This is a genomic window from Trinickia dabaoshanensis, assembly GCF_002879885.1.
GTDB classification, from domain to species: Bacteria; Pseudomonadota; Gammaproteobacteria; order Burkholderiales; family Burkholderiaceae; genus Trinickia; species Trinickia dabaoshanensis.
Genome location: NZ_PNYA01000007.1, coordinates 1 through 111,055 on the forward strand (window position 1 = coordinate 1; position 111,055 = coordinate 111,055).

114 protein-coding genes, 4 tRNA genes, 1 rRNA gene and 1 riboswitch (1 of these 120 cut by a window edge) are annotated in these 111,055 nt (G+C 63.0%); of the genes, 110 read left to right on the forward strand and 9 right to left on the reverse strand.

Features of this window, described 5'->3' with window-relative positions; genetic code table 11:
* From rrf to dsbD, 53 genes are all read left to right on the forward strand, one after another.
* Window positions 1-99, forward strand: a 5S ribosomal RNA gene (gene rrf / locus C0Z18_RS33970); the annotation flags it as partial.
* A 158-nt stretch (window positions 100-257) separates the two neighbouring features.
* Window positions 258-343: transfer RNA gene (locus C0Z18_RS09100), tRNA-Tyr, on the forward strand.
* A gap of 43 nt (window positions 344-386) precedes the next feature.
* Window positions 387-460, forward strand: a tRNA-Gly gene (locus C0Z18_RS09105).
* Window positions 461-475: 15 nt separating this feature from the next.
* Window positions 476-550 (forward strand) — tRNA-Thr (locus tag C0Z18_RS09110).
* Between the two features lie 62 nt (window positions 551-612).
* The gene (tuf, locus tag C0Z18_RS09115; protein WP_102645092.1) at window positions 613-1,803 is read left to right on the forward strand and encodes an elongation factor Tu; all 1,191 of its coding nucleotides are present in this window, start codon (window positions 613-615) and stop codon (window positions 1,801-1,803) included.
* Between the two features lie 63 nt (window positions 1,804-1,866).
* A tRNA-Trp gene (locus C0Z18_RS09120) sits at window positions 1,867-1,942 on the forward strand.
* A gap of 36 nt (window positions 1,943-1,978) precedes the next feature.
* Entirely contained in the window at window positions 1,979-2,359 is a 381-nt protein-coding gene (gene secE, locus C0Z18_RS09125; RefSeq protein WP_102645093.1) for a preprotein translocase subunit SecE, read from the forward strand.
* Between the two features lies 1 nt (window position 2,360).
* Window positions 2,361-2,918 carry a transcription termination/antitermination protein NusG gene (nusG, locus tag C0Z18_RS09130; protein ID WP_102611112.1) on the forward strand — a complete coding sequence of 186 codons (558 nt, stop codon included), beginning with the start codon at window positions 2,361-2,363 and terminating at the stop codon, window positions 2,916-2,918.
* 153 nt (window positions 2,919-3,071) lie between these two features.
* Window positions 3,072-3,503, forward strand: coding sequence for a 50S ribosomal protein L11 (gene rplK / locus C0Z18_RS09135; RefSeq protein ID WP_102645094.1), 432 nt, complete (start codon window positions 3,072-3,074; stop codon window positions 3,501-3,503).
* The gene (gene rplA, locus C0Z18_RS09140) at window positions 3,504-4,205 is read left to right on the forward strand and encodes a 50S ribosomal protein L1 (RefSeq protein ID WP_102645095.1); all 702 of its coding nucleotides are present in this window, start codon (window positions 3,504-3,506) and stop codon (window positions 4,203-4,205) included. It begins immediately after the preceding gene.
* A 278-nt stretch (window positions 4,206-4,483) separates the two neighbouring features.
* Complete coding sequence (rplJ, locus tag C0Z18_RS09145) at window positions 4,484-5,014, forward strand: 50S ribosomal protein L10 (RefSeq protein ID WP_199189419.1); 531 nt, start codon at window positions 4,484-4,486, stop codon at window positions 5,012-5,014.
* Between the two features lie 78 nt (window positions 5,015-5,092).
* On the forward strand, window positions 5,093-5,470 hold the full coding sequence (rplL, locus tag C0Z18_RS09150; protein ID WP_102645097.1) for a 50S ribosomal protein L7/L12: 378 nt from the start codon (window positions 5,093-5,095) through the stop codon (window positions 5,468-5,470).
* A gap of 382 nt (window positions 5,471-5,852) precedes the next feature.
* A complete protein-coding gene (rpoB, locus tag C0Z18_RS09155) occupies window positions 5,853-9,959 on the forward strand; it encodes a DNA-directed RNA polymerase subunit beta (protein WP_102645098.1) in 4,107 nt (1,368 codons plus the stop codon).
* A 21-nt stretch (window positions 9,960-9,980) separates the two neighbouring features.
* Entirely contained in the window at window positions 9,981-14,237 is a 4,257-nt protein-coding gene (gene rpoC, locus C0Z18_RS09160) for a DNA-directed RNA polymerase subunit beta' (protein WP_102645099.1), read from the forward strand.
* A gap of 390 nt (window positions 14,238-14,627) precedes the next feature.
* The gene (locus C0Z18_RS09165; RefSeq protein ID WP_102645289.1) at window positions 14,628-16,889 is read left to right on the forward strand and encodes a two-partner secretion domain-containing protein; all 2,262 of its coding nucleotides are present in this window, start codon (window positions 14,628-14,630) and stop codon (window positions 16,887-16,889) included.
* 158 nt (window positions 16,890-17,047) lie between these two features.
* Window positions 17,048-17,959: a bestrophin family protein gene (locus C0Z18_RS09170; RefSeq protein WP_102645100.1), complete on the forward strand. Its 912-nt coding sequence runs from the start codon at window positions 17,048-17,050 to the stop codon at window positions 17,957-17,959.
* A 191-nt stretch (window positions 17,960-18,150) separates the two neighbouring features.
* A complete protein-coding gene (locus tag C0Z18_RS09180; RefSeq protein WP_146013975.1) occupies window positions 18,151-20,997 on the forward strand; it encodes a hypothetical protein in 2,847 nt (948 codons plus the stop codon).
* Between the two features lie 149 nt (window positions 20,998-21,146).
* Window positions 21,147-22,994, forward strand: a complete 1,848-nt coding sequence (gene recQ / locus C0Z18_RS09185; protein WP_102645103.1) for a DNA helicase RecQ — start codon at window positions 21,147-21,149, stop codon at window positions 22,992-22,994.
* A gap of 235 nt (window positions 22,995-23,229) precedes the next feature.
* Window positions 23,230-23,610, forward strand: a complete 381-nt coding sequence (gene rpsL, locus C0Z18_RS09190) for a 30S ribosomal protein S12 (protein WP_102645290.1) — start codon at window positions 23,230-23,232, stop codon at window positions 23,608-23,610.
* A gap of 171 nt (window positions 23,611-23,781) precedes the next feature.
* On the forward strand, window positions 23,782-24,252 hold the full coding sequence (rpsG, locus tag C0Z18_RS09195; RefSeq protein WP_008343817.1) for a 30S ribosomal protein S7: 471 nt from the start codon (window positions 23,782-23,784) through the stop codon (window positions 24,250-24,252).
* Window positions 24,253-24,374: 122 nt separating this feature from the next.
* Window positions 24,375-26,477 carry an elongation factor G gene (gene fusA / locus C0Z18_RS09200; RefSeq protein WP_102645104.1) on the forward strand — a complete coding sequence of 701 codons (2,103 nt, stop codon included), beginning with the start codon at window positions 24,375-24,377 and terminating at the stop codon, window positions 26,475-26,477.
* A 44-nt stretch (window positions 26,478-26,521) separates the two neighbouring features.
* Window positions 26,522-27,712: an elongation factor Tu gene (tuf, locus tag C0Z18_RS09205; protein ID WP_102645092.1), complete on the forward strand. Its 1,191-nt coding sequence runs from the start codon at window positions 26,522-26,524 to the stop codon at window positions 27,710-27,712.
* Between the two features lie 180 nt (window positions 27,713-27,892).
* Entirely contained in the window at window positions 27,893-28,204 is a 312-nt protein-coding gene (gene rpsJ / locus C0Z18_RS09210) for a 30S ribosomal protein S10 (RefSeq protein ID WP_006998489.1), read from the forward strand.
* 243 nt (window positions 28,205-28,447) lie between these two features.
* Window positions 28,448-29,107: a 50S ribosomal protein L3 gene (gene rplC, locus C0Z18_RS09215; RefSeq protein ID WP_102645291.1), complete on the forward strand. Its 660-nt coding sequence runs from the start codon at window positions 28,448-28,450 to the stop codon at window positions 29,105-29,107.
* Window positions 29,107-29,727 (forward strand): 50S ribosomal protein L4, encoded by a 621-nt coding sequence (gene rplD, locus C0Z18_RS09220; RefSeq protein ID WP_102645105.1) that lies wholly within the window; start codon window positions 29,107-29,109, stop codon window positions 29,725-29,727. Before rplC ends, rplD begins: the two co-directional genes overlap by 1 nt.
* Complete coding sequence (rplW, locus tag C0Z18_RS09225; protein WP_102645106.1) at window positions 29,724-30,038, forward strand: 50S ribosomal protein L23; 315 nt, start codon at window positions 29,724-29,726, stop codon at window positions 30,036-30,038. Before rplD ends, rplW begins: the two co-directional genes overlap by 4 nt.
* Before the next feature lie 2 nt (window positions 30,039-30,040).
* Window positions 30,041-30,868 (forward strand): 50S ribosomal protein L2, encoded by an 828-nt coding sequence (gene rplB / locus C0Z18_RS09230; RefSeq protein ID WP_102645107.1) that lies wholly within the window; start codon window positions 30,041-30,043, stop codon window positions 30,866-30,868.
* Window positions 30,869-30,878: 10 nt separating this feature from the next.
* Entirely contained in the window at window positions 30,879-31,154 is a 276-nt protein-coding gene (rpsS, locus tag C0Z18_RS09235) for a 30S ribosomal protein S19 (protein WP_004199273.1), read from the forward strand.
* Between the two features lie 12 nt (window positions 31,155-31,166).
* Entirely contained in the window at window positions 31,167-31,496 is a 330-nt protein-coding gene (rplV, locus tag C0Z18_RS09240; RefSeq protein WP_004199272.1) for a 50S ribosomal protein L22, read from the forward strand.
* Window positions 31,497-31,507: 11 nt separating this feature from the next.
* A complete protein-coding gene (rpsC, locus tag C0Z18_RS09245; RefSeq protein ID WP_102645108.1) occupies window positions 31,508-32,308 on the forward strand; it encodes a 30S ribosomal protein S3 in 801 nt (266 codons plus the stop codon).
* A gap of 2 nt (window positions 32,309-32,310) precedes the next feature.
* Window positions 32,311-32,727 (forward strand): 50S ribosomal protein L16, encoded by a 417-nt coding sequence (gene rplP, locus C0Z18_RS09250; protein WP_102645109.1) that lies wholly within the window; start codon window positions 32,311-32,313, stop codon window positions 32,725-32,727.
* Window positions 32,728-32,737: 10 nt separating this feature from the next.
* A complete protein-coding gene (rpmC, locus tag C0Z18_RS09255; RefSeq protein ID WP_102645110.1) occupies window positions 32,738-32,932 on the forward strand; it encodes a 50S ribosomal protein L29 in 195 nt (64 codons plus the stop codon).
* Window positions 32,929-33,201 (forward strand): 30S ribosomal protein S17, encoded by a 273-nt coding sequence (gene rpsQ / locus C0Z18_RS09260; protein ID WP_102645111.1) that lies wholly within the window; start codon window positions 32,929-32,931, stop codon window positions 33,199-33,201. Before rpmC ends, rpsQ begins: the two co-directional genes overlap by 4 nt.
* 280 nt (window positions 33,202-33,481) lie before the next feature.
* Window positions 33,482-33,850 carry a 50S ribosomal protein L14 gene (gene rplN / locus C0Z18_RS09265; protein ID WP_102645112.1) on the forward strand — a complete coding sequence of 123 codons (369 nt, stop codon included), beginning with the start codon at window positions 33,482-33,484 and terminating at the stop codon, window positions 33,848-33,850.
* Between the two features lie 9 nt (window positions 33,851-33,859).
* Window positions 33,860-34,168 (forward strand): 50S ribosomal protein L24, encoded by a 309-nt coding sequence (rplX, locus tag C0Z18_RS09270; protein ID WP_102645113.1) that lies wholly within the window; start codon window positions 33,860-33,862, stop codon window positions 34,166-34,168.
* Window positions 34,169-34,186: 18 nt separating this feature from the next.
* Complete coding sequence (gene rplE, locus C0Z18_RS09275; protein ID WP_102645114.1) at window positions 34,187-34,726, forward strand: 50S ribosomal protein L5; 540 nt, start codon at window positions 34,187-34,189, stop codon at window positions 34,724-34,726.
* Between the two features lie 7 nt (window positions 34,727-34,733).
* Window positions 34,734-35,039 carry a 30S ribosomal protein S14 gene (rpsN, locus tag C0Z18_RS09280; protein ID WP_085228311.1) on the forward strand — a complete coding sequence of 102 codons (306 nt, stop codon included), beginning with the start codon at window positions 34,734-34,736 and terminating at the stop codon, window positions 35,037-35,039.
* A gap of 14 nt (window positions 35,040-35,053) precedes the next feature.
* Complete coding sequence (rpsH, locus tag C0Z18_RS09285) at window positions 35,054-35,449, forward strand: 30S ribosomal protein S8 (RefSeq protein WP_102645115.1); 396 nt, start codon at window positions 35,054-35,056, stop codon at window positions 35,447-35,449.
* 21 nt (window positions 35,450-35,470) lie between these two features.
* Window positions 35,471-36,001, forward strand: coding sequence for a 50S ribosomal protein L6 (rplF, locus tag C0Z18_RS09290; RefSeq protein WP_102645116.1), 531 nt, complete (start codon window positions 35,471-35,473; stop codon window positions 35,999-36,001).
* Window positions 36,002-36,013: 12 nt separating this feature from the next.
* Complete coding sequence (rplR, locus tag C0Z18_RS09295; RefSeq protein ID WP_102645117.1) at window positions 36,014-36,379, forward strand: 50S ribosomal protein L18; 366 nt, start codon at window positions 36,014-36,016, stop codon at window positions 36,377-36,379.
* A 15-nt stretch (window positions 36,380-36,394) separates the two neighbouring features.
* Window positions 36,395-36,913 (forward strand): 30S ribosomal protein S5, encoded by a 519-nt coding sequence (gene rpsE, locus C0Z18_RS09300; RefSeq protein WP_102645118.1) that lies wholly within the window; start codon window positions 36,395-36,397, stop codon window positions 36,911-36,913.
* Window positions 36,914-36,929: 16 nt separating this feature from the next.
* On the forward strand, window positions 36,930-37,112 hold the full coding sequence (rpmD, locus tag C0Z18_RS09305; RefSeq protein WP_102645119.1) for a 50S ribosomal protein L30: 183 nt from the start codon (window positions 36,930-36,932) through the stop codon (window positions 37,110-37,112).
* Between the two features lie 28 nt (window positions 37,113-37,140).
* Window positions 37,141-37,575 (forward strand): 50S ribosomal protein L15, encoded by a 435-nt coding sequence (gene rplO / locus C0Z18_RS09310; RefSeq protein ID WP_102611082.1) that lies wholly within the window; start codon window positions 37,141-37,143, stop codon window positions 37,573-37,575.
* Window positions 37,576-37,624: 49 nt separating this feature from the next.
* Window positions 37,625-38,974, forward strand: coding sequence for a preprotein translocase subunit SecY (gene secY / locus C0Z18_RS09315; RefSeq protein ID WP_102645120.1), 1,350 nt, complete (start codon window positions 37,625-37,627; stop codon window positions 38,972-38,974).
* Window positions 38,975-38,982: 8 nt separating this feature from the next.
* Window positions 38,983-39,201: a translation initiation factor IF-1 gene (gene infA, locus C0Z18_RS09320; protein ID WP_004521905.1), complete on the forward strand. Its 219-nt coding sequence runs from the start codon at window positions 38,983-38,985 to the stop codon at window positions 39,199-39,201.
* Window positions 39,202-39,221: 20 nt separating this feature from the next.
* Window positions 39,222-39,338: a 50S ribosomal protein L36 gene (gene rpmJ / locus C0Z18_RS09325; RefSeq protein ID WP_004199844.1), complete on the forward strand. Its 117-nt coding sequence runs from the start codon at window positions 39,222-39,224 to the stop codon at window positions 39,336-39,338.
* A 40-nt stretch (window positions 39,339-39,378) separates the two neighbouring features.
* On the forward strand, window positions 39,379-39,744 hold the full coding sequence (gene rpsM / locus C0Z18_RS09330; RefSeq protein WP_102645121.1) for a 30S ribosomal protein S13: 366 nt from the start codon (window positions 39,379-39,381) through the stop codon (window positions 39,742-39,744).
* 28 nt (window positions 39,745-39,772) lie between these two features.
* Window positions 39,773-40,177 (forward strand): 30S ribosomal protein S11, encoded by a 405-nt coding sequence (gene rpsK, locus C0Z18_RS09335; RefSeq protein WP_017777173.1) that lies wholly within the window; start codon window positions 39,773-39,775, stop codon window positions 40,175-40,177.
* A gap of 164 nt (window positions 40,178-40,341) precedes the next feature.
* Window positions 40,342-40,965, forward strand: coding sequence for a 30S ribosomal protein S4 (rpsD, locus tag C0Z18_RS09340; protein ID WP_102645122.1), 624 nt, complete (start codon window positions 40,342-40,344; stop codon window positions 40,963-40,965).
* A gap of 124 nt (window positions 40,966-41,089) precedes the next feature.
* Window positions 41,090-42,067, forward strand: a complete 978-nt coding sequence (locus tag C0Z18_RS09345) for a DNA-directed RNA polymerase subunit alpha (protein WP_102645123.1) — start codon at window positions 41,090-41,092, stop codon at window positions 42,065-42,067.
* Window positions 42,068-42,229: 162 nt separating this feature from the next.
* Window positions 42,230-42,625, forward strand: a complete 396-nt coding sequence (rplQ, locus tag C0Z18_RS09350) for a 50S ribosomal protein L17 (protein WP_102645124.1) — start codon at window positions 42,230-42,232, stop codon at window positions 42,623-42,625.
* 240 nt (window positions 42,626-42,865) lie between these two features.
* A complete protein-coding gene (gene cutA / locus C0Z18_RS09355; RefSeq protein WP_199189424.1) occupies window positions 42,866-43,192 on the forward strand; it encodes a divalent-cation tolerance protein CutA in 327 nt (108 codons plus the stop codon).
* On the forward strand, window positions 43,185-45,035 hold the full coding sequence (gene dsbD / locus C0Z18_RS09360; protein WP_102645126.1) for a protein-disulfide reductase DsbD: 1,851 nt from the start codon (window positions 43,185-43,187) through the stop codon (window positions 45,033-45,035). Before cutA ends, dsbD begins: the two co-directional genes overlap by 8 nt.
* A gap of 46 nt (window positions 45,036-45,081) precedes the next feature.
* Here dsbD and hemB read toward each other — a convergent pair whose 3' ends face one another.
* Together hemB and yihA are read right to left on the reverse strand one after the other, a co-directional pair.
* Entirely contained in the window at window positions 45,082-46,080 is a 999-nt protein-coding gene (gene hemB / locus C0Z18_RS09365; RefSeq protein WP_102645127.1) for a porphobilinogen synthase, read from the reverse strand.
* 292 nt (window positions 46,081-46,372) lie between these two features.
* Window positions 46,373-47,029, reverse strand: a complete 657-nt coding sequence (gene yihA / locus C0Z18_RS09375; protein WP_102645129.1) for a ribosome biogenesis GTP-binding protein YihA/YsxC — start codon at window positions 47,027-47,029, stop codon at window positions 46,373-46,375.
* Window positions 47,030-47,346: 317 nt separating this feature from the next.
* On the opposite strand from yihA, the gene C0Z18_RS09380 reads away from it, so the two are divergent.
* The 5 genes from C0Z18_RS09380 to msrQ all read left to right on the forward strand — a co-directional run bounded on the left by C0Z18_RS09380 (window position 47,347) and on the right by msrQ (window position 53,554).
* Window positions 47,347-48,006: a c-type cytochrome gene (locus C0Z18_RS09380; RefSeq protein ID WP_102645130.1), complete on the forward strand. Its 660-nt coding sequence runs from the start codon at window positions 47,347-47,349 to the stop codon at window positions 48,004-48,006.
* 205 nt (window positions 48,007-48,211) lie between these two features.
* On the forward strand, window positions 48,212-50,452 hold the full coding sequence (locus tag C0Z18_RS09385; RefSeq protein WP_102645131.1) for a cytochrome c biogenesis protein ResB: 2,241 nt from the start codon (window positions 48,212-48,214) through the stop codon (window positions 50,450-50,452).
* Between the two features lie 12 nt (window positions 50,453-50,464).
* A complete protein-coding gene (ccsB, locus tag C0Z18_RS09390; RefSeq protein ID WP_102645132.1) occupies window positions 50,465-51,646 on the forward strand; it encodes a c-type cytochrome biogenesis protein CcsB in 1,182 nt (393 codons plus the stop codon).
* A gap of 174 nt (window positions 51,647-51,820) precedes the next feature.
* The gene (gene msrP, locus C0Z18_RS09395) at window positions 51,821-52,825 is read left to right on the forward strand and encodes a protein-methionine-sulfoxide reductase catalytic subunit MsrP (RefSeq protein WP_102645133.1); all 1,005 of its coding nucleotides are present in this window, start codon (window positions 51,821-51,823) and stop codon (window positions 52,823-52,825) included.
* An 18-nt stretch (window positions 52,826-52,843) separates the two neighbouring features.
* Window positions 52,844-53,554, forward strand: a complete 711-nt coding sequence (gene msrQ / locus C0Z18_RS09400) for a protein-methionine-sulfoxide reductase heme-binding subunit MsrQ (RefSeq protein WP_102645134.1) — start codon at window positions 52,844-52,846, stop codon at window positions 53,552-53,554.
* Between the two features lie 89 nt (window positions 53,555-53,643).
* On the opposite strand, the gene lysA is transcribed toward msrQ, so the two are convergent.
* Together lysA and lptM are read right to left on the reverse strand one after the other, a co-directional pair.
* On the reverse strand, window positions 53,644-54,906 hold the full coding sequence (lysA, locus tag C0Z18_RS09405; protein ID WP_102645135.1) for a diaminopimelate decarboxylase: 1,263 nt from the start codon (window positions 54,904-54,906) through the stop codon (window positions 53,644-53,646).
* 22 nt (window positions 54,907-54,928) lie between these two features.
* Entirely contained in the window at window positions 54,929-55,177 is a 249-nt protein-coding gene (gene lptM / locus C0Z18_RS09410; RefSeq protein WP_102645136.1) for an LPS translocon maturation chaperone LptM, read from the reverse strand.
* 43 nt (window positions 55,178-55,220) lie between these two features.
* Here lptM and cyaY point away from each other — a divergent pair, with 43 nt between their 5' ends.
* Window positions 55,221-55,538, forward strand: a complete 318-nt coding sequence (cyaY, locus tag C0Z18_RS09415) for an iron donor protein CyaY (RefSeq protein WP_102645137.1) — start codon at window positions 55,221-55,223, stop codon at window positions 55,536-55,538.
* A gap of 61 nt (window positions 55,539-55,599) precedes the next feature.
* Here cyaY and C0Z18_RS09420 read toward each other — a convergent pair whose 3' ends face one another.
* Window positions 55,600-58,035, reverse strand: a complete 2,436-nt coding sequence (locus tag C0Z18_RS09420) for a penicillin-binding protein 1A (protein WP_102645138.1) — start codon at window positions 58,033-58,035, stop codon at window positions 55,600-55,602.
* A gap of 217 nt (window positions 58,036-58,252) precedes the next feature.
* Here C0Z18_RS09420 and C0Z18_RS09425 point away from each other — a divergent pair, with 217 nt between their 5' ends.
* From C0Z18_RS09425 to ugpQ, 12 genes are all read left to right on the forward strand, one after another.
* Window positions 58,253-59,056 carry a type IV pilus biogenesis protein PilM gene (locus C0Z18_RS09425; RefSeq protein WP_146013976.1) on the forward strand — a complete coding sequence of 268 codons (804 nt, stop codon included), beginning with the start codon at window positions 58,253-58,255 and terminating at the stop codon, window positions 59,054-59,056.
* Entirely contained in the window at window positions 59,053-59,742 is a 690-nt protein-coding gene (locus C0Z18_RS09430; protein WP_102645140.1) for a hypothetical protein, read from the forward strand. Before C0Z18_RS09425 ends, C0Z18_RS09430 begins: the two co-directional genes overlap by 4 nt.
* Window positions 59,743-59,867: 125 nt before the next feature.
* The gene (locus C0Z18_RS09435) at window positions 59,868-60,686 is read left to right on the forward strand and encodes a hypothetical protein (RefSeq protein ID WP_158244214.1); all 819 of its coding nucleotides are present in this window, start codon (window positions 59,868-59,870) and stop codon (window positions 60,684-60,686) included.
* The gene (pilQ, locus tag C0Z18_RS09440; protein ID WP_102645142.1) at window positions 60,683-62,341 is read left to right on the forward strand and encodes a type IV pilus secretin PilQ; all 1,659 of its coding nucleotides are present in this window, start codon (window positions 60,683-60,685) and stop codon (window positions 62,339-62,341) included. Before C0Z18_RS09435 ends, pilQ begins: the two co-directional genes overlap by 4 nt.
* Before the next feature lie 151 nt (window positions 62,342-62,492).
* Entirely contained in the window at window positions 62,493-62,999 is a 507-nt protein-coding gene (locus tag C0Z18_RS09445; RefSeq protein WP_102645292.1) for a shikimate kinase, read from the forward strand.
* Complete coding sequence (aroB, locus tag C0Z18_RS09450) at window positions 62,996-64,072, forward strand: 3-dehydroquinate synthase (protein WP_102645143.1); 1,077 nt, start codon at window positions 62,996-62,998, stop codon at window positions 64,070-64,072. The genes C0Z18_RS09445 and aroB overlap by 4 nt, the downstream gene beginning before the upstream one ends.
* A 143-nt stretch (window positions 64,073-64,215) precedes the next feature.
* Entirely contained in the window at window positions 64,216-65,343 is a 1,128-nt protein-coding gene (locus C0Z18_RS09455; protein WP_233217259.1) for a deoxyguanosinetriphosphate triphosphohydrolase, read from the forward strand.
* A 99-nt stretch (window positions 65,344-65,442) separates the two neighbouring features.
* A complete protein-coding gene (ugpB, locus tag C0Z18_RS09460) occupies window positions 65,443-66,774 on the forward strand; it encodes a sn-glycerol-3-phosphate ABC transporter substrate-binding protein UgpB (RefSeq protein ID WP_102645144.1) in 1,332 nt (443 codons plus the stop codon).
* A 184-nt stretch (window positions 66,775-66,958) separates the two neighbouring features.
* On the forward strand, window positions 66,959-67,843 hold the full coding sequence (gene ugpA / locus C0Z18_RS09465) for a sn-glycerol-3-phosphate ABC transporter permease UgpA (RefSeq protein WP_102645145.1): 885 nt from the start codon (window positions 66,959-66,961) through the stop codon (window positions 67,841-67,843).
* Window positions 67,840-68,685 (forward strand): sn-glycerol-3-phosphate ABC transporter permease UgpE, encoded by an 846-nt coding sequence (gene ugpE / locus C0Z18_RS09470; RefSeq protein ID WP_102645146.1) that lies wholly within the window; start codon window positions 67,840-67,842, stop codon window positions 68,683-68,685. Before ugpA ends, ugpE begins: the two co-directional genes overlap by 4 nt.
* 19 nt (window positions 68,686-68,704) lie before the next feature.
* Complete coding sequence (locus C0Z18_RS09475) at window positions 68,705-69,790, forward strand: sn-glycerol-3-phosphate import ATP-binding protein UgpC (RefSeq protein WP_102645147.1); 1,086 nt, start codon at window positions 68,705-68,707, stop codon at window positions 69,788-69,790.
* A gap of 55 nt (window positions 69,791-69,845) precedes the next feature.
* Entirely contained in the window at window positions 69,846-70,673 is an 828-nt protein-coding gene (gene ugpQ / locus C0Z18_RS09480; RefSeq protein ID WP_102645294.1) for a glycerophosphodiester phosphodiesterase, read from the forward strand.
* Between the two features lie 69 nt (window positions 70,674-70,742).
* Here the strand turns inward: ugpQ and C0Z18_RS09485 are convergent, their stop codons facing one another.
* Together C0Z18_RS09485 and C0Z18_RS09490 are read right to left on the reverse strand one after the other, a co-directional pair.
* Window positions 70,743-71,120, reverse strand: a complete 378-nt coding sequence (locus tag C0Z18_RS09485; RefSeq protein WP_102645148.1) for a DUF883 family protein — start codon at window positions 71,118-71,120, stop codon at window positions 70,743-70,745.
* A gap of 338 nt (window positions 71,121-71,458) precedes the next feature.
* Complete coding sequence (locus C0Z18_RS09490) at window positions 71,459-72,181, reverse strand: OmpW/AlkL family protein (RefSeq protein ID WP_102645149.1); 723 nt, start codon at window positions 72,179-72,181, stop codon at window positions 71,459-71,461.
* A 187-nt stretch (window positions 72,182-72,368) separates the two neighbouring features.
* Between C0Z18_RS09490 and C0Z18_RS09495 the strand changes: the two genes are divergently transcribed.
* The 4 genes from C0Z18_RS09495 (at window position 72,369) to thpR (ending at window position 80,421) form a co-directional block, all read left to right on the forward strand.
* Window positions 72,369-73,100 (forward strand): transposase, encoded by a 732-nt coding sequence (locus tag C0Z18_RS09495; protein ID WP_102645150.1) that lies wholly within the window; start codon window positions 72,369-72,371, stop codon window positions 73,098-73,100.
* Between the two features lie 371 nt (window positions 73,101-73,471).
* Complete coding sequence (locus C0Z18_RS09500; protein ID WP_102645151.1) at window positions 73,472-78,172, forward strand: glutamate synthase-related protein; 4,701 nt, start codon at window positions 73,472-73,474, stop codon at window positions 78,170-78,172.
* Between the two features lie 159 nt (window positions 78,173-78,331).
* Complete coding sequence (locus C0Z18_RS09505) at window positions 78,332-79,798, forward strand: glutamate synthase subunit beta (protein WP_102645152.1); 1,467 nt, start codon at window positions 78,332-78,334, stop codon at window positions 79,796-79,798.
* A gap of 5 nt (window positions 79,799-79,803) precedes the next feature.
* Window positions 79,804-80,421, forward strand: coding sequence for an RNA 2',3'-cyclic phosphodiesterase (gene thpR, locus C0Z18_RS09510; protein ID WP_102645153.1), 618 nt, complete (start codon window positions 79,804-79,806; stop codon window positions 80,419-80,421).
* 43 nt (window positions 80,422-80,464) lie between these two features.
* Here the strand turns inward: thpR and C0Z18_RS09515 are convergent, their stop codons facing one another.
* Complete coding sequence (locus C0Z18_RS09515; protein ID WP_102645154.1) at window positions 80,465-82,228, reverse strand: ABC transporter ATP-binding protein/permease; 1,764 nt, start codon at window positions 82,226-82,228, stop codon at window positions 80,465-80,467.
* A 350-nt stretch (window positions 82,229-82,578) separates the two neighbouring features.
* Window positions 82,579-82,711, forward strand: a riboswitch (TPP riboswitch).
* Window positions 82,712-82,849: 138 nt separating this feature from the next.
* Here C0Z18_RS09515 and C0Z18_RS09520 point away from each other — a divergent pair.
* The 29 genes from C0Z18_RS09520 to tatC all read left to right on the forward strand — a co-directional run bounded on the left by C0Z18_RS09520 (window position 82,850) and on the right by tatC (window position 104,655).
* Window positions 82,850-84,028 carry an FAD-dependent oxidoreductase gene (locus C0Z18_RS09520; protein WP_102645155.1) on the forward strand — a complete coding sequence of 393 codons (1,179 nt, stop codon included), beginning with the start codon at window positions 82,850-82,852 and terminating at the stop codon, window positions 84,026-84,028.
* 38 nt (window positions 84,029-84,066) lie between these two features.
* Window positions 84,067-84,264, forward strand: a complete 198-nt coding sequence (thiS, locus tag C0Z18_RS09525) for a sulfur carrier protein ThiS (protein ID WP_102645156.1) — start codon at window positions 84,067-84,069, stop codon at window positions 84,262-84,264.
* 163 nt (window positions 84,265-84,427) lie between these two features.
* Entirely contained in the window at window positions 84,428-85,252 is an 825-nt protein-coding gene (locus C0Z18_RS09530) for a thiazole synthase (RefSeq protein WP_102645157.1), read from the forward strand.
* A gap of 35 nt (window positions 85,253-85,287) precedes the next feature.
* Window positions 85,288-86,388: a thiamine phosphate synthase gene (gene thiE, locus C0Z18_RS09535; protein ID WP_102645158.1), complete on the forward strand. Its 1,101-nt coding sequence runs from the start codon at window positions 85,288-85,290 to the stop codon at window positions 86,386-86,388.
* A 135-nt stretch (window positions 86,389-86,523) separates the two neighbouring features.
* Window positions 86,524-87,348, forward strand: coding sequence for an ABC transporter ATP-binding protein (locus tag C0Z18_RS09540; protein ID WP_102645159.1), 825 nt, complete (start codon window positions 86,524-86,526; stop codon window positions 87,346-87,348).
* A complete protein-coding gene (gene mlaE / locus C0Z18_RS09545; protein ID WP_102645160.1) occupies window positions 87,345-88,112 on the forward strand; it encodes a lipid asymmetry maintenance ABC transporter permease subunit MlaE in 768 nt (255 codons plus the stop codon). Before C0Z18_RS09540 ends, mlaE begins: the two co-directional genes overlap by 4 nt.
* Window positions 88,113-88,157: 45 nt before the next feature.
* Window positions 88,158-88,709 carry an outer membrane lipid asymmetry maintenance protein MlaD gene (gene mlaD / locus C0Z18_RS09550; protein WP_199189420.1) on the forward strand — a complete coding sequence of 184 codons (552 nt, stop codon included), beginning with the start codon at window positions 88,158-88,160 and terminating at the stop codon, window positions 88,707-88,709.
* 54 nt (window positions 88,710-88,763) lie between these two features.
* Complete coding sequence (locus tag C0Z18_RS09555; protein WP_102645161.1) at window positions 88,764-89,669, forward strand: MlaA family lipoprotein; 906 nt, start codon at window positions 88,764-88,766, stop codon at window positions 89,667-89,669.
* Between the two features lie 123 nt (window positions 89,670-89,792).
* Window positions 89,793-90,425, forward strand: coding sequence for an MlaC/ttg2D family ABC transporter substrate-binding protein (locus C0Z18_RS09560; RefSeq protein WP_102645162.1), 633 nt, complete (start codon window positions 89,793-89,795; stop codon window positions 90,423-90,425).
* Window positions 90,422-90,724 (forward strand): STAS domain-containing protein, encoded by a 303-nt coding sequence (locus tag C0Z18_RS09565; protein ID WP_102645163.1) that lies wholly within the window; start codon window positions 90,422-90,424, stop codon window positions 90,722-90,724. The genes C0Z18_RS09560 and C0Z18_RS09565 overlap by 4 nt, the downstream gene beginning before the upstream one ends.
* Window positions 90,725-90,953: 229 nt before the next feature.
* The gene (locus C0Z18_RS09570; protein WP_102645164.1) at window positions 90,954-91,880 is read left to right on the forward strand and encodes an ABC transporter ATP-binding protein; all 927 of its coding nucleotides are present in this window, start codon (window positions 90,954-90,956) and stop codon (window positions 91,878-91,880) included.
* On the forward strand, window positions 91,877-92,632 hold the full coding sequence (locus tag C0Z18_RS09575; RefSeq protein ID WP_102645165.1) for an ABC transporter permease: 756 nt from the start codon (window positions 91,877-91,879) through the stop codon (window positions 92,630-92,632). Before C0Z18_RS09570 ends, C0Z18_RS09575 begins: the two co-directional genes overlap by 4 nt.
* A gap of 20 nt (window positions 92,633-92,652) precedes the next feature.
* Entirely contained in the window at window positions 92,653-92,892 is a 240-nt protein-coding gene (locus C0Z18_RS09580) for a BolA family protein (RefSeq protein ID WP_102645166.1), read from the forward strand.
* A gap of 88 nt (window positions 92,893-92,980) precedes the next feature.
* A complete protein-coding gene (gene murA, locus C0Z18_RS09585) occupies window positions 92,981-94,264 on the forward strand; it encodes a UDP-N-acetylglucosamine 1-carboxyvinyltransferase (RefSeq protein ID WP_102645296.1) in 1,284 nt (427 codons plus the stop codon).
* Window positions 94,261-94,935: an ATP phosphoribosyltransferase gene (hisG, locus tag C0Z18_RS09590; protein WP_102645167.1), complete on the forward strand. Its 675-nt coding sequence runs from the start codon at window positions 94,261-94,263 to the stop codon at window positions 94,933-94,935. The genes murA and hisG overlap by 4 nt, the downstream gene beginning before the upstream one ends.
* A gap of 69 nt (window positions 94,936-95,004) precedes the next feature.
* The gene (hisD, locus tag C0Z18_RS09595) at window positions 95,005-96,327 is read left to right on the forward strand and encodes a histidinol dehydrogenase (protein WP_102645168.1); all 1,323 of its coding nucleotides are present in this window, start codon (window positions 95,005-95,007) and stop codon (window positions 96,325-96,327) included.
* Between the two features lie 2 nt (window positions 96,328-96,329).
* Window positions 96,330-97,400 carry a histidinol-phosphate transaminase gene (gene hisC / locus C0Z18_RS09600; RefSeq protein WP_102645169.1) on the forward strand — a complete coding sequence of 357 codons (1,071 nt, stop codon included), beginning with the start codon at window positions 96,330-96,332 and terminating at the stop codon, window positions 97,398-97,400.
* Between the two features lie 20 nt (window positions 97,401-97,420).
* The gene (hisB, locus tag C0Z18_RS09605) at window positions 97,421-98,008 is read left to right on the forward strand and encodes an imidazoleglycerol-phosphate dehydratase HisB (RefSeq protein ID WP_102645170.1); all 588 of its coding nucleotides are present in this window, start codon (window positions 97,421-97,423) and stop codon (window positions 98,006-98,008) included.
* Between the two features lie 59 nt (window positions 98,009-98,067).
* Complete coding sequence (locus tag C0Z18_RS09610; protein WP_102645171.1) at window positions 98,068-98,688, forward strand: YchE family NAAT transporter; 621 nt, start codon at window positions 98,068-98,070, stop codon at window positions 98,686-98,688.
* Window positions 98,685-99,323: an imidazole glycerol phosphate synthase subunit HisH gene (gene hisH, locus C0Z18_RS09615; RefSeq protein ID WP_102645172.1), complete on the forward strand. Its 639-nt coding sequence runs from the start codon at window positions 98,685-98,687 to the stop codon at window positions 99,321-99,323. Before C0Z18_RS09610 ends, hisH begins: the two co-directional genes overlap by 4 nt.
* A 169-nt stretch (window positions 99,324-99,492) precedes the next feature.
* Window positions 99,493-100,245: a 1-(5-phosphoribosyl)-5-[(5-phosphoribosylamino)methylideneamino]imidazole-4-carboxamide isomerase gene (gene hisA, locus C0Z18_RS09620; RefSeq protein WP_102645173.1), complete on the forward strand. Its 753-nt coding sequence runs from the start codon at window positions 99,493-99,495 to the stop codon at window positions 100,243-100,245.
* A 200-nt stretch (window positions 100,246-100,445) separates the two neighbouring features.
* Window positions 100,446-101,219, forward strand: a complete 774-nt coding sequence (gene hisF, locus C0Z18_RS09625; RefSeq protein WP_102645174.1) for an imidazole glycerol phosphate synthase subunit HisF — start codon at window positions 100,446-100,448, stop codon at window positions 101,217-101,219.
* 1 nt (window position 101,220) lies between these two features.
* Window positions 101,221-101,631: a phosphoribosyl-AMP cyclohydrolase gene (gene hisI / locus C0Z18_RS09630; protein ID WP_102645175.1), complete on the forward strand. Its 411-nt coding sequence runs from the start codon at window positions 101,221-101,223 to the stop codon at window positions 101,629-101,631.
* Window positions 101,628-102,029, forward strand: a complete 402-nt coding sequence (locus tag C0Z18_RS09635; RefSeq protein ID WP_102645176.1) for a phosphoribosyl-ATP diphosphatase — start codon at window positions 101,628-101,630, stop codon at window positions 102,027-102,029. Before hisI ends, C0Z18_RS09635 begins: the two co-directional genes overlap by 4 nt.
* 39 nt (window positions 102,030-102,068) lie before the next feature.
* Window positions 102,069-102,446 carry a DUF4870 family protein gene (locus C0Z18_RS09640; protein ID WP_102645177.1) on the forward strand — a complete coding sequence of 126 codons (378 nt, stop codon included), beginning with the start codon at window positions 102,069-102,071 and terminating at the stop codon, window positions 102,444-102,446.
* 36 nt (window positions 102,447-102,482) lie between these two features.
* Entirely contained in the window at window positions 102,483-102,845 is a 363-nt protein-coding gene (locus C0Z18_RS09645) for a histidine triad nucleotide-binding protein (protein ID WP_102645178.1), read from the forward strand.
* Between the two features lie 116 nt (window positions 102,846-102,961).
* Window positions 102,962-103,210, forward strand: coding sequence for a Sec-independent protein translocase subunit TatA (gene tatA / locus C0Z18_RS09650; protein WP_102645179.1), 249 nt, complete (start codon window positions 102,962-102,964; stop codon window positions 103,208-103,210).
* A 20-nt stretch (window positions 103,211-103,230) separates the two neighbouring features.
* Window positions 103,231-103,776 (forward strand): Sec-independent protein translocase protein TatB, encoded by a 546-nt coding sequence (tatB, locus tag C0Z18_RS09655; RefSeq protein ID WP_102645180.1) that lies wholly within the window; start codon window positions 103,231-103,233, stop codon window positions 103,774-103,776.
* Between the two features lie 99 nt (window positions 103,777-103,875).
* On the forward strand, window positions 103,876-104,655 hold the full coding sequence (gene tatC / locus C0Z18_RS09660; RefSeq protein WP_102645181.1) for a twin-arginine translocase subunit TatC: 780 nt from the start codon (window positions 103,876-103,878) through the stop codon (window positions 104,653-104,655).
* Between the two features lie 57 nt (window positions 104,656-104,712).
* Here tatC and C0Z18_RS09665 read toward each other — a convergent pair whose 3' ends face one another.
* Window positions 104,713-105,942, reverse strand: coding sequence for a Do family serine endopeptidase (locus C0Z18_RS09665; RefSeq protein WP_102645182.1), 1,230 nt, complete (start codon window positions 105,940-105,942; stop codon window positions 104,713-104,715).
* Window positions 105,943-105,961: 19 nt separating this feature from the next.
* Between C0Z18_RS09665 and C0Z18_RS09670 the strand changes: the two genes are divergently transcribed.
* From C0Z18_RS09670 to C0Z18_RS09695, 6 genes are all read left to right on the forward strand, one after another.
* Window positions 105,962-106,708, forward strand: coding sequence for a Nif3-like dinuclear metal center hexameric protein (locus C0Z18_RS09670; RefSeq protein WP_102645183.1), 747 nt, complete (start codon window positions 105,962-105,964; stop codon window positions 106,706-106,708).
* A gap of 284 nt (window positions 106,709-106,992) precedes the next feature.
* On the forward strand, window positions 106,993-107,613 hold the full coding sequence (gene petA, locus C0Z18_RS09675) for a ubiquinol-cytochrome c reductase iron-sulfur subunit (protein ID WP_102645184.1): 621 nt from the start codon (window positions 106,993-106,995) through the stop codon (window positions 107,611-107,613).
* A complete protein-coding gene (locus tag C0Z18_RS09680) occupies window positions 107,613-108,995 on the forward strand; it encodes a cytochrome b (protein WP_102645185.1) in 1,383 nt (460 codons plus the stop codon). Before petA ends, C0Z18_RS09680 begins: the two co-directional genes overlap by 1 nt.
* Window positions 108,996-109,017: 22 nt before the next feature.
* Window positions 109,018-109,785: a cytochrome c1 gene (locus tag C0Z18_RS09685; RefSeq protein WP_102645186.1), complete on the forward strand. Its 768-nt coding sequence runs from the start codon at window positions 109,018-109,020 to the stop codon at window positions 109,783-109,785.
* A gap of 101 nt (window positions 109,786-109,886) precedes the next feature.
* Complete coding sequence (locus tag C0Z18_RS09690; RefSeq protein ID WP_006052302.1) at window positions 109,887-110,498, forward strand: glutathione S-transferase N-terminal domain-containing protein; 612 nt, start codon at window positions 109,887-109,889, stop codon at window positions 110,496-110,498.
* Between the two features lie 84 nt (window positions 110,499-110,582).
* A protein-coding gene (locus C0Z18_RS09695) for a ClpXP protease specificity-enhancing factor (RefSeq protein WP_102645187.1) crosses the window boundary here: on the forward strand, window positions 110,583-111,055 show its 5' portion. The gene runs 34 nt beyond the window's last position; only the first 473 of its 507 coding nucleotides appear in the window; the start codon lies at window positions 110,583-110,585; the stop codon falls past the right edge of the window.

Below are 111,055 nucleotides of genomic sequence, written 5' to 3' on the forward strand. Positions count from 1 at the left end.
GAGTTGGTACCACCCCTTCCCATCCCGAACAGGACCGTGAAACGACTCCACGCCGATGATAGTGCGGATTGCCCGTGTGAAAGTAGGTAATCGTCAGGCACCCAATGCTAAGAAACCCCCGAAAGCCTAGCGCTCTCGGGGGTTTTTGCTTTGCCACTCCGGAAAAATTTACCTATAAGTGAGAGCGTCGAACAATGAAGCGCGCGCGAAAAGCTTGACTCCGTGCGACTTTGTCTTCATAATTGTCCGTTCTCTGCGGAGGGGTGCCCGAGTGGCTAAAGGGGGCAGACTGTAAATCTGTTGGCTTACGCCTACGTTGGTTCGAATCCAACCTCCTCCACCAGAATATGCAAGCCGTGGTGCGGCAGGGAATCGCGAAGGCCCTAGCGGGTGTAGCTCAATGGTAGAGCAGAAGCCTTCCAAGCTTACGACGAGGGTTCGATTCCCTTCACCCGCTCCAATGCCAAGAAGTACTGCCCATGTGGCTCAGTGGTAGAGCACTCCCTTGGTAAGGGAGAGGTCGGCAGTTCGATCCTGCCCATGGGCACCAGTAGCTGTCATTGATTGTTTGCGTGCGGCGCAACATACGGAAAATCCTCTTAGGAGTCGAAAATGGCCAAGGGTAAGTTTGAGCGGACCAAGCCGCACGTGAACGTCGGCACGATCGGTCACGTTGACCACGGTAAGACGACGCTGACGGCAGCGATCACGACGGTGCTGACGGCAAAGTTCGGCGGCGAGGCGAAGGCCTACGACCAGATCGATGCGGCGCCGGAAGAAAAGGCACGCGGCATCACGATCAACACGGCACACGTCGAGTACGAAACGGCTAACCGCCACTACGCACACGTCGACTGCCCGGGCCACGCCGACTACGTGAAGAACATGATCACGGGCGCGGCGCAGATGGACGGCGCAATCCTGGTGTGCTCGGCCGCTGACGGCCCGATGCCGCAAACGCGTGAGCACATCCTGCTGGCGCGTCAGGTTGGCGTTCCGTACATCATCGTGTTCCTGAACAAGTGCGACATGGTGGACGACGCCGAGCTGCTCGAGCTCGTCGAAATGGAAGTGCGCGAACTGCTCTCGAAGTACGACTTCCCGGGCGACGACACGCCGATCATCAAGGGTTCGGCCAAGCTGGCGCTGGAAGGCGACAAGGGCGAGCTCGGTGAAGTGGCGATCATGAACCTGGCCGACGCGCTGGACACGTACATCCCGACGCCGGAGCGCGCAGTGGACGGCGCGTTCCTGATGCCGGTGGAAGACGTGTTCTCGATCTCGGGTCGTGGCACGGTGGTGACGGGCCGCGTCGAGCGTGGCGTGGTCAAGGTCGGCGAAGAAATCGAAATCGTCGGTATCAAGCCGACGGTGAAGACGACGTGCACGGGCGTGGAAATGTTCCGCAAGCTGCTGGACCAAGGTCAAGCGGGCGACAACGTCGGTATCTTGCTGCGCGGCACGAAGCGCGAAGACGTGGAGCGTGGCCAAGTGTTGGCCAAGCCGGGTTCGATCACGCCGCACACGCACTTCACGGCTGAAGTGTACGTGCTGAGCAAGGACGAAGGCGGCCGTCACACGCCGTTCTTCAACAACTACCGTCCGCAGTTCTACTTCCGTACGACGGACGTGACGGGCTCTATCGAGCTGCCGAAGGACAAGGAAATGGTGATGCCGGGCGACAACGTGTCGATCACGGTGAAGCTGATCGCTCCGATCGCCATGGAAGAAGGTCTGCGCTTCGCCATCCGTGAAGGCGGCCGTACCGTCGGCGCAGGTGTCGTTGCTAAGATCATCGAGTAAGCCAGCTAGTTCTCGTTGATCGGTGGTTTCGGGGTTGGCTGTAGGGTCAACCCCAAATGGTTTAGGGGTATAGCTCAACTGGCAGAGCGTCGGTCTCCAAAACCGAAGGTTGGGGGTTCGATTCCCTCTGCCCCTGCCAAAATTCTGCGCCTAAACAGGCGCGCGTTAGGGTGTTATGGCGAATCCTTCCGTCGAAGCTGTGGATACTTCCAGCGACAAGTTGATGGTAATCGCGGGTGTACTGCTGGTCTTGGCCGGGTTCGTGGGTTTCTTCTGGCTGAGCGGCCAGGAATGGTATGTCCGCGGCGCGGCGCTTGCAGTCGGTGTCGCGGCCGGTGTAGTGGTTGGTCTCCTCTCCTCCCCCGGTAAGAGCTTTATCGCTTTCGCCAAGGACTCCTACAAAGAAGTCCGCAAGGTTGTTTGGCCGACTCGCAAGGAAGCAACGCAAACCACGCTCGTAGTCTTCGGCTTCGTGCTGGTGATGGCGGTGCTGCTGTGGATCAGCGATAAATCCATCGAATGGGTCATTTTCTCGGCGATTCTGGGTTGGAAATGATATGAGCGATACTCCGGCATCCCCGAGCGGTAAACGTTGGTATGTCGTGCATGCGTACTCCGGGATGGAGAAAAGCGTGCAACGAGCGCTCCAAGAGCGTATCGAGCGCGCCGGCATGCAAGACAAGTTCGGCCAGATTCTCGTGCCGACGGAAGAAGTCGTGGAAGTGAAAGGCGGTCACAAGTCTGTGACCGAACGTCGTTTCTTCCCCGGCTACGTTCTCGTCGAGATGGAAATGACCGACGAAACGTGGCACCTCGTCAAGAACACGGCGAAGGTGACGGGCTTCATCGGCGGCACGCGCAACAAGCCGAGCCCGATTTCCCCCCGGGAAGTCGAAAAGATCATGTCGCAGATGCAAGAAGGCGTCGAGAAGCCCCGGCCGAAGACGCTGTTCGAAGTGGGCGAAATGGTCCGCGTCAAGGAAGGTCCGTTCACGGACTTCAATGGCAGCGTCGAGGAAGTGAACTACGAGAAATCGCGCGTGCGCGTCTCGGTCACGATCTTCGGTCGCGCCACACCTGTCGAGCTGGAATTCGGGCAGGTCGAGAAGCTGTAATACATTCCAACGGGTCGCCCGCTAGCGGGCGGTCCGTTTTCGCGCTTACGGCCCGCGTTATGGCCGTTGAGGAGCGTCAGTAATCGCGAGCGATCGCGGTGACCACGCGCTACTACTCACCGAACGCTCGCGCGTTCTAACGAGGTTTTCGACATGGCAAAGAAAATCATCGGCTTTATCAAGCTGCAGATCCCTGCAGGTAAAGCCAATCCGTCGCCGCCGGTTGGTCCGGCACTGGGCCAACGCGGCCTGAACATCATGGAGTTCTGCAAGGCGTTCAACGCGCAGACCCAAGCGATGGAACCGGGTCTGCCCGTTCCCGTCGTGATCACGGCATTCGCCGACAAGAGCTTCACGTTCATCCTCAAGACGCCTCCGGCCACCGTGCTGATCAAGAAGGCTGCGAAGATCGACAAGGGTTCGAGCAAGCCGCACACCGACAAGGTCGGCAAGATCACGCGCGCGCAAGCCGAAGACATCGCCAAGGCGAAGATGCCCGACCTCACGGCAGCCGATCTGGACGCCGCAGTTCGCACGATCGCTGGCAGCGCCCGTTCGATGGGCATCACCGTGGAGGGCGTGTAAATGGCTAAGGTTTCCAAGCGTCTGAAGGCATTCGAAAGCAAGATCGATCGCCAGAAGCTGTACCCCCTCGACGAAGCGCTGTCGCTCGTGAAGGGCTGTGCTACGGCCAAGTTCGACGAGTCGATCGACGTTGCCGTCCAGCTCGGCATCGATGCGAAGAAGTCGGACCAAGTGGTTCGCGGCTCGGTCGTGTTGCCCGCCGGTACCGGCAAGTCGGTCCGCGTGGCCGTGTTCGCGCAAGGTGAAAAGGCCGAGCAAGCACGTGCAGCCGGCGCCGAAATCGTCGGCATGGAAGATCTGGCCGAACAAATCAAGGGCGGCAATCTGAACTTCGACGTCGTGATCGCTTCGCCGGACACGATGCGTGTCGTCGGTACGCTGGGCCAGATCCTCGGTCCGCGCGGCCTGATGCCGAACCCGAAGGTCGGTACGGTTACGCCCGACGTCGCCACGGCTGTGAAGAACGCCAAGGCAGGTCAGGTTCAATTCCGCGTCGACAAGGCCGGGATCATCCACGCAACGATCGGCCGTGCATCGTTCGAAGCGGTTGCGCTGCGCTCGAACCTGTCGGCACTCGTCGAAGCGCTGCAAAAAGCCAAGCCCGCTACGAGCAAGGGCGTGTACCTGCGCAAGATCGCTCTGTCGAGCACGATGGGCGTCGGCGTTCGTGTCGATCAAGGCACGCTGGCCGCGCAACAGTAAAGAATCGATCGCGTTCGGTGCGGCATTGGCCGGCCGACGCGGTATTTAAGGGCTTTGGGCGGTCGTGAGAGGGCAGTTTCGCTTCGCACGGCCGGTTGTCAAAGACCGTTGGTGGGGATGCAGCAGGTAGGTGTCTCCTTAATATCCGCCAACGCAGATGGCGAACCCGAATAAGTTTTGCAGTGATTGAGCCCGTGGGCCAGCGCAGCGATGCGCGAAGCCGGCGGGTGAAATACTCCTAACCCTCGGACGCCGTTGTTGAACGCGGTGTATCGGGCATGTGCCCGGCGCACCGAATCTGGAGGTTAACCGTGCCACTGAACAAAGAAGATAAGCAGGCCGTCGTGGCTGAGGTTTCCGCGCAAGTCGCGAAGGCCCAGACCATGGTGTTGGCCGAGTATCGTGGGATCACGGTTGGCGATCTGACGAAGCTGCGCGCGAAAGCGCGTGAGCAGAAGGTGTACCTGCGCGTGTTGAAGAACACGCTGGCGCGTCGCGCTGTCGAGGGTACTCCGTTTGCTCCGCTGGCAGAGCAGATGACCGGTCCTCTGATCTACGGCATCTCGGAAGATGCCATTGCCGCCGCCAAGGTCGTCAACGACTTCGGCAAAAGCAATGACAAGTTGATCATCAAGGCCGGCTCGTACGAAGGCAAGGTGATGGATAAGGCAGGCGTGCAAGCGCTGGCCAGCATCCCGAGCCGCGAAGAGCTTCTGTCCAAGCTGTTGTTCGTCATGCAAGCGCCTGTTTCGGGCTTCGCGCGCGCACTCGCTGCGCTCGCCGAGAAGAAGCAAGGCGAAGCCGCCTAAACGGGCGGTGCATGGTGCACATCGGCCGAGCGTAACTGATCGCTGGCTGTATCCGAATTCAATTTAGGAGTATTTCTCATGGCAATCGCAAAAGAAGACATCCTCGAAGCCGTAGGCTCGATGTCGGTTCTGGAACTGAACGAACTCGTCAAGGCGTTCGAAGAGAAGTTCGGCGTGTCGGCTGCTGCTGTCGCAGTCGCAGGCCCCGCAGGTGCGGGTGGTGGTGCTGCCGCCGCTGAAGAGCAGACCGAATTCACGGTCAACCTGCTCGAAGCCGGCGCCAACAAGGTTTCCGTCATTAAGGCTGTTCGCGAACTGACGGGCCTGGGCCTGAAGGAAGCGAAGGACCTGGTCGACGGCGCACCGAAGCCCGTGAAGGAAGCGGTGCCCAAGGCTGCTGCCGAAGAAGCGAAGAAGAAGCTGGAAGAAGCCGGCGCGAAGGCCGAAATCAAGTAAGGCCCCTCGCGTTGTGCGAAGGCTGGCGGTTATCCACCGCCGGCCTTTTTGTGCTTTGTGGGGACTATGTTTTGCTGGGATGCGTCCCGGCGGTGCATAGCCCCTAGAGGCCAAAGAAAATTGCCTTTCGCGCGCTCGCAAGCGCACGTCGACCGGCATTTCTCTTTGTCTTCTGAAGCGACTGCAGAAGGCAAGTTTGGTCGGGCGGCGGGCAACATAGGCATCCGCTGCCGTCAGCCAGCGGTTGGTAGCGGCCAACCACCAAGCTTCTAGGCTCGTTCAAGCCTCAGGACGGCCATCGGGTCTCAGTCGGTGAACACTCGGGTTGTCTCACCTGGCGACTATAGCCTCGACAACATGCCCGCCGTGATTCGGAGATCGTATGCAATATTCCTTCACCGAGAAGAAGCGCATTCGTAAGAGTTTTGCGAAGCGCCCCATCGTTCACCAAGTACCTTTCCTGCTGGCCACCCAGCTTGAATCATTCAGCACGTTTCTGCAAGCCGACGTGCTCGCGAACGCTCGCAAACCCGAGGGTTTGCAGGCCGCGTTCACGTCTGTTTTTCCGATCGTCTCGCACAACGGTTTCGCGCGCCTCGAGTTCGTGAGCTATGCGTTGTCGCCGCCGGCCTTCAACATCAAGGAATGCCAGCAGCGCGGTCTCACCTATTGTTCGGCCTTGCGCGCCAAGGTGCGTCTGGTTCTGCTCGATAAAGAGTCGCCGAGCAAGCCCGTCGTCAAGGAAGTCAAGGAGCAGGAAGTGTACATGGGCGAAATTCCGCTCATGACGCCCACCGGCTCGTTCGTCATCAACGGCACCGAGCGTGTCATCGTCTCGCAGCTGCACCGTTCGCCGGGCGTGTTCTTCGAACACGACAAGGGCAAGACGCACAGCTCGGGCAAGCTGCTGTTCTCGGCACGGATCATTCCGTACCGCGGCTCGTGGCTCGACTTCGAATTCGACCCGAAGGACATCCTGTACTTCCGTGTCGACCGCCGCCGCAAGATGCCGGTCACGATCTTGCTGAAGGCCATCGGCCTTTCGCCCGAACAGATCCTCGCGAACTTCTTCGTCTTCGACAACTTCACGCTGATGGGTGAAGGCGCGCAGATGGAGTTCGTGCCCGAGCGTCTGCGCGGCGAAGTCGCGCGCTTCGACATCACCGATCGCGACGGCAACGTCATCGTCCAAAAGGACAAGCGGATCAACGCGAAGCACATTCGCGACCTCGAAAACGCGAAGACGAAGTTCATCTCGGTTCCCGAAGACTATTTGCTCGGCCGCGTGCTCGCGAAGAACGTGATCGACGGCGACACGGGCGAAGTCATCGCGAACGCGAACGAGGAAATCACCGAGAGCACGCTCGAAAAGCTGCGCGAAGCCAAGGTGAAGGACATCCAGACGCTCTACACGAACGATCTGGACCAAGGCCCGTATATCTCGTCAACGCTGCGTATCGACGAAACGACCGACAAGACGGCCGCGCGTATCGCGATCTACCGCATGATGCGCCCGGGCGAGCCGCCGACCGAAGAAGCGGTCGAGGCCCTCTTCAATCGTCTGTTCTACAGCGAAGACGCGTACGACCTCTCGAAGGTCGGCCGTATGAAGTTCAACCGCCGTGTCGGCCGTGACGAAATCACGGGCCCGATGACGCTGCAAGACGACGACATCCTCGCGACGATCAAGATCCTCGTCGAGTTGCGCAACGGCAAGGGCGAAGTGGACGACATCGACCACCTCGGCAATCGTCGTGTGCGTTGCGTGGGCGAACTCGCGGAAAACCAATTCCGCGCCGGTCTCGTGCGCGTCGAACGCGCGGTGAAGGAACGCCTCGGCCAAGCCGAGAGCGAAAACCTGATGCCGCACGATCTGATCAACTCGAAGCCGATTTCGTCGGCCATTCGCGAGTTCTTCGGTTCGTCGCAGTTGTCGCAGTTCATGGACCAAACCAACCCGCTGTCGGAAATCACGCACAAGCGCCGTGTTTCCGCACTGGGCCCGGGCGGTTTGACGCGTGAGCGCGCAGGCTTCGAAGTACGCGACGTGCACCCGACCCACTACGGCCGCGTCTGCCCGATCGAAACGCCGGAAGGTCCGAACATCGGTCTGATCAACTCGCTCGCGCTTTACGCGCACCTGAACGAGTACGGCTTCCTCGAAACGCCGTACCGCAAGGTCGTGGACAGCAAAGTCACGGATCAAATCGATTACCTGTCGGCGATCGAAGAAGGCCGTTACGTGATCGCTCAGGCGAACGCGGCGGTGGCCGAAGACGGCACGCTGACCGACGAACTCGTGTCGTCGCGCGAAGCCGGCGAAACGCTGATGGTCACGCCGGACCGCATCCAGTACATGGACGTGGCGCCGTCGCAGATCGTCTCGGTCGCAGCCTCGCTGATTCCGTTCCTCGAGCACGATGACGCGAACCGTGCATTGATGGGTTCGAACATGCAGCGTCAAGCCGTGCCCTGTCTGCGTCCGGAAAAGCCGGTCGTCGGTACGGGTATCGAGCGTACGGTGGCCGTCGACTCGGGCACCACGGTGCAAGCGCTGCGCGGCGGTGTGGTCGATTACGTCGACGCGGGCCGTATCGTCATTCGTGTGAACGACGACGAAGCGGTGGCCGGTGAAGTCGGCGTGGACATCTACAACCTGATCAAGTACACGCGCTCGAACCAAAACACGAACATCAACCAGCGTCCGATCGTGAAGGTCGGCGATATGGTGTCGCGCGGCGACGTCCTCGCGGACGGCGCTTCGACCGACCTGGGCGAGCTCGCGCTCGGCCAGAACATGCTCGTCGCGTTCATGCCGTGGAACGGCTACAACTTCGAAGATTCGATCTTGATCTCCGAGAAGGTCGTGGCCGACGATCGCTATACGTCGATCCACATCGAAGAGCTGAACGTGGTCGCTCGCGACACGAAGCTCGGACCCGAGGAAATCACGCGCGACATCTCGAACCTGGCGGAAGTGCAACTGGGCCGTCTGGATGAGTCGGGCATCGTCTACATCGGCGCCGAAGTCGAAGCGGGCGACGTGCTCGTCGGTAAGGTCACGCCGAAGGGCGAAACCCAGCTCACGCCGGAAGAAAAGCTGCTGCGCGCCATCTTCGGCGAGAAGGCATCCGACGTGAAGGATACGTCGCTGCGCGTGCCCTCGGGCATGAGCGGCACGGTCATCGACGTGCAGGTGTTCACGCGTGAAGGCATCCAGCGCGACAAGCGCGCGCAACAGATCATCGACGATGAACTGAAGCGCTACCGCCTCGACTTGAACGACCAGTTGCGCATTGTCGAAGGCGATGCGTTCCAGCGTTTGGCTCGTATGCTCGAAGGCAAGGTGGCCAACGGCGGTCCGAAGAAGCTCGCGAAGGGCACGAAGATCGACCAGGCTTACCTGTCGGATCTCGACCACTATCACTGGTTCGACATCCGTCTGGCCGACGAAGAGGCTGCCGCTCAACTCGAAGCGATCAAGAACTCGATCGAAGAGAAGCGTCACCAATTCGACTTGGCCTTCGAAGAGAAGCGCAAGAAGCTCACGCAAGGCGACGAGCTGCCCCCGGGCGTGCTGAAGATGGTCAAGGTGTACCTGGCCGTGAAGCGCCGCCTGCAGCCTGGCGACAAGATGGCCGGCCGTCACGGTAACAAGGGTGTCGTGTCGAAGATCGTTCCGATCGAAGACATGCCGTACATGGCGGATGGCCGTCCGGCCGACGTCGTGCTGAACCCGCTCGGCGTGCCGTCGCGGATGAACGTGGGTCAGGTGCTCGAAGTGCACCTCGGCTGGGCCGCGAAGGGTCTCGGCTGGCGTATCGGCGAAATGCTGCAGCGTCAGGCGAAGGTCGAAGAGCTGCGCGTGTTCCTGACGAAGCTGTACAACGAATCGGGCCGCGCCGAAGAGCTGGAAAGCTTCTCGGACGACGACATCCTCGAACTCGCCAAGAACCTGCGTGAAGGCGTGCCGTTCGCGACGCCGGTGTTCGATGGCGCGACGGAAGAGGAAATGTCGAAGATGCTCGACCTCGCCTTCCCGGACGACATCGCGCAGAACCTGGGCATGACGAAGTCGAAGAACCAGGTGCAACTGTGCGATGGCCGTACGGGTGAGCCTTTCGAGCGCACGGTTACCGTGGGCTACATGCACTACCTGAAGCTGCACCACTTGGTGGACGACAAGATGCATGCGCGTTCGACGGGTCCGTACTCGCTCGTGACGCAGCAGCCGCTCGGTGGTAAGGCGCAATTCGGTGGTCAGCGCTTCGGTGAAATGGAAGTGTGGGCGCTCGAGGCGTACGGCGCTTCGTATGTGCTGCAGGAAATGTTGACGGTGAAGTCCGATGACGTGACGGGCCGGACGAAGGTGTACGAAAACCTCGTCAAGGGCGACCACGTGATCGACGCGGGCATGCCGGAATCCTTCAACGTGCTGGTGAAGGAAATCCGCTCGCTCGGCATCGACATCGACCTCGACCGCAACTAATCGGACTACGGAGAGAAGGCAATGAAAGCTCTGCTCGATCTATTCAAGCAAGTCCAACAAGAAGAAGTTTTCGACGCGATCAAGATCGGTCTGGCCTCGCCCGACAAGATCCGTTCGTGGTCGTTCGGTGAAGTCAAGAAGCCCGAAACGATCAACTATCGTACGTTCAAGCCCGAGCGCGACGGCTTGTTCTGCGCGAAGATTTTCGGGCCGATCAAAGACTACGAATGCTTGTGCGGCAAGTACAAGCGCCTGAAGCATCGTGGCGTGATCTGCGAGAAGTGCGGCGTGGAAGTCACGCTCGCCAAGGTGCGTCGCGAGCGCATGGGCCACATCGAGCTCGCCTCGCCCGTCGCGCACATTTGGTTCTTGAAGTCGCTGCCGTCGCGTTTGGGCATGGTGCTCGACATGACGCTGCGCGACATCGAGCGCGTGCTGTACTTCGAAGCGTACGTGGTCATCGATCCGGGCATGACGCCGCTCAAAGCGCGGCAGATCATGACGGAAGAGGATTACTACAACAAGGTCGAAGAGTACGGTGACGAATTCCGCGCCGAGATGGGCGCGGAAGGCGTGCGCGAGCTCCTGCGCGCCATCAACATCGACGAACAAGTCGAAACGCTGCGCACCGAGCTCAAGAACACGGGCTCGGAAGCGAAGATCAAGAAGTACGCGAAGCGCCTGAAGGTGCTCGAGGCTTTCCAACGCTCGGGCATCAAGCCCGAATGGATGGTGCTCGAAGTGCTGCCGGTGCTGCCGCCCGAGTTGCGTCCGCTCGTGCCGCTGGACGGTGGCCGTTTCGCGACGTCGGACCTGAACGACTTGTATCGCCGCGTGATCAACCGTAACAACCGGTTGAAGCGTCTGCTCGAGCTGAAGGCGCCGGAAATCATCGTCCGCAACGAAAAGCGGATGCTGCAAGAAGCCGTCGATTCGCTGCTCGACAACGGCCGCCGCGGCAAGGCGATGACGGGTGCGAACAAGCGTCCGCTGAAGTCGCTCGCCGACATGATCAAGGGTAAGGGCGGCCGGTTCCGTCAGAACTTGCTCGGTAAGCGTGTGGACTACTCCGGCCGTTCGGTCATCGTGGTGGGCCCGACGCTGAAGCTGCATCAGTGCGGTCTGCCCAAGCTGATGGCGCTCGAGCTGTTCAAGCCTTTCATCTTCAACAAGCTCGAAGTGATGGGCGTTGCGACGACCATCAAGGCGGCGAAGAAGGAAGTCGAGAACCAAACCGCGGTGGTGTGGGACATCCTCGAAGAGGTGATCCGCGAACATCCGGTGATGCTGAACCGCGCGCCGACGCTGCACCGTCTCGGGATTCAAGCGTTCGAACCCGTGCTGATCGAAGGTAAGGCGATCCAACTGCACCCGCTCGTTTGCGCGGCGTTCAACGCCGACTTCGACGGTGACCAGATGGCCGTGCACGTGCCGCTGTCGCTCGAAGCGCAGATGGAAGCGCGTACGCTCATGCTCGCGTCGAACAACATCCTGTTCCCGGCCAACGGCGATCCGTCGATCGTGCCGTCGCAGGATATCGTGCTCGGCCTGTATTACGCGACGCGCGAAGCGGTCAACGGCAAGGGCGAAGGCATGTCGTTCACCGGCGTGTCCGAAGTGCTGCGTGCGTACGAGAACAAGGAAGTCGAGCTCGCCTCGCGCGTGAACGTGCGGATCACCGAAATGGTGGTCAACGAAGACAAATCGGAAGGCGCACCGCAGTTCGTGCCGAAGATCTCGCTCTTCGCGACGACGGTCGGCCGCGCGATCTTGTCGGAGATTCTGCCGCCGGGGCTGCCGTTCACGGTGCTGAACAAGCCGCTCAAGAAGAAGGAAATCTCGCGCCTGATCAACACGTCGTTCCGCAAGTGCGGTCTGCGCGCGACGGTGGTGTTCGCCGATCAACTGATGCAGTCGGGCTTCCGTCTTGCAACGCGCGCCGGTATCTCGATCTGCGTGGACGACATGCTCGTGCCGACGCAGAAGGAAGAGATCGTCGGCGATGCCGCGAAGAAGGTGAAGGAGTACGACCGTCAGTACATGTCGGGTCTCGTCACGGCGCAAGAGCGTTACAACAACGTGGTCGACATTTGGTCGGCAACGTCGGAAGCGGTCGGTAAGGCGATGATGGAGCAGCTCTCCACCGAGCCCGTGATCGATCGCGACGGCAAGGAAGTGCGTCAAGAGTCGTTCAACTCCATCTACATGATGGCCGACTCGGGCGCTCGGGGTTCCGCGGTTCAGATTCGTCAGCTCGCCGGGATGCGGGGCCTGATGGCCAAGCCGGACGGCTCGATCATCGAGACGCCGATTACGGCGAACTTCCGCGAAGGCCTGAACGTGTTGCAGTACTTCATCTCGACCCACGGTGCACGTAAGGGGCTGGCCGATACGGCACTGAAGACGGCAAACTCGGGTTACCTCACGCGTCGTCTGGTGGACGTGACGCAAGACTTGGTTGTGACCGAAGACGATTGCGGCACGAGCAACGGCGTGGCGATGAAGGCGCTGGTTGAAGGCGGTGAAGTCGTCGAAGCGCTGCGCGACCGGATTCTCGGCCGGGTGGCGGTGGCTGACGTCGTCAACCCCGAATCGCAAGAAACGCTGTACGAAGCGGGCACGCTGCTCGATGAAACGGCCGTCGACGAAATCGAACGCCTCGGTATCGACGAAGTGCGCGTGCGTACGCCGCTGACCTGCGAAACGCGTTACGGCTTGTGCGCCGCGTGCTACGGCCGCGACCTGGGCCGCGGCTCGCTCGTGAACGTCGGCGAAGCGGTCGGCGTGATCGCGGCGCAATCGATCGGTGAGCCTGGCACGCAGTTGACGATGCGTACGTTCCACATCGGTGGCGCGGCATCGCGTGCGGCAGTGGCTTCGTCGGTCGAAGCGAAGAGCAACGGTACGGTGCGCTTCACGTCGACGATGCGCTACGTCACGAATGCGAAGGGCGAGCAAATCGTCATCTCGCGTTCGGGCGAGGCGATGATCACCGACGATCACGGCCGCGAGCGCGAGCGTCACAAGGTGCCGTACGGCGCGACGCTGTTGCAGCTCGACGGTGCGCAGATCAAGGCGGGCACGCAACTGGCCACGTGGGATCCGCTGACGCGTCCGATCATCACCGAGTACGGCGGTACGGTGAAGTTCGAAAACGTCGAAGAAGGCGTGACGGTTGCCAAGCAGATCGACGACGTGACGGGTCTTTCGACGCTCGTCGTGATCGACGTGAAGCGCCGCGGTTCGCAAGCGGCGAAGAGCGTTCGTCCGCAGGTGAAGCTGCTCGACGCGAGCGGCGAGGAAGTGAAGATCCCCGGTACCGAGCACTCGGTGCAGATCGGCTTCCAAGTCGGCGCACTGATCACGGTGAAGGACGGTCAGCAAGTGCAGGTCGGCGAAGTGCTCGCACGTATCCCGACCGAAGCGCAGAAGACGCGTGACATTACCGGTGGTCTGCCGCGGGTGGCCGAGCTGTTCGAAGCGCGCTCGCCGAAGGACGCCGGCATTCTCGCGGAAGTCACGGGTACGACGTCGTTCGGTAAGGACACGAAGGGCAAGCAACGTCTCGTCATCACGGATCTCGAGGGCAACCAGCACGAGTTCCTGATCGCGAAGGAAAAGCAGGTCCTCGTCCACGACGGTCAGGTCGTCAACAAGGGCGAAATGATCGTGGACGGTCCGGCCGATCCGCACGACATCCTGCGCTTGCAGGGTATCGAGGCGTTGTCGCGCTACATCGTCGACGAAGTGCAGGACGTGTACCGTCTGCAAGGCGTGAAGATCAACGACAAGCACATCGAAGTGATCGTGCGTCAGATGCTGCGCCGCGTGCAGATCACCGACAACGGCGATACGCGTTTCATCCCGGGCGAACAAGTCGAGCGGTCGGACATGCTCGACGAGAACGATCGGATGATCGCGGAAGACAAGCGTCCGGCCACGTACGAGAACGTGCTGCTCGGTATCACGAAGGCGTCGCTGTCGACCGATTCGTTCATCTCGGCTGCATCGTTCCAGGAAACGACGCGCGTGCTGACCGAGGCGGCGATCATGGGCAAGCGCGACGATCTGCGCGGTCTGAAGGAAAACGTGATCGTCGGCCGTTTGATTCCGGCCGGTACGGGTCTCGCGTTCCACAAGGCACGCAAGGCGAAGGAATCGTCGGATCGCGAGCGTTTCGACCAAATCGCCGCGGAAGAGGCATTCGAGTTCGGCACCCCGAGCTCGGCCGCCGAAACGCCGGCAGACGAGCCGCATCAGCAACACCCGGCGGAGTAAGTTCGGGCGGCGCACCGCGCCGCTTGTCCCCCCGCCCGCGCCTCTGGCGCAAGAACCGCTCGGTTTCGACCGAGCGGTTTTTTTTCGTCCGTGCGTTTCGCGGCGAACGGGTGCCACATGCTCGATCGCGAGACCGCCGGTTGGCGGAAAAACACGAATGCCTGTCCGATTTCACCCGTCGCGAAAAAAGACGATTTAAATCGATAATCCCGAAGAGCATAAAAACAAATACCGCCTTCGATCTCGAAGGTTTAGCCGTGTTTTGGGATTTTTTACAAAAATGCGGAGCGGGGCAAATACAGAGCGAAATCCGGGAGGAGCATCGTGAGAAGCAAACGTTCGGAGCTCGGCGCGTCAAGGCCGAAGCTCAGCGCAGCATGGGTCGGCGCCGTGGTCGCGGCGTTTTCAGGGGCATCATCGTTTGCCTATGCGGGGCCACTTCCCACCGGCGGGAAATATATCGCCGGAAATGGATCGATCTCCATTAATGGCACTTCCCTAACCGTTAATCAAACGTCAGGGCGCGGCATCGTCGATTGGAATAGCTTTTCCATCGGAAGCGGCTATCACGTCGCGTTTAATAACGGGGCCGGTGCAACCTTGAATCGCGTAACCGGGGCTACCCCATCCTCGATCATGGGCGCGCTCACCGGCACGGGCGCCGTGTATCTCATCAACCCGCAAGGCATCGTCGTTGGGCCGACCGGTACGATCTCGACAGGCGGGCGTTTCGTCGCCTCCACGCTCGATGTCGATAACGCGGCGTTTATGGCCGGCGGCGCGATGACCCTGTCGGGCACCGGTAGCGGTGCCGTCGTGAATTTCGGCAAGATCGGATCGACGAGCGGCGACGTGTTTCTGATCGCCTCCAGCGCGGTCCAAAACGTCGGCAGCATCGACGCGCCGCAAGGCACGGCGGAGCTTGCGACGGGGAGGACGGCGCTGCTGCAGGACTCGTCCACGGGTCGCCAAGTTTTCGTCCAGGCGGGTAGCGGCGGCAGTGTCGTCAACGCTGGGCAGATCACGGCCGCCCAGGCCAGCCTACAGGCGGCCGACGGCAACATCTTCGCGATGTCGGGCAACCATGAAGCGATTCGGGCCACCGGCACGGCCACGCGCGATGGGCACGTCTGGCTTGTCGCCGATAGCGGAACGCTCTTTTCGATCGGTCAAGTCGAGGCGAAGAACGCCGACGGCAGCGGCGGCGCGGTCGACACATCCGCCCGGGCGATCCATTTCGATTGGCCGGGGACCACGGTGAGGGCCGGACAATGGAACCTCGCGACACCGGCGTTCACGCTCGGTGCCGGGGCGGCAAATGCGTTTTCCCGGTCACTTGCGGCCGGGACGTCGGTCGCCGTCGAAACGACAGGTGCCACGGGCGATATCGACGTGGCCGCGAACGTCGACTGGACCGGGTCTGCCTCGCTTTCTCTCAGCGCCTACCGTAACGTGCGAGTGGCACCGGGTGTCACGCTGCGCAATCTAGGCGTAGGCAGCCTTACGCTGCGAGCGGATGCGTCCGCGATCGATAACGGCGGCGGTGTGGCCAACGCGGGCACGATCGATTGGTCGAAGAGCACCGGGGTCGTGAATCTGTACCGGGACATGACGGGAGCCTACTCGGCCGGGACGCTACTCGGTAACCCCTCGTGGACCGCCTCGCCCGATCAAGGCATCGTGACGCAGATCGGCGCGTACAAACTCGTCAATTCGCTGGCCGATTTGGAGAGCGTGTCGCACGACCTGGCGGGCAATTACGCGCTCGGTCGCGACCTCGCGTTCAACGGCAACTATATCGATCAGATCGGCGGTGCCGCGCCGTTCACGGGGCAATTCGACGGGCTCGGGCACACACTCGCCGGCGTATCGATCAAAGGTGGATACGACGGCGCCTATTACGGTTGGGGCGGCCCGTTGATCGGCACCATCGGCGCGACCGGCGTCGTCCGTAACCTGAACCTATCGAACGGCGATGGGGGTGTCGGACATTGCTATGCCTCATCGTGCTACCTCGGCGTACTCGCGAGCGAAAACGACGGACTGATCGCGCGCACCTACTCGAGCGGCGGTTTTTATTTCGACGACTTCGGGCCGGGAACCGGATATTCGATCGGCGGACTCGTCGGACTCAATACGGGGACGATCGTGCAATCGGGGAGCAGCGCCTCGGTATCGGGGCTGCCCGATTTCAGCGGCGGTCCGGGTAACGGCGACTTAGGCGGATTGGTGGCGAATAATACCGGCGCGATCCGGCAATCGTATGCCACCGGCGCGGTCACGGGCGGCGGTTGGGCCTACGTCGGCGGCCTCGTGGGAACGAGCAGCGGCACGGTCACGCAGTCGTTCTCGACGGGCGCCGTGTCGGGCGGCGGCGGCTCGGCGTGGTACGGACCCGGCGGTGGCGCGGGGGGCTTGATCGGCAGCGGCAGCGGCGCCGACGGTAGCGACTACTGGAACGCGCAAACCTCGGGTAAGAGTCTCGACGGCGGCGGTGCTCCCGCGCAGAACGGCTTGAGCACGGCCCAAATGAGCAATGCCGCCAGCTACGCCGGTTGGGATTTCGGTGCCACCGGCGCATGGGCGATGCCGGCGGGCAGCGCGCATCCTGTGCTGGGCTGGCAGGCGCGCGCGTCGCATGGGCCGCTTTAGCGAAGGCGGCAACTCGCGCCTCGCCTGAACCCCGAGGCCGTCGCAGGCCGCCGGCGATAGGCATACACTGCTTACCCCGGCGTGCCCGCGACGGACGTACTCGACAGCGAATCGATGCGCCCGGCCAAGCAAGGGCCGCTTTCATCGAAACCGCTGCCATGATCGTTCGCCCCTATCCGAATTGGCTGCGCATGATGCTCGTCATCCGCGGCTCCGTTATCCTCGACATCGCCCCTCAACTCATCGTCACGATCGGATTCGCCGCCCTGGTCACCGTCCTGCGCAATTCGTTGATCGTCGACAAAGTGCACCTCACGTTCGTGCCATTCTCGTTGATCGGCCTCACCCTTGCGATCTTTTTGGGCTTTCGCAACAACACGAGCTATGCCCGCTATTGGGAGGCGCGCAACCTCTGGGGCACTGTGCTCAACGACACGCGCGCACTGGCGCGGCAAGCGCTGACGCTCGTCGACGACCACCGCGAGGCACCGGTCTTCGTCAATCGCCTGATCGCCTTTACGCACGCGCTGCGGCATCAATTGCGCGGCACGGACGCGGCGGCCGATCTCGCTCGATTGCTGACCGAGCCGGAGCGCACACGGGTTCGAGACGTCCGTTACAAGCCGGCGATCTTGCTCGTCATGGCGGGAGAGTGGCTGCGAGAACAGCGTCGGCTCGGGCGCCTGACCGATCCGCTCGCGCAAGCGATGGAAGGGCCGATGTGCCGGCTCGGGGATGCCTTGGGTGGTTGCGAGCGCATCGCCGGTACGCCGATCCCATTCACCTATGCCGTCATCATCCATCGAACGGTGTACCTGTATTGCTTGTTGCTGCCGTTCGGACTCGCCGATTCGATCGGCGGCATGACGCCGATCGTCGTCGGCTTCGTGGCGTATACCTTTTTTGCCCTCGAAGCGCTGAGCGCCGAGATCGAGGATCCTTTCGGCACGCAGCCGAACGATTTGCCGCTCGACGCGCTCTGCCAAGGCATCGAGGCGACGTTGCTCGAGACGCTCGGTCGCCGCGATTTACCGCCCGTTCCCCAGCCGGTGGACTATATGCTCCGTTAGCATGCGCGACGTATTCGCGCACCGCGGTCGCAGCCGGATGACACCGGTATGTCGACCGATGTCTGCACGTTCGCCACATTCGTGTTGCGGTACGCCGCTTCGGGTATTCCCAGGAGGCGCCAATTCTTTCGGCCAATCATAGGCACCAACTTACTGGTGACAATATCCGGGCCGAAGGGAGGCGTAGGACGATGAGCGATATCAGCGGTGTACGCGCGGGCGGCGCCAACAATCAACACGACTTCGACATACAGCCGACGCCCCAACCCAGCCGACCGGGTTCGCCGGCCCCGAGTTCGTCGAACCGACCGCAGAACCATCCGTTGTCCAGCGCCCTATCTTCGCGCCCGGCTGAGCGAGAGAACGCGGGCGTCGGGACGAGCGGTGCGCGCAGGGCGTCCTTGCCGCCCTCCACGTCGCTGACCGCGGCGCGATCGGCGACCTCGGTAACGGGCGGTACGAACCTCGGTGGATCATCGGCAGTGAACCCGGCGGCCACGCAGCTTAGCGAGGCGCAAAGCGCGGAGGTCCAACGATTGTCTGGCGAGTTTCGCGACTTGTTAGGGATTTCGAGCTCCTCCAATATCGAGGAGCAGACCGCGCAGATCCAAACCATGCTCGAGGGCGTTTCCGCCGCGTTTTCCCAGCTGGCCACAATGGAGCGATTGCCGGGCTCCCAAATCACCATGGAGGATGTCGCCAAGTACGCTCGCGACCCGGGGGTGCAGGCCGCGCATACGGCGTTCACGGACCGTAAGAACGACGCAGAGGCTCTCGAGCTCGCGGCGGGCGAGAAGAGGACCGCGGCTCACGAAGCGCGCGGGACCGCGAATACGACGGGTGAGGTGGCACGCGACAAATCCAAGGCGAGTGTGGACGCGCACAAGGCTGCCGAACTCGCTCGGCGGCAAGCCGACGATGCGGACGACAAAGCGACGAAGATCGAGGCCGAAGCCGAAGCCAAAAGCAAACAAGCTCGAGGCGCGGACGGCGAGGCGACGAAGGCCGAAGAGCAGGCCAAGCGCGCGCGCGACGAGGCCGCAAGTGCCGGCAACACGGCGGACGCGGAGCAAGGCCTGGCGGACGGCAAGCGGGACGTAGCGGACAAGCATCGCGTCGTCGCGGAGCAAGCCAAGGGGGAGGCAAAGCGATTGCAGGGTGCGGCCGACGCCGCTGCCGCGAAGGCTTTGGCATCCCGTCAGGAGGCGGACGGGGCCCGTGACGCCGCGAACAATGCACCGGAGGCGCAGAAAGAAGCGATGCGCGCCGCCGCGCGAGAAGCGGAGCACAAAGCCAGCCTCGACGAGGCCGCGGCGAAACAGGCCGCGAGCGAAGCCAAGCAAGCCAAAGAGGCTGAGCACACCGAGGCCGAGCGCGCCGCAAGCTTGGATCGCGAGGCGCAGAGCCAGCAAGAAGTGGCGACACGCGCTCGTGAGCATGCAAATGGTCTAGACAAGACCGCCACAGTAAAGAAAGGGGTCGCGCAGGGGTTGCGCAGCAGCGCAAACAAGCTAGGAGGCGAGGCAGAGATACTTGCGAAGGAGGCGGCGGCGGCCAGAGGAACCGCCGACAACCTAGGCAGTCTCGCCGATGAAGCCCAAAAGAAAGCCGCCGAGGCGAAAGCCGACGAAGAAAAGGCGCTCAAAAGTGCCAGCCAGGCGGAGGATCAGGCTCGGACCTTGGAAAACGAAGCGACGAAGGCCGAGGCGGAAGCCGACGTGGCGTACGAAGCCTACAAGGCGGCCGGCTCGGCGCTAGGCGGTGCTGTGGAGGCGGCCAAGGCCAAGGCTGCCGAAGAGGCCGCAAAGCAAAAGAGCCAGCAAAAAGCTCCGGCTACCGCGGAAGGAGATCAAAGCGAGCAAGCGCGGGGCAGCACATCGCAAACGACGAACCGGCCGACCGATACGGAGATTAGGCGCGACGACGAGATCCTGCCGGTCGTCGAGCGCACGAGCGCCGAGCCCACGGTTGCCGCCGGCGGCAACGAGCGCCCCGCGCGTCCCGACTCGACGCCTGCCACCCGGGAAACCGCGGCGCGGATCGCACTCAAAGCGAGAGTCGCGAACTGGGCGCTCAATGCCTCGAAAGTCGCCGGCCAGCACTTGGTTTCAGTCGGCATCTCCACGGCGTTGCGCGAAGTGGCGGGCGGCTTGGTCGAATATCTCGTGGAAACCCACAATCCAACCGACGAAGCGAAGACCGCTGCCGCATGCGCGCTCTACGGCAGTTTGATGCTCGCCCAGGCTGCGTCGATGGTGTATGACGAACGCGCAGATCGTGCGACCCCTTTGTCGCGAATAGGGGGTGGCGGACAACTGGGAATCCTGGCCGCTTCGCTCGCGGCCGGCCTCGCCACGAAGTCCCTCGATCAACTCTTGCCGAGTCTCGTGAAGACCTTCGTTTATTCCTCCGGTCGCGACTTCGCCAACACGGTGCTGCCGTTGACCACGGATCCGAAGATCACGGCCAACCCGGCCTTCGTGCAAATGGCCAATACGCTCCCTTACGGCGTCAATCAGGCGCTCATCAACGCCTGGCAGACCTTCGCGGGCACGTCGGGCGCCGGCTTCGTCAATGCGATCCGCAACAACGGCACAGATCCCAATACAGGCAAGCCCGAGGAGGCGGGACCGGGGATCGGGGCGGTGAGCTCTTACGTGACGGCAAACTACGCGGGCGAAGTCCTCAATATGTTCGTGGAGACCGCGATCAAAAGCTCGATTGGGCACACTCCGATGCCCGATTTCAAGCTGGAGGCCAAGTGGCCGACGCTCCAAGGACTCGGGGAGAAGTTTCGCGACGATGGGATCTTGCGAACGGGGGCATTCTTCGGCACCTATGCCGCATCCAATGCGATCAACCCTTCGGTCCAGAGGTCTCATATCGGTGAGCAGGGGGCGGGATGGGCGGAGAGCACGATTGGCTCTTTCTACCTGATGGCCATGCTGCTCTGCTGCGCGATGGCGTCTAAGAAGAAACCTCGGCCGGGCGATACAGAGGACGTTCCACTGCGTCGGCGCGGTCCGGACGCGGTCTGATGCGAGGGCTCGCCGGGCAGCCGGCAGCTTGGCTGCGCGGTTGCCCGGCTGCATCGACCGAATGGCCAACGCGCTCGTGTACGGCATCGCCGGTTGGCGCGCGTTGGTAGAATGACGACCGTCCGTCGTTCGCCGTTCACCTCGCCTACATGTCGCGTGCTCTAGAAATTCTCAACGAAGTTTTTGGCTACCCTGCGTTTAGAGGGCAGCAACGCGACATTGTCGAACACGTCGCCGGCGGCGGCGATTGCCTCGTGCTCATGCCGACAGGCGGTGGCAAATCGCTGTGCTACCAAATCCCGTCGCTGGTCCGGCGCGAAGCCGGGCTCGGCGCGGGCATCGTGGTTTCTCCGCTGATTGCGCTCATGCAAGATCAAGTCGCGGCCATGAAAGAGCTTGGTGTACGCGCCGCGTATCTGAACTCGACGCTCACGGGCGCCGAGGCGGCGGCGACGGAGCGCGCGTTGCGCAACGGCGAACTCGATCTGCTCTACGTCGCCCCTGAGCGTTTGATGACGCCGCGTTTTCTCGATTTGCTCGAACGTGCCCCGATCGGGTTGTTCGCGATCGACGAAGCGCATTGCGTGTCGCAATGGGGCCACGATTTCCGTCCGGAATATATCCAGTTATCGGTACTGCACGAACGGTTTCCGAACGTGCCGCGTATCGCGCTCACGGCTACCGCCGATGCGATCACGCGCGACGAAATCATGCATCGGCTCGCGCTCGACGAAGCGCGTGTGTTCGTCTCGAGCTTCGATCGGCCCAACATTCGCTATCGGATCGTCGAGAAAGACAATGCGCGCGCCCAACTGCTCGATTTCATTCGAGCCGAGCATACGAACGGCGACGGCACGACCGATGCCGGCGTGATCTACTGCCTATCGCGCCGCAAGGTCGAGGAAACGGCCGATTGGCTCAAGACGCAGGGCGTGCGCGCGCTACCGTACCACGCCGGGATGGACTTCGAGACGCGGCAGCGCCATCAGGAAATCTTCCAGCGCGAAGAGGGCGTCGTCATCTGCGCGACCATTGCGTTCGGCATGGGAATCGATAAGCCCGATGTGCGCTTCGTCGCACACCTCGATCTGCCCAAGAGCGTCGAGGGCTATTACCAGGAGACGGGGCGCGCGGGCCGCGACGGCTTACCGGCCAACGCATGGATGGCGTACGGGCTTGGCGACGTCGTCCAGCAGCGCAAGATGATCGACGAATCGGAAGCCGACGAAACGCACAAGCGTGTGCAGACGAGCAAGCTCGACGCACTCTTGGGGTTGTGCGAAACGGCTGCGTGCCGTCGCGTGCGCTTGCTTTCCTATTTCGGCGAGACGAGCACGCCTTGCGGCAATTGCGATACCTGTATCGAGCCGCCCGAAACCTGGGATGCGACGCGCGAGGCGCGGATGGCGCTCTCTTGCGTTTTCCGCGCGCACCGAGCGAGCGGGTTCCATTTCGGCGCGGGTCATCTAATCGATATCCTGCGCGGCAACCTGACGGAAAAAGTCCGCGAGCGCGGTCACGATACGCTGAGCACGTTCGCTATCGGCGCGAGCCTATCGGAGCCCGAATGGCGCGGGGTATTCCGGCAACTGGTCGCCTATGGCTATTTGACGGTGGATCACGACGGCTATGGCGCCTTCGTGTTGACGGAGGCGAGCAAGCCCGTGCTCAAGGGCGAGAAAAACGTCACGCTGCGCCGGTACGTGAAGCCCACGCGTACTCGCCAAGGCTCGTCACGGACAGGCGAGCGGGCCGATCCGACGCTGGGTATGGGGCCGCGCGAGCGTGCGCGCTGGGATCGGCTGCGCGCCTGGCGCACCGATACGGCCAAGAGCGACGGCGTACCTGCTTACGTGATTTTTCACGATGCCACGTTGGCGGAGATCGCGCGCTCGGCGCCCGATACGATCGACGATCTGCGGCACATCCCCGGTATCGGCGCGCGCAAACTGGAGCGCTTCGGCGACGAATTGCTCGAGGTGGTGGCGGCGGATTGAGGCGAGCATGGAAGCCGCGATCGTCTTCGGTTTCTCGCCGACTCGCGCAAGCTATTGACGCGCTTGACGTTTTTGCCATATCATGCCGGGTTCCTGTTCTTGGCTCTTCGGCCAGGGGTTCGCTCACGCGTGAGCTAAGTCTTGGCTTTAGGGACGGATGGGAAGCTTGACACGCACCGCGGGCCGCTTTGCCCGGCAGGCGGTGCGGCGTTTTTATCAATTTCGGGAATACACAATGCCAACCATCAATCAACTGGTTCGCAAAGGCCGCGCGTCGGAAACGGCGAAGAGCAAGAGCCCGGCCTTGCAGGACTGCCCTCAGCGTCGTGGCGTGTGCACGCGTGTGTACACGACGACGCCTAAGAAGCCTAACTCGGCACTCCGTAAGGTTGCCAAGGTTCGTCTGACGAACGGCTTCGAAGTTATTTCGTACATCGGTGGTGAAGGCCACAACCTGCAGGAACACTCGGTCGTGCTGATTCGCGGCGGCCGTGTGAAGGACTTGCCGGGTGTGCGTTACCACATGGTCCGCGGCTCGCTCGATACGCAGGGCGTCAAGGATCGTAAGCAAGCTCGCTCGAAGTACGGTGCGAAGCGCGCTAAGGCTGGTAAGTAAGCGGGCGATTCTCTCGCCTGTGTGGGTCGTTTAGGCGGTGGTGCCGGAATCGCCGGTGCTGTCGAGTAAGTGGTCACCCGGCCAAGCTGGTTAGTCGTGAAGATGGATCGGGTTAGTTGGTGACCGCGGGGCTCCTCTCAGAGCTCCAACTGAAAAGTTAAAGGAAGAAACATGCCGCGTCGTCGCGAAGTCCCCAAGCGGGAAGTGTTGCCGGATCCGAAGTTCGGCAACGTTGATGTAGCTAAGTTCATGAACGTGCTGATGCTCTCGGGCAAGAAGTCGGTTGCCGAGCGTATCGTTTATGGCGCTTTCGAACAGATCCAGACCAAGGGTGGCAAGGACCCGCTGGAAGTGTTCACGGTGGCCCTCAACAACGTCAAGCCGGTGGTGGAAGTGAAGAGCCGCCGTGTTGGTGGGGCGAACTACCAAGTTCCGGTTGAAGTGCGTCCGTCGCGTCGTATGGCATTGGCGATGCGTTGGTTGCGCGAGGCCGCGAAGAAGCGCAGCGAGAAGTCGATGGCTCTGCGTCTGGCCGGTGAGTTGCAAGAAGCCGCGGAAGGCCGCGGCGGCGCGATGAAGAAGCGCGACGAAGTGCACCGGATGGCGGAAGCCAACAAGGCGTTCTCGCATTTCCGCTTCTAAGCCTAGGTTTAGGGCTGTAGCGGAAAAAATTCCGGGCGGGTGCGCTTATAAAGCGCCTCGCCCGTTTGTGTTAGGGCGCGAAGACAATCGAAACCTTCGTGCTATCCCAATAGAGGATCAAAGTGGCTCGTAAGACACCTATCGAGCGCTACCGCAACATCGGTATTAGCGCTCACATCGACGCCGGCAAAACGACGACGACCGAGCGCATCCTGTTCTATACCGGTGTGAACCATAAGATCGGCGAAGTGCACGACGGTGCAGCGACGATGGACTGGATGGAGCAAGAGCAAGAGCGCGGCATCACCATTACGTCGGCTGCCACGACGGCCTTCTGGAAGGGCATGGGCGGCAACTATCCGGAACACCGGATCAACATCATCGACACCCCGGGCCACGTCGACTTCACGATCGAAGTCGAGCGCTCGATGCGCGTGCTCGACGGCGCGTGCATGGTCTACTGCGCCGTGGGCGGCGTGCAGCCGCAGTCGGAAACGGTGTGGCGCCAAGCGAACAAGTACAAGGTGCCGCGTCTCGCGTTCGTCAACAAGATGGACCGTACCGGTGCGAACTTCTTCAAGGTCTACGACCAACTGAAGACGCGTCTGAAGGCGAACCCGGTGCCCGTCGTGGTGCCGATCGGCTCCGAAGAAAACTTCAAGGGCGTCGTCGACCTCTTGAAGATGCGCGCGATCATTTGGGACGAAGCGTCGCAAGGCACGAAGTTCGACTACGTCGACATTCCCGCTGAACTCGTCGAGACGTGCAACGAGTGGCGCGAGAAGATGATCGAGTCGGCCGCCGAAGCCAGCGAAGAGCTGATGGAAAAGTACCTCGGCGGCGAAGAGCTGTCCGAAGCGGAAATCGTCAAGGCGCTGCGCGACCGTACGATCGCTTGCGAAATCCAGCCGATGCTGTGCGGCACCGCGTTCAAGAACAAGGGCGTGCAGCGCATGCTCGACGCCGTGATCGACTTCCTGCCGTCGCCGGTGGACATTCCCCCGGTCAAGGGCGAACTCGAAAACGGCGATGCGGCCGAGCGTAAGGCTGCCGACGACGAGAAGTTCTCGGCGCTCGCGTTCAAGATCATGACGGACCCGTTCGTCGGCCAGTTGATCTTCTTCCGCGTCTACTCGGGTGTCGTCAACTCGGGCGATACGGTGCTGAATTCGACGAAGGACAAGAAGGAGCGTCTGGGCCGGATTCTGCAGATGCACGCGAACCAGCGCGAGGAAATCAAGGAAGTGCGCGCGGGCGACATCGCCGCTGCCGTCGGTCTGAAGGAAGCGACGACGGGCGACACGCTGTGCGATCCGCAAAACCCGATCGTGCTCGAGCGCATGGTGTTCCCGGAACCCGTGATCTCGCAAGCCGTCGAGCCGAAGACGAAGGCCGACCAGGAAAAGATGGGCCTGGCGCTGAACCGTCTCGCACAAGAAGATCCGTCGTTCCGCGTCCAAACGGACGAAGAATCGGGCCAGACGATCATCTCGGGCATGGGCGAGCTGCACCTTGAAATTCTCGTCGACCGGATGAAGCGCGAATTCGGCGTGGAAGCTACCGTCGGTAAGCCGCAAGTGGCGTATCGCGAAACGATCCGCGCAACGGCGGCCGACGTCGAAGGCAAGTTCGTCAAGCAGTCGGGCGGTCGCGGCCAATACGGTCACGCGGTCATCACGCTCGAGCCGAACGAGCAAGGCAAGGGCTACGAGTTCCTCGACGAGATCAAGGGCGGTGTCATTCCTCGCGAATACATCCCGGCGGTCGACAAGGGTATTGCCGACACGCTCAAGAGCGGCGTGCTGGCCGGCTTCCCGGTCGTGGACGTGAAGGTGCATCTGACGTTCGGTTCGTACCACGATGTGGACTCGAACGAAAACGCGTTCCGTATGGCCGGTTCGATGGCCTTCAAGGAAGCAATGCGCAAGGCAAGCCCGGTCATCCTCGAGCCGATGATGGCAGTGGAAGTCGAAACGCCGGAAGACTACATGGGCAACGTGATGGGCGACTTGTCGGGCCGTCGCGGTATCGTCCAGGGCATGGAAGACATGGTCGGCGGCGGCAAGATCGTTCGCGCCGAAGTGCCGTTGTCGGAAATGTTCGGCTACTCCACTTCGCTGCGTTCGCTCACGCAAGGCCGTGCAACGTACACGATGGAGTTCAAGCATTACTCCGAAGCGCCGCGCAATGTCGCAGAAGCGATCATCAGCGCGAAATCGAAGTAAGCCACCCGGCTTTTTCATCGACTACTTTTTGAAAGAAGAGAATCATGGCTAAAGGTAAATTCGAACGGACTAAGCCGCACGTGAACGTCGGCACGATCGGTCACGTTGACCACGGTAAGACGACGCTGACGGCAGCGATCACGACGGTGCTGACGGCAAAGTTCGGCGGCGAGGCGAAGGCCTACGACCAGATCGATGCGGCGCCGGAAGAAAAGGCACGCGGCATCACGATCAACACGGCACACGTCGAGTACGAAACGGCTAACCGCCACTACGCACACGTCGACTGCCCGGGCCACGCCGACTACGTGAAGAACATGATCACGGGCGCGGCGCAGATGGACGGCGCAATCCTGGTGTGCTCGGCCGCTGACGGCCCGATGCCGCAAACGCGTGAGCACATCCTGCTGGCGCGTCAGGTTGGCGTTCCGTACATCATCGTGTTCCTGAACAAGTGCGACATGGTGGACGACGCCGAGCTGCTCGAGCTCGTCGAAATGGAAGTGCGCGAACTGCTCTCGAAGTACGACTTCCCGGGCGACGACACGCCGATCATCAAGGGTTCGGCCAAGCTGGCGCTGGAAGGCGACAAGGGCGAGCTCGGTGAAGTGGCGATCATGAACCTGGCCGACGCGCTGGACACGTACATCCCGACGCCGGAGCGCGCAGTGGACGGCGCGTTCCTGATGCCGGTGGAAGACGTGTTCTCGATCTCGGGTCGTGGCACGGTGGTGACGGGCCGCGTCGAGCGTGGCGTGGTCAAGGTCGGCGAAGAAATCGAAATCGTCGGTATCAAGCCGACGGTGAAGACGACGTGCACGGGCGTGGAAATGTTCCGCAAGCTGCTGGACCAAGGTCAAGCGGGCGACAACGTCGGTATCTTGCTGCGCGGCACGAAGCGCGAAGACGTGGAGCGTGGCCAAGTGTTGGCCAAGCCGGGTTCGATCACGCCGCACACGCACTTCACGGCTGAAGTGTACGTGCTGAGCAAGGACGAAGGCGGCCGTCACACGCCGTTCTTCAACAACTACCGTCCGCAGTTCTACTTCCGTACGACGGACGTGACGGGCTCGATCGAGCTGCCGAAGGACAAGGAAATGGTGATGCCGGGCGACAACGTGTCGATCACGGTGAAGCTGATCGCTCCGATCGCCATGGAAGAAGGTCTGCGCTTCGCCATCCGTGAAGGCGGCCGTACCGTCGGCGCAGGTGTCGTTGCCAAGATCATCGAGTAAAATCGATGGTTTCGCGGTTCTCGTGGCCATCGGCTGCGCGAACCGCGTGTGAAGCACTTGCAGTACCGCAGTAAAACGTGCCCGGGTTCGGGTGCACCGCCCCTTGGCGAGGCGTCCGGACCCACGTTCTTTTCCTAATTCGGCGGCGCAAAGCTGCCTCGCTCTTTCGAAGGAATCGTCATGCAAAACCAGAAAATCCGCATTCGCCTCAAAGCATTCGACTATCGTCTGATCGATCAATCGGCAGCCGAAATCGTCGACACGGCGAAGCGGACTGGTGCGATCGTTCGCGGTCCGGTACCCCTGCCGACCCGCATCCAACGTTTCGACATCCTGCGTTCGCCGCACGTCAACAAGACGTCGCGCGATCAGCTCGAAATCCGTACGCACCAACGCCTGATGGACATCGTCGACCCGACGGACAAGACCGTCGACGCGCTGATGAAGCTCGATCTGCCGGCTGGCGTGGACGTGGAAATCAAGCTGCAATAAGGTTTGCGCCGCCCCGGTCGCGAGGCCGCGGCGGTAAGTCTTTGATTGCTTGCGAAAAACGGAAAGCCTCGCTATAATGCAAGGCTTTTCGCGTATTTGCGTAAAAAGTCGGTGTCAGTTCGTGCGCGGCGATGCGGCACAAACGGCCGTAAAAAGCCTAGCGGCACGTTGCGAAACGAGCCTCCTGGTACCGGCATTTTGTAAATTAGCCCCGGCCAATCGCAGTCGGGAATGGAGAAAACGATGAGCCTTGGACTCGTAGGTCGCAAGGTTGGCATGACCCGTATCTTCACGGCGGATGGGGACTCGATTCCCGTTACCGTGCTGGACGTGTCCGACAACCGCGTGGCGCAGATCAAGACCGTTGAAACGGATGGCTACACCGCCGTTCAAGTGGCATTCGGTACGCGCCGTCCCTCGCGTGTGACGAAGCCGCTGGCAGGTCACCTCGCCAAAGCCGGCGTACAAGCCGGTGAAATTCTCAAGGAATTCAAGATCGATGCCGCAAAGGCTGCCGAGCTGTCCGCCGGCGCCGTGATCGGTGTCGACCTGTTCGAAGTCGGCCAAAAGATTGACGTGCAAGGCGTGTCGATCGGTAAGGGCTACGCCGGCACGATCAAGCGCTACAACTTCGCCTCGGGCCGTGCATCGCACGGTAACTCGCGTTCGCACAACGTCCCGGGTTCGATCGGTATGGCGCAAGATCCGGGTCGCGTGTTCCCCGGCAAGCGCATGACGGGTCACATGGGTGACGAAACCGTCACGGTGCAAAACCTCGAAATCGCTCGTATCGACGCCGATCGCAAGCTGCTGCTCGTCAAGGGTGCAGTGCCTGGCGCGAAGGGCGGCAAAGTTTTCGTGACGCCGGCAGTGAAGACGCGTGCCGCGAAAGGAGCGAAATAATGGAACTGAAGCTCCTCAATTCTAATGGTCAAGAAGGCGCAGGCGTGAACGCGTCGGACGTCGTGTTCGGCCGTGATTACAACGAAGCGCTGATTCACCAAGTCGTGGTGGCTTATCAAGCCAATGCCCGTAGCGGGAACCGCGCACAGAAGGATCGCGAGCAAGTCAAGCACACGACGAAGAAGCCGTGGCGTCAGAAGGGTACGGGCCGCGCTCGTGCCGGTATGTCGTCGAGCCCGTTGTGGCGTGGCGGTGGTCGGATTTTCCCGAACTCGCCCGAAGAGAACTTCTCGCACAAGGTCAACAAGAAGATGCATCGCGCAGGCCTCTGCTCGATCTTCTCGCAGCTCGCCCGCGAAGGCCGTCTGTCGGTTGTCGAGGACATCGTTCTCGAAGCGCCGAAGACGAAGCTGTTGGCTGAAAAATTCAAGGCCATGGGCCTCGACTCCGTGCTGGTCATTACCGACACGGTCGACGAGAACCTGTACCTCGCGTCGCGCAACCTGGCCCACGTGGCCGTTGTCGAGCCGCGTTACGCCGATCCGTTGTCGCTGATCTACTTCAAGAAAGTGCTGATCACGAAGGCAGCGGTCGCCCAGATCGAGGAGTTGCTGTCATGAGCGAGATTCGCAAAAACGATCATCGTTTGATGCAGGTCCTGCTCGCGCCGGTGATCTCCGAAAAGGCGACGCTGGTGGCCGACAAGAACGAGCAGGTCGTGTTCGAAGTCGCCCCGGATGCGACGAAGCAGGAAGTGAAGGCCGCCGTCGAGCTGCTGTTCAAGGTGGAAGTCGATTCCGTCAATGTGCTGAACATGAAGGGCAAGGCCAAGCGCTTTGGCCGTTTCATGGGCAAGCGCAAGGACGTGAGGAAGGCATACGTCTGCCTGAAGCCCGGCCAGGAAATCAACTTTGAAGCGGAGGCCAAGTAATCATGGCAATCGTGAAAGTTAAACCGACCTCGCCGGGTCGCCGCGCGATGGTCAAGGTGGTCAACAAAGATCTGCACAAGGGCAAGCCGCACGCAGCGCTGCTCGAGCCGCAGAGCAAGGCCGCCGGTCGTAACAACAACGGCCATGTGACGACGCGCCACCAAGGCGGCGGTCACAAGCAACACTACCGTGTCATCGATTTCCGTCGCACGAAGGACGGCATTCCGGCGAAGGTCGAGCGTCTCGAGTACGACCCGAACCGTAGCGCCAACATCGCGCTCCTGTTGTACGCAGACGGCGAACGTCGCTACATCATCGCGTCGAAGGGCATGGCGGTCGGTCAACAACTGATGTCGGGCTCCGAAGCGCCGATCCGCGCAGGCAACACGCTGCCGATCCGCAACATCCCGGTCGGTACGACGATCCACTGCATCGAGATGCTCCCGGGCAAGGGCGCGCAAATCGCGCGTTCGGCCGGCACCTCGGCCATGCTGCTGGCACGTGAAGGCACGTACGCGCAGGTTCGTCTGCGTTCGGGCGAAATCCGCCGCGTGCATATCGAGTGCCGCGCAACGATCGGCGAAGTGGGTAACGAAGAGCACAGCCTGCGCCAAATCGGTAAGGCCGGTGCGAACCGCTGGCGCGGTATCCGCCCGACGGTGCGTGGTGTCGCGATGAACCCGGTCGATCACCCGCACGGCGGTGGTGAAGGCCGTACGGCTGCAGGCCGCCACCCGGTCAGCCCGTGGGGCCAGCAGACGAAGGGCTATCGCACCCGTCGCAACAAGCGCACGACGACGATGATCGTCCAGCGCCGTCACAAGCGTTAAGGAGTAGGCAATGGCACGTTCTGTTAAAAAAGGTCCGTTCTGCGACGCCCATTTGCTGAAGAAAGTTGAGGCGGCTGCAGCTTCGCGCGACAAGAAGCCGATCAAGACCTGGTCGCGTCGTTCGACGATCCTCCCGGATTTCATCGGCTTGACGATCGCCGTTCACAACGGCCGTCAACACGTTCCGGTGTACATCTCGGAAAACATGGTCGGCCACAAGCTTGGCGAGTTCGCATTGACCCGGACGTTCAAGGGTCACGCGGCCGACAAGAAGGCCAAGAAATAAGGGGCTATCAAGATGGAAGTGAAAGCAATTCATCGCGGTGCCCGCATCTCGGCGCAGAAAACGCGCCTTGTGGCTGACCAGATCCGCGGTTTGCCGGTCGACAAGGCGCTGAACGTTCTGACGTTCTCGCCGAAGAAGGCGGCTGGCATCGTGAAGAAGGTCGTGCTGTCGGCGATCGCGAATGCGGAGCACAACGAGGGCGCCGACATCGACGAGCTCAAGATCAAGAGCATCTACGTCGACAAGGCTGCCTCGCTGAAGCGGTTCACCGCGCGCGCTAAAGGCCGCGGCAACCGCATCGAGAAGCAATCCTGTCACATCACTGTGACGGTCGGGAATTAAGGGGTCATACGATGGGACAGAAAATTCATCCGACTGGCTTCCGTCTGGCCGTCAGCCGCAATTGGGCTTCGCGTTGGTACGCGAGCAACAACAATTTCGCGGCGATGCTCCAGGAAGACATCGGTGTTCGTGAATACCTGAAGAAGAAGCTGAAGAACGCTTCGGTTGGCCGCGTCGTCATCGAGCGTCCGGCGAAGAATGCGCGCATCACGATTTTCAGCTCGCGTCCTGGTGTCGTGATCGGCAAGAAGGGCGAGGACATCGAACTCTTGAAGTCCGAGCTGCAAAAGCGCATGGGCGTGCCCGTGCACGTGAACATCGAGGAAATCCGCAAGCCGGAAACCGATGCGCAACTGATCGCCGATTCGATCACGCAACAGCTCGAGCGCCGGATCATGTTCCGCCGCGCGATGAAGCGTGCGATGCAAAACGCGATGCGTCTGGGCGCGCAAGGCATCAAGATCATGAGCGCCGGCCGTCTGAACGGTATCGAAATCGCACGTACGGAGTGGTATCGCGAAGGTCGCGTGCCCTTGCACACGCTGCGTGCCGATATCGACTACGCAACGTCGGAAGCAAAGACGACGTACGGCATCATCGGCGTGAAGGTGTGGGTCTACAAGGGCGACACGCTGGGCCGCAACGATGCACCGGTCGTCGAAGAAGCGCCGGAAGAAAAGCGTCCGCGCCGCAACGCACGTCCGGGCGATCGCCGCCCCCGTCGTGACGGTGAAGGTGGCGCGCCCGCAGGTGCTCGCCGTGGTGCGCCGCGTCGCGGCGGCGCCGGCGGTGACGGCAAGACTGGAGAATAACGATGCTGCAACCGAAACGCAGGAAGTATCGCAAAGAGCAAAAGGGTCGTAACACCGGTATCGCGACGCGCGGCAACGCAGTGTCGTTCGGTGAGTTCGGCCTGAAGGCTATCGGTCGCGGCCGTCTGACCGCGCGTCAAATCGAAGCGGCGCGTCGTGCAATGACGCGTCACATCAAGCGCGGCGGCCGCATCTGGATTCGCATTTTCCCGGACAAGCCGATCTCGCAAAAGCCGGCTGAAGTGCGGATGGGTAACGGCAAGGGTAACCCCGAGTACTACGTCGCCGAGATCCAGCCGGGCAAGATGCTGTACGAAATGGATGGCGTATCCGAAGAACTGGCACGTGAAGCGTTCCGTCTGGCAGCTGCGAAGCTGCCGTTGAAGACGGCGTTCATCGTTCGTCAGCTCGGCGCTTAAGGAGCAAACGATGAAGGCTTCTGAACTTCACCAAAAAGACACGGCCGCGCTCAACAAAGAGCTGACGGACCTGTTGAAAGCGCAATTCGGCCTGCGCATGCAACTCGCGACGCAGCAGCTCACGAACACGAGCCAGCTGAAGAAGGTTCGTCGCGACATCGCACGTGTGCGGACCGTCCTGACTGAGAAGGCGAACCAGAAATGAACGATAGCGTAAAAACCTCGCTCAAGCGGACGCTGATCGGCAAGGTCGTCAGCAACAAGATGGACAAGACGGTCACCGTGCTCGTCGAGCACCGCGTGAAGCACCCGATCTACGGCAAGTACGTCGTGCGCTCGAAGAAGTATCACGCGCATGACGACGCGAACACGTACAACGAGGGCGACCTCGTTGAAATCCAGGAAACGCGTCCGATTTCGAAGACGAAAGCCTGGACCGTGTCCCGCCTTGTCGAAGCCGCGCGTGTGATCTAAGCGCAGCGTAGTAGAAGTCGTTGAAATCGCTGTAGATTTCGCTTGCAAGACCGAGGTTATTTGTTATAATCTCGGTCTTCCCTCTTTATGGGATCCGTTACGGACGCCGTAGAGGGGAAGCGGAAGGGCGCCAGCCCGCTCCGCAGGAATCACTCGATTGCGATGGCGGTTTCGTTGCCGTCGCTGCTGTTCTAACCCAAGCAGCCGATTGGCTGACGGGACCAAGACTGACCGACTGAACCATGGTGGTGCAGGCGGATTAAGTTGGGAAAGATAAACCATGATCCAGACCGAATCTCGGCTTGAAGTGGCCGACAACACGGGTGCACGTGAAGTCATGTGCATCAAGGTGCTCGGCGGCTCGAAGCGTCGTTATGCCAACATCGGCGACATCATCAAGGTGAGCGTCAAAGAGGCAACGCCGCGCGGGCGCGTGAAGAAAGGCGAAATCTACAACGCCGTGGTGGTTCGCACCGCCAAGGGCGTTCGTCGCCAAGACGGCTCGCTGATCAAGTTCGACGGCAATGCAGCCGTCTTGTTGAATACCAAGCTCGAGCCCATCGGCACCCGCATTTTCGGGCCGGTCACGCGTGAGTTGCGTAGCGAACGGTTCATGAAGATCGTTTCGCTCGCGCCGGAAGTGCTGTAAGGAGTCGCGATGAATAAGATTCGCAAGGGTGACGAAGTCGTTGTCATCACCGGCAAAGATAAGGGCAAGCGCGGTGTGGTGCTGGCCGTCGGTGAAGATCGCGTGACGGTGGAAGGCATCAACCTCGTTAAGAAGCACGTCAAACCGAACCCGATGAAGGGTACGACGGGTGGCGTGGAAGCGAAGACGATGCCGTTGCACATTTCGAACGTCGCGCTCGTCGACGCGAACGGCAAAGCCTCGCGTGTGGGCATCAAGGTCGAGGACGGCAAGAAGGTGCGCTTCCTGAAGACGACCGGTGCCGTGCTGAGCGCCTGACGCTGCGGAGTATAAAAAATGGCTCGTTTGCAAGAGTTTTACAAAGAGAAGGTCGTTCCCGGCCTTATCGAGAAGTTCGGCTACAAGTCGGTCATGGAAGTGCCGCGCATCACCAAGATCACCCTGAACATGGGTCTTGGCGAAGCCGTCGCTGACAAGAAGATCATCGAAAACGCCGTGGGCGATCTGACGAAGATCGCGGGTCAAAAGCCGGTGGTGACGAAGGCTCGCAAGGCAATCGCGGGCTTCAAGATCCGTCAAGGCTACCCGATCGGTGCGATGGTCACGCTGCGTGGTCAAGCGATGTACGAATTCCTGGATCGTTTCGTGACGGTGGCATTGCCCCGCGTGCGTGACTTCCGTGGTGTGTCGGGTCGGGCGTTCGACGGTCGCGGCAACTACAACATCGGTGTGAAAGAGCAGATCATTTTCCCCGAAATCGACTACGACAAAATCGACGCGCTGCGTGGGCTGAACATCAGCATCACGACCACCGCGAAGACCGACGAAGAAGCCAAGGCACTGCTCGCCAGCTTCAAGTTCCCGTTCAGAAACTGAGGTTACCGTGGCTAAACTGGCACTGATCGAACGTGAAAAGAAGCGCGCCCGCCTGGCGGCGAAGTTCGCCCCGAAGCGCGAAGCGCTGAAGGCGATCATCGACGACCAATCGAAGTCGGAAGAAGAGCGCTATGCGGCTCGCCTCGAGCTGCAACAACTGCCCCGCAATGCGAACCCCACGCGTAAGCGCAACCGCTGCGCCATCACGGGTCGTCCGCGTGGCACGTTCCGCAAGTTCGGACTTGCGCGTAACAAGATTCGCGAAATCGCATTCCGCGGCGAGATCCCCGGCCTGACCAAGGCGAGCTGGTAATAGGAGAAACATAAATGAGCATGAGTGATCCTATCGCCGATATGCTGACTCGCATCCGCAACGCGCAGATGGTCGAGAAGGTTTCGGTGGCAATGCCCTCGTCGAAAGTTAAGGTGGCGATTGCGCAGGTCCTGAAGGACGAAGGTTATATCGACGACTTCGCAGTGAAGTCGGAAGGCGCGAAGTCGGAATTGAACATCGCGTTGAAGTACTACGCTGGCCGCCCGGTCATCGAACGCCTCGAGCGCGTTTCGAAGCCCGGTCTGCGCGTGTACCGCGGTCGTAATGACATCCCGCAGGTCATGAATGGCCTCGGCGTCGCGATCGTTTCGACGCCCAAGGGTGTGATGACCGACCGCAAAGCCCGCGCCAATGGCGTCGGCGGCGAAGTCATCTGCTACGTCGCTTAACGCCGAAAGAGGAGAAGAAACATGTCTCGAGTAGGTAAAAGCCCGGTTGCGCTGAACGGCGCCGAAGTGAAGGTCGAAGGCGGCCTCATTACGGTGAAGGGCGCGCTCGGCACGATTTCGCAAGCGCAAAACAAGCTTGTGAAGGTCGTCGTCGACGGCGCCGTCCTGAAGTTCGAGCCGGTTGACGAAAGCCGCGAAGCGAATGCGATGTCGGGCACGATGCGCGCGATCGTCGCGAACATGGTGCACGGCGCGACGAAGGGTTTCGAGCGCAAGCTCACCCTCGTCGGCGTGGGTTATCGTGCGCAAGCGCAAGGCGACAAGCTGAACCTGTCGCTGGGTTTCTCGCACCCCGTGGTGCACCAAATGCCGGAAGGCGTGAAGGCTGAAACCCCGTCGCAAACGGAAATCGTGATCAAGGGGATCGACAAGCAGAAAGTCGGCCAAGTCGCTGCCGAAGTGCGCGGCTATCGCCCGCCTGAGCCCTACAAGGGCAAGGGTGTGCGCTACGCCGACGAGGTGGTGATCCTCAAAGAAACGAAGAAGAAGTAAGGGTGCGCAATCATGGATAAGACTCAATCTCGCCTGCGCCGCGCTCGTCAGACGCGTATCAAGATCGCCGAATTGCAGGTCGCGCGCCTTGCTGTGCATCGCACGAACACGCACATCTACGCACAAGTGTTCTCGCCGTGCGGCACCAAGGTGCTCGCCAGCGCGTCGACGCTCGAAGCTGAAGTGCGTGCGCAACTGGCCGACCAATCGGGCAAGGGTGGCAACATTGCCGCTGCCACGCTGATCGGCAAGCGTATCGCTGAAAAAGCCAAGGCTGCCGGCGTCGAATCCGTCGCCTTCGATCGCTCGGGCTTTCGCTACCACGGCCGCGTGAAGGCGCTGGCCGATGCGGCGCGCGAAGCCGGGCTCAAGTTCTAAGGGAAGGAATTCGTCATGGCAAAGATGCAAGCGAAAGTTCAGGCTGACGAACGCGACGACGGCCTTCGCGAAAAGATGATCGCGGTCAACCGCGTGACCAAGGTGGTGAAGGGTGGCCGGATTCTCGGCTTCGCCGCACTGACCGTGGTTGGCGATGGTGACGGCCGCGTGGGCATGGGCAAGGGCAAGGCGAAGGAAGTGCCCGTTGCCGTGCAAAAGGCAATGGAACAAGCCCGCCGCAACATGTTCAAGGTGCCGCTCAAAAACGGTACGCTGCAGCACGAAGTGCACGGCAAGCATGGCGCGTCGGTTGTTCTGCTCGCTCCGGCGAAGGACGGTACCGGCGTGATCGCCGGCGGCCCGATGCGCGCGGTGTTCGACGTGATGGGCGTGCAAAACGTCGTCGCGAAGAGCCACGGTTCGACGAATCCGTACAACCTCGTGCGTGCCACGCTCGACGGACTGCGCAAGCAGTCGACGCCCGGCGACATCGCAGCGAAGCGCGGTAAGTCGGTCGAAGAAATTTTGGGCTAATGCCTAGGTGGTCACCATGTCTGATAAAACTGTCAAGGTTCAGCTCGTCAAGAGCCTGATTGGGACCCGCGAATCGCACCGTGCCACGGTGCGTGGCCTGGGCCTGCGCCGACTCAACTCGGTCAGCGAACTGCAAGACACGCCCGCCGTGCGCGGCATGATCAACAAGGTTTCGTACCTTGTTAAGGTCATCGCTTAAACGCGGTCAGGGACTCGAGGAGTTGAATATGGAATTGAACAACCTGAAGCCCGCCGCGGGCGCCAAGCACGCTAAGCGTCGCGTCGGCCGCGGTATCGGCTCCGGCCTTGGTAAGACGGCCGGCCGTGGTCACAAAGGTCAGAAATCGCGTTCGGGCGGCTTTCATAAGGTCGGCTTCGAAGGCGGTCAAATGCCGCTGCAACGCCGCCTGCCGAAGCGCGGGTTCACCTCGCTGACGAAGGAATTCGTCGGTGAAGTGCGCCTGGGCGATCTGCAAGCCCTGCCCGTCGACGAAATCGACTTGCTCGCATTGAAGCAAGCCGGCCTCGTCGGTGAATTGACGAAGAGCGCAAAGATCATCGCCACGGGCGAGATCTCGCGCAAGATCGTCGTGAAGGGCCTGGGTGCGACGAAGGGTGCTCGTGCCGCGATCGAAGCGGCCGGCGGCTCGTTCGCCGAGTAATTGGCGAAAAGTCGATTGCCGTTAATGGCATTTGCATCGGAGAAGGTACTTGGCTAACAGCCCGAGTCTCGCAAAAACCGGTCGAAGCACGGCGAAGTTCGGCGATCTGCGCCGGCGGGCAATGTTCTTGCTCCTGGCGCTGATCGTCTATCGTATCGGCGCGCACATTCCGGTGCCGGGAATTGACCCGGATCAGTTGGCGAAGCTGTTCCAGAGCCAGTCGGGCGGCATCCTGGGCATGTTCAACATGTTCTCGGGTGGTGCGCTGTCGCGGTTCACGATTTTCGCGTTGGGGATCATGCCGTACATCTCCTCGTCGATCATCATGCAACTGCTCGCGATCGTGTCGCCGCAGCTCGAAGCGCTGAAGAAGGAAGGCCAGGCGGGGCAGCGCAAGATCACGCAGTACACGCGGATCTTCACCGTGGTGTTGGCGACGTTCCAAGCGTTCGGCATTGCCGTGGCGCTCGAGAATCAGCCGGGCCTCGTGATCGATCCGGGCATGGTGTTTCGCCTGACGACGGTCGTGACGCTCGTGACGGGCACGATGTTCTTGATGTGGCTCGGTGAGCAGATCACGGAACGCGGTCTCGGTAACGGGATTTCGATCATCATCTTCGGCGGTATCGCAGCGGGTTTCCCGAACGCGGTGGGCGGTCTAGTCTCGCTCGTGCAATCGGGTTCGATGCATCCGTTCACGGCGATCGTCGTGGTGGCGTTGATCGGTGCCGTGACCTACCTCGTGGTGTTCATCGAGCGTGGTCAGCGCAAGATCCTCGTGAACTACGCCAAGCGCCAGGTCGGTAACAAGATTTACGGCGGACAGTCGTCGCATCTGCCGCTCAAGCTGAACATGTCGGGCGTGATTCCGCCGATCTTCGCATCGTCGATCATCCTGTTCCCGGCAACGATCCTGAATTGGTTCAGCTCGGGCACGCGCGGCAGCTGGCTCACCGATACGCTGCACAACGTAGCCGAGGCGCTCAAGCCGGGTCAACCTGTGTACGTGTTGTTGTACGCGTTGGCGATCGTGTTCTTCTGCTTCTTCTACACCGCGCTGGTGTTCAACAGCAGGGAGACGGCCGACAACCTGAAGAAGAGCGGCGCATTCGTTCCGGGCATCCGTCCGGGCGACCAGACCGCACGGTATATCGACCGCATCCTCACGCGTCTGACGCTGGCCGGTGCGATCTACATCGTGTTCGTCTGCTTGCTACCCGAGTTTCTGGTGCTGCGCTGGAACGTACCGTTTTATTTTGGTGGAACGTCGCTGCTGATCATTGTCGTCGTCACGATGGACTTCATGGCGCAGGTGCAGTCGTACGTTATGTCGCAACAGTATGAGTCGTTGCTCAAGAAGGCGAACTTCAAGGGCGGCGGCAACATCCCGATGCGTTGAAAGGACTTATGGCCAAAGACGATGTAATCCAGATGCAGGGCGAGGTGATTGAAAACCTTCCCAATGCTACCTTCCGGGTGAAGCTGGAAAACGGTCATGTCGTGTTGGGGCATATCTCCGGCAAGATGCGGATGCACTACATCCGTATCCTGCCCGGCGACAAAGTGACAGTTGAGTTGACGCCTTACGATCTGTCGCGTGCGCGGATCGTGTTCCGGGCGAAGTGATTTGAAAAAAGGGTAATATCATGAAAGTGATGGCATCGGTTAAGCGCATTTGCCGCAATTGCAAGATCATCAAGCGCAAAGGTGTCGTGCGCGTGATTTGCAGCTCTGATCCGCGCCACAAACAGCGCCAAGGCTGAACGCCGCGCTTTTGCTGCGCTTTTTGTTTGAGGAAAAACAATGGCTCGTATTGCAGGGGTGAACATCCCGAACCACCAGCACGCCGTGATCGGCCTGACGGCGATCTTCGGGATCGGTCGTACGCGTTCGCAACAAATTTGCGAATCGGCTGGCGTCGCAGTGAACAAGAAGGTCAAGGACCTGACGGACGCGGATCTCGAAAAGCTGCGTGAAGAAGTCGGCAAGTTCGTCGTCGAAGGCGATCTGCGCCGTGAAGTGACGATGAACATCAAGCGTCTGATGGACCTCGGCTGCTACCGCGGCGTCCGTCATCGCAAGGGTCTGCCCCTGCGTGGCCAACGTACGCGCACCAACGCCCGTACGCGCAAGGGTCCGCGCCGCGCTGCCCAATCGCTGAAGAAATAAGCGCGACTGACAGTTACAGGAAAACGTAATGGCTAAGGCTTCGAACAACACCGCGGCGCAACGCGTTCGCAAGAAGGTCAAGAAGAACGTCGCCGAGGGCGTGGTTCACGTTCACGCGTCGTTCAACAACACCATCATCACGATCACCGACCGTCAAGGCAACGCGCTTGCCTGGGCAACGTCGGGTGGCCAGGGCTTCAAGGGTTCGCGCAAGTCGACGCCGTTCGCGGCGCAGGTTGCTGCGGAGTCGGCCGGCCGCGTGGCGATGGAATACGGCGTGAAGAACCTCGAAGTGCGGATCAAGGGCCCCGGCCCCGGCCGCGAATCGGCGGTGCGCGCTCTGCATGGTCTTGGCATCAAGATCACGGCGATCTCCGACGTTACGCCCGTTCCGCACAACGGCTGCCGTCCGCCGAAGCGCCGTCGTATCTAAGACGCGCGCCTGTACTACGCCTGTTGGCGCTCTCAAGCGCCAACAGGCTATTTGCGCCTTGTTTGCGCACTGTTTTTTGTTTGACTAAGCCCACCGTTCGTCCCTCACCGGGAGCGGACTAGCGCAGACGCGAGTTTGCGTGACTAAACCAGAAGGAAAGCAAAGTGGCACGCTATACCGGCCCTAAAGCCAAGTTGTCCCGCCGTGAAGGCACTGACCTGTTCCTGAAGAGCGCGCGCCGCTCGCTCGCCGACAAGTGCAAGCTCGATAGCAAGCCGGGCCAGCACGGCCGCACGTCGGGCGCGCGTACGTCCGACTACGGCACGCAGCTTCGCGAAAAGCAAAAAGTGAAGCGCATCTACGGCGTGCTCGAGCGTCAATTCCGCCGTTACTTCGCCGAAGCCGACCGCCGCAAGGGCAACACGGGTGAAAACCTGCTGCAATTGCTCGAGTCGCGTCTCGACAACGTCGTCTATCGCATGGGCTTCGGCTCGACGCGCGCCGAAGCGCGTCAGCTCGTGAGCCACAAGGCGATCACGGTGAACGGCGTCGTCTCGAACATCCCGTCGCTGCAAGTGAAGGCGGGCGACGTGATTGCCATTCGCGAGCAAGCCAAGAAGCAAGCCCGTATTCTCGAAGCGCTCTCGCTTGCCGAGCAAAGCGGCATTGCGAGCTGGGTTGCGGTCGATGCGAAGAAGTTCGAAGGCACGTTCAAGCAGATGCCGGAACGTAGCGATATCGCCGGCGACATCAACGAAAGCCTGATCGTCGAATTGTATTCGCGCTAATCGGATTTACGGCCGGGGTACCCCGATTGCCTTGTGCAAGGGGGAGCCTCGGCTGTTTATTTTCAGGGTGTTACCGGTCAGCCTTATCGGTGTAACGAGCCGAGGGTATTGAAAAGGAAAACCTATGCAAACCAGTTTGTTGAAGCCCAAGATCATCGCTGTGGAATCGCTCGGCGAGAGCCACGCGAAAGTGGTCATGGAACCGTTTGAACGCGGTTACGGCCACACTTTGGGCAACGCGCTTCGGCGCGTACTGCTGTCGTCGATGGTCGGCTATGCGCCGACGGAAGTCACGATCGCAGGCGTTGTGCACGAGTACTCGACGATCGACGGCGTGCAAGAAGACGTCGTCAACCTGCTCCTGAACATGAAGGGCATCGTCTTCAAGCTGCACAACCGTGACGAAGTGACGGTCACGCTGCGCAAGGAAGGCGAAGGTGTCGTGACGGCTCGCGACATCGAATTGCCGCACGATTGCGAAGTGATCAACCCCGATCACGTCGTGGCCCATCTGTCGAAGGGCGGCAAGCTCGACGTGCAGATCAAGGTCGAGAAGGGTCGCGGCTATGTGCCCGGCAACGTGCGCCGCTATGGCGAGGAAACGGCCAAGATCATCGGCCGTATCGTCCTGGACGCGTCGTTCTCGCCGGTTCGCCGCGTGAGCTACGCCGTGGAAAGCGCGCGTGTCGAGCAGCGTACCGACCTCGATAAGCTCGTGATGAACATCGAGACCAACGGCGTGATCTCGCCCGAGGAAGCGATTCGTCAATCGGCCCGCATCCTCGTCGACCAGCTCGCCGTGTTCGCGGCGCTGGAAGGCACGGAAGCAGCCGCTGAAGCCCCGTCGCGCGCGCCGCAGATCGACCCGATCCTGCTGCGTCCGGTGGACGATCTCGAGTTGACGGTGCGTTCGGCCAACTGCTTGAAGGCCGAAAACATCTACTACATCGGCGATTTGATCCAGCGCACGGAAAACGAGCTGCTCAAGACGCCGAACCTGGGCCGCAAGTCGCTGAACGAGATCAAGGAAGTACTCGCTTCGCGCGGCTTGACGCTCGGCATGAAGCTCGAAAACTGGCCGCCGGCTGGTCTCGACAAGTAATGCGTTGGGGGCGCGTCGCGCCTCCCGTCTGGCAAAGACGCGGATTTTCCTTTAAAATCCGCGTCTTGTCTTTTTTCTTACCGGCCCGTGTCCTCACCGCTCGCAGCATTCAGGCGGGGACGATAGAAGAGCTGGACCAAAACTTCCAATCAAGGAACTGAAATGCGTCACCGTCATGGTCTGCGGAAACTGAACCGCACGAGCAGCCACCGTCTGGCAATGCTCCGTAACATGTCCAACTCGCTGATCGAGCACGAAGTCATCAAGACGACGCTGCCGAAGGCGAAGGAACTCCGTAAGGTTGTCGAGCCCCTCATCACGCTTGGCAAGAAGCCGTCGCTCGCGAACCGTCGTCTGGCGTTCAACCGTCTGCGCGATCGCGACTCCGTCGCCAAGCTGTTCGACGTGCTCGGTCCGCGTTTCGCGAACCGTCCGGGCGGCTATCTGCGCATCCTGAAGTTCGGCTTCCGCGTGGGCGATAACGCTCCGATGGCGCTGGTCGAGTTGCTCGATCGCCCGGAACCGGTGGAAGGCGAAGAAGTGCAAGACGCTGAATAAATTCATGGGCAAGCCCGACGGCTTGCCTGCGAGCTGTTCAGTGGAAAGGGTCAAGCGCGAGCTTGGCCCTTTTTTATTTGAGTTTTCGTTTCAAGCGCGCCGGAGCGGTCGAATGGTCTAGTCGAATGGGCGCGGCAAAATGGCGCGGCTCATCGGTGAAGGGGGCGCCCGAAAGGGGGAAATCGCCGGCGGTGATACGATAGCGGCGTATTGGATCGCCTTAAGGAAGACGTTGTGTCCCTGCCCGTCGTTCTCATGCTGACGACCGTGCCCGATGCGTCATCGGCGGAAAAGCTCGCGCAAGACGCGCTCGAGCTGCGCCTGGCCGCGTGCGTCACCGAACTCGGGAAGGTCCGCTCTCGCTATCGCTGGAAAGGTGCGGTCGAGACGGCCGAAGAGATCCAATTGTTGTTCAAGACCAGCGCTGCCCGCTCGCTCGAGCTGGAGCGATTCATCGCGGCGAACCACCCTTACGAGACCCCCGAACTGCTCACGTGGCAGGCCGATGCGTCGAACGCATACGGGCAATGGGTGGGCGCCGAAACCCATCGACCGACACATGTTTAAGCCGCTTCCGAACTTTTCCCGCGTACTTGCACGCGCCATGGTGTTTCTCGCCGCATGCGTCGCGCTCGGAGCGGGGCTCGCACAGACGGCACACGCCGACGATTTCCTCGATCCGTCGGTAGCGTTTCGCTTCAGTGCCGACGAAAAGCCACAAGAAGTCGATGTGCACTTCAAAGTCGCCGACGGCTACTACCTCTACCGCGAGCGCTTTCAGTTCGCGGTGAAAAACGGGACGGCTACGCTCGGCGCCGCGCAACTGCCGCCAGGTCACGTCAAGTTCGATCCCACTTTCAACAAGAACGTCGAGACGTACCGCGGCGATCTGAGCGTTCGAGTGCCCGTTCAATCGGCCTCGGGACCGTTCGACCTCGTGGTGACCTCTCAGGGTTGCGCAGACGCCGGTATCTGTTATCCGCCCGCCCAGCACGTCTATCACGTCGAAGGCGCCGCGTTGAGCGCGCAGACGGGCAGCGCCGGCCAGACGGCTGCGCCCGCGGTGCAGCGTGCCTCATGGTATGAACGGGCGACGAGCGCGGACTACGCTCAATCGCTGTTGCAAGGCGGCAGCTTCGCCGCTACCGTCGGCCTGTATTTCTTGGCGGGGCTCGTGCTGAGTTTGCTGCCGTGCTCGTATCCCATGATCCCGATCGTTTCGGCGATCATCATCGGCCAAGGTGCCGGGGTCACGCGCTCGCGCGGCTTCGCGCTGTCGCTTGCCTACGTGATCGGGATGTCGCTCGTGTACACGGCGCTTGGGATCGCGGCCGCGCTCGTCGGACAATCGCTCGGGGCTTGGCTGCAAAATCCATGGGTCCTCGGCACGTTTGCCGTGTTGCTGACCGCCTTTGCGTTGACGCTGATCGCCGGCGTCGATCTCGTGCTGCCGCAGCGTTGGCAGGACGGGGTCTCGCAGGCGTCGAGCCGTCGCAGCGGCGGAACGTTCGCGGCGGTCGCGGCGATGGGCGCATTGTCGGCGCTCGTCGTCGGTGCTTGCATGACGGCGCCGCTGTTTGCCGTTCTCGCCTTTATCGCTCACACCGGCAATGCCGTACTCGGCGGCGCCGCATTGTTTTCGATGGGGCTCGGCCTCGGGGTGCCGCTGCTCGTCATCGGCTTGGGAGCGGGAACGCTGTTGCCCCGTGCCGGAACCTGGATGGAGGGCGTGAAGGTCTTTTTCGGCGTGGTATTGCTGGCGGCGGCGCTTTGGATCGTTTGGCCCGTGCTGCCTTCCACGGCGCAGATGCTGCTCGGCGCACTCTGGCTATTGATCGCCGCTGCCGCGTTGGGGCTGTTCACGCCGAACGCCGGCGGTCCGTCCATCTGGCGCCGGTTGGGACGCGGGTTCGGCGCCGCACTCGCGATTTGGGCGGCCGCGCTACTCGTGGGTCTCGCCGCGGGGTCCGGCGACCCGCTGCATCCGCTGGCAGTGCTGGCGGCCCGTACGGACGGAGTGCCGTCCGTGGCCGGCGGCACCGGTCAGTCGGATGCGAGGTTCGCGCCGGTCCAGTCGAGCGAAAAGCTCGATGCGGTACTCAAGACCGACAGCAAGCCCGCGATGCTCGATTTTTACGCGGACTGGTGTGTCAGTTGCAAGGAAATGGAGCGCTTCACTTTCGCCGATAAGCGCGTGCAGGCGCGCCTTGCTCAGTTGCAGTTGCTACGCGCCGACGTCACCGCGAACAACGCCGACGATCAAGCGTTGCTCAAGCGTTTCGACCTATTCGGTCCGCCGGGCATTATCTTTTTCGATCGAAACGGAAAAGAAGTCCTGCGCGTCGTCGGTTACGAGTCGGCCGACACATTCTTGCGCAGCCTAGATCGGATCGCGCCTGTGCTGAGCTAGGCAGCCCAGGCGCCCATCCGTCGCTCGCTAGTGCGGTATGCCGTGCTTACTTCTGAGCACGCAGCAGCCGGGCCGCATCGAGCGCGAAGTAGGTCAGTACGCCATCCGCACCGGCACGCTTGAACGCCAGCAGCGATTCCATCATCACCTTGTCGTGATCGAGCCAGCCGTTTTGCGCGGCGGCCTTCAGCATCGCGTACTCGCCGCTGACTTGATAGACGTAAGTCGGAAAGCGGAATTCGTCCTTCACCCGGCGCACGATGTCGAGGTACGGCATGCCCGGCTTGACCATGACCATGTCGGCGCCTTCGTCGATGTCCATGCGCACCTCGCGCAGCGCCTCGTCGGAGTTCGCCGGGTCCATCTGGTAAGTCATCTTGTTGCTCTTGCCCAGGTTCGTCGCGGAGCCAACGGCGTCGCGGAACGGACCGTAGAACGCCGAGGCGTACTTGGCCGCATACGCCATGATGCGCGTATAGATATGCCCCTCGCTTTCGAGCATTTCGCGCAGCGCGCCGATGCGGCCGTCCATCATGTCCGACGGCGCGACGATATCCACACCGGCTTCCGCCTGGGTCCGCGCCTGCTCGACGAGAATTTCGACGGTTTCGTCGTTGAGCACGTAGCCGGCTTCGTCGAGCACGCCGTCCTGCCCGTGGCTCGTGTAGGGATCGAGCGCGACGTCGGTCAGCACGCCGAGTTCGGGAAAGCGCTTCTTCAGCTCGCGCACGGCGCGCGGAATCAGGCCCTCGGGGTTCGCCGCTTCCCGGCCGTCCGGCGTCTTCAGCGTGGGCTCGATCGCGGGAAATAGCGAGAGTACGGGCACACCGAGTTCGACACATTGCTCGGCGACCCCCATCAACAGGTCGACCGATACGCGCTCGACGCCCGGCATCGAGGCAACGGCTTGGCGGACGTTGTTGCCGTCGACGATGAATACGGGGTAGATGAGATCGTTCGTGGTCAGTGTGTTTTCTCGCATGAGACGCCGAGAGAAATCGTTACGGCGCATGCGGCGAGGGCGGTGATGCGGATAAAAGCTCATAGAGGGCGAAATCGCTATCGGGTGAGGGAAACCGCCGGGCGGCCGGCACAAAAACTTTTGCAAACAATGGTATATGATAGCGATCGAGCGAAGCCCGTGCCTTCAAACGAACGCACGGCGCGGATCTCCCCGCTTCTCCTCCCTGAGCGGGTGCCTGTCGTTTTTTCGATTAGGCTGTTCAACCCGCCGAGATTCGGCGGGTTTTTTTATCGCGATTCTTCGTAGTTTTGGTCGGTCGCCGCTGCGACCACGTGTCGCACTCGCTGAGCTTCGGTAGCGAGCGCGGCGCTCGTTACGCGGCCGTACCGGTGTCCTTCCCAGCCGCCTCGCCGGCAAGCCAGCCTTCGAGACGCGCATGGGCTTCGTCCAGGCCGATGCGTTTGAGCGCGGAGAACAACTGCGCCGAAAGCTCACCCTTGAAGCCGGCGGCGCGATATTCGGCGAACCCCTTTTCGGTCGCGCGCAGCGCATTCACGCTTTCCTGGCGCGTCAGTTTGTCGCACTTCGTCAGTAGCGTGTGGATCGGCTTGCCCGTCGGCGCGAACCACTCGATCATGCGCCGGTCGAGGTCGGTCAGGGGGCGGCGCGAGTCCATCATCAACACCATGCCGCGAAGCTGGGCGCGGCTTTGCAGGTACGTCGAGAGCAGCGCTTCCCAGTGCGCCTTGGCCGCGCCCGGCACTTCCGCGTAGCCGTAGCCCGGCAGGTCGACGAGGTAGCCGGCCGGCTCCGCTTCCGGTCCGACGCTGAAGTAATTGATATGCTGCGTGCGGCCGGGCGTTTTACTCGCGAAGGCGAGCCGCTTTTGATTGCACAGGATATTGATCGCCGTCGATTTGCCCGCGTTCGAGCGGCCCGCGAAGGCGATTTCGGGCTGCACGGTGGGCGGCAGATCGCGCAAGTGATTGACGGTCGTGTAAAAGCGGGCTTGGTGCAGCAAGAAGGCCATGGCGAGACAGGAAGGAGAGTGCGGAAATGCGCCGGATGGCGGCGCGGACGAGGCGGCGGGCTTGCCCGACTGGCGTCTTGGCGAATAGCGAGTTATTGTACAATACGACGGTTTACTGGAGACCGATCGAAGTGTTTGTCAAGCGCTTCGTCACTTATGGCCGTGCGACGTTTGGCGGTAATCGGTTGCTGTCGTTTTTGCATTAACCTCTCGGGAGACCGCCAGGCCGCTTGGCGATTCCGACGTCCGCAAGGGCGGCGTCCGGATGCGGGCGCTGGGGGACACTCTATTCTCACAAGACGAAACCGGGTGTGCGAATGAATCGACTGTGCAAGTCTATGAAGGTGCTTGAGGTCGTAGCAGCAGCGGGTTTGTTGAGTTTGGCGGCACAAACGAGAGCGGCGGACACACCTAAGCCGGACGTGAATCGAGGGCAAGCGATCGCGACCCAAGTGTGCGCCGCTTGCCACGGAGCGGACGGCAACAGCGCGACCGGATCGTTTCCGAAACTGGCGGGGCAGCAGCAGGCGTACCTCGTCAAGCAGTTGAAAGACTTCAAAGTGCAACCGGGCGCGAAAGCGGCCGCGCGCAACAATGCCATCATGACCGGTATGGCGGGTGCGCTCTCCGACCAGGACATGATCAACGTGGCCGCGTATTTCGCGAGCCAAACGCCGAAGGCGGGATTCGCGCATGATCCGGCCGCGGTGCAGGAAGGGCAGAAGATCTACCGTGGCGGCATCGCCGAGAAGAACGTGCCGGCTTGCGCCGGCTGCCACGGGCCGACGGGAATGGGTATTCCCGTGCAGTACCCGCGTTTGTCGTGGCAGTGGTCCGATTACACGGTCACGCAGCTTCATGCGTTCCAACAGGGCGCCGGAGCACGTAACAACAGCGACGTCATGCATGGCATCGCGGCGCGGCTCTCGGATAACGAGATCAAAGCGGTTGCCGACTACATCGCCGGCCTGCACTGAGCACCACCGGGAACGACCGATAGCCGGGTCTCCCGGCGAGAAAAAGAAGGGTGGGAGCGTCACCGCCGGAGGCGGTGGCCCTCACCCTTTTTTGCTGTAAAGAGTTGCATATTGCCGGGGCCATCGCCGCACGAGGGGCCGGTCGATCGCGAAGGATGAGGCTGGAGCGGCGTCGAAGCACGCGTTCCGGCCGACGGGAGTTTGAATGAGCGTTAGTACGTCTGGGTATGAGTTGAAGTCGGACCGCCGGGTCCTCAAGCATGTGATCGAGCTGCTCAGTTCGATGCGCTTTGCTATCGCGCTACTTGTCGTGCTGGCGATCGCCAGCATCGTGGGCACCGTGCTCACGCAGGACGACCCGTATCCGAATTACGTCAATCAGTTCGGTCCGTTCTGGGCCGACATCTTCCGCGCGGCCGGCCTCTACACGGTGTATAGCGCGTGGTGGTTCATGCTGATCCTCGGCTTTCTGATCGTGTCGATCTCTTTGTGCGTCATACGCAATTCGCCGAAGATGGTCGCCGACATGAAAAGCTGGAAGGACAAAGTGCGCGAAGGCAGTCTGCGCGCTTTCCATCACAAGGCCGAGTATGCCGCCGGCACAGCGCGCGCCGAGACGGCGCGGCGTTTGTCGGCGCTCGCGGGCAAGCGGGGCTACCGCTACGTCGTGCGGGAGTCGGAAGGGGCGACGCTCGTGGCCGCGAAGCGCGGCGCGCTCTCGAAGATCGGCTATATCTTCGCCCACTTGGCCATCGTCGTGATCTGTATCGGCGGGCTCATGGACAGCAACCTGCCGATCAAATTCCAAATGTGGCTGTTCGGCAAATCGCCGATCTCGACGAGCGCGGTCATCAACGATATTTCCTCGGCGCACCGGCTCTCGCAGTCGAATCCGACTTTCCGGGGCTACGCCTGGGTGCCCGAGGGGCAGCACGTCTCCACCGCCATTCTGAATCAGCCGACCGGCTCGCTGATTCAGGACCTGCCGTTTTCGATCGAGCTCAAGAAGTTCATCGTCGACTACTACTCGACGGGCATGCCCAAGCTGTTCGCCAGCGATATCGTCGTTATCGATCATGCGACGGGCAAGCGTATCCCCGCGCGCGTCGAGGTGAATAAGCCGTTCGAATACGACGGCGTATCGATTTATCAATCGAGCTTCCAAGACGGTGGCTCGCAGATGTCGATGACGGCTTGGCCGATGACGGGCGACACGACGAAGACGATGCCGGTCACCGGAGCGATCGGTAGCTCGGCGCCGCTGTCGGCCTCGATGCCCGGCGTGAACGGCCAAACCGTGGAGTTCGCCGATTTTCGTGCGATCAACGTGGAAAACGTCACGAACGGCAGTGGGCAGAACGACGCGCGCGGGGTCGTGGTTCACCATTCCGTCGAGCAGATGCTCGATGCAAGGCTCGGCTCGGGGGCCAAGTCGTCGAAGCAGGTAGATCTGCAAAACGTGGGGCCGTCCGTTCAGTACAAGATTCGCGGCACCGACGGGCAAGCACGCGAATTCAACAACTACATGTTGCCCGTCGAGGTGGACGGTGCACGTTATTTCCTCGCGGGCATGCGCACGACGCCGAACGATCCGTTCCGCTATCTGCGCATCCCGGCCGACGATCGAGGCGGTGTAACGGGATGGATGCAACTCCGGGCAGCGTTGGCCGACGCCGGCTTGCGCGCGCAGGCGGCTCACCGGTTCGCCCAGCGTTCCGTCGCCGATTCGAATCCCGAGTTGCGCGCCCACCTCGAGGAGAGCGCCGCGCGCGTGCTCAACCTCTTCTCGGGCGCCGACGGCACCGTGACGAGTATGGCACCCGGCGCAACGCCGGGCGGCTTCCAGTCGATTGCCTCGTTCATCGATCATTCCGTACCGAAGGGCGAGCAGGAAAAAGCGGCCTCGCTCCTGCTGCGCATGCTCGAAGGCTCGACGTGGGATTTGTGGCAGCTCGCGCGCGAGCGAGCAGGCGAGCCCGACGTTCAGCCCACCGCCAGCGCGAGCCGTTTCGTGCAGGATTCTATCAATGCGCTTTCCGATAGCTTTCTGTACGGATCTCCGGTCTTCTTGCAGCTTGATTCGTTCAAACAGGTACAGGCGTCGGTGTTCCAGCTCACGCGGGCACCGGGTACGAAAGTGGTGTATCTTGGCAGCTTGCTGCTGGTCGCGGGCATCTTCTCGATGTTCTACGTGCGCGAGCGGCGACTCTGGTTCTGGCTCAAAGACGCGGCAACGGGCACGACCGTCGTCATGGCCATGTCGACGGCTCGCAAGACGCTCGACTTCGACAAGGAATTCGCAACGATGCGCGACGCGGTCGGCGCCACGCTCGGTGCGCAGGCGCACGATGCTCCGGCATTCATGCACTCCGGCGCGCAAGCCGGCGCGCAATTGCCGGCGCTCGATGCGGCGATCGAATCGTCCTCCGGCTCGCAAGACTCATAATCGGTATTCATCATGGACCTGACCCACGCTTCTCGCTCCAGCCCCGCCGCCGGTACGGCCGCCGGTGTGCTGGATGAACGATCGTTCCTGCGCCGCCTGGGCGCATTCGATTGGCTGTTCGCGCTGCTCGTGGCGGGCGGCGCCGGCTTCGCTCTGTCCCGCTATCACGCGTACATGAACTACTACGACAAGCTCGTGCTCGTGTGTGCGGTGCCCGCGCTCGTCGTGCTCGGCTGGCGCTGGAAGCCGGTGCGCTTGCTGGCCGTCGGCATCGCCGCGCTATCGCTGCTGGCGCTGCAGATCTATCACGGCGATTTGGCGCGCGCCGACTCGGCCTTTTTCCTGAAGTATTTCCTGTCGAGCCAGTCGGCCATTCTTTGGATGAGCGCCTTGTTCATCCTCGCCACGCTGTTCTACTGGATCGGGCTGCTGTCGCGCTCGCCGTCGGGGGCCGCGATCGGATCGTCGCTGACATGGTTCGCGGTGCTGATGGGCTTCACGGGGATGATGGTGCGCTGGTACGAGTCGTACTTGATCGGCGCCGACGTCGGACACATTCCCATCTCGAACCTTTACGAAGTGTTCGTGCTCTTCTGCCTGATCACGGCGCTGTTCTACCTGTATTACGAGCGGCATTACGCGACGCGGGCGATGGGCGCATTCGTGCTGCTCATCATCAGCGCAGCCGTGGGCTTCTTGATGTGGTACTCGGTCGCGCGTGACGCTCAGCAGATTCAGCCGCTCGTCCCGGCGCTGCAGAGTTGGTGGATGAAGATTCACGTGCCGGCCAATTTCATCGGTTACGGTTCGTTCGCGCTCTCCGCGATGGTCGGTGTGGCGTATTTGCTGAGCGAGCGCGGCATCCTGACCGATCGGCTGCCCTCGCTCGTCGTCCTCGACGACGTCATGTACAAGTCGATTGCCGTGGGCTTCGCCTTCTTCACCGTGGCGACGATTCTCGGCGCGCTCTGGGCCGCTCAAGCTTGGGGCGGCTACTGGAGCTGGGACCCGAAGGAAACCTGGGCGCTGATCGTGTGGCTCAACTACGCGGCATGGTTGCATATGCGCCTGATGAAAGGCTTGCGCGGCTCGGCCGCCGCTTGGTGGGCACTGACCGGCCTTATCGTGACGACGTTCGCGTTCCTGGGCGTGAACATGTTCCTGTCTGGGCTGCACAGTTACGGCAAGCTGTAACGGACGCGCCTCGCGCCGATTTCGATCGCGCCCCGTCACGAAGAAACCGCCGCAAGGTTGCTCCTGCGGCGGTTTTTTTGTTCGTCGACGGAATGGGGTGCATCCAAACGGTGTTGGCGGCGGTATATAGGGCAATGGGGCAGCGGCCCGGTTTCTTTCATCAGGAGCAGCATCGTGTTGATCAAGCGAGAGCAGCGCATCATCTTGGCCGGCGACGATATCGCCGCGAGCGAAATCACCCCGCGCGCGGTGTTCGAGAACCGGCGGCGTGTTCTGCAGGCGGCGGGGGCTGCGAGCTTGGCCGCGGCCGGTGGCGTGCTCGGCATGAGCCGTGCCGCGTTCGGCGCCTATGCGTCGCCCAATCCCAAAGCACAAAAGCTTGCCGCCGCGACCAACGCCAAATTCGTCGTGCCGGAAAAAGTGACGCCGTACCAGGACGTCACGACCTACAACAATTTCTACGAATTCGGCACGGGCAAGAGCGATCCTTCCGAAAACGCAGGCACGCTGCGCCCGCACCCGTGGCGGGTCAGCGTCGAAGGCGAGGTGAAAAACCCGAAGGTGTACGACATCGACGAGTTGCTCAAGCTCGCGCCGCTCGAGGAGCGTGTCTACCGGCATCGCTGTGTGGAAGGGTGGTCGATGGTGATCCCTTGGGTGGGCTACCCGCTCGCGGAGCTGATCAAGCGCGTGCAACCCACGAGCAACGCGAAGTTCGTGCAGTTCATCACGCTCGCCGACCCCTCGCAGATGCCCGGCATCGCCGATCCGATCCTCAATTGGCCGTACTCGGAAGGGCTGCGCATGGACGAGGCGGTCAATCCGCTGACGTTGCTCACCATGGGCGTGTACGGCCAAGTGCTGCCTAATCAGAACGGCGCTCCGATTCGCGTCGTGTTGCCGTGGAAGTACGGATTCAAAAGTGCCAAATCGATCGTCAAGATCCGCTTCGTCGATAAGCAGCCGCCGACGAGCTGGAATGCGTATGCGCCGAACGAATACGGGTTTTATTCGAATGTGAATCCGACGGTCGACCATCCGCGTTGGAGCCAAGCCACCGAGCGGCGCATCGGCGAGGACGGCTTTTTCCAACCGAAACGCAAAACGCTGATGTTCAACGGCTACGGCAATCTCGTCGCTTCGATGTATCAGGGCATGGACCTGCGCAAATACTTTTGAGCGAAAACGGAGCGCTTCATGTCTGTAGATTCCCAAACGGTGAGCGCCGGCGAGACGCGAAACGCCCGCGTGGCGCCGAGGGCCCGCCCGGCAGCGGCCGGGGGGCTGCGAGCCGGCCTGCAACGGTGGATGGCGCCGGCCAAGATCGGCGTCTTCGTCGCCGCGTTGTATCCGCTCGCCCGTATCGTGCTGTTCGGTCTGACCGATCGTCTCGGGGCAAATCCGATCGAGTTCATCACGCGCTCGACGGGCCTTTGGACGCTCGTATTCCTGTGCATTACGCTCGCTGTCACGCCGCTGCGCAGGCTCACCGGTATCAACGAGTTGTTGCGGTTCAGGCGGATGCTCGGGCTGTATGCGTTCTTCTACGCGGTGCTGCATCTTACGACCTACGTCTGGTTCGATAAGTGGTTCGACGTGGCCGAGATGTTCAAGGACATCGCCAAGCGTCCGTTCATCACGGTCGGCTTCCTGGCTTTCGTTCTATTGATTCCGCTGGCGGCGACATCGCCGCGCGCGGCCGCGCGTAAGCTCGGAAGACGTTGGCAAACGCTGCACCGCGCGATCTATGCGATAGCGGTGCTCGCCATCTTGCACTTCTGGTGGATGAGGGCCGGCAAGCACGATCTGATTCTGCCCAAGACCTACGGCGCGATCGTTCTGGTACTGCTCGGCTGGCGCGTGGCGGTGTGGGCCGCAGCTAAGTTTGCCGAGCGCAAGCGAGCGTGACGGTTTGCCGATAGATAAAAGCAAAAGGCCGTCGCATCGCGACGGCCTTTGTTCGAGCGCTGTTGGCGTTGTTGGCGCGCTTAACGCGCTTAGCGCGGCAGGATCGATTCGCCGGCAAAAAGCTCGGGCACCGTTTCGCGCGCGCGAACGAGATGGATCTCGCTGCCGTCGACCATGACCTCGGCCGCTCGCGGCCGCGTGTTGTAGTTCGAGCTCATTGCGAACGAGTAGGCGCCGGCCGAACGAATCGCCAGCAAATCGCCGGGCTCGATCGCGAGGGAGCGGTCCCGGCCGAGCCAATCGCCGCTTTCGCAGACCGGGCCCACCACATCGTAGACGCGCGGCGCGTCTTGCCGCGGCACGACGGGATCGATCGCATGATAGGCCTGGTACATGGCGGGCCGAGCGAGGTCGTTCATGGCGGCATCGACGATCGCGAAGTTCTTTTCGGCACCCGGCTTCAAAAATTCGACACGCGTCAGCAAGATGCCTGCGTTGCCCGTCACCGAGCGCCCCGGCTCGAAGAACACTTCGCGATGGCCGTGACCGCGCGCTTCGATGCGCTCGAGCAGCGTGCGCACGAACAAGCCCGTATCGGGCGGCGTCTCGCTCGAGTAGGTGATGCCCAAGCCGCCGCCGACGTCGATATGACGAATCCGCACGCCGTCGGCTTCGATTTGCGTCACGAGGTCGAGCACCTTATCGAGCGCGTCGATGTAGGGGGCGATCTCGGTGATCTGCGAGCCGATGTGGCAATCGATCCCGACGACCTCGAGATGCTCGAGGGCCGCGGCCGCACGGTAAGCCGCGCGCGCTTCGTCGAAAGCGACGCCGAACTTGTTCGCCTTGAGCCCCGTGGAAATATAGGGGTGCGTTTTCGGATCGACGTCGGGATTGACGCGCAGCGAGATCGGCGCCTTTTTGCCGAGTTCGCCCGCGACGGCGTTCAGCCGGTCGAGCTCGGCGATCGACTCGACATTGAAGCACTTCACGCCGGCGTTAAGCGCTTGGCGCATCTCGTCCGCGCTTTTGCCGACGCCCGAGAACACGATGTCTTTCGCCTGACCGCCCGCGGCCAGCACCCTGGCCAACTCGCCGCCGGAGACGATGTCGAAGCCGGCGCCCAAGCGGGCGAAAACATTCAGCACGGCCAGATTCCCGTTCGCTTTGACGGCGACGTGCACGCAAGCCCGATGCCCCTCGCAGGCTTTCGCATAGGCTTGATACGCCTCGGTCAATGCGGCTCGCGAATAGACGAACAGGGGCGTGCCGAAGCGTTCGGCAAGCGCGACGGCGCTGACGCCTTCGGCGTGCAGCACGCCGTCGACATAGGCAAAGGCGGATTGAGACATGCGAAAGTCCTGCGTTCCTGCGTTATTGATCGGGGGCGGGGCTCGATGCGGCGGCCGGCGCGGCCTCGCTGCCGGCCTTGGGCGCGGTGCCGAGCGAATCGGCCGGTGCAAGCGTGATCGGTGCCTGCGCGTCGCGCGCGGCGGGTTTCTCAGGCAGCGGAGGAACGCTCGGCAGGTAAAGCGGCCCGCGTTGACCGCATCCGGTCAGCGCCGCGCTTGTCGTAACGGCCAAAGCCGCTACAATCGCGCTCATCCTGAAAACGACTCGCATGACTGTATCTAATGAGCTGTGAGTTCAACCGGCGGAGTTTAGCATGACCGACAGCGACTACCTTTCCCGCGCGGAAGCCGTGCTCTCGAGCATCGAAGCGGGCGTCGACGATAATACCGCCGACATCGAACTCGATCGTAGCGGCAACGTGCTGACGCTCGAATTCGAGAACGGCTCGAAGATCATCGTCAACCTGCAGCCCCCGATGCAGGAGATCTGGATCGCGGCGAAGGCCGGCGGGTTCCACTTCAGATTCGTCGATGGACGTTGGCTCGATACGCGCAGCGGCCGCGAGTTTTTCGAGGCGCTCTCCGATTACGCGACGCAGCAAGCCGGCGAGCCCGTGACGTTCGCGGCTTGAGGCGAACCCTCGGCGTCTCGATCAGTCGCTCGCGGCCCCCGTCCTCCATGTCCCGCTGCGCCTACTGAGCGGGGGCCGGCTGCGCAGCGGCGGGCGGCTCGTCGTAGTGCCCCGTTGCCGCGGGTGCCGCCGTCTCTCCATCCGAGCCCGATTGCGCAGCGCCCGCGTGCAGCGCGGCTTCACTGATACCGACCGTCGAGACGAAGCCTTGCCCCGGCAAGAACGAATCGAAGTACAGTTCGCCGCCGATCGTCGCGACATCCGACGGCATCGGCATCTCATACTCGGGCACGCCTTTGAGCGCCTGGCGCATGTAATCCATCCATACGGGTAGCGCAACGCCGCCGCCCGTCTCGCGATCGCCGAGACTGCGCGGCGCGTCGTAGCCGATCCACGCGATGGCCGCGAGCGAGTGCTGATAGCCCGCAAACCAAGCGTCGCGCGAATCGTTCGTCGTGCCCGTTTTGCCGGCGAGGTCCTTCCGTCCGAGTTCGTTCGACTTCGCTCCCGTCCCGCGTTGCGCCACGCTTTGCAGCAGGCTCGTCATGACGTAGTCGTTGCGTGCGTCGATCACCCGCGGCGCATCGCGCTCAGCCACGATCGGCTGCGCACGTGCCAGCACGACGCCGTCCAGATCCGTGACTTCGGAAATCAAATACGGATTGACGCGGTAGCCGCCGTTCGCGAATACGGAGTAGGCGCCCGCCATCTGCAATGGCGTGACGAGCCCCGCGCCGAGTGCCATCGGCAAGTATGCCGGATGCTTGTCCGCATCGAACCCGAAGCGTGTGATGTACTGCTGCGCGTAGTGGGTGCCGATATGCGACAAGATTCGGATCGACACCAGATTGCGCGACTTTTGCAGCGCGGTGCGCATCGTCATCGGACCGTCGAAGCGGCCGCCGTAGTTTTTCGGCTCCCAGGGGCGCCCGCCCGTCTCCGCGGCGCTGAAATAGAGCGGGGCGTCGTTGATGATCGTCGCCGGGCCGAGTCCTTTGTCGAGCGATGCCGAATAGATGAACGGCTTGAAGCTCGATCCGGGCTGGCGCCATGCTTGCGTCACGTGATTGAACTTGTTCTTGCCGAAATCGAATCCGCCGACGAGGGCGCGGATCGCGCCGTCGCTCGGCACCATCGACACGAACGCGCCCTCGACTTGCGGCAACTGGACGATCGACCAGACACCGGCATCGTTTTGGGTCAGACGCACGATCGCGCCGGGGCGCATGCGAGCGGCACTTTTCCCTTTGGCGGCGAGCGAGGCGGCGGCGAAGCGCAAACCGTCGCCGCTGACGATCGCCTCGGCGCCGTCGGCGAGGACAGCCCGCACTTGCGTCGGGTCGAGCGCAACGACGACGCCGGCGGCGATGTCGCCATCGTCGGGATATTTTTCGAGCGCCGTCGCGATGGCGTCGGCGCGCTTGCCGGGGTCGGCCGGTAGTTCGACGTACGCCTCGGGCCCGCGATAGCCGTGGCGCGCGTCGTAGCTCGTGAGGCCCGCGCGCAACGCGCGGTAGGCGGTGTTCTGATCGCCCGAATCGATCGTCGTGACGACACTGAGACCTCGGGTGTACGCCTCGTCGCGGTATTGGGCGACCATCGCTTGCCGGACCATCTCGGCCACGTACTCGGCGTGTACGCTGAATTGCTGTGCCGGGGCCGACAGGGTGGTGAGCGGTTCGGCAACGGCGGCGTCGTACTGCGCGCGCGTGATGTCGCGCAACGCCAGCATGCGTTGCAGGATGTATTGCTGGCGCAGCTTCGCGCGAGCGGGATTGACCACGGGGTTGTAGGCCGACGGCGCTTTCGGCAAGCCGGCGAGCATCGCCGCTTGCGCGAGTGTGATGTGGGCGATGTCCTTGCCGAAGTAGATCCGCGCAGCCGACGCGAAGCCATACGCGCGCTGCCCGAGATAGATCTGATTCATGTAGACCTCGAGAATCTGATCCTTCGTCAACTCGCGTTCGATCTTGTACGCGAGCAGCATCTCGTAAATCTTGCGCGTGTAGGTCTTCTCGCTCGACAAGAAGAAATTGCGCGCCACTTGCATCGTGATCGTGCTCGCGCCTTGCGTTGCGTGGCCGTTGGTCAGCGCGGCCACGCCCGCGCGCACGACGCCGGCCAAATCGACGCCGCCGTGTTCGTAGAAGCGGGCATCTTCGATCGCGAGAATCGCTTGCTTCAGATAGGCCGGGACTTCGTCGATATGCACGACGTCGCGCCGCTCCTCGCCGAACTCGCCGATCAAGACGTGATCGGCCGTGTAAATGCGCATCGGCACTTTCGGGCGGTAGTCGGTCAGCGCATTCAGCGCGGGCAGCCGCGGCGTGGCGACGACCAGCGCGTAAAGCAGCACGAGCGCGCACGCGACGGACACGAACGCCGCCGCGCCTAGGCACCAAAGCAGAGCTCGCGTGAACCAGCGGCGACGCCGGCGGGGCGTGGGCGGCGTGGGCGGAGGAGACGACGGCGGGAGGGGAAGCGGCTGCGAATTCATAACGAAACTGACGTGCGATGGGCGCGATTATAGCGGCGTAAGGTGCAGCTTTCGATTGGCTTAATGGACGATGGGCATTCGGTTGCCTTGAGGAAGCAGGGCGAGCGCATTGGCCATCCGGCCGAATGTCCGCGTCGGCCCGCGCTGCGCACAATTGCCCGCAATCGGCCGTTACCGCCGCTCATCTCGAGGGCCCGGCCGTTGTCGAGGAGATGCCATGTCGATCAGAAACATCGCGCCGTGCCCTATGCGCCGCTTCGCAGCCGGCATCGATATCGCACCGCTCGAGGTGCGTGTAGTCATTGCCAGCCGTGCGCGTCGAGGCAGGCGGCCGGTCGGCGTCGAATGGATCGGGGTGGCCCCGCTGGCGTCCGGCAACGTATCCGGCGCGCATCTGGTCGAGCGCGCGGCCGTCACCGAGGCCCTGTCCTCGCTATGCGCGCGGTGGCCGCGCCGGCGTGCCATGCGCGGTATGCCGTGCGCGATGGGGATTCCTGCCGGGGCTACCGCCGATTGCGCGGTCGCGACGAACCCGCATCTTCAAGCGCGCATCGAAGTGGCCGCGGCGGCGGGGATCGCGCTCGCCACCGTCGATAGCGAGCCGTCGGCCGCTTTACGCGCGCTCGTTCACACGGCCCAATGCACTTTGCGGCCGGGCGCGCGATTCATTGCGTTGTGGGCCGGCTATGACGGCGTGTACGGCTGGCGCGTGGCCGATGGGCAGGTGCTCGCGAGCGTGCGTTTTCCCGCCCGCGAGCACGCCGATCTGGAGTCGGCGCTCAGGACGTTGGCGGGCAACGAGGGGCTCGAGCGCGCGTTGGTCGGCGGTGAACTCCACTTGCTCGAGCGCGTCGGGCTTGCGCTCGCGGATATCGGCGAGTGCGTCGGTTGCAGCGTGGCTGCGTTCGAGTGCGTATCGTTCGCGGCGGGCGGCGGCATGCTCGCCCGGCATGCCGATTGGCGACGAGCCGCGGGATTCGCCGTGGCTTTCGGCCTGGCGTTGAGCGGGGTGGCCGAATGAGTTCGATCGCCGTGGATGGCGCGGCCTGGGCGGGCGCGGACGCGGACGCGTTTTCGGGCTTCGATGCGGCGGCGCCAGCGGGCCGCATGGCGCCGGCCGCGCGGCACCGGCGCCGCCACCGGCATTGGATCGAGTGCGCCGCGGCTACCCTTGCCGGGGCGTTGATCGCGATCGGCTGGGCGAGCGTCGGAGCGAACGACGAGGGGGCAAGCGCGCGACGCGCGTTGCTCGAGCGGGAGCTTGCCGGGTTGGCGACCCCGCTTGCCGAGGTGGCGCGCTTGGAACAGGCGAGCGCGGCCTCGCGCGCGAGCGCCGCGTTGGGCGTGGCGAGGGCTCGGCCCTATGTCCAGTTGCGCGCGCTGCTCGATGCGCTGAGTCGCGAGTCGCACGGGGGCGTAATCGTCACCCGTCTGCGGCAAACGCGCGAAGGCTTCGAGTTGCGGATCCTCGGTCAGGACAGCGGCGCGTGCGCCTCATGGATGGCGCGCCTCGCAAGCACGGGGGCGTGGCCGGGTGCGCAGATCGTCGAGTTGAAATTCGTCCCCGCGCCGGGCCGGGCTCAGTCCGCCGGGGCCGTGGAGGCTACCGTTCGGTTGCCGGCAGCCGTTTCGCGCCGCCCATCGCCGGCCGCGCGCGGCGATCCCGACGAGCGTTTGGATGAGCCCGCGCCGCGGGGGGAGCCATGACCGTCATCGTGCTGGATCGAATGATGCGTGCGATTCGCCGAGTGATCGTGCGTCCATCCTTCGCGCGGCGATCGTGGCGTGCGCTGTGGTGTCCGCCGCGACGATGGAGCGCCAGGCGGCGTCTGATGGCGTGCACGGCCATGGCATCGGGCTCGTTCGCGGTCGTGACGTACGCGTGGCGCGCGTTCGACACCGAACGCCGCTCGGCCGGGGCGCCGGCCCTCGAGGCATTGGAATCGCGTTTGCAGGAAAGCCGCGCCAAGGTGGCTCGGCTTGAGCAGATGCGACGCAGCGTGCGCGATGAGCCGCCCGCGGCACTGGCGGCGGCCAGTGCGCCCGGGGGGTACTGGCATGCCGTCGCCGAACTGGCATCGCGCAGCGGCGTGCAATTGCGCACGCTTTCGCCGGGGGCGGCAGCGAAGGGGCCACGCGCCGCCAAGGCGGACGGCGCCGCGCACTTGCTGCGCGTCGAAGGCCGGGCCGATTTCTCCGAGGTCCACGCGTTTTTGATGGGGCTTTCGTCGTTGCCGATATTGGTCGTGCCGGAAGCGGTCGATATCAAGCATGACAAGGGCGCGCTCGCGCTGGGCGCGACCTTGGGTATCTTCGAGATGCCGCCGGTGCGCGGCGAGCTTGCGGACGAGACGAGCGCGCCGGGACCGCACGCGGCGAGCGCGCAATCGAGCCGGCCGGCGCGAGATCCGTTCGCGGGCGGTGAAACCGCGCTTGGTACGACCGGGCCTTCGGGGCGATTAGTCGGTATCGTGCGAGATGCCCGGCGAGCGTTGGCGCTGTTCGAGGCGGCGAGCGGGGCCGGCGTGGTCACCGCGACGCCGGGGCAGGCAGTCGGGACGGATCGCCTCGTTGCGATCGATGCGGCGGGGGTGACGCTAGCCGGCGGCGGGCAAACGCGCAGAGTGCCGATGTCGGGGGAGGGGCAATGAACCGGCATGTCGAAAGCGCGCTGGCGTCGTTCGTCGCCCGGCTCCTGTCTACCTCGCTCGCGGCCTTAGCGGTATCCGCGCCTGCGTCGGCGGATTTCGCGCCGATGCCGCCGTTGCCCGCCGCGCTGCGTGACGACGATTCGGCCGCACACACCGCACTCGCCGCGCCGCCCTGGCCGAGCCTCGGCGAGCCGCCGCTGGACCCGGACCTTCGGCCGGCTGCGCTCGACGAAACCGATCCGGACTCGGAGGCCGGCGAATCGACGGCGCGGCCCGTCATCGGCGCGCCTGACGAATCGGCTGGTGCGCGAGTTGCCGCGGCCAGTCGCACATCCGATTCGGCGCCCCCGCTCGAGGGGCCGCCGGTGCCGCTTGCACCGGCGCCGCGAATGAGCGATGGCGCTCACGAGCACGCGGCGGCCGGGGGATCGGACGACGGCAAGCCGATTACGATGCGCTTCAAGCATGCGGAGATGGCGGACGTGCTCGACGCGTTCTCCCGCTTCACGGGCTTGAATATCGTCGCGAGCGAGCGGGTGCGCGGGCGTGTTTCGCTGAGCTTGACCGATGTGCCTTGGCGCGCCGCGTTCGATACGCTGCTCGACGCACAGGGCCTCGCGATGTCGCGGCGGGGCAACGTCATCTGGGTCGCGCCGCAGGCGGAGCTCGCGGCGCGCGAGCGGCAACGATTCGAGACGCACGCCCGCACGGCCGATTTGGAACCGCTCGTGAGCCGAACGTTCGCGCTCAGCTACCCGCGCGCCGAAGAGGTGCAGCGGCTGTTGACGGCCCCAGGCGCGCAGCGCGTATTGTCCAAGCGTGGCGCGGCCATGGCCGATGCGCGCACGAACTTGCTGTTCGTGACCGACCTTAAGGCACGTTTGGAGCAGGTGGCCGAACTCGTCGACACGATCGACCGGCCGAACCGCCAAGTGCTGATCGAGGCCCGCATCGTCGAAGGCGAGCGCGGATTCTCGCGCGAACTGGGGGCGCGGCTCTCGCTACGTTCGGCCGGCGGGGAGCCCTCCGGAGCGGGATCGGAGAGAGGCCTTGCGGGCGGACCCGAAGGCCATCTGCACGATCTCGCGGCCCGGGCGATCGCGGGCTTCGAAGCGGCCACGGCGGGGCTCACGTTGTTCGGGGCCGGCGCGACGCGCTGGGTTGCGGCCGAGCTATCCGCGCTCGAGGCGCAGGGGCACGGGCAGATCGTCTCGAGTCCGCGCGTGGTCACGGCGGATCGGACGAAGGCGCTCGTCGAGCAAGGGACCGAGCTGCCTTATCAAGCCAAGGTGCGCAACGGCGTCACGGGCGTGCAATTTCGCCGCGCGAGCCTGAAATTGGAGGTCGAGCCGCGCATCACCCCGCGGGGGCGCGTCATCCTCGATCTCGACATCGCCAAAGACAGCGTCGGCAAATCGACGGCCGGCGGCCCCGCGATCGACACGAAGCACGTGCGCACGACGGTGGAGGTGGAGGACGGCGGGACCGTCTCGATCGGCGGCATCTACGAGAGCCAAGATCGCGACGATGTGACGCGCGTTCCGCTGTTGGGCAAAATACCGTTGCTAGGGGCGCTTTTTCGCCATCGGGCGGTGCGCGAGCAGCGCAGCGAACTCGTTGTTTTCATCACCCCGCGGATCGTGCCCATCGATTGAGCGGCGCGCCTGGCGAGGCCGCGCGCACGGGCCGCCGGGCTCGACAAGGCGGCGGCTTTGCCAGTAAGCTGCGCCACGAACCATAGCCGATTGAACAGAGGATACCTTGCAAGAGCGGGGCGCCAACACCAACATTTTTTTCGTGGGGCTCATGGGGGCGGGCAAGACGACCGTCGGCCGCGCCGTGGCTCGCCGGCTCGGTCGGCCGTTCTTCGACAGCGACCACGAAATCGAGGCGCGCACCGGCGCCCGCATTCCCGTCATCTTCGAACTCGAAGGTGAGCCCGGGTTTCGCGAGCGCGAGACACAAGTCATCGCCGAACTCGCCGCTCGCGACTCGATCGTGCTCGCCACGGGCGGCGGGGCGGTCTTGCGTCCGGAAAATCGCGCGATCCTTCACGATCGCGGTCTCGTCGTCTATCTTCGAGCCAATCCGCACGATCTGTGGCTGCGCACGCGTAAGGACAAGAACCGGCCGCTGCTGCAAACCGAAGATCCGAAGGCCAAGCTCGAGGCGCTGTACAACGAGCGCGATCCGCTTTATCGCGAATGCGCGCATTTCATCGTGGAAACCGGACGGCCGTCCGTCAATGGGCTCGTGAACATGGTGCTCATGCAACTCGAGCTGGCCGGCATCACCAAACAGACACAGTCATGATTACCGTCAACGTCGACCTGGGCGACCGTTCTTACCCGATTCGCATCGGCGCCGATCTAATCGGTCAGACCGAATTGTTCGCGCCGCATATCGCGGGTTCCTCGATTACGATCGTCACGAACGAGACCGTGGAGCCGCTATACGGCGACGCACTGCGTGCCGCGCTCGCCCCGCTCGGCAAGCAGGTATCGACCGTTGTCCTGCCCGATGGCGAAGCGTTCAAGCATTGGGAGACGTTGAACGCCATTTTCGATGCGCTGCTGGGGGGGAAAGCCGATCGCAAGACGACGCTGATCGCGCTGGGCGGCGGCGTGATCGGCGACATGACGGGCTTCGCCGCGGCCTGTTACATGCGCGGCGTGCCTTTCATCCAAGTGCCCACGACGCTGCTTTCGCAAGTCGATTCGTCGGTAGGCGGGAAGACGGGCATCAATCATCCGCTCGGCAAGAACATGATCGGCGCGTTTCATCAGCCGCAAGCCGTCATCGCCGATATCGCCTCGCTGCGCACGCTGCCCGAGCGCGAGCTCGCGGCCGGCCTTGCCGAGATCATCAAAACGGCCGCTATCGCGGATGCCGCTTTCTTCGAATGGCTCGAGCAAAACATCGAGGCCCTCAACCGGCGCGAACCGGCCGCGCTCATGCATGCCGTCAAGCGCTCTTGCGAAGTCAAGGCGTCGGTCGTGGCGGCCGATGAGCGCGAGGGCGGTTTGCGCGCGATTCTGAACTTCGGCCATACGTTCGGTCATGCGATCGAAGCGGGCCTCGGGTATGGCGAATGGCTCCATGGAGAGGCGGTGGGTTGCGGCATGGTCATGGCAGCCGACCTGTCGGTGCGGCTCGGCTTGCTGGACGACGCGGTGCGCCGGCGGCTCGTTGCGTTGATCGAGGCGGTGCGGCTGCCCACGCGCGCGCCCGCGCTCGGCGATTCGCGCTATATCGAACTCATGAAGGTAGACAAGAAGGCCGAGGCGGGCACGATCAAATTCATCCTGCTCAAGCAACTCGGCGAGACGCTGATTACCGATGTTGCAGAGCCGGCATTGCGCGCAACGCTCGCTGCATGCCTTTGAGCCAATAGCTGCCAACGCGCTGCACGGCGCGCATGCGGGAGGAAACGATGAGCGCAGGGGTTGACCGAACGCGGCAAACGGCAACGACCGAGGTGCCTAGCGGCGAAGTGCATCAGGCACCCGTCGAACCGCCGACGCTAGCCATGTTGGAGGCGCATCTCGCGCCCTACGCCGCGCATTCCGCCACCTCGCGCGGCCGCCGATTTCCGGAAGCGCCGCCCTCGGCACGCACCGAATTTCAACGCGATCGCGATCGCATCGTCCATTCGACGGCATTCAGGCGGCTCGAATACAAGACGCAAGTTTTCGTGAATCACGAGGGCGACCTGTTTCGCACGCGCCTCACGCATAGCTTGGAGGTTGCGCAGATCGCCCGGTCGGTGGCCCGCAATCTGCGCTTGAACGAGGATCTCGTCGAAGCCATCTCGCTCGCGCACGACTTGGGACATACGCCGTTCGGCCATGCCGGACAAGATGCGCTGAACGAGTGCATGCAGGGGTATGGCGGCTTCGAACACAATTTGCAGAGTCTTGCCGTCGTCGACGAGCTCGAGGAGCACTACGGCGGCTTCAACGGGCTGAACCTGTGCTTCGAGACGCGCGAGGGCATCTTGAAGCACTGCTCGCGCGAGAATGCGCTCAAGCTCGGCGATTTGGGCGAGCGATTCTTGGCGGGCAAGCGCCCGTCGCTCGAAGCGCAAATCGCCAACATCGCCGATGAGATCGCCTATAACAATCACGATGTCGACGACGGTTTGCGCTCGGGCCTCTTGACGATCGAACAACTCGCGCAAGTCGAACTCTGGCAGACCCATTACGAGCAGGCCCAGCGCGAATATGCGCGGCTCGACGGCCGCCGGATGGTGCACGAGACCGTACGCCGGATGATCAACACGCTCATCGTCGATCTGATCGAAACGACGCGGCAAAATCTGGCCGCGCATGCACCCGCATCGCTCGATGCGGTGCGCTCGGCACCGCCGCTCGTCGCGCATAGCCGGGCAGTGGCCGCACAGGCGACCGAGCTCAAGCAGTTCTTGTTCAAGAATTTGTACCGGCATTACCGGGTCATGCGTATGGCGAGCAAGGCGCGGCGAGTGATTCGCGGATTGTTCGACGCCTTCAGCGAGGATGCGCGCCTGCTGCCGCCCGCGTATTTCGCGAACGATGCGGCCGCGCAGCCACGCCTGATCGCGCATTACATCGCGGGCATGACCGACCGCTACGCGCTCAAAGAGTATCAACGTTTGTTTGTCATCAACGATAACTAAAATCGTGCCCCGGTAGGGCGCACATGAACCGTGCGACGCCGCGATCGGGGCGATCGCGAGAGCACGGCGGTTTGGCGAGGGTTACCTTAGGAGAACTAAATGAAGAAGGGTTGCAAGACGATGGTTCGTTCGCTCGCGCTCGGCGCGGCGTTGCTCGTCGGGGCGAGTCAGGCGGCATTGGCCGCGACGGAGATCCAATTCTGGCATGCGATGGAGGCTGCACTTGGCGAGCGTTTGACCGACATCACCAACGATTTCAACAAGTCGCAAAGCGATTACAAGATCGTCCCGGTTTTCAAGGGAACGTACGATCAAACGCTTGCAGCCGGTATCGCGTCGTATCGCAGCGGCAATGCGCCAGCAATCTTGCAAGTCTACGAAGTGGGCACCGCCACGATGATGGCGGCGAAAAAAGCGGTTCTGCCCGTAACGGAAGTGTTCAAGCACGCGGGCGTGCCGCTCGATCAAAAGGCGTTCGTGCCCACCATCGCGAGCTACTACACCGATGCGAAATCGGGCGAACTCGTGGCCATGCCGTTCAATAGTTCCACGCCCGTCCTGTACTACAACAAGGACGCCTTCAAGAAGGCGGGCCTCGATCCCAACGCGCCGCCGAAGACCTGGGACGACGTGCGCGCCGATGCGAAAAAGCTCAAGGCGGCGGGGATGTCCTGCGGTTTCACCACGGGCTGGCAAGGTTGGATCCAGCTCGAAAACTTCAGCGCTTGGCACGGACTGCCGTTCGCGACGAAGAACAACGGGTTCGACGGACTCGACGCGACGCTCGAATTCAACAAACCCGAGCAGATCGCCCATATCCAATTCCTGCAAGACATGGTCAAGGAAGGTACCTTTACCTATGTCGGCCGCAAGGACGAATCGGTCTCGAAGTTCTATAGCGGCGATTGCGGCATCTTGACGAACTCGTCCGGTTCGCTGGCCACGATCCGCAAATACGCGAAGTTCGAGTTCGGCACCGGCATGATGCCGTACGACGCGAACGTAAAGGGCGCGCCGCAAAACGCGATCATCGGCGGTGCCAGCCTCTGGGTGCTCGCGGGTAAGGATCCAAACGTCTACAAGGGTGTCGCGAAGTTCCTGGCGTATCTCACGTCGCCGGCCGTGGCCGCGAAGTGGCACGAGGATACGGGGTACCTGCCGGTGACGACGGCCGCCTACGAGCTCGCCGGCAGCCAGGGCTTCTACGCGAAGAATCCCGGCGCGGATACGGCTATCAAGCAGATGTTGAACAAGCCGCCGCTGCCCTATACGAAGGGCCTGCGTTTGGGCAACATGCCGCAGATTCGCACGATCGTCGATGAAGAGCTCGAGCAGGTGTGGGCCAACAAGAAGACGCCCAAGGCGGCGCTCGATTCCGCGGTGGATCGCGGAAACGAACTCTTGCGGCGCTTCCAGCAATCGGCGCAGTGACCGGCGCAGTGACCGGCTTATAAACGCACGAGCGCGCGGGCGGCCAGTAGATCGTGGCCGCCCGCGCGAGTGACAGCGCTCGACTTTTTGTATCCGCCGCGCGGCCATTTCCCCGTGCTCCGCCGCCGCTCGTCTTTCGGCTGTGCGAGCCGGCGAGGCCGCGGCACCGACTTGATTCTCGCCCATGCAAGAACGATCCCGTTTCGCCGCGAGCGCATTGCCTTATTTCTTGATCGCGCCGCAACTCGCCATCACCGGGTTGTTTTTCCTTTGGCCCGCGGGTGTGGCGCTTTGGCAGTCGACACAAACCCAAGATGCCTTCGGCACCTCGAGCGAATTCGTCGGCTTCGCGAATTTCGCGCATCTGTTCGCCGATCCGTTGTATTTGGATTCTTTCAAGACGACGCTCGTTTTCAGCGCACTGGTGACGGTATCCGGCCTCGTCGTCGCATTACTCTTGGCGGCATGCGCCGATCGCGTGACGCGAGGGTCCAAGAGTTATCGCACGCTGCTCATTTGGCCGTACGCCGTTGCACCCGCGATCGCCGCGGTGCTTTGGGCGTTCCTCTTCAATCCGAGCATCGGCATCGTGACCTATGCGCTGGCGAAAGGCGGGATCGTTTGGAATCATGCGCTGAACGGCACGCAGGCGATGGCGCTGGTCGTGCTCGCATCGGTTTGGAAGCAGGTCAGCTACAACTTTCTGTTCTTCTATGCCGGGCTCCAGGCAATCCCGCGTTCGCTCATCGAGGCCGCGGCCATCGACGGCGCGGGGCCCGTGCGGCGCTTCTTCGGCATCGCCTTGCCGCTGCTGTCGCCGACCACGTTCTTCTTGCTGGTCGTGAACGTGGTTTATGCCTTTTTCGATACGTTCCCGGTCATCGACGCGGCGACGGGCGGCGGGCCGGCGCAAGCCACGAAGACGTTGATCTACAAGATTTTCGCGGAAGGCTTTCAAGGCCTCGACATCGGTAGTTCGGGCGCGCAGTCGGTCGTGCTGATGCTCATCGTCGTCGGCTTGACCGTCGTCCAGTTCCGCTTCATCGAACGAAAGGTGCAATACACATGATCGAAAATCGCAAGGGATTCGATCTCTTTTGCCATGCCGTGCTCATCGCCGGCGTGGCGCTCGTCGCGTTTCCCGTCTACGTGGCGTTTTGCGCGGCGACGATGAGCGAGCACGAAGTGTTCACGGTGCCGCTCTCGCTCGTACCGAGCACGCACCTCATCGAAAACATCGCAGCCGTGTGGTCGCACGGCTCGGGCAATGCGGCGAGTCCGTTCGGCCGCATGCTGCTCAACAGCCTCGTCATGGCGCTCGCGATCGCGGTCGGAAAAATCGCGGTTTCGATCATCTCGGCCTATGCGATCGTCTTTTTCCGGTTTCCTTTGCGCAACACGGCGTTCTGGCTGATCTTCGTGACGCTGATGTTGCCGGTGGAAGTGCGGATCTTCCCGACCGTGCAGGTCGTGTCGTCGATGCATCTGACCAACACGTACGCGGGGCTGACGTTGCCGCTGATCGCGTCGGCCACGGCCACGTTCTTGTTTCGGCAGTTCTTCATGACGCTGCCCGACGAACTCGTGGAAGCCGCGCGCATCGACGGCGCCGGCGCACTGCGTTTTTTCTACGACATCGTGCTGCCGCTGTCGAAGACGAACATCGCGGCGCTGTTCGTCATTACGTTCATCTACGGCTGGAACCAGTATCTATGGCCGATCCTGATCACGAACGAGCAGTCGCTGACGACCGCCGTCGTCGGTATCAAGACGATGATCGCGAGCGGCGACACCGCCACCGAATGGCACCTCGTCATGGCGGCGACGCTGCTGGCGATGCTGCCGCCGCTCGTCGTCGTGCTGGCGATGCAGCGGTGGTTCGTGCGCGGGCTCGTCGACGCGGAAAAATAATCGAAAAGGATCATTGAGCATGTCAGGCTTGACTCTGAAGAACGTGCGCAAGACGTACGACGGCAAGCAATTCGTGTTGCACGGTATCGACGTGGACGTGGCCGACGGCGAATTCGTGGTGCTGGTCGGACCGTCCGGATGCGGGAAGTCGACGTTGTTGCGGATGGTGGCGGGGCTCGAAAGCGTTTCGGAAGGCGAAATCGCGATCGGCGGGCGGGTCGTCAATCGGCTCGAGCCGAAGGACCGCGACGTCGCGATGGTGTTTCAGAATTACGCGCTCTATCCGCATATGAGCGTGAAGGAAAACATGTCGTACGGTCTGAAGATTCGGGCAATCGCGCGAGAGACGATCGAGACTCGCGTCGCGGCGGCCGCGAAGATTCTCGAGCTCGAGCCGTTGCTCGCGCGCCGCCCGCGCGAGCTGTCGGGCGGTCAGCGCCAGCGGGTGGCAATGGGGCGCGCGATCGTGCGAGAGCCGTCCGTGTTTTTGTTCGACGAGCCGCTCTCGAACCTCGATGCGAAACTGCGCGTTCAGATGCGTTTGGAGATTCAAAGGCTTCATGCGCGGCTGGCGACGACGAGCCTTTACGTGACGCACGACCAAATCGAGGCGATGACGCTCGCGCAACGCGTGATCGTGATGAACCGCGGACACGCCGAGCAGATCGGCGTGCCGACCGAGGTGTATGAGCGGCCGGCCACGGTGTTCGTCGCGAGTTTCATCGGCTCTCCGGCCATGAACCTGCTTTCCGGCACGCTGAGCGCGGACGGCAAGACGTTCGACGTGGCCGGCGGCGGCCCGAGCCTCGCGATCGCGGGCGCGCCCGGTGTCGGCCGGGAGGTCGCCGGCGGCCGCGAGTGGATCCTCGGTATTCGTCCCGAGCATATGACGCCGCGACCCGATTGCGCGCGCGCGCCGCTCGTCGTCGAGTCGTGCGAGCTGCTCGGGGCGGATAATCTCGTTCATGGCCGGTGGGGATCGCACGATGTCACCGTTCGTCTGGCGCACGCCGATCGTCCGGCGAGCGGCGAACAGGTGCCGGCGGCGTTGCCGCTCGAACATCTGCACTTCTTCGACCCGGCCTCGGGCAAACGGGCGTTTTGAACGCGCGGCGCACCGCCGCGGCAATGCGGCGATGCCCTTGTCATTCGGAAAAGACATGACCACCAGTACGGACAACCCCTCATCGGCGGCGGCAATATTGCGCTGGCCGTACCCTCGAATCGTCGCGCATCGCGGCGGCGGTTCGCTCGCACCGGAGAATACGCTGGCCGCCATCGATACCGGCGCCGCGCTCGGTCTCAAGATGATCGAGTTCGACGCGAAATTGTCGAGCGACGACGTGGTGTTCTTACTACACGACGATACGCTCGAGCGTACGTCGAACGGACGCGGCGCCGCGGCGCGCAAGCCTTACGCGGACATTGCGGCGCTCGACGCGGGCAGTTGGTACGACCGGCGCTTTCGCGGCGAGCCTATGCCGACGCTGGCCCAGGTCTACGGGCGGTGCGTGACGCATGGCTTAGCGGCCAACATCGAAATCAAGCCGTGCCCGGGGCGCGAGACTGCGACGGGCCAGCGCGTGGCTCAAGAAGCTGCCCGCTTGTGGGCGAACGGGTCGAATGGGACGAACGCCGATGCGCCGACGCCACCGTTGCCGCTGCCGCTGCTGTCTTCATTCTCCTTCGAGGCGCTAGCCGCGGCGCGCGACGCCCAGCCGGAGCTGCCGCGTGGATTGCTGTTCGGGGCCGTGCCGAGCGATTGGCGGGCGCGGACCGATGCGCTGGCCTGCGTGTCGCTGCACGCGGATCATCGCAAGCTCGACGCGGCTCTCGTGGGCGAGATCAAGGCGGCGGGCCTGTTCATCCTGGCCTATACCGTCAACGATCCCGAGCGCGCGCGAACGCTCGCGCACTGGGGCGTCGACGCGATCTGCACCGACCGCATCGATCTCATCGGCGCGGACTTTCTCTCGTCAGTCCCGTGAGCCACGTGGCCGCACGGCACACCCGCGATCGCCTCGCGCGGCGGCCGATGCGTTAGGGCCTCGCCGCGATCAGCGGCTGCGCGCGAGCAGCCAACCGGTCAGCAGCGCCACGCCGCCGACGACGGCCATCGTCTCCCACGGATTCTCGCGAATGTAGCCTTGGGCGTCGCTGAGCGTGGCCGCGGCGCGGTCGCGCAGCGTATCGCGGGCGCCATCGAGGCGAGCGCGCGCGGCATCCAGGCGTTTTCTCATTTGTTCACGCAACACGGCGGCGTCGGCTTGAGTGCCGTCGCCGAGCGTTTGTTCCAACTCCGAGAGCAGCTCGCGCATTTCGACGCCGATGTCCTCGGCTGCGTGCCGGCTGTGTCTTGCGATCCGGCGTGCGTGCCGGCCAGCACTACTCCACGATGTTTCGAGCGCGTCTCGCGTATTCGGTAGGGCGGTCATGGTCGCTCCGTCAATGATTGATAACGGGATGAACGAACCCGCGGATCCGATGCGGGGAAGACCTACCGAGCCGCAACTTCGGTGCCCGGGCCGCCCCGGCCAATATGCGCGCCGGCCGCCATTTCACGGGCTAGTCCGAGCGCACCCCGAGCGCACCCCGAGCGCACCCCGAGCGCACCCCGTCACGCGCCGGTACCGACGCAGGGCCGTCACCGGCCTTATAGGTGAGACGAACCCGCGTAGAAACGGTACGAGTGCGACTTATCGGTGGTGGAAATTACAACGCCGCCCCATCGGGGCGGCGTCGGATAGGCACGCGGCGAATTTCGACCTAGGCTTTAGAAGGCGTAGCCGATCTTCGCGTAGGTGACGATCGGGTTGAGCCTGATCTTTGCTTGGGATTGAACCGTCAAGCCGAACGGCCCGGCGTTCGTCGTCGTCAAGTTGGCGGTGACGCCCACCGGGATGTACGAAATCGACAAGCCGGCGAACCAATGCTTATTGAACGAGTAGTTGAAACCCGCGTTGAAAACTGGCGCCCAGGAACGATCCGTAGAGACGGAGGTCGGACCATGCAACACGCCGTTCGAGAAATCGCCGTTCGTGATCTGGGCATTCGTGAACCAAACGCGGGTGACGCCGATGCCGATATACGGACGGAATTTTTCCGTTGGGCTCAGGAAGTTCCACTTGAAGAGCAACGCGGGCGACCACAGTTTGGCGCTGCCGAGCTTGCCGAACCCGGAAAGCTGTCCGGTGCCGTCGATATCGAACTTCGGCGGGATCCCGAGTTCCAACTCCGTGGAGAGGTGATCGGTCACGTAGTAGCCGAGGCTGAAGCCAAGCGTGTCGGAACTGTCGATGCTGGCGCCGGTGTTGGGTTGATAGGCGTTGATGGGCGTGCCGCCGACGCTGAGTTCCTCGAGCGGGTCGCTACTGCTCTGAGGTGCGAAGTGGAACCACCCCGACGTCATGTAAAACGTCCCGGCCGTTTGGGCATGAGCCGCTTGTGCGCAAGCAAGCGCCACCACGGCCCCTGTAATGGCCTGTTTTAATTTCATCTATGTGCTCCTCCATGAAAGGCCCGCCTATTATGAGTAGAAGGTTTGAAACAAACCAAGCGCGCATGCTAGAGCATTCTCCCTAAGCTGCGCGAGTGTTGGCTCGAAGCCGCGCGCGTCTTCGCAAACGCAACAAGTGCCTCATCGTCCCTTGGGGTAATCACCAACGTACTAAACGGAATCCAGCATGGCACGGCTCGCACGTCTTTACGTTCCGAAACAGCCGCAGCACGTCATCCTGCGCGGACTCGATCAGCAGCCCGCCTTCGTCGACGAGCAGGATTACGAGCTTTTCGTCGATTGCTTGAAAGCCGCCTCGCGCGATCATCACCTCGACATCCACGCCTATGTCCTCATGCCGGGCGCGGTGCAGTTGCTCGTCACGCCCAGCGACGAGACGAGCTTGCCGAAGGCGATGCAGGCGGTGGGCAGGCGCTACGTCGCTCACTTCAATCGCCGGTATGCCCGGCGCGGCACGCTCTGGGAAGGGCGCTACCGCGCCACGGTTATCGAGGGCGAGCGCTACTTTTTGCTCGCGAGCCGGGTCATCGAATTATGTCCGGTGCGGGCGCAACTCGTCAGCGTCCCCGAGGACTACCGATGGTCGAGCTATCGGCATCACATCGGGCTCACGGTCGATAGCCTCGTGACCGACCATCCGCTGTATTGGTCGCTCGGCAACACGCCGTTCGAGCGCCAGCGCGCCTACAAGGAGCTGTGCGAACAACCCCTCGACGAGCGCGAGGCCAACGAGCTGCAGCAAGCCACGCTGAAAGGTTGGGTGCTGGGCGGCGACTCGTATCGCGAGTGGGCAGCCAGGGCGGCGAATCGCCGCGTCTCGCCGTTGCCGCGCGGGCGGCCCAAGAAAGTGCGGGAAACGCCGCAATCGCCGCACTCGCCGCAAACGCCGCATCAGTAACACGGCGTCCCTGGCCGGACGGATCTTTCCTCCGGCTGACGCTTGCTGCCGAGCGATGAAAGACGACACCCGAGGGTGTCGTTTTTGTTTGCCCCATTTTGATACGACCCCAATAAAACAGCACCAAATCGAGGCATTCGATTTAATGGTGTCAGATCATCACGTTTTGTTTGCTATTTAATTGATTCGTCGCGTATATTCCGATTTCGGCGAGTGTCGGTGCCATAAGCACCACCCGTCACGCGGCGCCTCCCCACCCCCGGTCATCCGCGACCCGTGCAGCGTTTCGCGCCGCCAGCGTTGGCCGGCGGCAAACCTGCACGAATCCCCATGCGAACGGCCGCTATGGCCTCTGATAGACGGTGTCCCCCATGAACGACCAACAACCGATCCATTCGGTCCCCGCCGCCCAAGGTCTGTACGACCCGAGCAACGAGCACGACGCCTGCGGCGTCGGCTTCGTCGCGCACATTAAGGGCCATAAGAGCCACGACATCGTTCAGCAAGGTCTGAAGATTCTGGAGAATCTCGATCACCGGGGTGCGGTCGGTGCCGACCCGCTGATGGGCGACGGCGCGGGCATCCTGATTCAGATTCCCGACGCGTTCTATCGCGAGGAGATGGCGCGCCAAGGGGTGACGCTGCCGCCGGCCGGCGAGTACGGCGTGGGGATGATCTTTTTGCCGAAGGAACATGCGTCGCGCCTCGCATGCGAGCAGGAGCTCGAGCGCACGGTGAAGGCCGAAGGTCAGGTGGTCCTCGGCTGGCGCGACGTGCCCGTCGATCACGCGATGCCGATTTCCCCCGCCGTGAAGGCGACCGAGCCCGTGATTCGCCAGATTTTCATCGGCCGCGGGCGGGACATCATGGTGACCGACGCGCTCGAACGTAAGCTATACGTCATCCGCAAGACCGCGAGCCACCGCATCCAGGCGCTCAAGCTCAAGCACGGCAAGGAGTACTTCGTGCCGTCGATGTCGGCGCGCACGGTCGTCTACAAGGGATTGCTGCTGGCCGGGCAAGTGGGCGTGTACTACCGCGATCTGCAAGACGAGCGCGTGGTGTCGGCGCTCGCGCTCGTGCACCAGCGCTTCTCCACGAACACCTTCCCCGCGTGGGAGCTTGCTCACCCGTACCGCATGATCGCCCACAACGGCGAAATCAACACGGTGAAGGGCAACGTCAACTGGCTCAACGCGCGGACCGGTGCGATCGCCAGCGCGGTGCTGGGCGAGGATCTGCCCAAGCTGTGGCCGCTGATCTATCCGGGCCAGTCCGATACGGCATCGTTCGACAACTGCCTCGAGCTGCTCGTGATGGCGGGCTATCCCCTCGTGCACGCGGTCATGATGATGATTCCCGAAGCGTGGGAGCAACACACGCTGATGGACGAGAACCGCCGCGCGTTCTACGAATACCATGCCGCGATGATGGAGCCGTGGGACGGCCCCGCCGCGATCGCCTTCACCGACGGCCGTCAGATCGGCGCGACGCTCGACCGTAACGGGCTGCGTCCGGCGCGCTACATCATCACCGACGACGACCTCGTCATCATGGCGTCGGAAGCGGGCGTGCTGCCGATTCCCGAATCGAAGATCGTCAAGAAGTGGCGCCTGCAGCCGGGCAAGATGTTCCTCATCGACATGGAGCACGGCCGCATCATCGGCGACAAGGAGTTGAAGGACAACTTGGCCAACGCCAAGCCCTACAAGAGCTGGATCGACGCGGTGCGCATCAAGCTCGACGAAATCGAGCCGAACGCGCAAGACGTCGCGACCGAGCGGCGCGAAGCCGCGGCCTTGCTCGATCGCCAGCAGGCATTCGGCTATACGCAGGAAGATCTGAAGTTCTTGATGGCGCCGATGGCGCTGCAAGGCGAGGAAGCGATCGGCTCGATGGGCAACGATTCGCCGCTCGCCGTCATGTCGAACAAGAACAAGACGCTCTATCACTACTTCAAGCAGTTGTTCGCGCAGGTCACGAACCCGCCGATCGATCCGATCCGCGAGAACATGGTGATGTCGCTCGTCTCGTTCGTCGGTCCGAAGCCGAACCTGCTCGATACGAACAACATCAACCCGCCGATGCGGCTCGAAGTGTCGCAGCCCGTGCTCGACTTCAAGGACATCGCCAAGATCCGCGCGATCGATCAGTACACGGGCGGCAAGTTCAGCTCCTACGAGCTCAACATTTGCTATCCCGTCGCTTGGGGCAAGGAAGGGATCGAGGCGCGGCTCGCGTCGCTGTGCGCCGAAGCCGTCGATGCCGTCAAGTCCGGCTACAACATGCTGATCGTCTCCGATCGCCGCACGGATCGCGATAACGTCGCGATCCCCGCGCTGCTCGCTACGGCCGCGATTCACACGCATCTCGTCTCGCAAGGGCTGCGCACGAGCACGGGTCTCGTCGTGGAGACGGGCTCGGCGCGCGAGGTCCATCACTTCGCGCTGCTCGCAGGCTACGGCGCCGAAGCCGTCCATCCGTATCTCGCGATGGAAACGCTGGCGCAAATGGCGCAAGGGCTCAAGGGCGATCTGTCGTCGGAGAAAGCGGTCTACAACTTCACGAAGGCGGTCGGGAAGGGTCTGCAAAAGGTCATGTCGAAGATGGGCATCTCGACCTACATGTCCTACACGGGCGCGCAGATTTTCGAAGCGGTCGGTCTCGCGGGCGATCTCGTCGAGAAGTACTTCAAGGGCACGGCCTCGAAGGTGGGCGGCATTGGCCTGTTCGACGTGGCCGAGGAGGCGATTCGCCTGCACCGCGAGGCGTTCGGCGACAACCCGGTGCTCGCGAACATGCTCGACGCGGGCGGCGAGTATGCCTACCGCGTACGCGGCGAAGACCACATGTGGACGCCCGACGCGATCGCCAAGCTGCAACATTCGACGCGCAGCAACTCGTATCAGACGTACAAGGAATACGCGCATCTGATCAACGATCAGACGCGTCGCCACATGACGTTCCGCGGGTTGTTCGAATTCAAGGTCGAACCGGCGAAGGCGATCCCGCTCGACGAAGTCGAATCGGCCAAGGACATCGTCAAGCGCTTTGCGACGGGCGCCATGTCGCTCGGCTCGATCAGCACCGAAGCGCACGCCACGCTGGCGGTGGCGATGAACCGCATCGGCGGCAAGTCGAACACGGGCGAGGGCGGCGAGGACGAAATGCGTTATCGCAACGAGTTGCGCGGCATTCCGATCAAGAACGGCGATACGCTCGCCTCCGTGATCGGCAGCGAAGTCGTGCGCGATATTCCGTTGAAAGACGGCGATTCGCTGCGCTCGAAGATCAAGCAAGTCGCATCGGGCCGCTTCGGCGTGACGGCCGAGTACCTGGCATCGGCCGACCAGATTCAGATCAAGATGGCGCAAGGCGCGAAGCCCGGCGAAGGCGGGCAACTGCCGGGCCACAAGGTGTCCGAATACATCGGCAAGCTGCGTTACTCGGTGCCTGGCGTGGGCCTGATTTCGCCGCCGCCGCACCATGACATCTATTCGATCGAAGACTTGGCGCAGCTCATTCACGATCTGAAGAACGTCAATCCGGTGGCGAGCATCTCGGTGAAGCTCGTGTCCGAAGTGGGCGTCGGCACGGTCGCCGCGGGTGTCGCCAAGGCCAAGGCCGATCACGTCGTGATCGCGGGCCACGACGGCGGCACGGGCGCATCGCCGCTGTCGTCGGTCAAGCATGCGGGCACGCCTTGGGAACTCGGTCTCGCCGAAACCCAGCAAACGCTCGTGCTGAACCGCCTGCGCGGACGTATCCGCGTGCAGGCCGACGGCCAGATGAAGACGGGCCGCGACGTCGTGATCGGCGCGCTGCTGGGCGCCGACGAATTCGGCTTCGCCACGGCGCCGCTCGTCGTCGAAGGCTGCATCATGATGCGCAAGTGCCATCTGAATACGTGCCCCGTCGGCGTCGCCACGCAAGATCCGGTGCTGCGCGCGAAGTTCCAAGGCCAGCCCGAGCACGTGGTCAACTACTTCTTCTTCGTCGCCGAGGAAGTGCGCGAAATCATGGCGCAACTCGGTATCCGCAAGTTCGAGGACCTCATCGGCCGCTCGGATCTGCTCGATATGAAGAAGGGCGTCGAGCACTGGAAGGCAAAGGGGCTCGACTTCTCGAATATCTTCTATCAGCCGAAGGTACCGAGCGAAGTCGCACGCAAGCACGTCGAGGAGCAGGACCACGGTCTGGCGCGTGCGCTCGATCACACGCTCATCGAAAAGGCACGTGCGGCGATCGAAAGCGGCGAGCATGTCTCGTTCATTCAGCCGGTGCGCAACGTGAACCGCAGCGTCGGCGCGATGCTCTCGGGCGTGATCGCGAAGAAGCACGGCCACGACGGATTGCCCGACGACTCGATCCACATCCAGTTGAAGGGCACGGCGGGCCAGAGCTTCGGCGCGTTCCTCGCGCGCGGCGTGACGCTCGATCTCGTCGGCGACGGCAACGACTACGTCGGCAAGGGGCTCTCGGGCGGGCGCATCATCATCCGTCCGACCAACGACTTCCGCGGCAAGTCGGAGGAAAACATCATCTGCGGCAATACGGTGATGTACGGGGCGCTGGAAGGCGAGGCGTATCTGCGCGGCGTGGCCGGCGAGCGCTTCTGCGTGCGTAACTCGGGGGCGAGCGCCGTTGTCGAGGGCACCGGCGATCACGGTTGCGAGTACATGACGGGCGGTACCGTCGTCGTACTCGGCGAGACGGGCCGCAACTTCGCCGCGGGCATGTCGGGCGGCGTGGCCTTCGTCTACGACGCCGACGGCACGTTCTCCGGCAAGTGCAACAAGGCGATGGTCGCGCTCGAACCGGTGCTGCAACAGGCCGAGCAAGAGCGCACGATCGATCGCGGCCTGTGGCACGCGGGCGAGACCGACGAAGCCTTGCTCAAGGGCCTGATCGAGCGGCACTTCCAGTTCACCGGGTCGCCGCGCGCCAAGGCGCTGCTCGAGAACTGGGACGCGTCGCGCCGGCAGTTCGTCAAGGTCTTCCCGACCGAATACAAGCGTGCGCTCGGCGAATTGGCCGCGAAAAAGGCGGCCAAGGAGGCGATGGCCGCGTAAGCGACCGACGCACTCGATGCGCGCGTTGAAAAGCGCGCGCCCTGAAAAGACCCGAGCGGCCGGCGAAGACGGCTGCGCGCCTCGATACCGAATCGAGCCGAGCGCGCAGGCTTCGCGGGCCCACCCCGATACCGACGATTTTGGAAAGAAGAGCACCCTATGGGCAAGGCAACCGGTTTTCTCGAGTTTGAGCGCCGCCACGAGCACTACGAAGCCCCGCTTGCGCGCGTGAAGCACTACAAGGAGTTCGTCCTCGCGCTCACCGACGACGACGCAAAAGTGCAAGGCGCGCGTTGCATGGACTGCGGCATCCCGTTTTGCAACAACGGCTGCCCCGTCAACAACATCATTCCCGATTTCAACGATCTCGTTTATCACCAAGATTGGCAGCGCGCGATCGAGGTGCTGCATTCGACGAACAACTTCCCCGAGTTCACGGGCCGCATCTGCCCCGCGCCATGCGAGGCGGCTTGCACGCTAGGCATCAACGCGGAGCCGGTCGGCATCAAGTCGATCGAGCACGCGATCATCGACAAGGCGTGGAGCCAAGGCTGGGTCACGGCGCAACCGCCCAAGAAAAAGACGGGCAAGAAGGTCGCCGTGGTGGGCTCCGGCCCCGCCGGGCTCGCGGCCGCGCAGCAACTCGCGCGTGCCGGTCATGACGTGACCGTGTTCGAAAAGAACGATCGGATCGGCGGGCTGCTGCGCTACGGCATCCCCGACTTCAAGCTCGAAAAGTGGCTCATCGATCGGCGCATGCGCCAGATGGAAGCCGAAGGCGTCACGTTCCGCACGAACGTGTTCATCGGTCAAGAACCGCTGGCCGCGCATATCGGCAACACGGCCAAGGAAACGATCACGCCCGAGGCGCTCAAGGAGCAGTTCGACGCGGTCGTGATCGCGGGCGGCGCCGAGACGCCGCGCGATCTTCCCGTGCCGGGCCGCGAGTTGGCCGGCGTCCATTACGCGATGGAGTTCCTGCCGCAACAGAACAAGGTCAATGCGGGCGATAAGCTCGCCGATCAAATGCTGGCGAAGGGCAAGCACGTGGTCGTGATCGGCGGCGGCGATACGGGTTCCGATTGCGTGGGGACATCGAACCGGCACGGCGCGAAGAGCGTGACGCAATTCGAGCTGCTGCCGCAACCGCCCGAGGAAGAGAACAAGCCGCTCGTGTGGCCGTACTGGCCCGTCAAGCTGCGTACGTCCTCGTCGCACGAAGAAGGGTGCAGCCGCGATTGGTCGGTCGCTACCAAGCGCTTCGAAGGCAAGAACGGCAAGGTCGAGAAGCTGATTGCGGCGCGCGTCGAATGGAAGGACGGCAAGATGCAGGAAGTGCCGGGCTCGGAGTTCGAGATGAAGGCCGACCTCGTGCTGCTCGCGATGGGCTTCACGCAGCCGGCGGCGCCGGTGCTCGACGCGTTCCGCGTGGACAAGGACGCGCGCGGCAACGTCCGTGCCTCGACGGAAGGCGAGCGCGCCTATTACACGTCGGTCGATAAGGTGTTCGCGGCGGGCGACATGCGCCGCGGGCAGTCGCTCGTGGTTTGGGCGATTCGCGAAGGCCGTCAGTGCGCCCGCGCCGTGGACGCGTACTTGATGGGCAGCTCGGAGTTGCCGCGCTGATCGATATGGGGGAGCGCGAGGCCATCGACGACGATTGGCATCGCTGCTTCATCGCGCTCGTGCCCGACGCGGCCACGCGCGATGCGCTGGCTGCGTTGTCCGTCGGTCCGGCCGCCCGGCGCGTGCCCATCGATCAGTTGCACATGACGTTGGCGTTTCTCGGCAGCGTCGCGCCTAGCACGGGCGCGCTGCTGGCGCGACAGTTGGGTTCGGTCGTCGAGCCCTTGGCTGCGCAGCATGCCGAGCCTCGCGAGTATTGGCCGAGCGCCGCGCATCCGCGGCTCGTCGTCGTGCCGTTCGCGGCCGGCGATGGGCTCGCCGAACTCGAAGTGCGCGTGCGCGAGCTCGTCGGCGCATTGGGCTTGCCTGTCGACGATCACCGGCCCTTTCGCCCTCACATCACGCTGGCTCGATTCGCGCGTTCCCCTCGTCCTTCCCGTTCCTCGACGCTCGCCCGCGAAGCGAGCGTCGAGCGTGCATCGCCGCGCGGCGCGTTGCCGCTCGGTGAGGCGACGCTCGAAGTCGTTCCCCGGTTCGCCACGTTGACGCTCTATTCGAGCACGCTCGCCCGGCATGGAGCGCGCTATCGGGCGCTCGCTTCGGTGCCGGTGCCGGAGGGGTGAAGGTGGTTCGAACGCGATGCGCGAATGGCGTTCGGGCGCCGCGCTAGGCCGCCGCTCGCTCGTCCGCTCGTTCGATATCCAGAACTTCGTTGTGCAGCGCGGCCAGCGATTCCCGGTGCGCCACGCTCATGATCGCCGTCTTCGGCAGTCTCTCCGTAAGCAGTCGATAGATGTTCGCTTCGTTGGCGGGATCGAGTGCGCTCGTCGCTTCGTCGAGGAAGAGGAAATCGGGCTTGTGCAACAAGATACGCGCACAGGCGAGGCGCTGCTGTTCGCCCGGCGAGAGCACGCGCGTCCAATGCGTCGACTCGCCTAGGCGTTCGACGTAGCCTTCGAGTCGAGCCAGGCGCAGCGCGTCGCGGCAGGCTTCGTCGGAGAACGTTTCCTCCGGAGCAGGATAGGCGAGTGCGGCCTTGAGCGTGCCGATCGGCAAATAGCTTTGCTGTGGCACGAACATCGTGTGCGCTCCCACGGGCACGTCGATCGCGCCGTCGCCGAACGGCCAGAGGCCGGCGAATGCGCGCAGCAAGGTGCTCTTGCCTGCGCCGGACGGGCCGCGCACGAGCCAGCGCGAGCCTGGCTTGACGGTGATGTCGGCAATGGCGGCGAGCGGCGTGCCGTTAGGCAAGGCCAATTCCAGATCGCTTGTGGTGAGCGAATCGGAATCCACGTAGTGCAGATTGATGCCGCCGTGCTCGGTCGCCGGTGAGGTGGCTTCGCGCAAATGCGTGCTTTGAATCACGCGAGTGAATTCACGGAGACGGTTGGTCGTGGCGCGCCACGAGACGAGTGAGCCGTAATTGTCGATGAACCACGAGAAGGAGCCGCTGACGGTGCCGAAGGCATCGACGATCTGCATCAGGATGCCTAGCGTGTAGGCGCCGGAAAAGTAACGCGGGGCGGCCACGACGAACGGAAAGATGATCGCGGCTTGCGCGTAGAAGGTCGTCACCACGCTCAGGCGCCGCGTGTATTTCATGATGCGCCACCAGTTGTCGCGGATCCGCCCGAAGATGTGCTCGGCGCCGGCGTGCTCCGTTCGGACGCCGTCATACAGTGCGATCGGCTCGGCGTTTTCGCGCACCCGAATCAGCCCGAAACGGAAATCGGCTTCCACGCGCTGTTGCTGGTAGTTGATGGAAATGAGCGAGCGCCCGACCTTGTGAATGATGTACGAACCGCCGATCGCATAGATGCCGGCCGCCCAGACCATGTAGCCGGGTATCGTCCACGCCGATCCGGACAAATGCATGGTCAGTGCGCCGCCGATCGTCCACAGGATCGTGATGAACGAAAAGAGCGTAACGAGCGTCGAAAAAAGCCCGAGCGTCAGCTGGAGCGTGTTCGAAGCGAATGACTGAAGATCGTCGCTGATCCGCTGATCGGGGTTGTCGGCGAGCCGATCGCGCTCGATCCGATAGAACGCCGCCTCACCGAGCCACGCTCGCAGGTACCGAGTCGTCAGCCACTGGCGCCACCGAAATTCGAGCATCTGGCGCAAGTAGGTTCGGTAAACCGCCATGACGATAAAGAAAGGCACGGCCGCCGAAAAGAGTAAGAGCTGATGCGAATACTGCGCAACGTCCTTCGTTTGTAGTGCGTTATAAAACTTCGCGTTCCACGAATTGAACCAGACGTTGAATCCGACGATGAGCAGGTTGATGACGACGATCGTCACCAGCAAGCCCCATGCGGCTTTCCAGTCTTCCGACACCCAATACGGCTTGATCAAACCCCAGGCGGATGTCGAAAAGGACTGGGGCGGCGTGTCGTCACGCTCGGGGACGGGGGTAAGCGCTGATGTCATAGGTCTTCCGAACGGTGTTTCCGAATCTGGTGCGTGAGCCCGCGGCGGCCGGGCACGAGAGCCTGGTGAGGACCGGCGAATTCTTGCGCGGACCCCTTAAAACAGTCTTAATCGGCGGCGCGGCCGCACACTTCAGTCATCGTGCCGGCTGCGGGGCAGGCGGAGCGCCGCACCCGGCAGCCGCGGTGCGCCCCGCGCCGCGATCGGACATTGTGCCAGAGTGCACGCCGCGCTCGCCGGTTCCGCCTATTTGGGAACCCACTGAGCGCCGACGAAAAAAGGGCGCGTTTGCGAGCCTGCGTCACTGTGTCCGGTTTGCTGCCGCTCGCGCTTTTATGGTCTAATTGCCGACGACGAAACAGGGGTGCTTTGCGCGTTTCAGGTGGTGTGTGCGGCAGGTCTGCCGCACGTGCGCAAGGCTGAGAGAGACCCTTCGCACCCGATCCGGATAATACCGGCGCGGGAAGTTTCGGGAACGCTTTGCGTGGGACGCCCGTTTGCGGCCGTCCATCCCCGCCGGGCCGCGTGCGCTTTGCATGAGCGCGCCGCTTGCCCGGCCGGCCCCACCGGCCGGTTTCGTCCTGATGTACGTGCTTATCGCCGTACGCAAAGGATGATCCGATGACCGCTCAATCTTCAGTCGTTTCGGCGGGCGTACTGCCCGATTTCGCCGTGCTCGGCGGTGGCCTGTGCGGCCGGCTGGTCGCATGGCGGCTTGCGGGCGAGGGCCATCGCGTGGCGCTCTACGAGCGCGGCGGCGCGGACGGCTCCGCTTCCGCCGCCTGGGTCGCGGCCGCGATGCTCGCGCCGCTCGCGGAAGCGGCCGTCGCCGAACCGCTGATCGTCGAGTTGGGCGCAGCCTCGCTCGAAGCGTGGCCCCAGATCATCGCGCAACTGCCCGAATCCGTTTTCTTTCAACGCAACGGTACGCTCGTCGTGTGGCACCACGGCGATCGCGCCGAAGCGTCGCTGTTCGAGCGGCGCGTACGTGCCAATGCGCCGGCCGCGCTGCTGGCCGATGGCGGCCTTGCGCGCGTCGACGGCGCTGCGCTGGCTGCGGCCGAGCCCGCGCTCGCCGGGCGTTTCGCGACCGGCTGGCTGATGCCGCGCGAGGGCCAACTCGACAACCGTCAAGTGTTGCGAGCCCTCGCCGCGGGCCTGGCCGAGCGCGGCGTGGCCACGCATTGGAACACGGCTGTGGACGAAGACGCTCGCCCGCTCGCGCGCGTTACGATCGATTGCCGCGGGCTCGGGGCGAAACCCGTGCTGCCCTCGCTGCGCGGGATTCGCGGCGAAGTCGCTCGCGTGAAGGCGCCGGGCATTGGGCTCACGCGTCCCGTGCGCCTGCTTCATCCGCGCTACCCGATTTATTTGGCGCCGAAAGAGGACGATGTCTACGTCGTCGGGGCCACCGAGATCGAAGGCGAGGACATGTCGCCCGTCAGCGTGCGCTCGGCGCTCGAATTGCTAAGTGCCGCGTTTGCCGTGCATCCCGGTTTCGGCGAGGCGCGCATCTTGGAGTTGAACACGCAGTGTCGCCCGACGCTGCCCGATCATCGTCCGTCCATTTCGTGGGACGGCGCTCGAACGCTCGTCGTCAATGGGTTGTACCGTCATGGTTATATGATCGCGCCCGAAGTGTCGCGCGCCGCGGCGGATCTGGCCGCCGCGCTGCTGACGGGACGCATCGCCGATGCCGAGGCGTTCGGCGCGCTGCGCGAGGCATCGCCCTGGGCGTCGATGCTTCATTGCCCGCAGCCGCAGCCGCAGGCCGGCCTGGCGCCCACCGTCGGTGCTTGACGCGACGCTCTTTCGAATTGCCAAACGTATTGTCGATCATGGATATACAAGTGAATCAAACGCCGCTGTCGCTGCCCGAGGACGCGACGCTCGCGGACGCGCTCTCGCTGTTCGGCGCGCGTCCGCCGTTCGCCGTCGCGGTCAACGGCGAGTTCGTCTCGCGCGGCCTGCATGCGGCGCGTGCCTTGAAACCGGGCGACAAGATCGATGTCGTCCAACCCGTGGCGGGCGGTTGAACGTCGCGGCCGGCCGGCGCCGGCCGGTCGTGCGAGCCGAGCGGGCGGGCGCCTTGCTCATTTGCTCGCGCGATCGCTTCGACCCGGCGCGTTGGCTATTAAAGCCGCTCGAACCTTCCGAGCCCTTCGAGTCGTTTCGCCTCCGAGCATGACAGGACATCCGATGAATTCCGCTACCGAACCCGTCTCCCTTGCCGCCGACACGCTGACGCTGTACGGCGCTTCTTTCGCGAGCCGCGTGCTGCTCGGTACGTCGCGTTATCCCTCGTTGCAGTCGCTAGCCGACTCGATCGATGCGGCGCATCCCGGCATGGTGACCGTCGCGCTGCGCCGGCAGATGAACGCGCAAACGGCGGAGGCGGGCTTCTTCGATTTGCTCAAGGCGCGCTCGGTGCCGCTGCTGCCGAACACGGCGGGCTGCCAAAGCGTGGCCGAAGCCGTGACGACGGCGCATATGGCGCGCGAGGTCTTCGAAACCGATTGGATCAAACTCGAATTGATCGGCGACGACTACACGTTGCAGCCCGACCCGATCGGTCTCATCGAGGCCGCCGAGCGGCTCATCAAGGACGGCTTCAAGGTGCTGCCGTACTGCACCGAGGATCTCGTCGTGGGACGCAGGCTGCTCGACGTGGGCTGCGAAGCGTTGATGCCATGGGGCGCGCCGATCGGTACCGGTAAGGGGGTCGTCAACCCTTACGGTTTGCGCGTACTGCGCGATCGGTTGCCCGATGTGCCGCTGATCGTCGATGCGGGGCTCGGCGTGCCGTCGCATGCATGCCAGGTCATGGAATGGGGATTCGACGGCGTGCTCCTCAATACCGCCGTCTCCCAAGCGACGCATCCGGCCGCGATGGCGCGTGCCTTTGCGTTGGCGGTCGAGGCTGGCCGGGACGCATACGTGGCAGGGCCGATGGCCGAACGCGAGAGTGCGCAGGCGAGCACGCCCGTGGTCGGCATGCCGTTCTGGCATCAGGACGGGCAATGAACGCGGCCGCGCTGCGCCCGGCCGGGAGCCGATAAATGGAAACGCTGAAGCTGACCGACCGCGGCTGGTTCTGGCCCCCCGCCGACGAGTTGAGCGAGGCGGCCGAGCGCATCCGCGTACGGCTCGGCGATTGGCCGTGCGCGAATCGCGCCTGGCGTATTTGCCTGGCAGCGCCCGATGCGGCGCGGCCCAACGATCTGATCGTCGTCATTGGCCGCGAGGTGACGAGCGACGACGATGCCGCATGGCGCGCGGCCGGCGCCGCAATCGTTGCGGCAGGCACGGACGGTGCGGCGTTGACGATGCCCGATGGGCGGCGTTTCGCGCTCGAAGGGACGCTCGCCGAAGACTGGCTCGCGGCGTTCGCGGCGTTTCTCGACTGCGGTTTCGAACCGCACGATGCGCTCGTACTCGCGCTGGCCTGGCGCGACGGCGACGAGATGCGCGGCGACGACGCTTGGCCGGTCGATCTGTCGCGCTTTGCGCGCGTGGCGGATTTGCCGCCGGCGCCGCGCCAGCCTTTCCCGGCTTGTCCGCTGCGGCTTGGCCTCTATCCCGTCGTGCCGAGTGCGCAGTGGGTCGAACGGGTTCTGGCGCTCGGCGTCAAAACGGTGCAACTGCGCGTGAAGGATGCGACGCCGGCGCAGCTCGAAGACGAGATCGCGCGAGCCGTGGCGGCCGGGCGCCGTTACGAAGCCCGGGTCTTCGTCAACGACTACTGGCGTGAGGCGGCGCGAGCCGGTGCGTACGGCGTGCATTTGGGGCAGGAAGACCTCGACACGGCGGACTTGGACGCGATCGCGCAAGCGGGAATGCGGCTCGGCCTATCGACGCATGGCTACTACGAACTGCTGCGGGCGTTGCATTACGGGCCGAGTTACCTGGCATTCGGTGCGGTGTTCCCCACGGGAACGAAGACGCTCGCAACCGCGCCGCAAGGGCTCGCTCGACTCGAACGTTATGTCCGGCTGCTGGGCGCGCGGGTTCCGCTCGTCGCGATCGGGGGCATCGACGCTGCGCGCCTGCCGGCCGTCCTTGCCACGGGCGTGGGCAGCGTCGCGCTCGTGAGCGCCATCACGGCAGCCGCCGACCCGGCCGATGCCGTCGCGCGATTACAACAGACTTTTTCGGGGTAGGGCCTTCGCAGGCGGCCGGCGGGGGCGGACAGCATCGGGCAACGCACCGTTGCATGGACGGCAATGGCGGTGTCAACACAGGGTAATCGCTGAGGCCCTATAATTCCGCTTCCCCGTAATAGGAAAGTCCGCTTCGTGCCGCCTTCATCCTCCGAGTCCATCCTCGAGCTTCGCAACGTCGATTTCGGCTACGACGAAGACCGTCTCGTTCTCTCGAACCTGAACATGCGCTTTGCGCGCGGCCAGGTGGTCGCCGTCATGGGCGGCTCCGGCGGCGGCAAAACGACGGTGCTGCGTCTGATCGGCGGCCTCGAGCGGGCACGCCGCGGCGAGGTGCTGTTCCAGGGGCGCGACGTCGGCAAGCAGACGCGCGAAGGTCTGTACGCCATGCGCCGCAAGATGGGGATGCTGTTCCAATTCGGGGCGCTGTTCACCGACATGTCGGTGTTCGAAAATGTCGCTTTCGCCTTGCGCGAGCACACCGACTTGCCCGAGGCGCTGATTCGCGACCTCGTGCTGATGAAATTGAACGCCGTCGGGTTGCGCGGTGCGCGCGATCTCGCGCCGTCGCAGATTTCGGGCGGCATGGCGCGGCGCGTGGCGCTTGCGCGCGCGATCGCGCTCGACCCGGAATTGATGATGTACGACGAGCCGTTCGCGGGCCTCGACCCGATTTCGCTCGGCATTACGGCCAATCTCATTCGTACGCTGAATCAGGCGCTCGGCGCCACCTCGATTCTCGTGACGCACGACGTGCCGGAATCGTTCGCGATCGCCGATTACGTTTATTTCTTGGCGAACGGCACGGTGCTCGCCCACGGCACGCCCGCGCAACTGCGCGAATCCGTGGACCCGACCGTGCGGCAGTTCATCGACGGGGCGCCCGACGGTCCTTTCCGTTTCCACTACCCGGCGCAAGCAACGCTCGCGGCGGATTTCGGCTTGGGGGAGCGGACATGATCAGCGCACTCGGCAGTTGGGTCATCGCCCGCATCGTGCGCACCGGCTACGCGACGCGCTTGTTCCTGCGCATCGTGCTCGAGGGGCTGCGGCTCGTGCGCCGGCCCGGGCTCGTCATCAAGCAGATTTTCTTCGTCGGCAACTACTCGTTCATCATCATCGCGGTGTCGGGCTTGTTCGTCGGCTTCGTGCTGGGCTTGCAGGGCTATTACACGCTGAACCGCTATGGCTCGGAGCAGGCGCTCGGGCTGCTCGTCGCGCTCTCGCTCGTGCGCGAGCTCGGCCCGGTGGTCACCGCGCTACTGTTCGCCGGGCGCGCCGGTACCTCGCTTACGGCCGAAATCGGCTTGATGAAAGCCGGAGAGCAATTGACCGCCCTCGAAATGATGGCCGTCGATCCGGTGGCGAACGTTTTGGCGCCGCGCATGTGGGCCGGGATCATCGCCATGCCCGTGCTCGCGGCGATCTTCAGCGCCGTGGGCGTGCTCGGCGGCTATGTCGTCGGCGTGCTGCTGATCGGCGTCGATTCGGGCGCGTTCTGGTCGCAGATGCAAGGCGGTGTCGACGTGTGGGCCGACGTCGGCAACGGTGTCATCAAAAGTGTCGTGTTCGGTTTCGCGGTGACGTTCATCGCCCTGTTCCAAGGCTACGAAGCGAAGGCGACGCCCGAAGGGGTGTCGCTCGCGACGACGCGCACGGTCGTCTATGCGTCGCTTGCCGTGCTCGGGCTCGATTTCCTGCTGACGGCGCTGATGTTTAGCTGACGCGCCGGCGTCGTTTGCCGCTTAAGCCAATCTCTCTTTGTTGGAATGACGATGAAAAAGACTGTTCTCGACTTCTGGGTCGGCTTGTTCGTGCTGCTGGGCTTGATCGCCGTGCTGTTCCTGGCGCTCAAGGTCGGCAACATGAGCTCCCTGTCGTTCCAGGCGAGCTATCCCGTCAAGCTCAAATTCGACAACATCGGCGGCTTGAAGGTGCGCGCCCCGGTGAAAAGCGCGGGGGTCGTCGTCGGCCGGGTGACTTCGATCGGCTTCGATACGAATACCTACCAAGCCGTCGTCACGATCGGCATCGACCAGCAGTATCCGTTTCCGAAAGATACGTCGGCGAAAATCCTGACTTCGGGTCTGCTCGGCGAGCAATACATCGGGCTCGAGGCGGGTGGCGACTCTGAAATGCTGAAGGCCGGCGATACGATTTCGATGACCCAGTCGGCCATCGTGCTTGAAAACTTGATCGGGCAGTTTCTTTACAGCAAGGCCGCCGACGCGGGCGGCGCGAAAGCCGCCCCGGCCCCGGCTGCCGCGCCGAGCGCTCCGGCTTCTGCCGCGAGCGCGCCCGCGGCTGCGAGCGGCGGCTAATCGAACGCATCGATCGATCGAATCACAGATAGTGTGAGCTAACGGAGAACAACAATGCGAACCACGCGCGCGAAGAACGCGACGCTTGCTTTGGCCGTCGCGGCATTGGCCGGCTGCGCGTCCGTCCAGACGCCGACGCCGGGCGATCCGCTCGAGGGGCTGAACCGGACCGTCTTCAAATTCAACGATACGCTCGATACGTATGCGCTCAAGCCCGTCGCGAAGGGCTATGCATGGGCGGTGCCGCAGCCGGTGCGCTCGAGCGTCACGAACTTCTTCTCGAACATCGGCGACGTCTATGTCGCCGCCAACGAGTTGCTCGAGCTGAAAATCGCCGACGGCGTGGGCGACGTCATGCGCGTCGTCATCAACACGGTATTCGGCGTGGGCGGCCTGTTCGACGTTGCGACGGCGGCCAAGCTGCCCAAGCACTCGGCCGACTTCGGCGTGACGCTCGGCCATTACGGCGTGCCGTCGGGTCCGTACCTCGTCTTGCCGTTGCTCGGACCGAGCACCGTGCGCGATACGGCCGGCCTCGCCGTCGATTACTACGGCAATCCGCTCAGCTACGTGCATCCGTCGGGTGTGAGCTGGGCGCTGTACGGCGTCAACCTCGTCAATACGCGGGCCAATTTGCTGACGACGGTGGACGTGCTCTCGGCCGCCGCGATCGACAAGTATTCGTTCATACGAAATGCATATTTGCAGCGTCGCAAGTTCCTGATCACGGGTGGCGACGGCGCGGACAGCGTGCCGAACTACGACGACTCGCTGCCCAAGTACGATGACGGTGCCACCGAGCCGGCGGCCGCTTCGGGCGCCGAGGCGGGATCCGCGCCTGCAGCCGCCGCGCCCGCGGGCGGTGCGAGCGGTACCAGCGGCGACGGACAAACGGTGCCGGGCCAGCAGTACGTGCCGCCGCCGCGCGGCGGGCTGCCGGGAATTCATTTGCCGCGCTAGGGCGGCGTGCAAGAGCGGCGGTAACGATTCGACACGATTGTTGCCGCTTGATGTTGGACCGGCCTCGAACTTGCATGGCATGGTGAGTTCGAACTCCGGTTCCTCGACACTCAAGGATCACTGATGAAAAAATTTCTCTGGTTTGCGTTGTTTTCCACGTTGCTGTCGTTCAGTAGCGGCGGCTTTGCCCAAACGGTCGATACCAATTCGCCCGAAGCCATGATCAAAACGGTCACCGGCCAAGTGCTCGATCAGATCAAGTCCGATTCGAGCATCAAGAGCGGCGATATCAACAAGATCACGCAGGTCGTGAACCAAAAGATCCTGCCGTACACCGATTTCCGCCGCACGACGCAGTTGGCGATGGGCCGCGCCTGGCGTCAGGCTTCCCCGCAGCAGCAAGACCAGATGGTCGAACAGTTCAAGATGCTGCTGATCCGCACGTATTCGGGCGCGCTCTCGCAAGTGCGCGACCAAACCGTGCAGTTCAAGCCGTTCCGTGCCGACCCGGGCGCGACCGACGTCGTCGTGCGCTCGAGCGTCATCAACAATGGGCAACCGGTCGAACTCGACTATCGCCTTTACAAGACGCAACAAGGCTGGCGTGTTTATGACCTGAACGTTGCCGGCGCATGGCTGATCCAGGCGTACCAGCAGCAATTCGCCGAAAAGATCAATCAGGGCGGCGTCGATGGCCTGCTGCAGTTCCTCACGCAGCGCAACGAGCAGCTCGCCGCGGGCAAGCAACCGTCATGAGCGCCGATACGAGCGGTTTCGCCACCGGCGCGACGCTCACGCACGCGAGCGCCAAAAGTGCGCTCGCCGCCGGTTTGGCCAGCATCGAGGGCGGTGCGACGGCTGTCGATTGCGCGCAACTGACTCAATTCGACTCCTCGGCGCTCGCGGTGCTGCTCGCTTGGCGCCGTGCCGCGCAGGCGAAGGGCCGCGCGCTCGATATCCTCAACGTGCCGGGCGATCTCGCGAGTTTGGCGCAGGTCTACGGCATCGACACCTTGTTCGCCGGGCAGGCTCAGGCCACGCTCGCGAGCGCCTGAGTCCCGCTCCGAGGGCGGAGTCGCCATGCATGCCGGCGCGCGCGAGCGCCGGCGGCGGCGCCCGGTGGGCAGTCCCGACTTAGCCTATAATCAACCGTTTTTCGGGCAGCCGATCGGCATCTCGTCTCGCCGTGGGCGCGAGCGCCGGCGACATGCCCGTCCGTGCCGCGAGTCGGGCACGAATCACGTCTAAACAAAGGCGCGCCGCCGGCAAAGGCCGCGCACACCCATGTCAGCGATAGAAATCCGCAACGTCAAGAAGCGCTACAAGGCGCTGCAAGCGCTCAAGGGCGTCAGCTTGACGGTCGAGGAGGGCGAGTTTTTCGGCCTGCTCGGCCCCAATGGCGCGGGCAAGACGACGCTCATCAGCATCCTCGCGGGGCTCGCTCGCGCCGACGAAGGCAGCGTTCTCGTACGCGGCCACGACGTCGTCGCCGATTTCCGGCAAGCGCGGCGCGCATTGGGCGTCGTGCCGCAGGAACTCGTATTCGATCCGTTCTTTTCGGTGCGCGAAACATTGCGCATCCAATCGGGCTATTACGGACTCCATCACAACGACGATTGGATCGACGAAGTGATGGCCAATCTCGATTTGACCGAGAAGGCCGATGCGAACATGCGCGCGCTGTCGGGCGGCATGAAGCGGCGCGTGCTCGTCGCGCAGGCCCTCGTGCACCGCCCGCCCGTGATCGTGCTGGATGAGCCGACGGCAGGCGTCGACGTCGAACTGCGTCAAACGCTGTGGAAGTTCATCTCGCGACTGAATCGCGAGGGCCATACGATCGTGCTGACCACGCACTATCTCGAGGAAGCCGAATCGCTGTGCGACCGCATCGCGATGCTGCGGCGCGGCGAGGTGGTTGCGCTCGATCGGACGAGTGCGCTGCTGCAGCGCTTCGCCGGTATGCAATTGGCCTTGCGCTTCGCCGAGGGCGTGCTGCCGACGGAGCTGCGCGCGCTGGAAATCGAGCCGTCGGAGCCGGGTACGCGGCACCATTTGCTGCGCTTATCGAGCTATGACGACGTCGAGCGCATTCTTGCTCAGTGCCGGGCGGCCGGATGCACGTTCGAGGAGATCGACGTGCGCAAAGCCGACTTGGAGGACGTTTTCGTCCAATTGATGAACAGCCCAGAACTCGTCGAGGGCCTTGCATGAGCGGCTTCCGAACCCTGTTCTACAAAGAAGTGCTGCGCTTTTGGAAGGTGTCGTTCCAAACGGTACTGGCGCCGGTCATCACGGCGCTGCTTTACCTGACGATTTTCGGGCATGCGTTACGCGGCCACGTCGAGGTCTATCCGGGTGTGGAGTACACGAGCTTCCTGATTCCCGGCCTCGTGATGATGAGCGTCTTGCAGAACTCGTTCGCCAATAGCTCGTCCTCGCTGATTCAGTCGAAGATCACGGGCAATCTCGTGTTCGTGCTGCTGCCCCCGCTCACGTATTGGGAGATGTTCGGCGCCTACGTGCTGGCGTCGGTCGTGCGCGGGCTGGCAGTCGGGCTCGGCGTGTTCGTCGTCACGATCTGGTTCATCCCAGTCAAGTTCGCGGCGCCCGTCTATATCGTCGCCTTCGCGGTGCTCGGTTCGGCGATACTCGGCACGCTCGGGCTCATCGCTGGGATCTTGGCCGAGAAGTTCGACCAGCTCGCGGCATTTCAAAACTTTTTGATCATGCCGCTCACGTTCCTCTCGGGCGTGTTCTATTCGACGCATACGCTGCCCGATCTCTGGCGCCACGTGTCGCGGTTGAACCCGTTTTTCTACATGATCGATGGCTTTCGCTTCGGGTTCTTCGGCTTGTCCGATATCGACCCCTTGGCGAGCTTGGCCATCGTGAGCGGATTTTTCGCGCTGATCGCCGCGATCGCGATGCGTTTGCTCGCGTCGGGCTACAAGCTGCGTTATTGAATCGACAAGGAGCGTGCACCATGTTGCCGACCCCGGAGCAAGTCAAGCAATACATCGAAGCCGGCCTCGCCTGCCGGCACCTCGAGGTCGAAGGCGACGGTCAGCATTTCTTTGCGACCATCGTCTCCGATGCGTTCGAGGGCAAGCGCCTGATCGCGCGCCATCAACTCGTTTATGCGGCGCTCGGCGAGCGCATGCGGCAGGAAATCCACGCGCTGAGCATGAAAACGCTCACGCCCGCGGAATGGCAGAACGGATAACGAGAGATACCCGAGAGTGCGCATTACACAAGATTTACGCGATGCCGGAAGCGGCGCCGCCACGGAGGCCCGAACGGGGCAAATCAGCATGGACAAGCTCGTGATCGAAGGCGGCCGGCCGCTCGCCGGCGAAGTCGGCATTTCAGGTGCGAAGAACGCGGCGCTGCCGATTCTTTGCGCGAGCCTATTGACGGCCGAACCGCTGCATCTCGAGAACGTCCCGGACCTGCAGGACGTGCGCACCACGCTTAAACTGCTGGCGCAAATGGGCGTGCGCGAGTCGCGCGCCGGTGCGGCGCTCACGCTCGATGCGGCCGGCGTCGACAATCCGGTCGCGCCGTACGAACTCGTGAAGACGATGCGCGCGTCGATTCTCGTGCTCGGCCCGCTCGTTGCGCGCTTCGGGCATGCGAAGGTGTCGCTGCCCGGCGGCTGCGCGATCGGCGCGCGTCCGGTCGATCAGCACATCAAGGGCCTGCAGGCGATGGGCGCCGAGATCAGCATCGAGCACGGCTACATCGAAGCGCGCGCGAAGCGCCTCAAGGGTGCTCGCATCATGACGGATATGATTACCGTCACCGGCACCGAAAACTTGCTGATGGCGGCCGTGCTGGCCGACGGCGAGACGGTGCTCGAAAATGCGGCGCGCGAGCCCGAAGTGGGCGATCTCGCGCAGTTGCTCGTGAACATGGGCGCCAAGATCGACGGGATCGGCACCGACCGCCTCGTGATCCAAGGCGTCGGCTCGCTGCGCGGGGCGCACCATTCGGTGATTCCCGACCGTATCGAAGCCGGTACGTTCTTGTGCGCGGTGGCGGCGGCGGGCGGCGACGTCACGTTGCGCGGCGTGCGGCCGATTACCCTCGAAGCTGTGACGATGAAGCTGCGCGAAGCCGGCGTCTCGATCGAGGAAGGGGCGGATTGGATTCGCGTGCGCATGGTGCAACGGCCGAAAGCGGTGTCGTTCCGTACCTCCGAATACCCGGCGTTTCCGACCGACATGCAAGCGCAGTTCATGGCGCTGAACGCGATCGCCGAGGGCACGTCCCAAGTCGTCGAAACGATTTTCGAGAACCGCTTCATGCACGTGCAGGAATTGAACCGGCTCGGTGCCAGTATCACGATCGACGGCAACACGGCGCTCGTGACCGGCGTGCCGCGCCTATCGGGGGCGACGGTGATGGCGACCGATCTGCGCGCGTCGGCCAGCCTCGTCATTGCCGGCTTGACGGCCGACGGCGAAACGCTGGTCGATCGCATTTATCACCTCGATCGCGGCTACGACCGCATGGAAGCAAAGCTAACGGCGATCGGCGCGCGCGTGCGCCGGGTATCGGACCGCGCCGCGCCCGCATCGGAGAATCACGCATGAGTACGCTCGACACGACGCCCTTGACGCTCGCGCTGTCCAAGGGCCGGATCTTCGAAGAGACGATGCCGCTGCTCGCGGCGGCCGGCGTGCACGTGACCGAGGACCCGGAAACGTCTCGCAAGCTGATTCTTCCGACTAGCGCGCCGAACCTGCGCGTCATCATCGTGCGGGCGACCGATGTGCCGACCTACGTCGAATACGGCGCGGCCGACTTCGGCGTGGCGGGCAAGGACGTGCTGCTCGAGCACGGCGGGTCGGGCCTTTATCAGCCGATCGATTTGGACATCGCGCGTTGCCGGATGTCGGTGGCCGTGAAGTCGGGCTTCGACTATGCCAATGCGGTGCGGCAAGGCGCGCGTTTGCGCGTCGCCACGAAGTACGTGCAGACCGCGCGCGAGCATTTCGCGGCGAAGGGCGTGCACGTCGACCTGATCAAGCTGTATGGCTCGATGGAGCTCGCGCCGCTCGTCGGTCTGGCCGATGCGATCGTCGATTTGGTCAGCTCCGGCGGCACGCTGCGCGCGAACGATCTCGTGGAGGTGGAGGAAATCATGCAGATCTCCTCGCGCCTCGTCGTGAACCAGGCGGCGCTGAAACTGAAGCGCGCGGCACTGGCGCCCTTGCTCGACGCGTTCGGGCAAGCGTCCCGGCGCGCGCAAGCCAGCGCCTGACGCGGGCCGGGCCCGTGGCGCGCTGCTCGCGCCTCGCCCGGCAAGCGTATTACCGAAACGGATACCAGCATGTCACTGACGATTCGCAAACTCGATTCGAGCGCCGAGGGTTTCGCTGCCAAGCTCGCCGCCGTGCTCGCCTTCGAGGCGAGCGAGGACGAAGCCATCGACCGCTCGGTCGCACAGATCCTGGCCGATGTGAAAGCACGCGGCGACGCGGCCGTCCTCGAATACACGAACCGCTTCGACCGCCTCTCGGCGACGAGCGTCGCGGCGCTCGAATTGCCCGCGAGCGAGCTCGAGGCGGCGCTCGACGGCCTCGAACCGAAACGGCGCGCGGCGCTCGAAGCCGCGGCCGCGCGCGTGCGCGCCTACCACGAGAAGCAGAAGATCGAATGCGGCAGCCATAGCTGGCAATACACGGAGGCCGACGGCACCGTGCTGGGCCAGAAGGTGACGCCGCTCGATCGCGCCGGCATCTACGTGCCGGGCGGCAAGGCGGCGTATCCGTCGTCCGTGCTCATGAACGCCATTCCGGCCCGTGTGGCCGGCGTGCGCGAGATCGTGATGGTCGTGCCGACGCCCGACGGCGTGCGCAACCCGCTCGTGCTCGCGGCGGCCTTGCTCGGCGGTGTCGATCGCGTGTTTACGATCGGCGGGGCGCAGGCGGTCGGCGCGCTCGCGTACGGCACGCAAACGCTGCCGGCCGTCGATAAGATTTGCGGCCCCGGCAATGCCTACGTGGCGGCGGCCAAGCGGCGCGTGTTCGGTACCGTCGGCATCGACATGATTGCCGGCCCGTCGGAAATTCTCGTGCTGTGCGACGGCACGACGGATCCGCGCTGGGTGGCCATGGATCTGTTCTCGCAGGCCGAGCACGACGAGCTCGCCCAGTCGATCCTGCTGTGCCCGGACGAAGCCTTCATCGCGCGCGTGCACGATGCGATCAACGAACTGTTGCCGACGATGCCGCGACGCGACGTGATCGAGCGCTCGCTCGTCGATCGCGGCGCGCTCGTGAAGGTGCGCGACATGGCCGAGGCTTGCTCGATCGCCAATCAGATCGCCCCCGAGCACTTGGAGATTTCGGCGCTCGACCCGCATCAGTGGGCGAAGGAGATCCGCCACGCGGGCGCGATTTTCCTGGGGCGCTATACGAGCGAGAGCCTCGGCGATTACTGCGCCGGCCCGAATCACGTGTTGCCGACGTCGCGGACGGCGCGTTTTTCGTCGCCGCTCGGCGTCTACGATTTCTTCAAGCGCTCGAGCGTGATCGAAGTGAGTGCCGAGGGTGCGCAAACGCTGGGCGAGATCGCGGCCGAGCTCGCTTACGGCGAAGGTCTGCCGGCGCACGCGCGCAGTGCCGAATACCGGATGAAACAAGGTAGCTGATCATGACGAAACCGGAAGACATCATTCGTGCCGACGTCCTTTCGATGACGACGTACGCGGTTGCCGACGCGACGGGCTTCGTGAAGCTCGACGCGATGGAAAACCCGTTCCCGCTGCCCGCGCCGCTCGCGGCGCAGTTGGGCGAGGTGTTGGCTGCCGTCGCGCTCAATCGCTACCCCGAGCCGCGCCCGGCTGCCCTGATCGAGAAGCTGAAGGCGGTCATGGGCGTGCCGGCCGGCGCCGACGTGCTGCTCGGCAACGGCTCGGACGAGCTGATCAGCATGATCGCCGTGGCCTGCGCGAAGCCGGGCGCCAAGCTGCTCGCGCCGGTGCCGGGCTTCGTCATGTACCAGATGTCGGCGAAGTTCGCGCACCTCGAATTCGTCGGCGTGCCGCACCGCGCCGACCTGACACTCGATACGGACGCGATGGTCGCCGCGATCGCCGAGCACAAGCCGGCCATCGTCTACCTGGCGTACCCGAACAATCCCACGGGCACGCTCTATCCGGACGCCGATATCGAACGGGTGATCGAGCAGGCGAAGGGGAGCCTCGTCGTCATCGACGAGGCGTACCAGCCGTTCGCGCAAAAAAGCTGGATCGGCCGCGTGCTTCAGTACGAGAACGTCGTCGTCATGCGCACGGTCTCGAAGCTGGGGCTGGCCGGCATCCGGCTCGGATACCTGGTCGGCGCGCCCGCGTGGCTGACGGAGTTCGACAAGGTTCGCCCGCCGTACAACGTGAACGTGCTCACGCAGGCGGCCGCCGAATTCATGCTCGAGCACGTCGATGTCCTGGAAGGGCAGGCCGCCGAATTGCGCGCCGAGCGGGCCAAATTGGCGGCCGCGCTGGCCGCGTTGTCGGGTGCTTCGGTGTTCCCGAGCGCCGCCAACTTCCTGCTCGTGCGCGTGCCCGATTCGGATGCGGCATTCAATGCGCTACTGAATGCGAAGGTTTTGGTCAAAAACGTGGGTAAAATGCACCCGTTGCTGACCAATTGCTTGCGTTTGACGGTCGGCGCGCCGAACGAGAACGCGCAAATGCTCGCGGCGCTCGAGCAAGCGCTGAAATAAAAGTCACTTAGAGGTTTTCCATGCGCGTAGCGGAAGTGTTTCGCGATACCAGCGAAACGAAGATCCGTGTAAAGATCGATCTGGACGGCACGGGCCGGCAAAAGCTGGCAACCGGCGTGCCGTTTCTGGACCACATGCTCGATCAGATCGCCCGTCACGGGCTGATCGACCTCGATATCGAGGCGCATGGCGATTTGCATATCGACGACCACCATACCGTCGAAGATACCGGCATCACGCTTGGGATGGCCGTGGCCAAGGCGATCGGCGACAAGAAAGGCATTCGCCGGTACGGTCACGCCTACGTCCCGCTCGACGAGGCGCTTTCGCGCGTCGTCATCGACTTTTCCGGGCGTCCCGGGCTCGAATTCAACGTGCCGTTCACGCGGGCGCGGATCGGCACGTTCGACGTCGATTTGTCGATCGAGTTCTTCCGCGGCTTCGTCAATCACGCGGGCGTGACGCTGCATATCGACAATTTGCGCGGCTTGAACGCGCACCATCAGCTGGAAACGGTGTTCAAGGCATTCGGCCGCGCGTTGCGCATGGCCGTGGAGCTAGACGAGCGCGCGGCGGGGCAGATTCCGTCGACGAAAGGCACTCTTTAACGCAGGCCCTTCACCGACGGACCGGTTGCCGCGCCTAAAAGACGCGGCGCCGGCTTGCGATGGATCTTCTCAAATCATTTATTTCACTGCTGGCGCTGATCAACCCCGTCGGTGCCGTGCCGTTTTTTCTGAGTCTGACGTCGGAGCACTCCGAGGCGGAGCGGCGGCGCACGATCCGTATCGCCTCGATCTCGGTATTTTGCGTGATCGCGATCACGACGTTGCTCGGCCAGCAGATCATCAGCTTTTTCGGGATTTCGGTCGGCTCGCTCGAGGTCGGCGGCGGCATCATCATGCTGTTGATGGCCGTGAACATGTTGAACGCCCAGATCGGCAACACGCGCGCGACCGCCGAGGAGCGCGACGAGGCCGAATCGAAGAACAGCATCGCGGTCGTGCCGCTGGCCATTCCGCTGTTGACCGGCCCCGGCACGATCAGCACGGTGATCGTCTATTCGGCGAACGCTTCGCACTGGTACGACCGGATCGGCTTGGTGGCGATCGGCGCGGCGATCGCGGTCATTTGTTTCGGCGCGCTCCGGCTCGCCGATCCGATCGCGCGCTGGGTGGGCCAAACCGGGATCAACATCGGCACGCGGCTCATGGGTTTGATGTTGTCGGCGCTGGCGGTGGAGTTCATCGTCGACGGATTGAAGGCACTCTTGCCGAACTTGCGATGAAAAAGATTGCGATTGTGGATTACGGGATGGGCAACTTGCGCTCGGTGTACCAAGCGCTGAAGAAGGCCGCACCCGAAGCGGACGTGGCGATCGTCGATCGCCCGGATGGCATTCGCGCGGCCGAGCGTATCGTGCTGCCCGGTCAAGGGGCGATGCCCGATTGCATGCGCTGCCTGGGCGAATCGGGGCTGCAAGAGGCCGTGCTCGAAGCCTCGCGCGCCAAGCCCCTCATGGGCGTGTGCGTCGGCGAGCAAATGCTGTTCGACTGGAGCGAGGAAGGCTCGACGCCCGGGCTCGGCTTGTTGCCGGGCAAAGTGGTGCGCTTTGCGCTCGAGGGCCAGTTGCAAGACGACGGCTCGCGCTTCAAGGTGCCCCAGATGGGTTGGAACCGCGTGCGGCAAACGCGTGCTCACCCGCTGTGGGCCGGCGTGCCGGACGGCGCGTTCTTCTACTTCGTCCACAGTTACTACGTGGTTCCCGAACGGAGCGACGACACGGTGGGCGAGACCGATTACGGCACGACGTTCACGTCGGCCGTTGCACGCGAGAACATTTTCGCCACGCAATTCCACCCGGAAAAAAGCGCGGATACCGGGCTGCGCGTGTACCGCAATTTCGTCGACTGGAACCCATGAACGCGATGCGGCCGTCCGCGCGCCCATCGTCCTATCCGGACGGCGAGCGGACGGAGCCCCGAAAGAGTTGTACTACACTAAGCGACACGGCTTTTCGCCGTCGGGGGCAATGGTGCGCCCGGCGCGGGTTGCCGCCGACATTCAACCTCCCAGACTTCACGCGATTGCTATGCTGCTGATTCCCGCCATCGACCTCAAGGACGGTCAGTGTGTGCGCCTTAAACAAGGCGATATGGACCAGGCGACGATATTTTCCGAGGACCCCGCGGCCATGGCCCGGCATTGGGTCGAGCGCGGCGCGCGGCGGCTTCACCTCGTCGACCTGAACGGTGCGTTCGCCGGCAAGCCGAGGAACGAGGAGGCCATCCGCGCCATCATCGAGGAAGTCGGCACCGAGATCCCCGTTCAGCTCGGCGGCGGCATTCGCGATCTCGAAACGATCGAACGCTACCTGGACGACGGGCTGTCCTACGTCATCATCGGTACGGCCGCCGTGAAAAACCCGGGCTTCCTGCAAGATGCTTGCACGGCGTTCGGCGGCCACATCATCGTCGGGCTCGATGCGAAAGACGGCAAAGTGGCGACGGACGGCTGGAGCAAGCTCACCGGCCACGAGGTCGTCGATTTGGCGCAAAAGTTCGAGGACTACGGCTGCGAATCGATCATTTATACCGACATCGGCCGTGACGGCATGCTGCAGGGCATCAATATCGAGGCGACGGTCCGGCTGGCGCGCGCGGTGAAGATTCCGGTCATCGCGAGCGGCGGTTTGTCGAACCTGGCCGATATCGACGCGCTGTGCGAAGTCGAAGACGAAGGCATCGAGGGCGTCATCTGTGGGCGCGCGATCTATTCGGGCGACCTCGATTTCGCCGCGGCGCAAACGCGCGCGGACGCCCTGCGCGAATCGGACGACGCCTAAGGACGACGCCTAATCGAGGCCCGAGAGGCCCGTCCGGCCCGAGGCTCACGCCGCCGGCCGGACGGCCAAGGGCCCTCTTGGCTTTTGCGGTCCGCCACGGCTTTATGCGGCCCGCTTCGCGGCGGGCGGCTCATTTAGCGGCTCATTTAGCGGCTCATTAGCGGCTCACTAGCGGTTCACTTAGCGGCATTTGCACCATCATGGCTCTAGCTAAACGCATCATTCCCTGTCTCGACGTGACCGCCGGGCGCGTCGTCAAAGGCGTCAATTTCGTGGAGTTGCGCGATGCCGGCGATCCGGTCGAGATCGCGCGCCGCTACGACGAGCAAGGGGCCGACGAACTGACGTTCCTCGACATTACGGCCACGTCCGACCAGCGCGACCTGATTTTGCCGATCATCGAGGCGGTGGCGGCCCAGGTGTTCATCCCGCTGACGGTGGGCGGCGGCGTGCGCGCCGTCGAAGACGTGCGCCGGCTGCTCAATGCGGGCGCGGACAAGGTCAGCATGAACTCGTCGGCGGTTGCGCGGCCCGAGCTCGTGCGCGAGGCCGCGCAGCGCTACGGCTCGCAGTGCATCGTCGTAGCAATCGATGCTAAACGCGTATCGGCCGAGGGCGAACCGGCGCGCTGGGAAGTGTTCACGCACGGCGGACGCAAGGCGACGGGGCTCGACGCGGTGCAATGGGCGAGGCAAATGGCCGAGTACGGCGCGGGCGAAATCTTGCTGACGAGCATGGATCGCGACGGTACGAAAAGCGGGTTCGACCTTGCGCTCACGCGCGCGGTGTCCGATGCCGTGCCCGTGCCCGTGATCGCTTCGGGCGGCGTGGGCTCGCTCGAGGATCTGGCCGACGGCATTCTCGAAGGTCACGCCGATGCCGTGCTGGCCGCGAGCATTTTCCACTATGGCGAGCACACGGTCGGCGAAGCGAAGCGCTTCATGGCCGAGCGCGGTATTTCGGTAAGGCAATGATATGAACGCACCCGCCGACCAACCCTGGCTCGACAAGGTCCAATGGGACGAGAACGGACTCGTTCCGGTCATTGCGCAAGAAGCGGCGACCGGCGACGTGCTGATGTTCGCGTGGATGAACCGTGAGGCGTTGGCCAAGACGATCGAGACGGGCCGCGCCGTGTACTTCTCTCGCTCGCGTCAGCGCTTGTGGTTCAAGGGCGAGGAGTCCGGCCATGTGCAGCACGTGCGCGAAGTGCGGCTCGACTGCGACGAAGACGTCGTGTTGCTCAAGATCGAGCAAGTGTCGGGTATTGCCTGCCATACCGGGCGCCACTCTTGTTTTTTCCAGAAATTCGAAGGCACGGTGGACGAAGGCGAATGGGTGGCCGTCGATCCCGTGCTGAAAGACCCTGAACAGATCTACCGATGACGCAATCTACGCAAACGACGGCCGCGGGCACCGCCGCCGCGACGACGCAAGACACGCTGCTGCGCTTGGCTGCCGTGATCGACGGCCGCAAGGGCGGCGACCCCGAAGTCTCGTACGTCTCGCGTCTGTTTCACAAGGGCGATGACGCGGTCCTGAAGAAGATCGGCGAAGAGGCGACGGAAGTCGTGCTCGCCGCGAAGGACGTGCGCCAAGGCGGCGCGCCGTCGGCGCTCGTCGGCGAAGTGGCCGATCTATGGTTTCACTGCCTCGTCATGCTGTCGCACTACGATCTGAGCCCCGCCGACGTGATTGCCGAACTCGAACGGCGCGAAGGGCTGTCGGGCATCGAGGAAAAAGCGATGCGCAAGCGCCGTGAGCGCGAGGAAAACGGCGGCTGAGCCAAGACGCCTCGAGCTCGAGTCGCAAGGAGAGAGCGGATGAACCAACGACCGGATAGCCCCGTCCTTTACCCCAGCCCCGAGGCGGGGCGGGATCTGCGCACGCTCACGCATATCCTGTATGGGCTGTTCGCCTTGCATTGGTTCACGGGCGGCATATCGATCATCGTCGCGATCATCCTGGCCTACTTGAAGCGGGACGACGCGGCGGGCACGCCGTATGAAGCGCATATCACTTGGCTGATTCGCTCGTTTTGGATCGCGCTCGTCGGCTATGCGATCGGTGGCGTGCTCGTATTCGTCATCATCGGCATCCCGGTGCTCGCGGCCATCTCGATTTGGATGCTGTACCGTATCGTGAAGGGCTGGCTGTACTTGTACGAGAACAAGCCGCTCGAGCCGCGTGCGTGGTTTTGACGCACGCCGCGCATTCGCTTCGTCAACAGGAAAAGCATGAGTCACGACAACTGCATTTTTTGCAAGATTGCCTCGGGCCAGATCCCGAGCACGAAGGTTCACGAGGACGAAGACTTCGTCGCGTTCAAGGACATCCATCCGGCGGCGGACACGCATGTGCTCGTCATTCCCCGAAAACATGTGGAAACCCTGTCCAATTGCACCGAAAGCGATGCTCCGCTGCTTGGTAAGATGATGGTTCTGGTGGCGCGGCTGGCCGATGAGCTCGGTTGCGCCTACACCGGCGGCGACACGGGGTTTCGCACGGTCATCAATACGGGGCCGGGCGGCGGGCAAGAGGTCTATCACTTGCATGCGCATATCCTTGCCGGTCCGCGTCCGTGGAAGCGGATGGGATAAGCGCGCTGCGCCCCGCTGCCGCATCGATCGACAGGGAGCGTTCGTGCTCCAATTACGGTCGCAAGGCCGGTATTTTTGCCGTTGCATAGCGCTTCGGCGAGGCTCTGGAGATTCTCATGGGTTCATTCAGCATTTGGCACTGGTTGATCGTGCTTCTGATCGTGGCACTCGTGTTCGGCACGAAACGCCTGCGCAGTATCGGCAGCGACCTCGGCAGCGCGGTCAAAGGCTTCAAAGAGGGCATGAAGGACGCCGATGCGCCGGCCGCGCCCGGCTCGAACGACGCCGAGCGGCGTGAGTTGCCGCGCTCCAATACGATCGACGTCGATGCCAAGGAAAAGTCGCGTTCGAACGATTACCGCTAACGGACGACTAGGCCACCTCCATGCTCGATCTCGGACTCACGAAGATGGCGCTGATCGGCGTGGTGGCGCTGGTCGTGCTCGGCCCAGAACGCCTACCGCGCGTCGCCCGTACGGCGGGCGCGCTGTTCGGTCGCGCTCAGCGTTACATCAACGACGTCAAGGCGGAAGTCACGCGAGAGATCGAACTCGACGAATTGCGTCGTATGAAGACCGATTTCGAATCGGCCGCGCGCAACGTCGAGAATTCGATCCACGACAATTTGCGCAAGCATGAGGCCGAATTGAACGACGCGTTTAGGGCCGGTACGTCGGTCTCGCCGAGCATCGCCGGCTCGGCGGCCGAAGACGCGGCGTCAGGCGGGAGCGGCGCATCGGCGGGGTCGAGCTCGCCATGGCGCACCACGGCCCCCCCGATGGTCAAACGCGTGAGTTGGCGCACCAAGCGTTCGGCCGCGCCCGTGTGGTACAAGCGCTCCGTGGGGCGTCGCACGCACGTGCAATCGGGCGCCGCCCGCGTGGCACGGCATACGCCCGCCAGCCTGCGCAAGCAGCGGCGTTTTCTTTGACGTCGTCCATGAAAGTGCTGTGTTCGGCGCTGTTCATCGACGGCTTCCCACTCTCTATCTTTCGACGCCACGCGCGTCGATCTCCTTAAGAGGGCCGGTGTGAGCGACCCCCAACACAAGCAGGACGACGGCGCGGAAGAGTCGTTCATCTCGCATCTCGTCGAGTTGCGCGACCGTATCATCAAGGCGGGCGCCGCCGTCATCGTCGTTTTTCTCGGGCTCGTCTATTGGGCGACCGACATCTTCAAGCTGCTTGCGCGCCCATTGATGGAGAACTTGCCGAAAGGCGGGCGCATGATCGTCACCGACGTGACCGGTTCGTTTTTCGTCCCCGTGAAGGTGACGATGCTGGTCGCGCTCGTGATCGCCTTGCCGATCGTGCTCTATCAAATTTGGGCGTTCGTCGCGCCGGGGCTCTATCAGCACGAGAAGAAGCTCGTCGCGCCGCTCGTCGGCAGCAGCTACTTCCTCTTTCTGTGTGGGATGGCGTTCGCGTATTTCGTCGTGTTCCCGACGATCTTCCGCGTCATGGCGCACTACAACGCGCCGCTCGACGTGCAAATGTCGACCGACATCGATAACTACTTGAGTTTCGTGCTGTCGATGTTTCTCGCGTTCGGCGTGACATTCGAGGTGCCGATCATCGTGGTCTTGCTCGTGCGCATGGGCGTGGTGACGCTCAAGAAGCTGCGCAGCATTCGGCCGTACATCGTCGTCGGGGCGTTCATCGTAGCGGCCGTCGTCACGCCGCCCGACGTCTTCTCGCAGCTCATTCTCGCCTTGCCGCTGATCATCCTTTACGAAGCCGGAATCATCGCGGCGCGGCTGATCGTGGGCAAGGACGGTCCCGTGGTCGAGGAAGAGGGCGCGGCCGGTTAAAGCCTAGCTACGGGCGCCCGGCGGCGCATCGCGCTCACGGGCGCGCCGGGGCACCGCTTATTCCTGCTGCGGCGCGTCGCCGCCGTCGTCTTGATTGTTGTCGGGCTGCTTCGGCGGCGGCGGACGCTTGCCGATCGTCACGACGACGTCCATTTCCTTCTTCTTGCGCATCAGCGTGACCTTGGCCTGAGTGCCGGGCTTGATCTGCGCGATGACGTTCAGAAGCCGCGTCGTATCCGTGATGTCTTCGCCGTTCACGTCGAGCAGGACGTCGCCGGGTTTGATGCCGGCCTTGTCGGCCGGGCCGCCCTGCAATACGCCCGCGACGATCGTACCGCGCTGCTCGAGCCCGAACGACTGCGCGATCGCCGGGGTGATGTCTTGCGGCTCGACGCCGATCCAGCCGCGCGTGACCGAGCCCGTCGTAATGATGCTTTCAAGGACGCTGCGCGCCGTCGAGACCGGAATCGCGAAGCCGATGCCGAGCGAGCCGCCCGAGCGCGAATAGATCGCGGTATTGATCCCGAGCAGATTGCCGTTCACGTCGACGAGCGCGCCGCCCGAATTGCCGGGGTTGATCGGCGCGTCGGTCTGGATGAAGTTTTCGAACGTATTGATGCCTAGGTGGTTGCGTCCCAGCGCGCTGATGATGCCCATCGTGACCGTTTGACCGACGCCGAACGGGTTGCCGATAGCGAGCACGATATCGCCCACGCGCACTTGATCCATCCGCCCCAGCGTGATCGAAGGCAGGCTCTTGATGTTGATTTTAAGCACCGCCAGATCCGTTTCCGGATCGACGCCGATGACCTTCGCATTCGTGCGGCGGCCGTCGGCCAGCGCGACCTCGATTTCGTCCGCCCCGTCCACGACGTGTTCGTTCGTTAGAATGTAGCCCTCTGGGCTTACGATCACACCCGAGCCGAGGTTCGTCGCGGTTTCGTCCTCGGGCTGCTGTCCTTGTTGCTGATTCTTAGGATTGCCGAAGAAATACCGGAAGAGCGGATCTTTCGCGTGCGGGTTGGGCGGCGTCGCGCCGGCCTTGCCGGAGAACACGTTGACGACGGCCGGCATGGCTTTTTGCGCCGCGTCGGCGTACGAAGTGGGGGGCGGCCCCGAACCAGCGCCCGGCGCGACTTCGCGCAGCGCGACGATCGGAGAGGCAAGCTGTTTGCCGAACTGCCCCTGATGCTGCAGCCATTGCGGCTTGAGCGTCACCACGATGAACAGGACCGCGAGCAGAACCGTCACCGCTTGGGCGAAAAGCAACCAGAAGCGTCTAAGCATTTGAAGAATCGAGGTTTCTATGGATCGGATCGAACTTGAATTGTACTTGAACGACATGCTCGACATTGGTCGGTTCAAGGACTACAGCCCGAATGGCTTGCAAGTGGAGGGCCGGCGGCGCATCGAAAAGATCGCGACGGGCGTCACCGCGTCGCTCGCGTTTCTGCAGGCGGCAACGGATTGGGGCGCCGACGCCGTGCTCGTTCACCACGGCTATTTCTGGCGCAACGAAGCGCCGCAGATCACCGCCCGCAAGTATCGGCGGATCAAACAGCTGATCGACCACGAGATCAACCTGTTCGCCTATCACCTGCCGCTCGACGATCATCCCGAAGTGGGCAACAACGCGCAGCTCGGGGCGCGTCTCGGACTGATCGGCGACGCGCGTTTCGGGCCGGATTCGCTCGGCTGGATGACGACGCTGCCGATGCCGGTCACGCTCGCGCACTTCGCCGCCCAGGTGGAGCACACGCTGGGGCGCACGCCGCTCTTGCTCGGCGATCCGGATGCCGAGTTGCGCCGTATCGCTTGGTGCACGGGCGGCGCGCAGGGCTGGTTCGAGGCCGCGATCGACGCGGGCGCGGACGTCTACCTGACCGGCGAGATCTCCGAACAGACGACGCATATCGCGGCCGAAAGCGGCGTGGCCTATCTTGCTGCAGGGCATCATGCGACCGAGCGATATGGTGTCCAGGCGCTGGGCAACCACCTGTCCGAGCGCTTCGACATTGAGCATCTATTTATCGATATCGATAATCCGGTGTGACGCAGTGCCGCAATTGGCGGAAAAGGCGCGGCAATTGCGCGGCCCGTTTTTGCATTTTGAATGACGTGGATCATGGGTTGCGCAATAAGCATGCCGATAAATGAAATGCTTACCGGGGAAACGACGCGGAAATTCGGCTTTCCGATGCGGGGAAACCCTTAAGAATCAACGCTTCGCACAGTTTTTGTCGGACGGCTCTTGTAAATGCCGACTCCATTCGCGCAAACTAGCGCCGGTGGCAAAAAGCGGTGACGGAAAAATCCAACTTAGAAGTGGGGCGTGTGATGCGAGATAAAGAAGAGGAACGCGTCGACGGCAGCCGCCGTACCTGGCTGATTGCGACGACCGTAATGGGCGGCGTAGGAGGAGTTGCCGCGGTAGTACCTTTCGTGGACTCCTTAGAGCCATCGGCGAAAGCTAAAGCGGCCGGCGCGCCGGTCCAAGTGGATATCAGCGGTTTGCAGCCTGGTCAGTTGATGACGGTGGCCTGGCGCGGCAAACCCGTTTGGATTTTGAACCGCACGCCGGACATGATGGCCGACGTGAAGAAGGCAGACCCCGACGTCGTCGATCCGAACTCGAAGAATCCGTTCTCGATGCCGATGCCGAAGTACTGCCAGAACGAGTTTCGCTCGCGCGAGGATCATCAGAACATTCTCGTCGTCGTAGCGGTCTGTACGCACTTGGGCTGCACCCCGACGCCGCGTTTCACCCCGGGCCCTCAAGCCAACCTTCCCGACAACTGGCCCGGCGGCTTCCTGTGCCCCTGCCACGGTTCCACCTACGATCTCGACGGCCGCGTCTTCAAGGACAAGCCCGCGCCGCAGAACCTCGACGTTCCCCGCTACATGTTCACGTCGCCGACGACGATCGTGATCGGCAAAGACGAAGAAGGAGAGGCGTAATGGCGACAACGGAAAAGCAGGTGGAAACGACGGGGCTAGCCGGCTGGATCGACCGGCGCTTCCCGATGACGTCGACGTGGAAGGCGCATCTGTCGGAGTACTACGCTCCGAAGAACTTCAACTTTTGGTACTTCTTCGGTTCGCTGGCGCTGCTCGTGCTCGTGAACCAAATCGTCACGGGCATCTTCCTGACGATGAACTACAAGCCCGACTCGCAACTCGCGTTCGCATCGGTCGAATACATCATGCGCGAGGTGCCGTGGGGCTGGCTCATTCGGTACATGCATTCCACGGGCGCGTCGATGTTTTTCGTCGTCGTCTATCTGCATATGTTCCGCGGCCTCATGTACGGCTCGTATCGCAAGCCGCGCGAACTCGTTTGGATTTTCGGGTGCGCGATTTTCCTGTGCTTGATGGCCGAAGCGTTCTTCGGCTACCTGTTGCCGTGGGGGCAGATGTCGTACTGGGGCGCCCAGGTGATCGTGAATCTGTTCTCGGCGATTCCGTTCGTCGGCCCGGATCTGTCGCTGTGGATTCGCGGCGACTACGTGGTCTCGGACATCACGCTCAATCGATTCTTCGCGTTCCACGTGATCGCCATCCCGCTCGTGCTGGTCGGCCTCGTCTTCGTGCATTTGATCGCGCTGCACGAAGTGGGATCGAACAATCCCGACGGTATCGAAATCAAGGCCAAGAAGGACCCGAACGGCAAGCCGCTCGACGGCATTCCGTTCCATCCGTACTACTCGGTGCACGATTTCATGGGCGTGTGCGTGTTCTTGATGGTGTTCGCCGCGATCCTGTTCTTCGCGCCTGAAATGGGCGGGTACTTCCTCGAACAGAACAACTTCATCCCGGCCAACCCGCTGCAGACACCGCCCGAAATCGCGCCCGTGTGGTACTTCACGGCGTTCTACGCGATGCTGCGCGCCACCACCGACCCGTTCAAGATCGTGCTGATGATCGCGGTCGGTTTGCTGGGGTTGCTGGCGCTGGCCCGCGCCCGTGGCAAGTGGCGAATCGGTTTGCCCGTCTTGTCCGTGTTGCTGATTGCGTTCATGGCGGTCACCGAAGCGAAGTTCTGGGGCGTCGTCGTGATGGGCTCGGCGGTGATATCGCTGTTTTTCTTGCCGTGGCTCGACCGCAGCCCGGTGAAATCGATCCGCTACAGGCCTTTCTTCCACAAGGTGCTGTATGGGATCTTCGTGCTGGCATTCTTGACGCTGGCGTTTTTGGGGACAAAGCCGCCTTCGCCGGCGGCGACGCTGATTGCTCAGATTTGCGCGGTGATCTACTTCGCGTTTTTCCTGGGCATGCCGTTCTGGACTCGACTGGGGACGTTCAAAGAGCCGCCCGAGCGTGTCCGGTACAAGCCCCATTAACCGCGAGCGAGGACAACACGATATGAAAACATGGCTGAGGAAGCTTGCGCGGATCGGCGGTGCGAGCGTGGCGCTGACGTTGGCGGTGGCGATGGGGCCGGCCCAGGCGGAAGAGGGTTTCGCGCTCGATCGTGCGCCTAATAACATGCATGACATCGCGTCGTTGCAGCATGGCGCCCAATTGTTTGTAAACTATTGCTTGAACTGCCATAGCGCGAATCTCGTGCGGTACAGCGCGCTGGAGCAGATCGGCATCTCCCAGAAGGAAATCGAGCAGAACCTGCTGTTCACCACCGACAAAGTAGGTAATACGATGTCGGTGGCGATGCGCCCGGACGACGCGAAGACTTGGTTCGGCGTGACGCCGCCGGATTTGTCGGTGGAGGCGAGGGCGCGCGGGAGCGACTGGCTGTATACGTATTTGCGCAGCTTTTATCGCGACGATACGCGGCCGACGGGCTGGAACAACATGGTGTTTCCTAACGTCGGGATGCCGAATGTGCTGTGGCAATTGCAGGGTGTGCGTACGGCCAAGTTCGACGACGTGAAGGACCCGGAGACGGGGCAGACGACGCATGAGTTTCAGCGCTTCGAAACCGTAAAACCGGGGACGATGTCCCGGGTAGATTATGATTCTGCCGTGGCGGATCTGGTCGCGTACCTAACTTGGATGTCCGAGCCGACCCAGCAGACGCGCCGCCAGCTTGGCGTGTTCGTGCTGATCTTCCTGGGCGTCCTGACGTTTTTCGCCTGGCGGCTCAACGCGGCTTACTGGAAAGACGTCCAATAAACACGCCGTGACACGGTGTGGGGCCGGCGCAAGGGAGCGCCCGCTTAACGAGCGGGCGCTCCGGCGCGCTGGCCCTTCAGCTTTTTGAGGAAACTTTAGACATGATGGTTTTGTATTCCGGCACAACTTGCCCGTTTTCCCAGCGTTGCCGGCTGGTGTTGTTCGAAAAGGGCATGGACTTCGAGATCCGCGACGTCGACCTGTTCAACAAGCCGGAAGACATCGCCGTGATGAATCCGTACGGTCAGGTGCCGATTTTGGTCGAGCGCGATCTGATCTTGTACGAATCGAACATCATCAACGAGTACATCGACGAACGCTTCCCGCATCCGCAACTGATGCCGGCCGACCCGGTTCAGCGTGCGCGTGCGCGTTTGTTCCTGCTGAACTTCGAGAAGGAACTGTTCGTTCACGTCGGCACGCTCGAGAACGAGAAGGGCAAGGCCGCGGAGAAGAATCACGAGAAGGCGCGTTTGGCGATTCGCGATCGCTTGACGCAATTGGCGCCGATCTTCTTGAAGAACAAGTACATGCTCGGCGAAGAGTTCTCGATGCTCGACGTGGCGATCGCGCCGCTCTTGTGGCGTCTCGATCACTATGGCATCGAGTTGTCGAAGAATGCCGCGCCGCTGATGAAGTACGCCGAGCGTATCTTCAGCCGGCCGGCGTATATCGAGGCGCTGACGCCCTCGGAAAAGGTCATGCGCCGCTAAATCGAGTCCGGTTGGGCCGCTCGCGTTCGTATCGTTTCGTTAGGGTACGCGGGCGGCGCGCCGGGCCTCGTATGAGGACAGTTGATGCAAGAAATTTCGACTAAGCCTTATCTGCTGCGTGCGTTGTACGAGTGGTGCACGGACAACGGTTATACGCCGCACATCGCGGTGCGCGTGGACAACCAGACACGTGTGCCGCGTCAGTTCGTGCACAACGACGAGATCGTGCTGAACATCAGCTTCGAGGCGACGAGCCAACTGCAGATGGGCAACGAGTGGATCGAGTTCAGTGCGCGGTTCTCGGGCAAGGTGCATAAGATCGAAGTGCAGGTAGCGAATGTGCTGGCGATCTATGCGCGCGAGAACGGGCAGGGCATGGCGTTTCCGGTCGAGCCCGCGACGGGTGCAGCGCAAAGCGGGCCGGTGGCGAGCAGCGAAGTGCTGGAGACGGACGAGGCGCAAGCCGATCCGCTTTCGCGCGACAGCGGCTCGCGTGCGCCCGAGCCGACGGGCGAGGGCGGGCGTCCGCGCACCGATGACGACGGCGGCAAAGGCGG

What these genes read in the sequence shown, in the direction of transcription:
- tuf (WP_102645092.1), top strand. Translation starts at nt 613, where the DNA reads ATGGCCAAGGGTAAGTTTGAGCGGACCAAGCCGCACGTGAACGTCGGC.
- secE (WP_102645093.1), top strand. Translation starts at nt 1,979, where the DNA reads ATGGCGAATCCTTCCGTCGAAGCTGTGGATACTTCCAGCGACAAGTTG.
- nusG (WP_102611112.1), top strand. Translation starts at nt 2,361, where the DNA reads ATGAGCGATACTCCGGCATCCCCGAGCGGTAAACGTTGGTATGTCGTG.
- rplK (WP_102645094.1), top strand. Translation starts at nt 3,072, where the DNA reads ATGGCAAAGAAAATCATCGGCTTTATCAAGCTGCAGATCCCTGCAGGT.
- rplA (WP_102645095.1), top strand. Translation starts at nt 3,504, where the DNA reads ATGGCTAAGGTTTCCAAGCGTCTGAAGGCATTCGAAAGCAAGATCGAT.
- rplJ (WP_199189419.1), top strand. Translation starts at nt 4,484, where the DNA reads ATGTGCCCGGCGCACCGAATCTGGAGGTTAACCGTGCCACTGAACAAA.
- rplL (WP_102645097.1), top strand. Translation starts at nt 5,093, where the DNA reads ATGGCAATCGCAAAAGAAGACATCCTCGAAGCCGTAGGCTCGATGTCG.
- rpoB (WP_102645098.1), top strand. Translation starts at nt 5,853, where the DNA reads ATGCAATATTCCTTCACCGAGAAGAAGCGCATTCGTAAGAGTTTTGCG.
- rpoC (WP_102645099.1), top strand. Translation starts at nt 9,981, where the DNA reads ATGAAAGCTCTGCTCGATCTATTCAAGCAAGTCCAACAAGAAGAAGTT.
- C0Z18_RS09170 (WP_102645100.1), top strand. Translation starts at nt 17,048, where the DNA reads ATGATCGTTCGCCCCTATCCGAATTGGCTGCGCATGATGCTCGTCATC.
- C0Z18_RS09180 (WP_146013975.1), top strand. Translation starts at nt 18,151, where the DNA reads ATGAGCGATATCAGCGGTGTACGCGCGGGCGGCGCCAACAATCAACAC.
- recQ (WP_102645103.1), top strand. Translation starts at nt 21,147, where the DNA reads ATGTCGCGTGCTCTAGAAATTCTCAACGAAGTTTTTGGCTACCCTGCG.
- rpsL (WP_102645290.1), top strand. Translation starts at nt 23,230, where the DNA reads ATGCCAACCATCAATCAACTGGTTCGCAAAGGCCGCGCGTCGGAAACG.
- rpsG (WP_008343817.1), top strand. Translation starts at nt 23,782, where the DNA reads ATGCCGCGTCGTCGCGAAGTCCCCAAGCGGGAAGTGTTGCCGGATCCG.
- tuf (WP_102645092.1), top strand. Translation starts at nt 26,522, where the DNA reads ATGGCTAAAGGTAAATTCGAACGGACTAAGCCGCACGTGAACGTCGGC.
- rpsJ (WP_006998489.1), top strand. Translation starts at nt 27,893, where the DNA reads ATGCAAAACCAGAAAATCCGCATTCGCCTCAAAGCATTCGACTATCGT.
- rplC (WP_102645291.1), top strand. Translation starts at nt 28,448, where the DNA reads ATGAGCCTTGGACTCGTAGGTCGCAAGGTTGGCATGACCCGTATCTTC.
- rplD (WP_102645105.1), top strand. Translation starts at nt 29,107, where the DNA reads ATGGAACTGAAGCTCCTCAATTCTAATGGTCAAGAAGGCGCAGGCGTG.
- rplW (WP_102645106.1), top strand. Translation starts at nt 29,724, where the DNA reads ATGAGCGAGATTCGCAAAAACGATCATCGTTTGATGCAGGTCCTGCTC.
- rplB (WP_102645107.1), top strand. Translation starts at nt 30,041, where the DNA reads ATGGCAATCGTGAAAGTTAAACCGACCTCGCCGGGTCGCCGCGCGATG.
- rpsS (WP_004199273.1), top strand. Translation starts at nt 30,879, where the DNA reads ATGGCACGTTCTGTTAAAAAAGGTCCGTTCTGCGACGCCCATTTGCTG.
- rplV (WP_004199272.1), top strand. Translation starts at nt 31,167, where the DNA reads ATGGAAGTGAAAGCAATTCATCGCGGTGCCCGCATCTCGGCGCAGAAA.
- rpsC (WP_102645108.1), top strand. Translation starts at nt 31,508, where the DNA reads ATGGGACAGAAAATTCATCCGACTGGCTTCCGTCTGGCCGTCAGCCGC.
- rplP (WP_102645109.1), top strand. Translation starts at nt 32,311, where the DNA reads ATGCTGCAACCGAAACGCAGGAAGTATCGCAAAGAGCAAAAGGGTCGT.
- rpmC (WP_102645110.1), top strand. Translation starts at nt 32,738, where the DNA reads ATGAAGGCTTCTGAACTTCACCAAAAAGACACGGCCGCGCTCAACAAA.
- rpsQ (WP_102645111.1), top strand. Translation starts at nt 32,929, where the DNA reads ATGAACGATAGCGTAAAAACCTCGCTCAAGCGGACGCTGATCGGCAAG.
- rplN (WP_102645112.1), top strand. Translation starts at nt 33,482, where the DNA reads ATGATCCAGACCGAATCTCGGCTTGAAGTGGCCGACAACACGGGTGCA.
- rplX (WP_102645113.1), top strand. Translation starts at nt 33,860, where the DNA reads ATGAATAAGATTCGCAAGGGTGACGAAGTCGTTGTCATCACCGGCAAA.
- rplE (WP_102645114.1), top strand. Translation starts at nt 34,187, where the DNA reads ATGGCTCGTTTGCAAGAGTTTTACAAAGAGAAGGTCGTTCCCGGCCTT.
- rpsH (WP_102645115.1), top strand. Translation starts at nt 35,054, where the DNA reads ATGAGCATGAGTGATCCTATCGCCGATATGCTGACTCGCATCCGCAAC.
- rplF (WP_102645116.1), top strand. Translation starts at nt 35,471, where the DNA reads ATGTCTCGAGTAGGTAAAAGCCCGGTTGCGCTGAACGGCGCCGAAGTG.
- rplR (WP_102645117.1), top strand. Translation starts at nt 36,014, where the DNA reads ATGGATAAGACTCAATCTCGCCTGCGCCGCGCTCGTCAGACGCGTATC.
- rpsE (WP_102645118.1), top strand. Translation starts at nt 36,395, where the DNA reads ATGGCAAAGATGCAAGCGAAAGTTCAGGCTGACGAACGCGACGACGGC.
- rpmD (WP_102645119.1), top strand. Translation starts at nt 36,930, where the DNA reads ATGTCTGATAAAACTGTCAAGGTTCAGCTCGTCAAGAGCCTGATTGGG.
- rplO (WP_102611082.1), top strand. Translation starts at nt 37,141, where the DNA reads ATGGAATTGAACAACCTGAAGCCCGCCGCGGGCGCCAAGCACGCTAAG.
- infA (WP_004521905.1), top strand. Translation starts at nt 38,983, where the DNA reads ATGGCCAAAGACGATGTAATCCAGATGCAGGGCGAGGTGATTGAAAAC.
- rpmJ (WP_004199844.1), top strand. Translation starts at nt 39,222, where the DNA reads ATGAAAGTGATGGCATCGGTTAAGCGCATTTGCCGCAATTGCAAGATC.
- rpsM (WP_102645121.1), top strand. Translation starts at nt 39,379, where the DNA reads ATGGCTCGTATTGCAGGGGTGAACATCCCGAACCACCAGCACGCCGTG.
- rpsK (WP_017777173.1), top strand. Translation starts at nt 39,773, where the DNA reads ATGGCTAAGGCTTCGAACAACACCGCGGCGCAACGCGTTCGCAAGAAG.
- C0Z18_RS09345 (WP_102645123.1), top strand. Translation starts at nt 41,090, where the DNA reads ATGCAAACCAGTTTGTTGAAGCCCAAGATCATCGCTGTGGAATCGCTC.
- rplQ (WP_102645124.1), top strand. Translation starts at nt 42,230, where the DNA reads ATGCGTCACCGTCATGGTCTGCGGAAACTGAACCGCACGAGCAGCCAC.
- dsbD (WP_102645126.1), top strand. Translation starts at nt 43,185, where the DNA reads ATGTTTAAGCCGCTTCCGAACTTTTCCCGCGTACTTGCACGCGCCATG.
- hemB (WP_102645127.1), bottom strand. Translation starts at nt 46,080, where the DNA reads ATGAGCTTTTATCCGCATCACCGCCCTCGCCGCATGCGCCGTAACGAT.
- yihA (WP_102645129.1), bottom strand. Translation starts at nt 47,029, where the DNA reads ATGGCCTTCTTGCTGCACCAAGCCCGCTTTTACACGACCGTCAATCAC.
- C0Z18_RS09380 (WP_102645130.1), top strand. Translation starts at nt 47,347, where the DNA reads ATGAATCGACTGTGCAAGTCTATGAAGGTGCTTGAGGTCGTAGCAGCA.
- C0Z18_RS09385 (WP_102645131.1), top strand. Translation starts at nt 48,212, where the DNA reads ATGAGCGTTAGTACGTCTGGGTATGAGTTGAAGTCGGACCGCCGGGTC.
- ccsB (WP_102645132.1), top strand. Translation starts at nt 50,465, where the DNA reads ATGGACCTGACCCACGCTTCTCGCTCCAGCCCCGCCGCCGGTACGGCC.
- msrQ (WP_102645134.1), top strand. Translation starts at nt 52,844, where the DNA reads ATGTCTGTAGATTCCCAAACGGTGAGCGCCGGCGAGACGCGAAACGCC.
- lysA (WP_102645135.1), bottom strand. Translation starts at nt 54,906, where the DNA reads ATGTCTCAATCCGCCTTTGCCTATGTCGACGGCGTGCTGCACGCCGAA.
- lptM (WP_102645136.1), bottom strand. Translation starts at nt 55,177, where the DNA reads ATGCGAGTCGTTTTCAGGATGAGCGCGATTGTAGCGGCTTTGGCCGTT.
- cyaY (WP_102645137.1), top strand. Translation starts at nt 55,221, where the DNA reads ATGACCGACAGCGACTACCTTTCCCGCGCGGAAGCCGTGCTCTCGAGC.
- C0Z18_RS09420 (WP_102645138.1), bottom strand. Translation starts at nt 58,035, where the DNA reads ATGAATTCGCAGCCGCTTCCCCTCCCGCCGTCGTCTCCTCCGCCCACG.
- C0Z18_RS09425 (WP_146013976.1), top strand. Translation starts at nt 58,253, where the DNA reads ATGTCGATCAGAAACATCGCGCCGTGCCCTATGCGCCGCTTCGCAGCC.
- C0Z18_RS09430 (WP_102645140.1), top strand. Translation starts at nt 59,053, where the DNA reads ATGAGTTCGATCGCCGTGGATGGCGCGGCCTGGGCGGGCGCGGACGCG.
- C0Z18_RS09435 (WP_158244214.1), top strand. Translation starts at nt 59,868, where the DNA reads ATGGCGTGCACGGCCATGGCATCGGGCTCGTTCGCGGTCGTGACGTAC.
- pilQ (WP_102645142.1), top strand. Translation starts at nt 60,683, where the DNA reads ATGAACCGGCATGTCGAAAGCGCGCTGGCGTCGTTCGTCGCCCGGCTC.
- C0Z18_RS09445 (WP_102645292.1), top strand. Translation starts at nt 62,493, where the DNA reads ATGGGGGCGGGCAAGACGACCGTCGGCCGCGCCGTGGCTCGCCGGCTC.
- aroB (WP_102645143.1), top strand. Translation starts at nt 62,996, where the DNA reads ATGATTACCGTCAACGTCGACCTGGGCGACCGTTCTTACCCGATTCGC.
- C0Z18_RS09455 (WP_233217259.1), top strand. Translation starts at nt 64,216, where the DNA reads ATGTTGGAGGCGCATCTCGCGCCCTACGCCGCGCATTCCGCCACCTCG.
- ugpB (WP_102645144.1), top strand. Translation starts at nt 65,443, where the DNA reads ATGAAGAAGGGTTGCAAGACGATGGTTCGTTCGCTCGCGCTCGGCGCG.
- ugpA (WP_102645145.1), top strand. Translation starts at nt 66,959, where the DNA reads ATGCAAGAACGATCCCGTTTCGCCGCGAGCGCATTGCCTTATTTCTTG.
- ugpE (WP_102645146.1), top strand. Translation starts at nt 67,840, where the DNA reads ATGATCGAAAATCGCAAGGGATTCGATCTCTTTTGCCATGCCGTGCTC.
- C0Z18_RS09475 (WP_102645147.1), top strand. Translation starts at nt 68,705, where the DNA reads ATGTCAGGCTTGACTCTGAAGAACGTGCGCAAGACGTACGACGGCAAG.
- ugpQ (WP_102645294.1), top strand. Translation starts at nt 69,846, where the DNA reads ATGACCACCAGTACGGACAACCCCTCATCGGCGGCGGCAATATTGCGC.
- C0Z18_RS09485 (WP_102645148.1), bottom strand. Translation starts at nt 71,120, where the DNA reads ATGACCGCCCTACCGAATACGCGAGACGCGCTCGAAACATCGTGGAGT.
- C0Z18_RS09490 (WP_102645149.1), bottom strand. Translation starts at nt 72,181, where the DNA reads ATGAAATTAAAACAGGCCATTACAGGGGCCGTGGTGGCGCTTGCTTGC.
- C0Z18_RS09495 (WP_102645150.1), top strand. Translation starts at nt 72,369, where the DNA reads ATGGCACGGCTCGCACGTCTTTACGTTCCGAAACAGCCGCAGCACGTC.
- C0Z18_RS09500 (WP_102645151.1), top strand. Translation starts at nt 73,472, where the DNA reads ATGAACGACCAACAACCGATCCATTCGGTCCCCGCCGCCCAAGGTCTG.
- C0Z18_RS09505 (WP_102645152.1), top strand. Translation starts at nt 78,332, where the DNA reads ATGGGCAAGGCAACCGGTTTTCTCGAGTTTGAGCGCCGCCACGAGCAC.
- thpR (WP_102645153.1), top strand. Translation starts at nt 79,804, where the DNA reads ATGGGGGAGCGCGAGGCCATCGACGACGATTGGCATCGCTGCTTCATC.
- C0Z18_RS09515 (WP_102645154.1), bottom strand. Translation starts at nt 82,228, where the DNA reads ATGACATCAGCGCTTACCCCCGTCCCCGAGCGTGACGACACGCCGCCC.
- C0Z18_RS09520 (WP_102645155.1), top strand. Translation starts at nt 82,850, where the DNA reads ATGACCGCTCAATCTTCAGTCGTTTCGGCGGGCGTACTGCCCGATTTC.
- thiS (WP_102645156.1), top strand. Translation starts at nt 84,067, where the DNA reads ATGGATATACAAGTGAATCAAACGCCGCTGTCGCTGCCCGAGGACGCG.
- C0Z18_RS09530 (WP_102645157.1), top strand. Translation starts at nt 84,428, where the DNA reads ATGAATTCCGCTACCGAACCCGTCTCCCTTGCCGCCGACACGCTGACG.
- thiE (WP_102645158.1), top strand. Translation starts at nt 85,288, where the DNA reads ATGGAAACGCTGAAGCTGACCGACCGCGGCTGGTTCTGGCCCCCCGCC.
- mlaE (WP_102645160.1), top strand. Translation starts at nt 87,345, where the DNA reads ATGATCAGCGCACTCGGCAGTTGGGTCATCGCCCGCATCGTGCGCACC.
- mlaD (WP_199189420.1), top strand. Translation starts at nt 88,158, where the DNA reads ATGACGATGAAAAAGACTGTTCTCGACTTCTGGGTCGGCTTGTTCGTG.
- C0Z18_RS09555 (WP_102645161.1), top strand. Translation starts at nt 88,764, where the DNA reads ATGCGAACCACGCGCGCGAAGAACGCGACGCTTGCTTTGGCCGTCGCG.
- C0Z18_RS09560 (WP_102645162.1), top strand. Translation starts at nt 89,793, where the DNA reads ATGAAAAAATTTCTCTGGTTTGCGTTGTTTTCCACGTTGCTGTCGTTC.
- C0Z18_RS09565 (WP_102645163.1), top strand. Translation starts at nt 90,422, where the DNA reads ATGAGCGCCGATACGAGCGGTTTCGCCACCGGCGCGACGCTCACGCAC.
- C0Z18_RS09570 (WP_102645164.1), top strand. Translation starts at nt 90,954, where the DNA reads ATGTCAGCGATAGAAATCCGCAACGTCAAGAAGCGCTACAAGGCGCTG.
- C0Z18_RS09575 (WP_102645165.1), top strand. Translation starts at nt 91,877, where the DNA reads ATGAGCGGCTTCCGAACCCTGTTCTACAAAGAAGTGCTGCGCTTTTGG.
- C0Z18_RS09580 (WP_102645166.1), top strand. Translation starts at nt 92,653, where the DNA reads ATGTTGCCGACCCCGGAGCAAGTCAAGCAATACATCGAAGCCGGCCTC.
- murA (WP_102645296.1), top strand. Translation starts at nt 92,981, where the DNA reads ATGGACAAGCTCGTGATCGAAGGCGGCCGGCCGCTCGCCGGCGAAGTC.
- hisG (WP_102645167.1), top strand. Translation starts at nt 94,261, where the DNA reads ATGAGTACGCTCGACACGACGCCCTTGACGCTCGCGCTGTCCAAGGGC.
- hisD (WP_102645168.1), top strand. Translation starts at nt 95,005, where the DNA reads ATGTCACTGACGATTCGCAAACTCGATTCGAGCGCCGAGGGTTTCGCT.
- hisC (WP_102645169.1), top strand. Translation starts at nt 96,330, where the DNA reads ATGACGAAACCGGAAGACATCATTCGTGCCGACGTCCTTTCGATGACG.
- hisB (WP_102645170.1), top strand. Translation starts at nt 97,421, where the DNA reads ATGCGCGTAGCGGAAGTGTTTCGCGATACCAGCGAAACGAAGATCCGT.
- C0Z18_RS09610 (WP_102645171.1), top strand. Translation starts at nt 98,068, where the DNA reads ATGGATCTTCTCAAATCATTTATTTCACTGCTGGCGCTGATCAACCCC.
- hisH (WP_102645172.1), top strand. Translation starts at nt 98,685, where the DNA reads ATGAAAAAGATTGCGATTGTGGATTACGGGATGGGCAACTTGCGCTCG.
- hisA (WP_102645173.1), top strand. Translation starts at nt 99,493, where the DNA reads ATGCTGCTGATTCCCGCCATCGACCTCAAGGACGGTCAGTGTGTGCGC.
- hisF (WP_102645174.1), top strand. Translation starts at nt 100,446, where the DNA reads ATGGCTCTAGCTAAACGCATCATTCCCTGTCTCGACGTGACCGCCGGG.
- hisI (WP_102645175.1), top strand. Translation starts at nt 101,221, where the DNA reads ATGAACGCACCCGCCGACCAACCCTGGCTCGACAAGGTCCAATGGGAC.
- C0Z18_RS09635 (WP_102645176.1), top strand. Translation starts at nt 101,628, where the DNA reads ATGACGCAATCTACGCAAACGACGGCCGCGGGCACCGCCGCCGCGACG.
- C0Z18_RS09640 (WP_102645177.1), top strand. Translation starts at nt 102,069, where the DNA reads ATGAACCAACGACCGGATAGCCCCGTCCTTTACCCCAGCCCCGAGGCG.
- C0Z18_RS09645 (WP_102645178.1), top strand. Translation starts at nt 102,483, where the DNA reads ATGAGTCACGACAACTGCATTTTTTGCAAGATTGCCTCGGGCCAGATC.
- tatA (WP_102645179.1), top strand. Translation starts at nt 102,962, where the DNA reads ATGGGTTCATTCAGCATTTGGCACTGGTTGATCGTGCTTCTGATCGTG.
- tatB (WP_102645180.1), top strand. Translation starts at nt 103,231, where the DNA reads ATGCTCGATCTCGGACTCACGAAGATGGCGCTGATCGGCGTGGTGGCG.
- C0Z18_RS09665 (WP_102645182.1), bottom strand. Translation starts at nt 105,942, where the DNA reads ATGCTTAGACGCTTCTGGTTGCTTTTCGCCCAAGCGGTGACGGTTCTG.
- C0Z18_RS09670 (WP_102645183.1), top strand. Translation starts at nt 105,962, where the DNA reads ATGGATCGGATCGAACTTGAATTGTACTTGAACGACATGCTCGACATT.
- petA (WP_102645184.1), top strand. Translation starts at nt 106,993, where the DNA reads ATGCGAGATAAAGAAGAGGAACGCGTCGACGGCAGCCGCCGTACCTGG.
- C0Z18_RS09680 (WP_102645185.1), top strand. Translation starts at nt 107,613, where the DNA reads ATGGCGACAACGGAAAAGCAGGTGGAAACGACGGGGCTAGCCGGCTGG.
- C0Z18_RS09685 (WP_102645186.1), top strand. Translation starts at nt 109,018, where the DNA reads ATGAAAACATGGCTGAGGAAGCTTGCGCGGATCGGCGGTGCGAGCGTG.
- C0Z18_RS09690 (WP_006052302.1), top strand. Translation starts at nt 109,887, where the DNA reads ATGATGGTTTTGTATTCCGGCACAACTTGCCCGTTTTCCCAGCGTTGC.